The organism is Limnohabitans sp. MORI2, assembly GCF_027925025.1.
Lineage (GTDB): Bacteria > Pseudomonadota > Gammaproteobacteria > Burkholderiales > Burkholderiaceae_C > Limnohabitans.
In genome coordinates this window covers 2,214,423-2,325,019 of record NZ_AP027058.1, presented here as the reverse complement: position 1 = coordinate 2,325,019, position 110,597 = coordinate 2,214,423, and the positions used below count along the sequence as shown (strand labels likewise).

119 protein-coding genes, 1 tRNA gene and 1 pseudogene (2 of these 121 cut by a window edge) are annotated in these 110,597 nt (G+C 55.5%); 86 read left to right on the top strand and 35 right to left on the bottom strand.

Annotated features, from left to right (window positions below):
- From QMG27_RS11155 to hisD, 18 genes are all read left to right on the top strand, one after another.
- Nucleotides 1-845 carry the 3' portion of an MFS transporter gene (locus QMG27_RS11155; RefSeq protein ID WP_281811335.1) on the top strand. Its footprint begins 388 nt before the window's first position, so 845 of the gene's 1,233 nt are visible here — the last part of the coding sequence; the start codon falls outside the window, past its left edge; its stop codon occupies nucleotides 843-845.
- Nucleotides 842-1,417 carry a DUF1415 domain-containing protein gene (locus QMG27_RS11150; protein WP_281811333.1) on the top strand — a complete coding sequence of 192 codons (576 nt, stop codon included), beginning with the start codon at nucleotides 842-844 and terminating at the stop codon, nucleotides 1,415-1,417. Before QMG27_RS11155 ends, QMG27_RS11150 begins: the two co-directional genes overlap by 4 nt.
- A gap of 202 nt (nucleotides 1,418-1,619) precedes the next feature.
- Nucleotides 1,620-2,492 (top strand): SAM-dependent methyltransferase, encoded by an 873-nt coding sequence (locus QMG27_RS11145; protein ID WP_281811331.1) that lies wholly within the window; start codon nucleotides 1,620-1,622, stop codon nucleotides 2,490-2,492.
- A gap of 34 nt (nucleotides 2,493-2,526) precedes the next feature.
- Entirely contained in the window at nucleotides 2,527-3,234 is a 708-nt protein-coding gene (locus QMG27_RS11140) for a transposase (protein WP_281811329.1), read from the top strand.
- Between the two features lie 115 nt (nucleotides 3,235-3,349).
- Complete coding sequence (locus tag QMG27_RS11135; RefSeq protein ID WP_281811327.1) at nucleotides 3,350-8,068, top strand: glutamate synthase-related protein; 4,719 nt, start codon at nucleotides 3,350-3,352, stop codon at nucleotides 8,066-8,068.
- 29 nt (nucleotides 8,069-8,097) lie between these two features.
- On the top strand, nucleotides 8,098-9,579 hold the full coding sequence (locus QMG27_RS11130) for a glutamate synthase subunit beta (RefSeq protein WP_281811325.1): 1,482 nt from the start codon (nucleotides 8,098-8,100) through the stop codon (nucleotides 9,577-9,579).
- Between the two features lie 85 nt (nucleotides 9,580-9,664).
- On the top strand, nucleotides 9,665-10,498 hold the full coding sequence (locus QMG27_RS11125) for an ABC transporter ATP-binding protein (RefSeq protein ID WP_281811324.1): 834 nt from the start codon (nucleotides 9,665-9,667) through the stop codon (nucleotides 10,496-10,498).
- A complete protein-coding gene (gene mlaE / locus QMG27_RS11120; RefSeq protein WP_281811322.1) occupies nucleotides 10,495-11,271 on the top strand; it encodes a lipid asymmetry maintenance ABC transporter permease subunit MlaE in 777 nt (258 codons plus the stop codon). Before QMG27_RS11125 ends, mlaE begins: the two co-directional genes overlap by 4 nt.
- A gap of 15 nt (nucleotides 11,272-11,286) precedes the next feature.
- Nucleotides 11,287-11,763: an outer membrane lipid asymmetry maintenance protein MlaD gene (gene mlaD / locus QMG27_RS11115; RefSeq protein WP_281811320.1), complete on the top strand. Its 477-nt coding sequence runs from the start codon at nucleotides 11,287-11,289 to the stop codon at nucleotides 11,761-11,763.
- Entirely contained in the window at nucleotides 11,763-12,518 is a 756-nt protein-coding gene (locus QMG27_RS11110) for a VacJ family lipoprotein (protein ID WP_281811318.1), read from the top strand. The genes mlaD and QMG27_RS11110 overlap by 1 nt, the downstream gene beginning before the upstream one ends.
- 46 nt (nucleotides 12,519-12,564) lie before the next feature.
- Nucleotides 12,565-13,203 carry an ABC transporter substrate-binding protein gene (locus QMG27_RS11105; protein ID WP_281811317.1) on the top strand — a complete coding sequence of 213 codons (639 nt, stop codon included), beginning with the start codon at nucleotides 12,565-12,567 and terminating at the stop codon, nucleotides 13,201-13,203.
- Between the two features lie 3 nt (nucleotides 13,204-13,206).
- The gene (locus tag QMG27_RS11100) at nucleotides 13,207-13,497 is read left to right on the top strand and encodes an STAS domain-containing protein (protein ID WP_281811315.1); all 291 of its coding nucleotides are present in this window, start codon (nucleotides 13,207-13,209) and stop codon (nucleotides 13,495-13,497) included.
- Between the two features lie 39 nt (nucleotides 13,498-13,536).
- A complete protein-coding gene (locus QMG27_RS11095; RefSeq protein ID WP_281811313.1) occupies nucleotides 13,537-14,454 on the top strand; it encodes an ABC transporter ATP-binding protein in 918 nt (305 codons plus the stop codon).
- Entirely contained in the window at nucleotides 14,454-15,233 is a 780-nt protein-coding gene (locus tag QMG27_RS11090) for an ABC transporter permease (RefSeq protein ID WP_281814630.1), read from the top strand. Before QMG27_RS11095 ends, QMG27_RS11090 begins: the two co-directional genes overlap by 1 nt.
- Nucleotides 15,234-15,235: 2 nt before the next feature.
- Nucleotides 15,236-15,484, top strand: a complete 249-nt coding sequence (locus QMG27_RS11085) for a BolA family protein (RefSeq protein ID WP_281811311.1) — start codon at nucleotides 15,236-15,238, stop codon at nucleotides 15,482-15,484.
- Between the two features lie 16 nt (nucleotides 15,485-15,500).
- Nucleotides 15,501-16,778, top strand: a complete 1,278-nt coding sequence (gene murA, locus QMG27_RS11080; RefSeq protein ID WP_281811309.1) for a UDP-N-acetylglucosamine 1-carboxyvinyltransferase — start codon at nucleotides 15,501-15,503, stop codon at nucleotides 16,776-16,778.
- Complete coding sequence (gene hisG / locus QMG27_RS11075; protein ID WP_281811308.1) at nucleotides 16,779-17,417, top strand: ATP phosphoribosyltransferase; 639 nt, start codon at nucleotides 16,779-16,781, stop codon at nucleotides 17,415-17,417. It abuts the gene before it with no gap.
- 25 nt (nucleotides 17,418-17,442) lie between these two features.
- Entirely contained in the window at nucleotides 17,443-18,759 is a 1,317-nt protein-coding gene (gene hisD / locus QMG27_RS11070; protein WP_281811307.1) for a histidinol dehydrogenase, read from the top strand.
- A gap of 83 nt (nucleotides 18,760-18,842) precedes the next feature.
- On the opposite strand, the gene hisC is transcribed toward hisD, so the two are convergent.
- Nucleotides 18,843-19,916 (bottom strand): histidinol-phosphate transaminase, encoded by a 1,074-nt coding sequence (gene hisC, locus QMG27_RS11065; protein ID WP_281811306.1) that lies wholly within the window; start codon nucleotides 19,914-19,916, stop codon nucleotides 18,843-18,845.
- Between the two features lie 103 nt (nucleotides 19,917-20,019).
- Here hisC and hisB point away from each other — a divergent pair, with 103 nt between their 5' ends.
- From hisB to pdxA, 16 genes are all read left to right on the top strand, one after another.
- The gene (gene hisB, locus QMG27_RS11060; protein ID WP_281811305.1) at nucleotides 20,020-20,607 is read left to right on the top strand and encodes an imidazoleglycerol-phosphate dehydratase HisB; all 588 of its coding nucleotides are present in this window, start codon (nucleotides 20,020-20,022) and stop codon (nucleotides 20,605-20,607) included.
- Nucleotides 20,604-21,254 (top strand): imidazole glycerol phosphate synthase subunit HisH, encoded by a 651-nt coding sequence (hisH, locus tag QMG27_RS11055; protein ID WP_281811304.1) that lies wholly within the window; start codon nucleotides 20,604-20,606, stop codon nucleotides 21,252-21,254. The genes hisB and hisH overlap by 4 nt, the downstream gene beginning before the upstream one ends.
- 14 nt (nucleotides 21,255-21,268) lie before the next feature.
- Entirely contained in the window at nucleotides 21,269-22,009 is a 741-nt protein-coding gene (gene hisA / locus QMG27_RS11050; RefSeq protein WP_281811303.1) for a 1-(5-phosphoribosyl)-5-[(5-phosphoribosylamino)methylideneamino]imidazole-4-carboxamide isomerase, read from the top strand.
- Nucleotides 22,010-22,074: 65 nt separating this feature from the next.
- Complete coding sequence (locus QMG27_RS11045) at nucleotides 22,075-22,914, top strand: D-hexose-6-phosphate mutarotase (RefSeq protein ID WP_281811302.1); 840 nt, start codon at nucleotides 22,075-22,077, stop codon at nucleotides 22,912-22,914.
- A gap of 18 nt (nucleotides 22,915-22,932) precedes the next feature.
- A complete protein-coding gene (gene hisF / locus QMG27_RS11040) occupies nucleotides 22,933-23,733 on the top strand; it encodes an imidazole glycerol phosphate synthase subunit HisF (protein WP_281811301.1) in 801 nt (266 codons plus the stop codon).
- A 247-nt stretch (nucleotides 23,734-23,980) separates the two neighbouring features.
- Nucleotides 23,981-24,820: a hypothetical protein gene (locus QMG27_RS11035; protein ID WP_281811300.1), complete on the top strand. Its 840-nt coding sequence runs from the start codon at nucleotides 23,981-23,983 to the stop codon at nucleotides 24,818-24,820.
- 42 nt (nucleotides 24,821-24,862) lie between these two features.
- Nucleotides 24,863-25,405, top strand: a complete 543-nt coding sequence (locus tag QMG27_RS11030) for a hypothetical protein (RefSeq protein ID WP_281811299.1) — start codon at nucleotides 24,863-24,865, stop codon at nucleotides 25,403-25,405.
- Nucleotides 25,406-25,588: 183 nt separating this feature from the next.
- Nucleotides 25,589-25,978: a phosphoribosyl-AMP cyclohydrolase gene (gene hisI / locus QMG27_RS11025; RefSeq protein WP_281811298.1), complete on the top strand. Its 390-nt coding sequence runs from the start codon at nucleotides 25,589-25,591 to the stop codon at nucleotides 25,976-25,978.
- Nucleotides 25,979-25,983: 5 nt separating this feature from the next.
- The gene (locus QMG27_RS11020) at nucleotides 25,984-26,352 is read left to right on the top strand and encodes a phosphoribosyl-ATP diphosphatase (protein WP_281811297.1); all 369 of its coding nucleotides are present in this window, start codon (nucleotides 25,984-25,986) and stop codon (nucleotides 26,350-26,352) included.
- Complete coding sequence (locus QMG27_RS11015; protein WP_281811296.1) at nucleotides 26,352-26,714, top strand: histidine triad nucleotide-binding protein; 363 nt, start codon at nucleotides 26,352-26,354, stop codon at nucleotides 26,712-26,714. Before QMG27_RS11020 ends, QMG27_RS11015 begins: the two co-directional genes overlap by 1 nt.
- A gap of 33 nt (nucleotides 26,715-26,747) precedes the next feature.
- Nucleotides 26,748-26,978 (top strand): Sec-independent protein translocase subunit TatA, encoded by a 231-nt coding sequence (gene tatA, locus QMG27_RS11010; protein WP_108281767.1) that lies wholly within the window; start codon nucleotides 26,748-26,750, stop codon nucleotides 26,976-26,978.
- Nucleotides 26,979-26,997: 19 nt separating this feature from the next.
- Nucleotides 26,998-27,471, top strand: coding sequence for a Sec-independent protein translocase protein TatB (tatB, locus tag QMG27_RS11005; RefSeq protein ID WP_281811295.1), 474 nt, complete (start codon nucleotides 26,998-27,000; stop codon nucleotides 27,469-27,471).
- Nucleotides 27,464-28,234, top strand: a complete 771-nt coding sequence (gene tatC, locus QMG27_RS11000; RefSeq protein ID WP_281811294.1) for a twin-arginine translocase subunit TatC — start codon at nucleotides 27,464-27,466, stop codon at nucleotides 28,232-28,234. The genes tatB and tatC overlap by 8 nt, the downstream gene beginning before the upstream one ends.
- An 18-nt stretch (nucleotides 28,235-28,252) precedes the next feature.
- Nucleotides 28,253-29,401, top strand: a complete 1,149-nt coding sequence (locus QMG27_RS10995; RefSeq protein WP_281811293.1) for a trypsin-like peptidase domain-containing protein — start codon at nucleotides 28,253-28,255, stop codon at nucleotides 29,399-29,401.
- Nucleotides 29,402-29,410: 9 nt separating this feature from the next.
- Nucleotides 29,411-30,178, top strand: a complete 768-nt coding sequence (locus tag QMG27_RS10990) for a Nif3-like dinuclear metal center hexameric protein (RefSeq protein WP_281811292.1) — start codon at nucleotides 29,411-29,413, stop codon at nucleotides 30,176-30,178.
- Nucleotides 30,175-31,227, top strand: coding sequence for a 4-hydroxythreonine-4-phosphate dehydrogenase PdxA (gene pdxA / locus QMG27_RS10985; protein WP_281811291.1), 1,053 nt, complete (start codon nucleotides 30,175-30,177; stop codon nucleotides 31,225-31,227). Before QMG27_RS10990 ends, pdxA begins: the two co-directional genes overlap by 4 nt.
- A gap of 4 nt (nucleotides 31,228-31,231) precedes the next feature.
- Here pdxA and mscL read toward each other — a convergent pair whose 3' ends face one another.
- Entirely contained in the window at nucleotides 31,232-31,642 is a 411-nt protein-coding gene (mscL, locus tag QMG27_RS10980; RefSeq protein ID WP_281811290.1) for a large conductance mechanosensitive channel protein MscL, read from the bottom strand.
- A 149-nt stretch (nucleotides 31,643-31,791) separates the two neighbouring features.
- Here mscL and petA point away from each other — a divergent pair, with 149 nt between their 5' ends.
- From petA to QMG27_RS10950, 6 genes are all read left to right on the top strand, one after another.
- Nucleotides 31,792-32,388, top strand: a complete 597-nt coding sequence (gene petA / locus QMG27_RS10975; protein WP_281811289.1) for a ubiquinol-cytochrome c reductase iron-sulfur subunit — start codon at nucleotides 31,792-31,794, stop codon at nucleotides 32,386-32,388.
- 11 nt (nucleotides 32,389-32,399) lie between these two features.
- Nucleotides 32,400-33,809, top strand: a complete 1,410-nt coding sequence (locus tag QMG27_RS10970) for a cytochrome bc complex cytochrome b subunit (protein WP_281811288.1) — start codon at nucleotides 32,400-32,402, stop codon at nucleotides 33,807-33,809.
- A 20-nt stretch (nucleotides 33,810-33,829) separates the two neighbouring features.
- Complete coding sequence (locus QMG27_RS10965; protein WP_281811287.1) at nucleotides 33,830-34,573, top strand: cytochrome c1; 744 nt, start codon at nucleotides 33,830-33,832, stop codon at nucleotides 34,571-34,573.
- A 96-nt stretch (nucleotides 34,574-34,669) separates the two neighbouring features.
- Nucleotides 34,670-35,281, top strand: coding sequence for a glutathione S-transferase N-terminal domain-containing protein (locus tag QMG27_RS10960; RefSeq protein ID WP_108358321.1), 612 nt, complete (start codon nucleotides 34,670-34,672; stop codon nucleotides 35,279-35,281).
- Between the two features lie 5 nt (nucleotides 35,282-35,286).
- Nucleotides 35,287-35,763 carry a ClpXP protease specificity-enhancing factor gene (locus QMG27_RS10955; protein ID WP_281811286.1) on the top strand — a complete coding sequence of 159 codons (477 nt, stop codon included), beginning with the start codon at nucleotides 35,287-35,289 and terminating at the stop codon, nucleotides 35,761-35,763.
- A gap of 31 nt (nucleotides 35,764-35,794) precedes the next feature.
- Nucleotides 35,795-35,870: transfer RNA gene (locus QMG27_RS10950), tRNA-Thr, on the top strand.
- A gap of 61 nt (nucleotides 35,871-35,931) precedes the next feature.
- On the opposite strand, the gene QMG27_RS10945 is transcribed toward QMG27_RS10950, so the two are convergent.
- Nucleotides 35,932-36,318: a hypothetical protein gene (locus QMG27_RS10945; protein ID WP_348773619.1), complete on the bottom strand. Its 387-nt coding sequence runs from the start codon at nucleotides 36,316-36,318 to the stop codon at nucleotides 35,932-35,934.
- Between the two features lie 112 nt (nucleotides 36,319-36,430).
- Between QMG27_RS10945 and secA the strand changes: the two genes are divergently transcribed.
- From secA to mutT, 4 genes are read left to right on the top strand one after another with little or no spacing between them, the layout of a single operon-like run.
- Nucleotides 36,431-39,175, top strand: coding sequence for a preprotein translocase subunit SecA (secA, locus tag QMG27_RS10940; protein ID WP_281811285.1), 2,745 nt, complete (start codon nucleotides 36,431-36,433; stop codon nucleotides 39,173-39,175).
- Nucleotides 39,176-39,181: 6 nt separating this feature from the next.
- Nucleotides 39,182-40,423 carry a bifunctional glutamate N-acetyltransferase/amino-acid acetyltransferase ArgJ gene (gene argJ, locus QMG27_RS10935; protein WP_281811283.1) on the top strand — a complete coding sequence of 414 codons (1,242 nt, stop codon included), beginning with the start codon at nucleotides 39,182-39,184 and terminating at the stop codon, nucleotides 40,421-40,423.
- A complete protein-coding gene (locus tag QMG27_RS10930) occupies nucleotides 40,423-41,304 on the top strand; it encodes an ATP-binding protein (protein ID WP_281811281.1) in 882 nt (293 codons plus the stop codon). Before argJ ends, QMG27_RS10930 begins: the two co-directional genes overlap by 1 nt.
- 4 nt (nucleotides 41,305-41,308) lie before the next feature.
- Nucleotides 41,309-41,779 (top strand): 8-oxo-dGTP diphosphatase MutT, encoded by a 471-nt coding sequence (mutT, locus tag QMG27_RS10925; RefSeq protein WP_281811279.1) that lies wholly within the window; start codon nucleotides 41,309-41,311, stop codon nucleotides 41,777-41,779.
- A gap of 14 nt (nucleotides 41,780-41,793) precedes the next feature.
- On the opposite strand, the gene QMG27_RS10920 is transcribed toward mutT, so the two are convergent.
- The 7 genes and pseudogenes from QMG27_RS10920 to QMG27_RS10890 form a co-directional block, all read right to left on the bottom strand.
- The gene (locus QMG27_RS10920; protein WP_281811277.1) at nucleotides 41,794-41,994 is read right to left on the bottom strand and encodes a DNA gyrase inhibitor YacG; all 201 of its coding nucleotides are present in this window, start codon (nucleotides 41,992-41,994) and stop codon (nucleotides 41,794-41,796) included.
- Between the two features lie 3 nt (nucleotides 41,995-41,997).
- The gene (gene zapD, locus QMG27_RS10915) at nucleotides 41,998-42,750 is read right to left on the bottom strand and encodes a cell division protein ZapD (protein ID WP_281811274.1); all 753 of its coding nucleotides are present in this window, start codon (nucleotides 42,748-42,750) and stop codon (nucleotides 41,998-42,000) included.
- Between the two features lie 72 nt (nucleotides 42,751-42,822).
- Nucleotides 42,823-43,440 carry a dephospho-CoA kinase gene (gene coaE, locus QMG27_RS10910; RefSeq protein ID WP_281811273.1) on the bottom strand — a complete coding sequence of 206 codons (618 nt, stop codon included), beginning with the start codon at nucleotides 43,438-43,440 and terminating at the stop codon, nucleotides 42,823-42,825.
- Nucleotides 43,441-43,461: 21 nt separating this feature from the next.
- Entirely contained in the window at nucleotides 43,462-43,965 is a 504-nt protein-coding gene (locus QMG27_RS10905) for an A24 family peptidase (RefSeq protein WP_281814624.1), read from the bottom strand.
- A gap of 3 nt (nucleotides 43,966-43,968) precedes the next feature.
- Nucleotides 43,969-44,265 (bottom strand): annotated as a pseudogene (locus QMG27_RS10900) (prepilin peptidase); the annotation flags it as partial.
- Nucleotides 44,262-45,476, bottom strand: a complete 1,215-nt coding sequence (locus QMG27_RS10895) for a type II secretion system F family protein (RefSeq protein ID WP_281811271.1) — start codon at nucleotides 45,474-45,476, stop codon at nucleotides 44,262-44,264. The pseudogene QMG27_RS10900 and the gene QMG27_RS10895, both read right to left, overlap by 4 nt.
- Nucleotides 45,469-46,686 (bottom strand): ATPase, T2SS/T4P/T4SS family, encoded by a 1,218-nt coding sequence (locus QMG27_RS10890; RefSeq protein WP_281811268.1) that lies wholly within the window; start codon nucleotides 46,684-46,686, stop codon nucleotides 45,469-45,471. Before QMG27_RS10890 ends, QMG27_RS10895 begins: the two co-directional genes overlap by 8 nt.
- Before the next feature lie 173 nt (nucleotides 46,687-46,859).
- Between QMG27_RS10890 and QMG27_RS10885 the strand changes: the two genes are divergently transcribed.
- The 3 genes from QMG27_RS10885 (at nucleotide 46,860) to QMG27_RS10875 (ending at nucleotide 47,976) form a co-directional block, all read left to right on the top strand.
- Nucleotides 46,860-47,132 carry an HU family DNA-binding protein gene (locus QMG27_RS10885; RefSeq protein ID WP_281811266.1) on the top strand — a complete coding sequence of 91 codons (273 nt, stop codon included), beginning with the start codon at nucleotides 46,860-46,862 and terminating at the stop codon, nucleotides 47,130-47,132.
- Between the two features lie 111 nt (nucleotides 47,133-47,243).
- Entirely contained in the window at nucleotides 47,244-47,624 is a 381-nt protein-coding gene (locus QMG27_RS10880; protein WP_281811263.1) for an H-NS histone family protein, read from the top strand.
- 25 nt (nucleotides 47,625-47,649) lie between these two features.
- On the top strand, nucleotides 47,650-47,976 hold the full coding sequence (locus tag QMG27_RS10875) for a hypothetical protein (RefSeq protein ID WP_281811261.1): 327 nt from the start codon (nucleotides 47,650-47,652) through the stop codon (nucleotides 47,974-47,976).
- Nucleotides 47,977-47,993: 17 nt separating this feature from the next.
- On the opposite strand, the gene QMG27_RS10870 is transcribed toward QMG27_RS10875, so the two are convergent.
- Both QMG27_RS10870 and QMG27_RS10865 read right to left on the bottom strand, forming a co-directional pair.
- On the bottom strand, nucleotides 47,994-48,395 hold the full coding sequence (locus tag QMG27_RS10870; RefSeq protein WP_281811259.1) for a hypothetical protein: 402 nt from the start codon (nucleotides 48,393-48,395) through the stop codon (nucleotides 47,994-47,996).
- Nucleotides 48,396-48,413: 18 nt separating this feature from the next.
- A complete protein-coding gene (locus QMG27_RS10865) occupies nucleotides 48,414-49,343 on the bottom strand; it encodes a polyprenyl synthetase family protein (protein WP_281814621.1) in 930 nt (309 codons plus the stop codon).
- 191 nt (nucleotides 49,344-49,534) lie between these two features.
- Between QMG27_RS10865 and rplU the strand changes: the two genes are divergently transcribed.
- The 4 genes from rplU to proB all read left to right on the top strand — a co-directional run bounded on the left by rplU (nucleotide 49,535) and on the right by proB (nucleotide 52,390).
- Complete coding sequence (rplU, locus tag QMG27_RS10860) at nucleotides 49,535-49,846, top strand: 50S ribosomal protein L21 (RefSeq protein ID WP_281811257.1); 312 nt, start codon at nucleotides 49,535-49,537, stop codon at nucleotides 49,844-49,846.
- Nucleotides 49,847-49,858: 12 nt separating this feature from the next.
- A complete protein-coding gene (rpmA, locus tag QMG27_RS10855) occupies nucleotides 49,859-50,116 on the top strand; it encodes a 50S ribosomal protein L27 (RefSeq protein ID WP_104796974.1) in 258 nt (85 codons plus the stop codon).
- 64 nt (nucleotides 50,117-50,180) lie between these two features.
- On the top strand, nucleotides 50,181-51,251 hold the full coding sequence (gene cgtA / locus QMG27_RS10850) for an Obg family GTPase CgtA (protein WP_281811255.1): 1,071 nt from the start codon (nucleotides 50,181-50,183) through the stop codon (nucleotides 51,249-51,251).
- Nucleotides 51,252-51,256: 5 nt separating this feature from the next.
- Nucleotides 51,257-52,390, top strand: a complete 1,134-nt coding sequence (gene proB / locus QMG27_RS10845; RefSeq protein WP_281811253.1) for a glutamate 5-kinase — start codon at nucleotides 51,257-51,259, stop codon at nucleotides 52,388-52,390.
- A gap of 39 nt (nucleotides 52,391-52,429) precedes the next feature.
- Here proB and QMG27_RS10840 read toward each other — a convergent pair whose 3' ends face one another.
- Nucleotides 52,430-53,071 carry an RNA pyrophosphohydrolase gene (locus QMG27_RS10840; protein WP_281811251.1) on the bottom strand — a complete coding sequence of 214 codons (642 nt, stop codon included), beginning with the start codon at nucleotides 53,069-53,071 and terminating at the stop codon, nucleotides 52,430-52,432.
- A gap of 106 nt (nucleotides 53,072-53,177) precedes the next feature.
- Between QMG27_RS10840 and QMG27_RS10835 the strand changes: the two genes are divergently transcribed.
- The 3 genes from QMG27_RS10835 to QMG27_RS10825 all read left to right on the top strand — a co-directional run bounded on the left by QMG27_RS10835 (nucleotide 53,178) and on the right by QMG27_RS10825 (nucleotide 56,103).
- Entirely contained in the window at nucleotides 53,178-54,923 is a 1,746-nt protein-coding gene (locus QMG27_RS10835) for a proline--tRNA ligase (protein WP_281811249.1), read from the top strand.
- Nucleotides 54,924-55,012: 89 nt separating this feature from the next.
- Entirely contained in the window at nucleotides 55,013-55,684 is a 672-nt protein-coding gene (locus QMG27_RS10830; RefSeq protein WP_281811247.1) for a transglycosylase SLT domain-containing protein, read from the top strand.
- Nucleotides 55,681-56,103: a hypothetical protein gene (locus QMG27_RS10825; RefSeq protein ID WP_281811245.1), complete on the top strand. Its 423-nt coding sequence runs from the start codon at nucleotides 55,681-55,683 to the stop codon at nucleotides 56,101-56,103. Before QMG27_RS10830 ends, QMG27_RS10825 begins: the two co-directional genes overlap by 4 nt.
- Nucleotides 56,104-56,158: 55 nt before the next feature.
- On the opposite strand, the gene grxD is transcribed toward QMG27_RS10825, so the two are convergent.
- From grxD to hemA, 4 genes are read right to left on the bottom strand one after another with little or no spacing between them, the layout of a single operon-like run.
- Nucleotides 56,159-56,476 carry a Grx4 family monothiol glutaredoxin gene (gene grxD / locus QMG27_RS10820; RefSeq protein ID WP_281811243.1) on the bottom strand — a complete coding sequence of 106 codons (318 nt, stop codon included), beginning with the start codon at nucleotides 56,474-56,476 and terminating at the stop codon, nucleotides 56,159-56,161.
- Nucleotides 56,477-56,506: 30 nt separating this feature from the next.
- The gene (prmC, locus tag QMG27_RS10815; protein ID WP_281811241.1) at nucleotides 56,507-57,412 is read right to left on the bottom strand and encodes a peptide chain release factor N(5)-glutamine methyltransferase; all 906 of its coding nucleotides are present in this window, start codon (nucleotides 57,410-57,412) and stop codon (nucleotides 56,507-56,509) included.
- Nucleotides 57,409-58,512: a peptide chain release factor 1 gene (gene prfA, locus QMG27_RS10810; RefSeq protein WP_281811239.1), complete on the bottom strand. Its 1,104-nt coding sequence runs from the start codon at nucleotides 58,510-58,512 to the stop codon at nucleotides 57,409-57,411. The genes prmC and prfA overlap by 4 nt, the downstream gene beginning before the upstream one ends.
- Before the next feature lie 11 nt (nucleotides 58,513-58,523).
- Nucleotides 58,524-59,783, bottom strand: coding sequence for a glutamyl-tRNA reductase (hemA, locus tag QMG27_RS10805; RefSeq protein WP_281811236.1), 1,260 nt, complete (start codon nucleotides 59,781-59,783; stop codon nucleotides 58,524-58,526).
- Nucleotides 59,784-59,807: 24 nt separating this feature from the next.
- On the opposite strand from hemA, the gene QMG27_RS10800 reads away from it, so the two are divergent.
- From QMG27_RS10800 to aspS, 11 genes are all read left to right on the top strand, one after another.
- Nucleotides 59,808-60,092 (top strand): hypothetical protein, encoded by a 285-nt coding sequence (locus tag QMG27_RS10800; protein WP_281811234.1) that lies wholly within the window; start codon nucleotides 59,808-59,810, stop codon nucleotides 60,090-60,092.
- A 400-nt stretch (nucleotides 60,093-60,492) separates the two neighbouring features.
- On the top strand, nucleotides 60,493-64,365 hold the full coding sequence (locus QMG27_RS10795; RefSeq protein WP_281811232.1) for an FAD/FMN-binding oxidoreductase: 3,873 nt from the start codon (nucleotides 60,493-60,495) through the stop codon (nucleotides 64,363-64,365).
- A gap of 11 nt (nucleotides 64,366-64,376) precedes the next feature.
- Nucleotides 64,377-64,796 (top strand): DUF971 domain-containing protein, encoded by a 420-nt coding sequence (locus QMG27_RS10790; protein WP_281811231.1) that lies wholly within the window; start codon nucleotides 64,377-64,379, stop codon nucleotides 64,794-64,796.
- Between the two features lie 16 nt (nucleotides 64,797-64,812).
- The gene (gene ubiE / locus QMG27_RS10785) at nucleotides 64,813-65,544 is read left to right on the top strand and encodes a bifunctional demethylmenaquinone methyltransferase/2-methoxy-6-polyprenyl-1,4-benzoquinol methylase UbiE (RefSeq protein WP_281811229.1); all 732 of its coding nucleotides are present in this window, start codon (nucleotides 64,813-64,815) and stop codon (nucleotides 65,542-65,544) included.
- 38 nt (nucleotides 65,545-65,582) lie between these two features.
- A complete protein-coding gene (locus QMG27_RS10780; protein ID WP_281811227.1) occupies nucleotides 65,583-66,563 on the top strand; it encodes a Tim44-like domain-containing protein in 981 nt (326 codons plus the stop codon).
- Nucleotides 66,564-66,593: 30 nt separating this feature from the next.
- Nucleotides 66,594-67,163, top strand: a complete 570-nt coding sequence (locus QMG27_RS10775) for a hypothetical protein (RefSeq protein ID WP_281811225.1) — start codon at nucleotides 66,594-66,596, stop codon at nucleotides 67,161-67,163.
- A complete protein-coding gene (ubiB, locus tag QMG27_RS10770) occupies nucleotides 67,163-68,731 on the top strand; it encodes a ubiquinone biosynthesis regulatory protein kinase UbiB (RefSeq protein ID WP_281814618.1) in 1,569 nt (522 codons plus the stop codon). The genes QMG27_RS10775 and ubiB overlap by 1 nt, the downstream gene beginning before the upstream one ends.
- 20 nt (nucleotides 68,732-68,751) lie before the next feature.
- Nucleotides 68,752-70,197 carry a sodium:solute symporter family protein gene (locus QMG27_RS10765; protein ID WP_281811223.1) on the top strand — a complete coding sequence of 482 codons (1,446 nt, stop codon included), beginning with the start codon at nucleotides 68,752-68,754 and terminating at the stop codon, nucleotides 70,195-70,197.
- Nucleotides 70,198-70,265: 68 nt separating this feature from the next.
- Nucleotides 70,266-70,574, top strand: a complete 309-nt coding sequence (locus QMG27_RS10760) for an FmdB family zinc ribbon protein (protein ID WP_281811221.1) — start codon at nucleotides 70,266-70,268, stop codon at nucleotides 70,572-70,574.
- Between the two features lie 23 nt (nucleotides 70,575-70,597).
- On the top strand, nucleotides 70,598-71,230 hold the full coding sequence (locus tag QMG27_RS10755; protein ID WP_281811219.1) for a DUF502 domain-containing protein: 633 nt from the start codon (nucleotides 70,598-70,600) through the stop codon (nucleotides 71,228-71,230).
- A gap of 2 nt (nucleotides 71,231-71,232) precedes the next feature.
- Nucleotides 71,233-73,044, top strand: coding sequence for an aspartate--tRNA ligase (gene aspS / locus QMG27_RS10750; RefSeq protein ID WP_281811216.1), 1,812 nt, complete (start codon nucleotides 71,233-71,235; stop codon nucleotides 73,042-73,044).
- A gap of 71 nt (nucleotides 73,045-73,115) precedes the next feature.
- Here aspS and QMG27_RS10745 read toward each other — a convergent pair whose 3' ends face one another.
- Nucleotides 73,116-73,706, bottom strand: coding sequence for an ATP-binding cassette domain-containing protein (locus tag QMG27_RS10745; protein WP_281811214.1), 591 nt, complete (start codon nucleotides 73,704-73,706; stop codon nucleotides 73,116-73,118).
- A 62-nt stretch (nucleotides 73,707-73,768) separates the two neighbouring features.
- On the opposite strand from QMG27_RS10745, the gene QMG27_RS10740 reads away from it, so the two are divergent.
- Nucleotides 73,769-74,803, top strand: a complete 1,035-nt coding sequence (locus tag QMG27_RS10740) for an alpha/beta fold hydrolase (RefSeq protein ID WP_281811212.1) — start codon at nucleotides 73,769-73,771, stop codon at nucleotides 74,801-74,803.
- Here the strand turns inward: QMG27_RS10740 and QMG27_RS10735 are convergent.
- From QMG27_RS10735 to QMG27_RS10725, 3 genes are read right to left on the bottom strand one after another with little or no spacing between them, the layout of a single operon-like run.
- Entirely contained in the window at nucleotides 74,772-75,896 is a 1,125-nt protein-coding gene (locus tag QMG27_RS10735; protein ID WP_281811210.1) for a class I SAM-dependent methyltransferase, read from the bottom strand. The genes QMG27_RS10740 and QMG27_RS10735 overlap by 32 nt on opposite strands.
- Nucleotides 75,897-75,935: 39 nt before the next feature.
- Complete coding sequence (locus QMG27_RS10730; protein ID WP_281811208.1) at nucleotides 75,936-76,709, bottom strand: hypothetical protein; 774 nt, start codon at nucleotides 76,707-76,709, stop codon at nucleotides 75,936-75,938.
- Nucleotides 76,706-78,670 (bottom strand): S8 family serine peptidase, encoded by a 1,965-nt coding sequence (locus QMG27_RS10725; protein WP_281811206.1) that lies wholly within the window; start codon nucleotides 78,668-78,670, stop codon nucleotides 76,706-76,708. The genes QMG27_RS10730 and QMG27_RS10725 overlap by 4 nt, the downstream gene beginning before the upstream one ends.
- Before the next feature lie 101 nt (nucleotides 78,671-78,771).
- Here QMG27_RS10725 and QMG27_RS10720 point away from each other — a divergent pair, with 101 nt between their 5' ends.
- The 7 genes from QMG27_RS10720 to QMG27_RS10690 all read left to right on the top strand — a co-directional run bounded on the left by QMG27_RS10720 (nucleotide 78,772) and on the right by QMG27_RS10690 (nucleotide 84,239).
- A complete protein-coding gene (locus QMG27_RS10720) occupies nucleotides 78,772-79,509 on the top strand; it encodes an endonuclease/exonuclease/phosphatase family protein (RefSeq protein ID WP_281811204.1) in 738 nt (245 codons plus the stop codon).
- On the top strand, nucleotides 79,506-80,687 hold the full coding sequence (gene clsB / locus QMG27_RS10715) for a cardiolipin synthase ClsB (RefSeq protein ID WP_281811202.1): 1,182 nt from the start codon (nucleotides 79,506-79,508) through the stop codon (nucleotides 80,685-80,687). Before QMG27_RS10720 ends, clsB begins: the two co-directional genes overlap by 4 nt.
- A 46-nt stretch (nucleotides 80,688-80,733) precedes the next feature.
- Nucleotides 80,734-81,432 carry a GTP cyclohydrolase I gene (gene folE / locus QMG27_RS10710; protein WP_281811200.1) on the top strand — a complete coding sequence of 233 codons (699 nt, stop codon included), beginning with the start codon at nucleotides 80,734-80,736 and terminating at the stop codon, nucleotides 81,430-81,432.
- A 4-nt stretch (nucleotides 81,433-81,436) separates the two neighbouring features.
- Nucleotides 81,437-81,862, top strand: coding sequence for a BLUF domain-containing protein (locus QMG27_RS10705; RefSeq protein WP_281811198.1), 426 nt, complete (start codon nucleotides 81,437-81,439; stop codon nucleotides 81,860-81,862).
- A 19-nt stretch (nucleotides 81,863-81,881) separates the two neighbouring features.
- Nucleotides 81,882-82,787 (top strand): EamA family transporter, encoded by a 906-nt coding sequence (locus QMG27_RS10700; RefSeq protein WP_281811196.1) that lies wholly within the window; start codon nucleotides 81,882-81,884, stop codon nucleotides 82,785-82,787.
- A complete protein-coding gene (locus tag QMG27_RS10695; RefSeq protein ID WP_281811194.1) occupies nucleotides 82,784-83,617 on the top strand; it encodes a DUF429 domain-containing protein in 834 nt (277 codons plus the stop codon). The genes QMG27_RS10700 and QMG27_RS10695 overlap by 4 nt, the downstream gene beginning before the upstream one ends.
- A gap of 76 nt (nucleotides 83,618-83,693) precedes the next feature.
- Nucleotides 83,694-84,239 carry a hypothetical protein gene (locus QMG27_RS10690; RefSeq protein ID WP_281811192.1) on the top strand — a complete coding sequence of 182 codons (546 nt, stop codon included), beginning with the start codon at nucleotides 83,694-83,696 and terminating at the stop codon, nucleotides 84,237-84,239.
- Here the strand turns inward: QMG27_RS10690 and QMG27_RS10685 are convergent.
- A complete protein-coding gene (locus tag QMG27_RS10685; protein ID WP_281811189.1) occupies nucleotides 84,236-85,504 on the bottom strand; it encodes a DUF4113 domain-containing protein in 1,269 nt (422 codons plus the stop codon). The two genes, QMG27_RS10690 and QMG27_RS10685, sit on opposite strands and share 4 nt — an antisense overlap.
- Before the next feature lie 43 nt (nucleotides 85,505-85,547).
- On the opposite strand from QMG27_RS10685, the gene QMG27_RS10680 reads away from it, so the two are divergent.
- From QMG27_RS10680 to QMG27_RS10670, 3 genes are all read left to right on the top strand, one after another.
- Nucleotides 85,548-85,832, top strand: coding sequence for a type II toxin-antitoxin system HicA family toxin (locus tag QMG27_RS10680; RefSeq protein ID WP_281811188.1), 285 nt, complete (start codon nucleotides 85,548-85,550; stop codon nucleotides 85,830-85,832).
- Nucleotides 85,829-86,161 carry a type II toxin-antitoxin system HicB family antitoxin gene (locus tag QMG27_RS10675; protein WP_281811186.1) on the top strand — a complete coding sequence of 111 codons (333 nt, stop codon included), beginning with the start codon at nucleotides 85,829-85,831 and terminating at the stop codon, nucleotides 86,159-86,161. The genes QMG27_RS10680 and QMG27_RS10675 overlap by 4 nt, the downstream gene beginning before the upstream one ends.
- A 75-nt stretch (nucleotides 86,162-86,236) precedes the next feature.
- Complete coding sequence (locus tag QMG27_RS10670) at nucleotides 86,237-86,494, top strand: TfoX/Sxy family protein (RefSeq protein ID WP_281811184.1); 258 nt, start codon at nucleotides 86,237-86,239, stop codon at nucleotides 86,492-86,494.
- Nucleotides 86,495-86,502: 8 nt separating this feature from the next.
- On the opposite strand, the gene QMG27_RS10665 is transcribed toward QMG27_RS10670, so the two are convergent.
- Nucleotides 86,503-88,185: a SulP family inorganic anion transporter gene (locus QMG27_RS10665; protein WP_281811182.1), complete on the bottom strand. Its 1,683-nt coding sequence runs from the start codon at nucleotides 88,183-88,185 to the stop codon at nucleotides 86,503-86,505.
- 91 nt (nucleotides 88,186-88,276) lie between these two features.
- On the opposite strand from QMG27_RS10665, the gene QMG27_RS10660 reads away from it, so the two are divergent.
- Nucleotides 88,277-88,759 (top strand): thermonuclease family protein, encoded by a 483-nt coding sequence (locus QMG27_RS10660; protein WP_281811180.1) that lies wholly within the window; start codon nucleotides 88,277-88,279, stop codon nucleotides 88,757-88,759.
- Here the strand turns inward: QMG27_RS10660 and moeB are convergent.
- The 3 genes from moeB to gpmA form a co-directional block, all read right to left on the bottom strand.
- Nucleotides 88,719-89,480, bottom strand: coding sequence for a molybdopterin-synthase adenylyltransferase MoeB (gene moeB, locus QMG27_RS10655; RefSeq protein WP_281811178.1), 762 nt, complete (start codon nucleotides 89,478-89,480; stop codon nucleotides 88,719-88,721). The genes QMG27_RS10660 and moeB overlap by 41 nt on opposite strands.
- A 16-nt stretch (nucleotides 89,481-89,496) precedes the next feature.
- A complete protein-coding gene (locus QMG27_RS10650) occupies nucleotides 89,497-90,957 on the bottom strand; it encodes a S41 family peptidase (RefSeq protein WP_281811176.1) in 1,461 nt (486 codons plus the stop codon).
- A gap of 77 nt (nucleotides 90,958-91,034) precedes the next feature.
- On the bottom strand, nucleotides 91,035-91,778 hold the full coding sequence (gene gpmA / locus QMG27_RS10645) for a 2,3-diphosphoglycerate-dependent phosphoglycerate mutase (RefSeq protein ID WP_281811174.1): 744 nt from the start codon (nucleotides 91,776-91,778) through the stop codon (nucleotides 91,035-91,037).
- 92 nt (nucleotides 91,779-91,870) lie between these two features.
- Here gpmA and QMG27_RS10640 point away from each other — a divergent pair, with 92 nt between their 5' ends.
- The 4 genes from QMG27_RS10640 (at nucleotide 91,871) to QMG27_RS10625 (ending at nucleotide 94,111) form a co-directional block, all read left to right on the top strand.
- Nucleotides 91,871-92,278 carry a rhodanese-like domain-containing protein gene (locus QMG27_RS10640; RefSeq protein ID WP_281811172.1) on the top strand — a complete coding sequence of 136 codons (408 nt, stop codon included), beginning with the start codon at nucleotides 91,871-91,873 and terminating at the stop codon, nucleotides 92,276-92,278.
- A gap of 30 nt (nucleotides 92,279-92,308) precedes the next feature.
- A complete protein-coding gene (gene grxC, locus QMG27_RS10635) occupies nucleotides 92,309-92,566 on the top strand; it encodes a glutaredoxin 3 (RefSeq protein ID WP_281811170.1) in 258 nt (85 codons plus the stop codon).
- An 81-nt stretch (nucleotides 92,567-92,647) separates the two neighbouring features.
- On the top strand, nucleotides 92,648-93,094 hold the full coding sequence (gene secB / locus QMG27_RS10630) for a protein-export chaperone SecB (protein ID WP_281811168.1): 447 nt from the start codon (nucleotides 92,648-92,650) through the stop codon (nucleotides 93,092-93,094).
- A 21-nt stretch (nucleotides 93,095-93,115) separates the two neighbouring features.
- Nucleotides 93,116-94,111 (top strand): NAD(P)H-dependent glycerol-3-phosphate dehydrogenase, encoded by a 996-nt coding sequence (locus QMG27_RS10625; protein ID WP_281811166.1) that lies wholly within the window; start codon nucleotides 93,116-93,118, stop codon nucleotides 94,109-94,111.
- Here the strand turns inward: QMG27_RS10625 and QMG27_RS10620 are convergent.
- From QMG27_RS10620 to metG, 8 genes are all read right to left on the bottom strand, one after another.
- Nucleotides 94,098-94,664 (bottom strand): hypothetical protein, encoded by a 567-nt coding sequence (locus QMG27_RS10620; RefSeq protein WP_281811164.1) that lies wholly within the window; start codon nucleotides 94,662-94,664, stop codon nucleotides 94,098-94,100. The two genes, QMG27_RS10625 and QMG27_RS10620, sit on opposite strands and share 14 nt — an antisense overlap.
- Nucleotides 94,665-94,704: 40 nt before the next feature.
- Complete coding sequence (locus tag QMG27_RS10615) at nucleotides 94,705-95,040, bottom strand: hypothetical protein (protein ID WP_281811162.1); 336 nt, start codon at nucleotides 95,038-95,040, stop codon at nucleotides 94,705-94,707.
- 60 nt (nucleotides 95,041-95,100) lie between these two features.
- Nucleotides 95,101-95,964: a pantoate--beta-alanine ligase gene (gene panC / locus QMG27_RS10610; RefSeq protein WP_281811160.1), complete on the bottom strand. Its 864-nt coding sequence runs from the start codon at nucleotides 95,962-95,964 to the stop codon at nucleotides 95,101-95,103.
- Nucleotides 95,965-96,000: 36 nt separating this feature from the next.
- Complete coding sequence (gene panB, locus QMG27_RS10605) at nucleotides 96,001-96,873, bottom strand: 3-methyl-2-oxobutanoate hydroxymethyltransferase (RefSeq protein WP_281811158.1); 873 nt, start codon at nucleotides 96,871-96,873, stop codon at nucleotides 96,001-96,003.
- Nucleotides 96,874-96,936: 63 nt separating this feature from the next.
- Nucleotides 96,937-97,734, bottom strand: a complete 798-nt coding sequence (locus QMG27_RS10600) for a ScpA family protein (RefSeq protein WP_281814615.1) — start codon at nucleotides 97,732-97,734, stop codon at nucleotides 96,937-96,939.
- Nucleotides 97,735-97,814: 80 nt separating this feature from the next.
- Nucleotides 97,815-98,018: a DUF3460 family protein gene (locus QMG27_RS10595; protein WP_281811156.1), complete on the bottom strand. Its 204-nt coding sequence runs from the start codon at nucleotides 98,016-98,018 to the stop codon at nucleotides 97,815-97,817.
- A gap of 39 nt (nucleotides 98,019-98,057) precedes the next feature.
- The gene (locus QMG27_RS10590; protein WP_281811154.1) at nucleotides 98,058-99,728 is read right to left on the bottom strand and encodes a SulP family inorganic anion transporter; all 1,671 of its coding nucleotides are present in this window, start codon (nucleotides 99,726-99,728) and stop codon (nucleotides 98,058-98,060) included.
- Nucleotides 99,729-99,764: 36 nt separating this feature from the next.
- On the bottom strand, nucleotides 99,765-101,906 hold the full coding sequence (gene metG / locus QMG27_RS10585; protein ID WP_281811152.1) for a methionine--tRNA ligase: 2,142 nt from the start codon (nucleotides 101,904-101,906) through the stop codon (nucleotides 99,765-99,767).
- Nucleotides 101,907-101,954: 48 nt separating this feature from the next.
- Between metG and QMG27_RS10580 the strand changes: the two genes are divergently transcribed.
- Nucleotides 101,955-102,242, top strand: a complete 288-nt coding sequence (locus tag QMG27_RS10580; RefSeq protein WP_348773618.1) for an AraC family ligand binding domain-containing protein — start codon at nucleotides 101,955-101,957, stop codon at nucleotides 102,240-102,242.
- Between the two features lie 55 nt (nucleotides 102,243-102,297).
- Nucleotides 102,298-103,389, top strand: coding sequence for an iron-sulfur cluster carrier protein ApbC (apbC, locus tag QMG27_RS10575; protein ID WP_281811150.1), 1,092 nt, complete (start codon nucleotides 102,298-102,300; stop codon nucleotides 103,387-103,389).
- A 15-nt stretch (nucleotides 103,390-103,404) separates the two neighbouring features.
- Here the strand turns inward: apbC and QMG27_RS10570 are convergent, their stop codons facing one another.
- Entirely contained in the window at nucleotides 103,405-107,769 is a 4,365-nt protein-coding gene (locus QMG27_RS10570; protein WP_281811148.1) for a hypothetical protein, read from the bottom strand.
- A 157-nt stretch (nucleotides 107,770-107,926) separates the two neighbouring features.
- Here QMG27_RS10570 and QMG27_RS10565 point away from each other — a divergent pair, with 157 nt between their 5' ends.
- The 3 genes in view from QMG27_RS10565 to QMG27_RS10555 are tightly spaced (at most 45 nt apart) and all read left to right on the top strand, a layout consistent with a single transcriptional unit that may run on beyond the window.
- A complete protein-coding gene (locus tag QMG27_RS10565; protein WP_281811146.1) occupies nucleotides 107,927-108,499 on the top strand; it encodes a DUF3305 domain-containing protein in 573 nt (190 codons plus the stop codon).
- Nucleotides 108,489-108,962, top strand: a complete 474-nt coding sequence (locus QMG27_RS10560) for a DUF3306 domain-containing protein (protein ID WP_281811144.1) — start codon at nucleotides 108,489-108,491, stop codon at nucleotides 108,960-108,962. Before QMG27_RS10565 ends, QMG27_RS10560 begins: the two co-directional genes overlap by 11 nt.
- 45 nt (nucleotides 108,963-109,007) lie before the next feature.
- Nucleotides 109,008-110,597 carry the 5' portion of an ATP-binding protein gene (locus tag QMG27_RS10555; protein WP_281811142.1) on the top strand. Its footprint extends 771 nt past the window's final position, so only the first 1,590 of its 2,361 coding nucleotides appear in the window; it begins with the start codon at nucleotides 109,008-109,010; its stop codon lies beyond the right edge, outside the window.

The window sequence follows — 110,597 nt, the reverse complement described above, 5'->3', positions numbered from 1 at the left end:
ACTTAAGTGGGCGCATGGGCTGGTGGGGCACGTACATGCCGACCGGCAGCGCCTTGGCGTTGTTAGTTGGTCCTTGGGTGATTGCGGGTTTTGATTGGTCAGCGTGGTGGTGGCTGCTAGGGGTTGTGTCTGCTTTGGCTTTTGTGGCGGTGTGGTTGTGCGTGCCACAAGCGAGCACGCCAGTTCAAGTGCAGCCAGCATCTGAGCACACCCAAGCAGCGAATGACGCGTGGCCCAAGCGTTTGGGGCTCACGCTCAAAAGCGCTGGTCCTTGGTTGGTGGCGCTCACCTTTGCGGTGTATTCCTCGCAGTGGTTGGCCGTGGTGGGCTTTTTGCCGACGGTCTATGCCGAGCTAGGTTTGACAGCGGGCATGGCCGGTGTGTTGTCTGCTTGTGTGGCGCTGGCCAATGTGAGTGGCAACGTCCTGTCTGGTCGTTTGTTGCAACGTGGCTGGCCCGCGCAGCGCTTGCTTTGGATCGGTTTCGCTTGCATGGCTTTGGGTGCGGTCGGGGCTTACGCCACATGGCAGGGCAGCGGTTTGCCCACCGCCTTGCGCTTTGCGTGCGTGGTGATGTTTTCAGCCGTCGGCGGTTTGATACCCGGCACTTTATTTGCGTCCGCCATGCGTTTGGCCCCGAGTGAAGGCACGTTGTCCACCACCGTAGGCTATATGCAGCAATGGTCGGCGTTCGGCCAGTTTGCTGGCCCGCCGTTGGTCGCGTGGGTGGCAGTCAGCGTAGGCGGTTGGCAATGGACGTGGGTGGTGACGGCCTCACTCAGTTTGGCTGGCGCAGTGCTGGCTTATTTCATTGGTTGCGCCTTGCGCAAGAAAGCACATACATGACCCACACCCTCACGCCTGAGCAAGAACGCCTCGTCATTGAAGACACACAAAAGTGGCTGCTCGAAGCCGTGGTGGGCCTCAACCTGTGCCCCTTCGCCAAATCGGTGGTGGTCAAAGACATGGTGCGCTACCGCGTGTGCGCATCCGCCGAGCCCGCCGACGTGCTGGCCATGTTGCGCGAAGAGTTGCAACACTTGGCCGAGGCCGACCCAGACAAGCTAGACACTACGCTGCTGATTGCACCCGATGCCTTGCCCGATTTCTTGGACTTCAACGATTTCTTGGCCGATTGCGATGAAGTGTTGATGGAGCTTGAGTTAGACGGCGTGCTGCAAGTAGCCGACTTTCACCCGCGCTACCAATTTGGCGGCACGGATGTGGACGATATCGAAAACTTCACCAACCGCACGCCTTACCCCACGCTGCACTTGCTGCGCGAAGCCAGCATTGACAAAGCGGTGGAGGCTTATCCCGATGCGTCGCTCATATTTGAACGCAACATTGAGGTGCTCAATAGGTTGGGGCATGCGGGGTGGCAGGCGTTGGGGATTCGTGCGCGGCTTCGGGATTGATGGCTGTTTAACTGTTGGCGTTCGCTCGCTCGTTCGTTTGCTTCGCCAAGCGGCACAGCCGGTACGCGCTGCGGCTTAACGTCGCTGGCGCGCCGTGATGGCGCCGCATCGCGCACCAGCTATGCCACTTGGCTGCGGGATATTTCTCTTGTGCTGACATGCTCCGCTACTGAGCAACAGGCGCTCACGGCACAATTGGCCCATGTCCAAACACAAACCCGCTGCTGCACCTAAGTCTCAAGACCCTCGTTCTCAGCTCGACCTGCGCCCCGGCCAATCCATTGAGCTCCTCAAGGAGCTGCACATCCTCACCCGCGACGGCAAGCTCAACCAAGATTCACGTCGCAAGCTCAAGCAGGTGTATCACCTGTTTCAGTTCATCGAAAAACTGTTGAAAGAACTGCCCGCCAGCGAACAAGGCCCGACCTTGGCTGACCACGGCGCGGGCAAGTCGTATTTGGGTTTCATCATTTACGACTTGTTTTTCAAGAGCTTGGGCAACGGCAGTATTTACGGCATCGAAACGCGCAGTGAGTTGGTGGATTCGTCCAAAGCACTGGCGCAGCGCTTGGGGTTCGAACGCATGAAGTTTCTCAACCTCAGCGTGGCTGAGTCCGCACACAGCGATGCTTTGCCCGACCAGATAGATGTGGTCACAGCGCTACATGCGTGCGACACCGCCACCGACGACGCGATTGCATTTGGCTTGCAAAAGAAAGCCAAATACATGGTGCTCGTGCCTTGCTGCCAAGCTGAGCTGGCGCGTGCGTTAAACAAAAACAAAGCGCTCAACTTGCAGCGCACACCGTTGGCCGAGTTGTGGCGTCACCCGCTGCACACGCGTGAGATGGGCAGTCAGCTCACCAACGTGCTGCGTTGTTTGTACCTAGAAGCGATGGGCTACCAAGTGACTGTGACCGAGCTGGTGGGCTGGGAGCACAGCATGAAAAACGAACTCATCTTGGCCAAGTACACGGGGCAGAAAAAGCGCAGTGCATCGGAACGCTTGACCGCTTTGCTCGAAGAGTTCGGTTTGCAAGAGTTGGCTTCGATGCGGTTCAAAGTCGTCGCTTAATTAATCGGGGTCAGGTTCGAATTACCATCGGAAGATGGCCCGCCTACCTCGTCTCACCATCACCGGTTACCCGCACCACGTCATCCTGCGGGGTAACAACCGACAAGACATTTTTCGCAGCACCGCGGATTACCAACGCATGCTCGATTTGCTGTTCGAGCACAGCCGTGCGCACAAGGTCGACATTCATGCCTATGTGTTGATGGGCAACCATCTGCATTTGCTGCTTACACCGCAAGAGGACCAGGGGCTGCCCAAAATGATGCAAGCCGTGGGTCGCAGCTACGTGCAGGTGTTCAACAAAGTGCACGCACGCACTGGCACGTTGTGGGAAGGGCGCTATCGATCGACGCTCATTCAAACCGACCGTTACTTGTTGGCCTGCATGGCCTACATCGACCTCAACCCCGTGCGCGCGCACATGGTGGCGCGGCCTGAGGATTACGCGTGGTCTAGTTACGGACATTACGCGGGGCATCGCACTGATCGGCTAATTACCCCGCACGCTTTGTACTGGGCCTTGGGCAATACGCCCTTTGCGCGTGAGGCGGCATACGCCGAATTGGTGCACGCAGGCATCAGTGCGGACCAGCAGGGTGCATTGACTGACGCGACGCTCAGCGGTTGGGCGCTGGGCGATGAGCGTTTTGTGGCCGATTTGCAGATGCAAACCGAACGGCGCTTGACCAAAACCAAGGCTGGACGGCCTTTCAACAAGGTTAATAAACCTGTCCCCAATTAAATAATTGCCAAAATTGAAACTTAATTAATTGGGTTCTGACCCCAATTAATTTGCTTGGCATAAATGCTGCAATGCAGTATTCTCTTTGTCCCGCTGAATTTTTGAGGAATGCGCCATGACCACGGCTGCCGATAAAGCACATTTGCAATCTCAGGGTTTGTACGACCCTTCTAACGAACACGACGCCTGTGGCGTGGGCTTTGTGGCCCACATCAAAGGTCAAAAGAGCCATGCCATCGTGGGGCAGGCGCTCAAAATTTTGGAAAACCTCGACCACCGTGGCGCGGTCGGTGCTGACCCATTGATGGGTGACGGCGCAGGTATCTTGATTCAATTGCCCGACGCGCTGTACCGCGAAGAAATGGCCAAGCAGGGCGTGACCTTGCCCCCGCAAGGTGAGTACGGTGTGGGTATGGTGTTCTTGCCCAAAGAACACGCCTCTCGCATGGCATGCGAGCAAGAGTTGGAACGCGCGGTGCAAGCCGAAGGCCAAGTGTTCTTGGGCTGGCGCGATGTGCCGGTCAACCTCGACATGCCTATGTCGCCCCGCGTGCGTGAAAAAGAGCCGGTCATCCGTCAAATCTTCATTGGTCGTGGCAATGACGTGATCGTGCAAGACGCGCTCGAGCGCAAGCTGTATGTCATCCGCAAAACAGCCAGCGCCGCGATTCAGCACTTGAACTTGAAGCACGGCAAAGAGTATTACGTGCCGAGCATGTCAAGCCGCACCATCATTTACAAAGGCTTGTTGCTAGCCGATCAAGTGGGTACCTATTACCTCGACTTGCAAGACGAACGCTGCGTGTCTGCTCTCGGCTTGGTGCATCAACGTTTCTCTACCAACACATTCCCCGAGTGGCCTTTGGCTCACCCTTACCGCTATGTGGCGCACAACGGTGAGATCAACACCGTCAAAGGCAACTACAACTGGATGAAGGCCCGCGAAGGCGTGATGTCTTCACCCGTGTTGGGCGACGACTTGCACAAGCTCTACCCCATCAGCTTCCCTGATCAGTCTGACACGGCTACGTTCGACAACTGCCTCGAACTGATGACGATGGCCGGTTACCCCATCAGCCAAGCCGTGATGATGATGATCCCCGAGCCATGGGAACAACACACCACCATGGACGAACGCCGCAAAGCGTTTTACGAATACCACGCCGCGATGTTGGAGCCATGGGACGGCCCTGCGTCCATCGTGTTCACTGATGGTCGTCAAATCGGCGCGACGCTGGACCGCAACGGTTTGCGCCCTTCACGCTACTGCATCACCGATGACGACATGGTCATCATGGGCTCCGAGTCGGGCGTGTTGCCCGTGCCTGAGAGCAAGATCGTTCGCAAGTGGCGTCTGCAGCCCGGCAAGATGTTCTTGATCGACCTCGAACAAGGTCGCATGATCGACGACGAAGAGCTCAAGGCTGGCATGACCAACACCAAGCCTTACAAGCAATGGATCGAAAACGTCCGCATCAAGCTCGATGACGTCAAAGGCCATGAAGGCGAAGTGGCTCAATCCAACGAAGTCTCTTTGCTCGACCGTCAACAAGCGTTTGGCTACAGCCAAGAAGACGTCAAGTTCTTGATGGCCCCCATGGCCATCAACGGAGAAGAGGGCATTGGTTCGATGGGCAACGACAGCCCCTTGGCTGTGTTGTCTAGCAAAAACAAACCGCTGTACAACTACTTCAAGCAGTTGTTTGCGCAAGTGACCAACCCTCCGATCGACCCGATCCGTGAAGCCATCGTGATGTCGCTGGTGTCGTTCGTGGGCCCTAAGCCCAACTTGCTCGACATCAACCAAGTCAACCCACCCATGCGTTTGGAAGTGAGCCAGCCTGTGCTCGATTTCGCCGACATGGCCAAGTTGCGTGACATCGAAGCGCACACACACGGCAAGTTCAAGAGCGCCACGCTCGACATGACTTACCCCTTGGCTTGGGGCCACGACGGCGTGGAAGCCAAGTTGGCGTCGTTGTGCGCTGAAGCCGTGGACGCTATCAAAGGCGGTCACAACATCCTCATCATCAGCGACCGTGCTGTGAGCCCCACACAAGTGGCGATCCCCGCTGTGTTGGCTTTGTCCGCGATCCACCAACACTTGGTGCGTGAAGGCTTGCGCACCACCGCTGGTTTGGTGGTGGAAACTGGCAGCGCTCGCGAAGTGCATCACTTCGCCGTGTTGGCAGGCTACGGCGCAGAAGCCGTGCACCCCTACCTCGCGTTGGAAACACTGGCGAACTTGCACAAAGATTTGCCAGCTGATTTGTCGACCGAGAAAGCGATTTACAACTACATCAAAGCCATCGGCAAAGGCCTGTCGAAAATCATGTCCAAGATGGGCGTGTCGACCTACATGTCTTACTGTGGTGCGCAGTTGTTTGAAGCCATCGGTATCAACAGCGAAACCGTGCAAAAGTATTTCACCGGCACACCGAGCCGTGTCGAAGGTATCGGCATTTTTGAAATGGCCGAAGAGGCCATTCGCATGCACAAGGCCGCATTTGGTGACGACCCTGTGTTGGCCAACATGCTCGACGCCGGTGGTGAATACGCCTGGCGTGCCCGTGGCGAAGAGCACATGTGGACGCCTGACGCGATTGCCAAGTTGCAACACAGCACACGCGCTGGCAACTTCAACACGTACAAAGAGTACGCCCAGATCATCAACGACCAAAACAAGCGTCACCTGACCTTGCGCGGTTTGTTCGAGTTCAAGATCGATCCATCTAAGGCCATCTCGGTGGACGAAGTGGAACCTGCTTCTGAAATCGTCAAGCGCTTTGCAACGGGTGCGATGTCGTTGGGTTCTATCTCCACCGAAGCCCACGCCACCTTGGCCGTGGCCATGAACCGCATTGGCGGCAAGTCCAACACGGGTGAGGGTGGTGAAGACCCAGCGCGTTACCGCAATGAGCTCAAAGGCATCCCAATCAAACAGGGTGAAACTTTGAAGAGCGTCATTGGCGCAGATGTGGTCGAAGTGGACATGCCTTTGCAAGCTGGTGACAGCCTGCGCTCACGCATCAAGCAAGTGGCCTCTGGCCGCTTTGGTGTGACCGCTGAATACCTGTCTTCGTCTGACCAGATTCAGATCAAGATGGCACAAGGTGCTAAGCCTGGTGAAGGCGGTCAGTTGCCAGGCTCGAAAGTGTCTGAGTACATCGGCAAGCTGCGTTACAGCGTGCCAGGCGTGGGTTTGATTTCGCCCCCACCTCATCACGACATTTACTCCATCGAAGATTTGGCTCAGCTGATCCACGATTTGAAGAACGTGGCGCCGCACGCGGACATCAGCGTCAAGCTCGTGTCTGAAATTGGTGTGGGCACCATCGCCGCAGGCGTGGCCAAGTGCAAGGCCGATCACGTGGTGATCGCTGGTTTTGACGGCGGCACCGGTGCATCGCCTTGGTCGTCCATCAAACACGCCGGTTCGCCTTGGGAAATCGGTTTGGCCGAAACCCAACAAACTTTGGTGTTGAACGGTTTGCGCGGTCGTATCCGCGTGCAAGCCGACGGCCAAATGAAAACAGGACGCGACGTGGCGGTGGGTGCTTTGCTCGGTGCCGATGAATTCGGCTTCGCCACCGCACCGCTGGTGGTTGAGGGTTGCATCATGATGCGCAAGTGCCACTTGAACACCTGCCCCGTGGGTGTGGCCACTCAAGACCCTGAGCTGCGCAAGAAGTTCACAGGCAAGCCCGAGCACGTGGTCAACTACTTCTTCTTCATCGCTGAAGAAGTGCGTCAGATCATGGCCCAGTTGGGTATCCGTAAATTTGACGACATGGTGGGTCGCGCAGACCTACTCGACATGCGTGCTGGCGTCGAGCACTGGAAAGCCCGTGGCCTCGACTTCAGCCGTTTGTTGGCCGTGCCCCAAGTGGCCGCCGATGTGCCTCGTTTGCACGTGGCCAGCCAAGACCACGGTTTGGAAAAAGCACTCGACCAAAAACTCATCGAGAAATCCAAGCCCGCCATCGAGCGTGGCGAGAAGGTGCAGTTCATGGAAACTGCACGCAACGTGAACCGCTCCGTCGGTGCCATGTTGTCGGGTGCTGTGACCAAAGTGCATCCTGAAGGTTTGCCCGATGACACCATCCGCATTCAACTCGAAGGCACGGGCGGTCAATCGTTCGGCGCATTCTTGTGCAACGGCATCACCTTGTATTTGATCGGCGAAGCCAACGACTACACCGGCAAAGGTCTGTCGGGTGGCCGCGTGGTGGTGCGCCCCAGCATCGACTTCCGCGGCGAAGCCATCAACAACATCATCGTGGGCAACACCGTGATGATTGGTGCCACACGTGGTGAAGCTTTCTTCGCTGGCGTGGCTGGCGAGCGTTTTGCGGTGCGTCTGTCTGGCGCGACGGCCGTGGTTGAAGGCACAGGCGATCACGGTTGTGAATACATGACCGGTGGTACGGTGGCTGTGTTGGGTAAAACCGGTCGCAACTTCGCCGCTGGTATGAGCGGTGGTGTGGCTTATGTGTACGACGAAGACGGCCAGTTCGCCAAGCGTTGCAACACCGCCATGGTCGCCATGGACAAAGTGTTGACAGCGGCCGAGCAAGAAGCCTCGGTGTCGCGCGACATTTGGCACCGTGACCAAACCGACGAAGCCCAACTCAAGAAATTGTTGGAAGACCACCACCGTTGGACGGGTTCTAAACGTGCCCGCGACTTGTTGGACAACTGGGACGCTGCACGCGCCAAGTTCGTCAAGGTGTTCCCGCACGAATACAAGCGTGCGTTGGGTGAAATCAATGCTGCCAAAGCGGGTAAGGCCAAAGCCGAACCTAAGGCTAAAAAAGCCGTCGCCGCTAAGTAAGCCACGCAGCTAAGAAAAGGACAAATATCATGGGAAAAGTCACTGGCTTTATGGAGTTTGAGCGCATCGAAGAGGGCTACAAGCCCGTCAAAGAGCGCTTGAAAAACTACGAAGAATTTGTGATTGGTTTGGACGACAAACAAGCCAACACACAAGCTGCACGTTGCATGGACTGCGGCACACCGTTTTGTAACAACGGCTGCCCTGTCAATAACATCATCCCCGACTTCAACGATCTGGTGTATCGCGGCGACTGGAAGCTGGCTATCGAGACCTTGCACTCGACCAACAACTTCCCCGAGTTCACGGGTCGCATCTGCCCCGCACCTTGCGAAGCCGCGTGCGTGGTGAACTTCAATGGCGACGCTGTGGGCATCAAGTCCATCGAGCACGCCATCATCGACAAAGCTTGGGCCGAGGGCTGGGTGCAAGCCAAGCCCGCCGCACACAAGACAGGCAAAAAAGTGGCCATCGTGGGCGCCGGCCCTGCTGGCTTGGCTGCTGCTCAACAGTTGGCACGCGCTGGTCACAATGTGACTGTGTTCGAAAAGAACGACCGCGTGGGTGGCTTGCTGCGTTACGGTATTCCCGACTTCAAGATGGACAAGTCGCACATCGACCGCCGCATGAAGCAGCTCGAAGCCGAAGGCGTGAAAGTGCGCACCGGCGTGATGGTGGGCGAATTGCCCAAAGGCTCCAAGGTTACCAACTGGGCCAAAGAAACCGTCAGCCCCGAGCAACTCAAGAAAGACTTCGACGCTGTGTTGCTGACCGGCGGCTCCGAGCAGTCTCGCGACTTGCCAGTGCCCGGTCGCGAACTCAGCGGCGTGCATTTCGCCATGGAGTTCTTGCCCCAGCAAAACAAGGTCAACGCAGGCGACAAGCTCAAAGACCAAATTCGTGCGGATGGCAAACACGTCATCGTCATCGGCGGTGGCGACACCGGCTCCGACTGCGTGGGCACCAGCACACGCCACGGTGCAGCCAGCGTCACACAGTTTGAAGTGATGCCCATGCCACCCGAGCAAGAGGACAAGCCTTTGGTGTGGCCTTACTGGCCCCTGAAGCTGCGCACCAGCTCCAGCCATGACGAGAGCGAAGAAAAAGGCTTGCTCAAGCGCGAGTTCGCCATCTCTACCAAAGAGTTCGTGGGTAAAGACGGCAAACTCACCGCATTGAAAACCGTCCAAGTCGAAATGAAAGACGGTAAGCTGACCGAAGTGCCAGGCACCGAAAAAGAATTCAAGGCCGACCTCGTGTTCTTGGCGATGGGCTTTGTGAACCCCGTGGCCACCATTTTGGAAGGCTTCGGCGTGGACAAAGACGCTCGTGGCAATGCCAAGGCCAGCACCGATGAGCAGGGTGGCTACGCCACCAATGTGCCCAAAGTGTTTGCTGCTGGCGACATGCGTCGTGGCCAATCTTTGGTGGTCTGGGCCATCCGCGAAGGCCGTCAAGCTGCGCGTGCGGTGGACGAGTTCTTGATGGGTAGCACAACTTTGCCTCGTTAATTTCTCATCTTTACAAGCCTGTAAGGGCTTGGCTCTAAAATGGCAAAGGCTGACCTGTTTCATGAACAGGCCAGCTTTTGTTTCTATGACTCACACTTATTCATTAAATCCAAGCGCTTCCAATTTGGTCGAGCTGCATGACATTCGCTTTGGCTACGGCGAACGCGTCATTTTGGATGGCATAACGCTCAGCATTCCGCGTGGCAAAGTCACGGCGCTGATGGGGGCGTCAGGTGGTGGCAAAACCACGGTGATGCGTTTGATTGGCGGCCAATACCGTGCGCAGTCCGGCAGCCTCACATTTGATGGACAAGAAGTCGCAGCTCTGAATCCCACCGATTTGTACGCCGTGCGTCGCCGCATGGGTATGTTGTTTCAGTTTGGCGCGTTGTTCACTGACCTGAGCGTGTTTGACAACGTGGCCTTCCCACTGCGTGAGCACACGGACTTGAGTGAGTCCATGATTCGTGACATCGTGTTGATGAAGCTCGAAGCTGTGGGGCTGCGTGGCGCACGCGATTTGATGCCTAGCGAAGTCTCGGGCGGTATGGCTCGCCGTGTGGCCTTGGCCCGTGCCATGGCGCTTGATCCAGAGCTCATCATGTATGACGAGCCCTTTGCTGGCTTGGATCCAATTTCCCTCGGTACGGCTGCACGTTTGATTCGCCAACTCAACGATGCACTCGGCTTGACTAGCATCATCGTGTCGCATGACTTGGATGAGACTTTCCACATTGCTGACCAAGTCATTGTGCTGGCCAACGGCAAGATTGCCGCACAAGGCACACCTGACGAAGTGCGCCACAGCACCGACCCCTTGGTCAAACAGTTTGTCACCGCAGCGCCGGATGGCCCTGTGCGTTTCCACTACCCAGGCCCAACCGTGGCGCAAGACTTTGGTGTGGAGGGTGAGGCATGAAATTCGTAGCAAACGTCGGTTTTGCAGTGCGAAGCTACTTAGCCGGCTTGGGGTTGGGTGCTCGCTTGTTCATTCGCCTTGTGGGTTTGTTTGGTAGCAATATGCGCCGCTTTGGTTTGGTGCGTGACCAAGTGCATTTCTTGGGCAACTACTCGCTCGCCATCATTGCGGTGTCGGGCTTGTTTGTGGGTTTTGTGCTCAGCTTGCAGGGCTACTACACCTTGCAGCGTTATGGCTCTGCCGAAGCGCTGGGTTTGTTGGTGGCGTTGAGCTTGGTGCGCGAGCTAGGCCCCGTGGTGAGCGCCTTGTTGTTTGCGGGCCGCGCCGGCACATCGCTCACCGCTGAAATTGGTTTGATGAAAGCGGGCGAGCAACTCAGCGCCATGGACATGATGGCTGTTGACCCTGTGCGCCGTATCTTGGGCCCACGCTTTTGGGGCGGCGTCATCGCTTTGCCATTGCTCTCGGCGGTGTTCAGCGCCGTGGGTATTTTGGGCGGCTGGATGGTGGGCGTGTTGATGATTGGCGTGGATGCCGGCTCGTTCTGGAGTCAGATGCAAGGCGGCGTCGACGTGTGGAAAGACGTGGGCAATGGCGTGGTCAAAAGCATCGTGTTCGGTGTGACCGTGACGTTTGTGGCGCTGCTGCAAGGCTATGAAGCACAGCCCACGCCCGAAGGTGTTTCGCGCGCCACGACTAAAACGGTGGTGGTCGCTTCGTTGGCCGTGTTGGGGTTGGACTTCATCCTCACTGCCATGATGTTCAGTATTTGATGAATCGAGGAAGCTATGCAACGCTCCAAAGTTGATGTGTGGGTAGGTTTGTTTGTGCTCTTAGGCGCAGCGGCCATTTTGTTCTTGGCATTGAAGTCGGCCAACCTACTGACTTTGAATTTTCAATCTACGTACACCGTGAGTGGCCGCTTTGACAACATTGGTGGTTTGAAGCGTCAAGCCGCGGTAAAGAGCGCTGGTGTGGTGGTGGGCCGTGTGGAAAACGTCACGTTCGACGACAAAACCTTCCAAGCCACAGTGACCATGAGCATCGAGAGCCGTTACCAATTTCCCAAAGACAGCTCTTTGAAAATTCTCACCAGCGGTTTGTTGGGGGAGCAATACATTGGCATCGAGGCAGGTTCAGAAGCTGATAACTTGGCCAATGGCGATCGTATTCAAGCCACCCAATCGGCCGTGGTGCTGGAAAATCTGATCAGCCAGTTCCTCTACAACAAGGCAGCTGATGGCGCAGACAAGGGTGGTAAGTGATGCTGGATGTGTGTAAACGCGGCTGTGCCTATGCGGCTTTGGTGGCCCTGACGCTACTCAGCACTGGTTGTGCCACAGGCCCTGGCGCCAATCCCAAAGATCCCTTGGAGCCGATGAATCGCAGTGTGTCTAGGTTCAACGATGTCTTGGATGACAACGTGCTCAAGCCTGCTGCCACGGGTTACCGTGATTACACACCGCAGCTCGTGCAAACAGGCATTGGTAATTTCTTTCGCAACTTGGCAGATGTGTTCTCCACCGTGAACAACGGTTTGCAGCTCAAAGGGCGTGAGACAGCGGAGTCGTTGATGCGGGTGGTGGTCAACACCACGCTGGGCATCTACGGTATTTTTGACGTGGCAACTGAAATAGGTTTGCAACGTCACCCTGAAGATTTGGGGCAAACCTTGGGCTATTGGGGCGTGCCAGATGGTCCTTATGTGGTCTTGCCGGTGTTTGGACCGTCTACGTTGCGTGACACCTCGGTCTTGCCATTGGAGTTGTCGACTGATTTGGTGAGCAAGCACGACGATATCGCCGAACGTAATGTGGCTATGGCCGCTCGAATCGTCGACAAGCGCGCCAGTTTGCTGAAGACTTCAGATTTGCTCACGGGTGCTGCTATCGATAAATACAGTTTTACGCGTGATTCGTATCTGCAATTCCGTCGCAATCAGGTGTACGACGGCAATCCACCTGATGACGAGCCATTGGAAGACCCCAGTGCTGAAGCTGCGAAACCGTCAGCCAAGTGACGTCATCGCGCGTTGAAGAAGAATTGAAATTTTGGAGTTTGAAACCATGACCCGCTTTTTGACACGTCGCACACTGGCCGCTTGGGCTTTGGGTGTGTTTGCACTCGGCTTAGGTGGCGCAGCGCAGGCCAGCGACGAAGCCGCAGATGCGTTCATCAAGCGTGTATCGTCAGACATCTTGGAGGCCATCAAGGCAGATAAATCCATTCGTAACGGTGACATCAACAAAATCATCGTGTTGGTAGACCAGCGCGTCATGCCCAATGTCAATTTTTTACGCATGACAGCTTCTGCTGTCGGGCCAGGCTGGCGCCAAGCCACCCCTGAACAGCAAAAGCGACTGCAAGAAGAATTCAAAACCTTGCTGGTGCGTACCTATGCAGGCGCACTGGGACAAGTGAGTGACCAAACTATTTCGGTGAAGCCTTTGCGTGCAGCTGCTGACGACAAGGAAGTTTTGGTGCGCACCGAAGTGCGAGGCAAGGGCGACCCCATTCAGCTCGACTACCGCGTTGAAAAAACAACCGATGGTTCATGGAAGGTTTACAACATGAACGTCATGGGTATTTGGTTGGTTGAGAACTACAAAACCCAGTTTGCCCAAGAAATCAACGCCAAAGGCGTCGATGGCTTGATCGCCAGTTTGGTCGATCGCAACAAGGCCAACGCTCGCGCGTCCAAATAAGCCATGACATCTGCCGCCTACACTTCAGTTGCATTGCCTGCAGTGCTGATGCAGGCGCAAGCGCAAGCTGTGACTGATGAATTAGCGCCTTTGCTCAGTGCTTGTGTGTCCGATGGAGGAGAGGCGGTGTTGAATGCGTCGGCTTTGACTCAGTTCGATTCATCCGCTTTGGCCGTGATCTTGGCCTGTCGGCGGGCGGTGTTGGCGCGTGGTGCAAAGCTGCGCATTGTGGGGTTGCCCGAGCGTGCGCAAACCTTGGCTAAGGTTTACGGGCTCAGCACTTTGCTGGACTAAGTCAGGGTCTTGGTAAAGCCTTAAAATCTAAGGCTACTCATGCCCGCTATCTCTTTTCAATCCGTCTCCAAAATATTCCAAACCGCCCGAGGTCCGTTTCAGGCTTTGGACGGCGTGCGCTTTGATGTCCAAAAAGGCGAGTTCTTTGGCCTCTTGGGCCCCAACGGCGCGGGGAAAACCACGCTCATCAGCATCTTGGCAGGGTTGGCCAAAGCTACATCAGGTTCTGTGCTGGTGCATGGCGTCGACGTGACCAACCAATCTGCAGAGGCGCGCCGCATGTTGGGCGTGGTGCCGCAAGAGCTGGTGTTCGACCCATTTTTCAATGTGCGTGAAGCACTCAAGTTTCAGTCGGGCTACTTTGGCATTCAGCACAACGACGACTGGATTGATGAGTTGCTCCATAGCCTCGGTCTCTCCGACAAAGCCAATCACAACATGCGCCAACTCTCAGGCGGCATGAAGCGCCGCATGTTGGTGGCGCAGGCCTTGGTGCACAAGCCCCCCGTCATCGTGCTCGACGAGCCCACGGCCGGTGTGGACGTGGAGCTGCGCCAAACGCTGTGGCAGTTCATTGCCAAACTCAACCGCGAGGGCAGCACCGTGTTGCTGACCACGCACTACCTCGAAGAAGCTGAGGCCTTGTGCAGCCGCATCGCCATGCTCAAGCAAGGCAAGGTGGTGGCGCTCGACAGCACCTCGGCCTTGCTCAAGGCCGCATCCAGCAGCGTGCTGCGCTTCAAGCTCGATGGCGAGCTGCCTGCGGCGCTGGCCGCGCAAGCCCGTGTGATTGGCCGCATCGTGCAGCTGCCTGCCAACGATGCTACCGACATTGAACGCCATTTGGCCGCGGTGCGCGAAGCCGGCTTGCAAGCCCAAGATGTGGAAATTCGCAAAGCCGATTTAGAAGACGTGTTCCTCGATGTGATGCAACACGCCAGCGGAGGCCAAGCATGATGAACGGCTGGACCGCTCTGTTTTACAAAGAAGTGCTGCGCTTTTGGAAAGTCAGTTTCCAAACCGTGGCGGCGCCCGTGCTCACGGCAGTGATGTACCTGATGATTTTTGGCCACGTACTCGAAGAGCATGTGCAGGTGTTTGAGGGTGTGAGCTACACCGCGTTTCTTATTCCTGGCTTGGTGATGATGAGCGTGTTGCAAAACGCGTTTGCCAACAGCTCGTCGTCCATGGTGCAAAGCAAGATCATGGGCAACTTGGTGTTTTTGCTGCTCACGCCGCTCTCGCACTGGCATTGGTTTTTTGCCTATGCGCTCTCGGCGATGGTGCGCGGCCTCATTGTGGGGGCGGGTGTGTTTTTGGCGGGCGTGCTGTTTGTGTGGCAGTCGTCGGTGCTGAATTTTTCGCTCATGCCCGTGCAGCCCTTGTGGGTCATCACCTTTGCGGTGCTGGGCGCGTTCATGCTCGGCTCGCTCGGGCTCATTGCGGGTTTGTGGGCCGATAAGTTTGACCAAATGGCCGCGTTTCAAAACTTCATCATCATGCCCATGACGTTTTTGAGCGGCGTGTTTTATTCCATCCATTCCTTGCCTGCGTTTTGGCAAGGTGTGAGCCACCTCAATCCCTTCTTCTACATGATCGACGGTTTCCGTTTTGGCTTCTTTGGCCAAAGCGATGTATCGCCTTGGTTGAGTTTGGGTGTGGTGGGTGTGTGCGCGTTGTTGGTGTCGGCCGTGGCCGTGAACTTGCTGCGCACGGGTTACAAAATTCGAGGATAACTATGACTGCCGAACAACTACAAGCCATCATTGCCGCAGGTCTGTCCTGCGAGCATTTGCACGTCGAGGGCGATGGCCGCCATTGGTACGCCACTTTGGTGTCCGCCGAGTTTGAAGGCAAGCGTCTCATTCAACGCCACCAGCGTGTGTACGCCACCTTGGGCGACAAAATCAAAACCGACGAGGTGCATGCCTTGTCCATGAAAACCTACACGCCTAGCGAATGGCAGGCCGCAGCGAACCAAGCCTAAAGAAAGCTCTCAACAGATGGACAAATTACTCGTTCGCGGCGGCCGCACCCTTAACGGTGAAGTGCTGATTTCTGGCGCTAAAAATGCGGCCCTGCCCGAGCTGTGCGCAGCCTTGTTGACAGACCAGCCCGTCATCTTGCAAAACGTGCCGCAGTTGCAAGACGTGGCCACCATGCTCAAGCTCATCCGCAACATGGGCGTGACGGCCGAGCGTGCAGACGACGGCACAGTCAGCTTAGATGCCGGCGGTTTGAATAACCCCGAAGCACCTTATGAGTTGGTCAAAACCATGCGCGCTTCGGTGCTCGCACTCGGTCCCTTGCTGGCGCGCTTTGGCAAAGCCAAGGTGTCTCTGCCCGGTGGTTGCGCCATTGGCTCACGCCCTGTGGACCAACACATCAAAGGCTTGCAAGCCATGGGTGCAGTCATTGATGTAGAGCACGGCTACATGGTGGCGCACTTGCCCGCAGGTCGCACACGCTTGCACGGCGCACGCATTGCTACCGACATGGTGACCGTGACCGGAACTGAAAACTTCCTCATGGCCGCAGCTTTGGCCGAGGGCGAAACCGTGCTCGAAAACGCGGCGCAAGAACCCGAGATTCCCGACTTGGCCGAAATGCTCATTGCCATGGGCGCGAAGATTGAAGGCCACGGCACCAGCCGCATTCACATTCAGGGTGTGGATCGCTTGCACGGGTGCACCCACAAAGTGGTGGCTGACCGCATTGAAGCTGGCACCTTCTTGTGCGCCGTGGCAGCCACGGGTGGCGATGTGTTTTTGCGCCACGCCCGCGCCGATCATTTGGACGCGGTCATCGACAAGCTGCGTGATGCAGGTGTCACCATCACCGCCAACGACCAAGGCATTCGCGTGCAAAGCACCGCGCCTGCGTATGCGCACCTCAAAGCGCAAAACTTCCGCACCACCGAGTACCCAGGTTTTCCCACCGACATGCAAGCGCAGTTTATGGCTTTGAACGCCATTTCCCAAGGCGCTTCCAAGGTGACCGAAACTATTTTTGAAAACCGCTTCATGCACGTGAACGAGTTGGTGCGCTTGGGCGCTCACATTCAAATTGACGGCAAAGTGGCGGTGATTGAAGGCGTCAAGCAACTCTCAGGCGCGACCGTCATGGCCACCGATTTGCGTGCCTCGGCTTCGCTGGTGATTGCAGGCCTGGTCGCCGACGGCGAAACCTTGGTGGATCGCATCTATCACCTCGACCGTGGTTACGACAAGATGGAAGCCAAGCTGCGCGCGATTGGCGCTGACATTGAAAGAGTTAAATAAATGATCACACTCGCGCTCTCCAAAGGTCGCATCTTTGACGAAACCATGCCGCTGCTCAAGGCCGCTGGCATTGAGGTGCTCGAAGATCCAGAGAAATCTCGCAAGCTCATCTTGCCTACCAACCAGCCCGATGTGCGCGTGGTGTTGGTGCGTGCGTCTGACGTGCCCACCTATGTGCAATACGGCGGTGCTGATTTGGGCGTGACTGGCCTTGATACATTGATCGAACATGGGACGGATGGCCTCTATCAACCCCTCGATTTGCAAATCGCCAAATGCCGCATGAGCGTGGCGGTGCGTTCTGATTTCGACTACGCAGCCATGGTCAAACAAGGCGCGCGTTTGAAGGTCGCGACCAAGTACACCACCATCGCCCGCGACTTCTTCGCCACCAAAGGCGTGCACGTCGATTTGGTCAAGCTCTATGGCTCCATGGAGCTCGCGCCGCTCACTGGTTTGGCCGACGCCATTGTGGACTTGGTGTCCACCGGCAACACGCTCAAAGCCAACCATTTGGTGGAAGTCGAGCGCATCATGGACATCAGCTCGCGCTTGGTGGTCAACCAAGCTGCGCTCAAGATGAAGCAAGCCCCGATTCGCCGCATCATCGATGCGTTTTCTGCCGCGCTTGCCAAATAAACCTTTCACCACACACGTACACAAGATGGCCAAACCGCTTCGTCTCTCGACCACCAGCCCCACCTTTGAAGCCGACTTCAAAGCGCGTCTGCATTGGTCTGCCGACACCGATGCCGCCATCGAGCAACGCGTGGCCGACATCTTGGCCGATGTGGAAAAGCGTGGCGATGCCGCCGTGCTCGAATACACCGAGCGCTTTGACGGTCTCAAAGCCGGCAGCATGAGCGCGTTGGAGCTGACACAAGTTGAATTGAAAGCCGCGTTCGAGGGCTTGCCCGCCGAACAGCGCGACGCCTTGCAAGCCGCCGCTGCACGCGTGCGCAGCTACCACGAGGCACAAAAGAAAGCCAGCGGCGAGAGCTGGACCTACCGCGATGCTGACGGCACGCTGCTCGGTCAAAAAGTCACGCCGCTCGACCGCGTGGGCATTTATGTGCCTGGTGGCAAAGCCGCTTACCCATCGAGCGTGTTGATGAACGCCATTCCCGCGCACGTCGCGGGTGTGGGCGAAATCATCATGGTGGTGCCTACGCCCAAGGGCGAAAAGAACCCGCTCGTCTTGGCTGCTGCGTATGTGGCAGGCGTCACCCGTGCCTTCACCATTGGTGGCGCACAAGCCGTGGCCGCCTTGGCCTATGGCACAGCTACCGTGCCAGCGGTCGACAAAATCACTGGCCCCGGCAACGCCTATGTGGCCTCGGCCAAACGCCGCGTGTTTGGCAAAGTCGGCATCGACATGATTGCAGGCCCCAGCGAAATTTTGGTGCTGGCCGATGGCTCCACCCCCGCCGACTGGGTGGCCATGGATTTGTTCAGTCAAGCCGAGCACGACGAGCTGGCGCAAAGCGTGTTGCTCTGCCCCGATGCGGCTTACATCGAGCGGGTGCAGGCTGAGATTGAACGCTTGCTGCCGCAGATGCCGCGCAAAGACATCATCGAAAAGTCCCTCAATGGCCGTGGCGTGCTCATCCACACCCGCAACATGGAAGAGGCGTGCGCCATCAGCAACCGCATCGCGCCCGAGCACTTGGAGGTGTCGAGCACCGACCCGCACAAGTGGGAGCCGTTGCTCAAGCATGCTGGCGCGATCTTCTTGGGCGCGTACACCAGCGAGAGCTTGGGCGACTACTGCGCTGGCCCCAACCACGTGCTGCCCACCAGCGGCACGGCGCGTTTCAGCTCGCCCTTGGGCGTGTACGACTTCCAAAAGCGCAGCAGCTTGATCGAAGTGAGCGAAGAGGGTGCACAAACGTTGGGCCACATCGCTAGCGTGCTCGCGCATGGCGAGGGTTTGCAAGGCCACGCCATGGCCGCAGAATTTCGCTTGCACAAAAAGAGCTGAAGCGCATGGGCCTCACTGCAGAGGTCGATAGCCAACATGAAAAAGCCCTCGTGACGAGGGCTTTTTCTTTGCGCGTGACGGTCTTAGTGTTTCACCAAAACCTTGAGCGCTGCGACCAACGCTGCGCACTGCTCGGGCGTGCCCACGGTGATGCGCAAGAACTCGTCGATGCGTGGCAGCTTGAAGTGGCGCACGATGATGGCGCGTTCGCGCAAGCCGCTGGCCAGCGCAGCGCCTGCGTGTGCAGGGTGGCGCGCAAAGATGAAGTTGGCCGCTGAAGGCAACACCTCAAAACCCAAGCCTTTCAAGTCGGCCACGAGTTGTTCACGGGTGGCAATGACTTTGGCGCAGCTATCGCGGAAATACGCATCGTCTTCCACTGAAGCCACCGCGCCGGCCAATGCCAAGCGGTCGAGGGGGTAGGAGTTGAAGCTGTTTTTCACGCGCTCCAAACCGTCGATCAACTCGGCTGAACCCACGGCGTAGCCCACGCGCAAGCCTGCGAGGGAGCGGCTCTTGGAGAAGGTGTGGCACACCAGCAAGTTGGGGTAGCGGTTGACCAAGCTCACCGCGCTTTCGGCGCCAAAGTCCACATAGGCTTCGTCAATCAACACCACCGCTTGCGGGTTGCCCGCCACGATGCGCTCGACCTCGGCCAGCGACAAGGGGCAGCCTGTGGGCGCATTGGGGTTGGGGAAGATGATGGCGCCTGCGGCTTGGCCGTCGTGTGGCAGATAGTCTTCGACGCGTAGCTGGAAGTCCTCGGCCAGCGGGATGGTGCGGTAGTCCACGCCATACAAACCGCAGTACACGGGGTAAAAGCTGTAGGTGATGTCGGGGAACCACAAGCCGCCGGGGCGGTTGAGCAGCGCCATGAAAGCGTGGGCCAGCACTTCGTCTGAGCCATTGCCCACAAACACTTGATTGGCTTGGACGCCGTGGTGGCGAGCCAGCGCGGCTTTGAGTGCGTCGGCGTTGGGGTCGGGGTACAGGCGCAGGCTGTCGTTGGTGGCGGCGCGAATGGCTTCGAGCGCGCGGGGGGATGGGCCAAACGGATGCTCGTTGGTGTTGAGTTTGACCAAGTTGTCCATCTTGGGCTGCTCGCCCGGTACATAAGGGGTCAGGCTGTGAACCACAGCGCTCCAGTATTGGCTCATGGGTGTAGGGTGTGAGAGGTCGTTGCAAGCCCCAATTCATGCGGCTTGGCGGGGTGTCGATGGTATCATGTCACCCTCTAGAACCACTGGTTGAAAGCGTTTCATGCGCCAAGCCGAAATCACTCGCAATACCAACGAAACCCAAATCACCGTCAAGGTTAACCTCGACGGCACGGGTAAAGCCAATCTCTCGACAGGCATTGGTTTCTTTGACCACATGCTCGACCAAATCGCGCGTCACGGTTTGATTGACCTCGACATTCAAGCCAAAGGCGATTTGCACATCGACGGCCACCACACCGTGGAAGATGTGGGCATCACTTTGGGCCAAGCGTTCGCCAAAGCCGTGGGCGACAAAAAAGGCATTCGCCGCTACGGCCACGCCTATGTGCCGCTCGACGAAGCTTTGAGCCGCGTGGTGGTGGATTTCTCTGGTCGTCCAGGTTTGGTCATGCACGTGCCGTTCAAGAGCGGCATGATTGGCGAGTTCGACAGCCAACTCGCTTACGAGTTTTTCCAAGGCTTTGTGAACCACGCCTTGGTTACCCTGCACATCGACAACCTGCGCGGCGAAAACGCGCACCACCAAGCTGAGACCGTGTTCAAAGCCTTTGCCCGCGCACTGCGCTCGGCGCTCGAGCTCGACCCCCGTTCGGCTGGCGTCATTCCCTCCACCAAAGGTAGCCTGTGAGTAACAAAGTTGCCGTGGTCGACTACGGCATGGGCAATCTGCGCTCGGTGGCGCAAGCGGTGATGCACGCCGCTTCGGTGGTCGACCATGCTGAGGTGGTGGTCACGTCTGACCCTCAAGTGGTGCGCGACGCGCATCGCGTGGTCTTGCCCGGCCAAGGTGCGATGCCCGATTGCATGCGCGAGCTGCGTGATTCCGGCATGTTCGACGCCGTGATGGATGCCGCCCACAAAAAGCCCCTGTTTGGTGTGTGCGTGGGCATGCAAATGTTGCTCGACCACAGCGCCGAGGGTGACACACCCAGCCTAGGACTTATCCCCGGCGAGGTGGTGCAGTTTGATTTGGCGGGCCGCACCCAAGCCGATGGCAGCCGCTTTAAGGTGCCGCAAATGGGCTGGAACCAAGTGCAGCCCACACGCCCGCATTTCATGTGGACCGATGTGCCCGCAGGCAGCTACTTCTATTTCGTGCACAGCTTCTACGCCCGACCTGCCAACGAAGCGCACAGCGCAGCGCAAACAGACTACGGCGGTCTTTTTACATGTGCCGTGGCACGCGACAACATTTTTGCGACACAATTTCACCCGGAAAAAAGTGCAGCGCATGGCTTGGCCCTGTACCGCAACTTTTTGCACTGGAACCCTTGAACCTCTGACTCATCATGTATCTCATTCCCGCCATTGACCTCAAAGACGGACACTGCGTGCGCCTCAAACAAGGTGACATGGAGCAATCCACCACCTTCGGCGAAGACCCCGCGCAAATGGCGCTCAACTGGGTGGCCAAGGGTGCGCGTCGCTTGCACTTGGTGGACTTGAACGGTGCGTTTGCTGGCACGCCTCAAAACAAGGCCGCCATCAAAGCCATTTTGAAAGCAGTGGGTCACGATATTCCGGTGCAGTTGGGTGGCGGCATTCGCGACCTCGACACGATTGAAAAATACATCGATGCTGGCTTGCAATACGTCATCATCGGCACCGCCGCCGTGAAAAACCCCGGCTTCTTGCGTGATGCGTGCAGCGCCTTTGGCGGCCACATCATCGTCGGCCTCGATGCCAAAGACGGCAAAGTGGCGACCGACGGTTGGAGCAAGCTCACAGGTCACGACGTGGCCGACCTCGGCAAGAAGTATGAAGACTACGGTGTCGAGTCCATCATCTACACCGACATTGGCCGCGATGGCATGCTGACAGGCATCAACATTGACGCCACCGTCAAGCTGGCCCAAGCCGTGTCTATCCCGATCATCGCCTCGGGCGGCTTGTCCAACATGGCCGACATTGAGCAACTCTGCGCCGTCGAAGACGAAGGCGTCGAGGGCGTCATTTGTGGCCGTGCCATCTACAGCGGCGACTTGGACTTCCAAGCGGCGCAAGCACGTGCGGATGAATTGAACGGCTAAATGCCTAGAGCGCCCTTTGTGGCGCTTTGGGCGATGCGAACCACACGTTTTACTTTGATCGCGCTATGCCCACCCTCAGCTCTGTGAATTTTCAAGGCTTGCCTTGCCACCAACTGGCTTTGCCCAACGGCGACAGCGTGCTGGTGGCCGAGCAGGGCGCGCATGTGTTGTCGTGGGTGGCGCAAGGGCGCGAACGCATGTTCTTGAGTCCTGCCAACAAATGGGATGGCCGCAGCGCCATTCGCGGAGGTGTGCCCGTGTGCTGGCCTCAGTTCAACATGCGCGGCACCTTGCCCAAGCATGGCTTTGCCCGTAACAGCCAGTGGCAGTTGGTCGGCTCTGAGCTTCACGCAGCCGCCTCACAAATCACTTTTGAATGGCGCAGCAGCAATGAAACACGCGATGTTTGGCCGCAAGACTTTGTGGTGCAACTGAGCGTGCATCTCTCGGCTGGCAGCTTGCAACTCGACTTGCAGGTAAACAACACCGACACGCAAGCCTTGCAGTTCACAGGCGCGTTGCATACCTATTTCGCGGTAGATGACATAGACCTCACCGACTTGCAAGGCTTGGGTGGTCTCGAAGAATGGGACGCCGTGGCCGATGTACACGGCATGGCCGACGACGTGCTGTACTTCGATGGCGAGTTTGACCGTGTCTACACCGCATCGACGCAGCCCTTGCGCCTGCAAGACGGCCAAGGCAGTTTGCTGATTGAACAAAGCCCCACTTGGGCCAACACCGTGGTGTGGAACCCTGGTGAAGGCAAATGCGCCGGCCTGGCTGACATGCCCCGCGATGGCTTTGCCCACATGTTGTGCGTCGAAGCCGCGCAGGTCTACACACCCGTGCAAGTGCCAGCAGGCGGCCAATGGTCGGGCTGGCAACGTTTGACGGTTTCTTGAAATTGAATGTGAATTTTTATGCTGGCTAAGCGCATCATCCCTTGCTTGGACGTGACCGGTGGTCGCGTGGTCAAAGGCGTCAACTTTGTGGAGCTGCGCGACGCAGGTGACCCCGTAGAAATTGCCGCACGCTACAACGACCAAGGCGCTGACGAGCTCACCTTCTTGGACATCACCGCCACCAGCGACGCCCGCGATGTGATTCTTCACATCATTGAAGCCGTGGCCAGCCAAGTGTTCATCCCTCTCACCGTGGGCGGTGGTGTGCGCACCGTCGACGACGTGCGCCGCATGCTCAACGCTGGCGCTGACAAAGTGAGCTTTAACTCAGCCGCCATTGCCAACCCTCAAGTCATTCGCGATGCGTCGGCCAAATACGGCGCGCAGTGCATCGTCGTGGCCATCGACGCCAAACGTCGCACCGCAGAAGACGAACAACGCGTGGGCGCCAACGGCTTGCCCGTCGGTCCCGGCTGGGATGTGTTCAGCCACGGTGGCCGTAAAAACGTGGGCTTAGATGCTGTGGCATGGGCCAAACAAATGGCCGACTACGGCGCAGGCGAAATCTTGCTCACCAGCATGGACCGCGACGGCACAAAGAGCGGCTTTGACTTGCAGCTCACCCGCGCTGTGTCCGACCTCGTGCCCGTGCCTGTGATTGCATCAGGCGGCGTGGGCAACCTAGACCACTTGGCCGATGGTGTGCAACAAGGCGGCGCTGACGCCGTGCTGGCCGCGAGCATCTTTCACTACGGCGAGTACACCGTGCAGCAGGCGAAAGAGCGGATGCGGAAGCGTGGGATTCCGGTACGGCTGTAATAGTTCGGGCACCTGCAATGTAGAAGCGCTATGTTTTTGTATTTTGTAAATCTCAATAGGTATATTTATTGATATTTTTAAAGTTATAGTATCTATATTGAATACACTTACGCAATGGATTCAACGCATGGACTACCAGAGGTGAGCCAATGATGTTGCTGAATTTTTCGCATAGCGTGCAGCCATGTTATTCAGTAGACGTCAGCTCGTTTACTTTAAAGTTAGATTGCATAAATTGCCGCAACGTATGGACAGTAACAATGATGCGCCGAAGCCTACCTGCTTCGTCATTCAAGCTTTCGACAATGGAAAGTACGATCGTCGGTATCTCGAGACAGTTAAACCTGCACTTGAGAAGGCTGGAGTGGACCCACAGCGCGCCGACGAGATTCTCGGTTTGAATCCCGTTATTGACAAGATAGAGCGTGCTATCGAGGCAGCCGCTATTTGCATAGCAGAAGTTTCTGAAGACAACCCTAATGTTTGGTTGGAGCTGGGATATGCGTTGGCGATGAATAGGCCAGCGGTAATCTTGTGCGATAAAGCTGTTAGGACGCGGCTTCCTTTCGATATTCAGCATCGCCCCGTTATTCTTTATCGTACTGATTCCAAGAGTGGATATGAAGATTTGGAGCGTGACATTGTTCGCTTAGTCAAGAATCAGCTCTCAACGGAGCAGCGAATTTCATCGTCCCTTACCTTAAAGCCAGGCAGCCTAGCGCCTGTTGATCTTGAGAAGTACGAGGTTTCAGTCCTCACACTTGCATTCGCATTTTGGCCGACGCCAGTTGGAAGTATTTCGCATTGGGATCTCGAGCAGAAGCTTAAGGCAGAGGGTTTTAATGATGTGGCGCTTGCCCTTGGAATTACTGGGCTAATGAGGCGCGGTCTGATTCTTGAGCGAATAGTGGAGGAGAGTTCTGGATTCGATACTCAAGACGTTAAGCACTACCAAGTTACGCCAGAAGGAATTCGTTGGGTTGAAGGGCATAGAGACATACTGACGCTTACAGCGCAGAAATCGAAGCGCCTAGGCGCTCGGCCTGTATCTGGTTTCGTTGAAATGGATGATGAAATTCCTTTCTGAAAAGCCCAGTGGAGGTGATATTGATCAACTTGAATTTAGTCCATGCAGATGATGCTGCGGAATACTGAATACCTTGGATATCTTCGGGAACGCCAGGCAAGTACGTCAGTTGGTGCCTCGACTGCGCGTGGAATGGGGCCGAGAGGAACGATTCACGCGGCTCGCACTTTTCTTGGGAAATTGCAGATAGAACGTTTTCACAAGCAGTCTGAGGCCGAGTTTCTGGCAGAGTTGGATAAGGCAACTAATGAACTGAAAGTAAGTCTCCCGAAGGGGGCGCAGACGTGGGGTAGTACCAGAAAGTTTCTTAATATTTTTCTTCGAGGGTGCGCCTATAACAAGTACCTTTCTGCTCACCATAAGTTGCAGTTGATACAGGCTTGGTTAGAAGTGCCACTTGATAGTCATGTTGCGAAGGGACTCAAGCAAATTGCAGGTCGAGGCAAACTGCCTCGTTGGCCTGGGGTTATTCATCTACAGTCTAAAGACAGTGCGCTGTTTCAGAATTTTGCTGCTGAAGTCGCACGTATTGATGGCGTCAATAAGGTGGACCTAGATGTTAAATTTTGGCGTCGCGTAAGCTAGCTTCATCATTTCACATAACCACAGCGAGTAGTCTCGTAGATATGCGTAACGAATCGTTAGTCAGTGCAACTACGAGGACAGTCGCAATTGGGTGATACACCTCGTCGGTTTCGTAAAACAATCTATACACATAGAAATGTGGCAAAGCTATGTGATGACAGCTTGCCTTAAGATCACCCCCCTATGAATTGGCTAGACAACATCAAATGGGACGACAAGGGGCTGGTGCCCGTGATTGCCCAAGAAAAAGACAGCGGCGACGTGCTGATGTTTGCGTGGATGAACCGCGAGGCGTTGCAAAAAACGGCTGAGCTCAAGCGTGCTGTGTATTTCAGCCGCTCACGCAACAAGCTGTGGTTCAAGGGCGAGGAGTCGGGCCATGTGCAAACGGTGCACGACATTCGCATGGATTGCGACAACGACGTGGTGTTGCTCAAGGTGACTCAAGAGGGGCACACGCCCGGCATTGCCTGTCATACTGGCCGCCATAGCTGTTTTTATCAGCGCTTAGAAGGTGACGCATGGCATGCCTGCGAGCCTGTGCTGAAAGACCCCGAATCGATTTACAAGTGAACGTCATGACTAACCAAGACATTCTTGACCGCCTCGCGGCTGTGGTGGAAAGCCGTAAGCCCGCCAACGGTGGCGACCCCGAAAAAAGCTATGTGGCTCGCCTGCTGCACAAAGGGCCCGATGCCTTTTTGAAGAAGATTGGCGAAGAGGCCACCGAAACCGTGATGGCCGCCAAAGATGTGGACCACGGCGGTGACGCCTCTAAGCTAGTGTACGAAGTGGCCGACCTGTGGTTCCACAGCATGATTGCTTTGGCGCACTATGGCCTCACACCCGCCGACGTGGTGAACGAGTTGGCGCGCCGCGAAGGTTTGAGCGGCTTGGAAGAAAAAGCTTTGCGCAAAGCGCAAGCCCGCGAAGCGGCAGGGGAGTGATGAGCGTGACAGACGAGAACTGCATTTTTTGCAAAATCATTGCGGGCAAGATTCCCTCGCGCAAGGTGTATGAAGACGAGGAGTTGTTTGCGTTTCACGACATCAACCCTTGGGCGCCTGTACATTTTTTGATCATCCCTAAGTTGCACATTCCATCGGTGGCACATGCCACGTCAGAGCATGAGGGCTTGCTGGGCCGCATGATGTTGCTGGCGCCTAAGCTGGCTTTGCAAGAGGGGTGCAACCCTTACCCCGAAGGCGGGTTTCGTATCGTGACCAATACGGGCGCGGAAGGTGGGCAAGAAGTCCACCACATGCACTGGCATGTCATGGGGGGACCCCGCCCATGGCTGCGCGGCTGATTAGAATTGACTGAGTAAATTTAGGAGTTCCACATGGGTTCGTTTTCAATTTGGCATTGGCTGATCGTGTTGCTGATCGTCATCATGGTGTTCGGTACCAAGAAGCTCAAGAACTTGGGCTCTGACTTGGGCGGCGCTGTGAAGGGCTTCAAAGACGGCATGAAAGACGGCAGCGCGCCTGCGGAAGACAAGCCAGCCGCGCCTGCTGCCGCTGTGTCTGCCGACAAAAACACCATCGACGTTGAAGTCAAAAACAAGTCTTAATTGCTGTTGATCGCTCGCTTTGTTTGATCTCGACTTTTCCAAAATCGCGGTGGTTAGCGCGGTGGCCTTGGTGGTCATCGGGCCTGAGCGCCTGCCAGGTGTGGCTCGCACATTGGGCACGATGATTGGCAAAGCCAAGCGTTATGTGTCGGATGTCAAGGCTGAGGTCAACCGCACGATGGAGCTCGAAGAGCTCAAGAAGATGAAAGAGACGATGGAGTCTGCGGCCCGTGATGTGGAGCACTCCGTTCAAACCACGGCCAGCGATTTTGAAAAAGACTGGGCCGAGACCACGGCGGGTTTGTCGTCTGACCATTACGAGCCGTTGGCCCCGCCGCCACCGACGTATGAAAACCCAGGCAAGAAATGGCGTCTCAAGCGAGGCGCTGTGCCGCATTGGTACAAGGCCCGTCAAGGTGTGCGCACCAAAGCGCTATCTGGCGCAGCCCGTGTGGCGCGTTTTCGCCCTGTGAAGCGTTCTGAACATGTCTGATCACTCCCCCCAAGACGAACTAGCTGGCACCGAGCAGCCGTTTGTGCAGCATTTGATTGAGCTGCGTGACCGTTTGGTCAAAGCCACGATTGCCGTGTTGGTGGCGGGTGCTGCCTTGGCCATCTATCCCGGCCCCGCTGAGTTGTACGACTTGCTGGCTGCGCCCTTGGTGGCACAGCTGCCAGAGGGCGGGCACTTGATTGCCACGTCAGTCATTTCGCCTTTTTTGGTGCCGTTGAAAATTTTGTTGATGACGGCATTCTTGATGGCGCTACCCGTGGTGCTCTACCAAGTGTGGGCATTTGTGGCGCCTGGTTTGTATTCGCACGAAAAGAAATTGGTGCTGCCTTTGGTGGTGTCGAGCACCGTCTTGTTTATGGTGGGTGTGGCGTTTTGCTACTTCTTCGTGTTCGGCCAAGTGTTCAAGTTCATCCAAAGTTTTGCGCCCAAAAGCATCATGGCTGCGCCTGACATCGAGGCGTATTTGGGCTTTGTCATCAGCATGTTCATCGCCTTTGGCTTGGCGTTTGAAGTGCCCATCGTGGTGATTGTGTTGGCCCGCATGGGGGTGGTGACGGTGGAGAAGCTCAAAGACTTCCGCTCGTACTTCATCGTGTTGGCCTTCATCATTGCGGCCATCGTGACGCCGCCCGATGTGGTGTCGCAGCTGGCGCTGGCGATTCCCATGTGCATCTTGTATGAGATTGGCATTTGGGCCGCGCAACTCTTCATCAAACACACGCAAGCGCCTGACGCCGAATAAGCGAAACGCAAACAGACCATGAAACGTCAATGGTTGTTGTTCTCTCAAGTGGTCACTGTGTTGGTGGCCATCTGGTTTGTGTTGGTCACCTTAAAGCCCGAGTGGGTGAACTCACGATCTTCGGCAGTGACTTCTGGTGTGACGCTGATTGAAGCCGCTCCTAACGCTTCTGGCACAACCATGCCCGGTAGCTACAGCCCGGCTGCCAAATTGGCTTCGCCTGCCGTGGTGAGCATCGCCACCACGCAAGCCATTGCTCCCGCTCATCCTTTGCAAAACGATCCGTGGTTTCGCTTCTTTTACGGTGACCGTGAAGACGAACCGCCACAGCAAGGTTTGGGCAGTGGCGTTATCGTCAGCCCTGAGGGCTACATCCTCACCAACAACCATGTGATTGAAGGCGCGGCCGAAATTCAAGTCACGCTCAGCGATAGCCGCCGTACCACTGCGCAATTGATTGGTGCGGACCCCGATACAGACCTCGCGATCTTGCGCATCAAACTTGACCGCTTGCCCGTCATCACATTGGGTAACTCAGACACGGCGCAAGTGGGGGACCGCGTGCTGGCCATTGGCAATCCGTTTGGCGTGGGGCAAACCGTGACGAGCGGCATTGTGTCTGCCTTAGGCCGCAACCAGCTGGGCATCAATACGTTTGAGAACTTCATCCAAACCGATGCCGCCATCAACCCCGGCAATTCAGGTGGTGCGTTGGTAGATGTGAACGGTAATTTGATTGGTATCAACACAGCGATCTATTCGCGCTCCGGCGGCAACATGGGCATTGGCTTTGCCATTCCTGTGTCGACAGCTCGCCAAGTGTTGGAAGGCATCGTGCGCGATGGGCAAGTGGTGCGCGGCTGGGTGGGTATTGAGCCGATGGAACTCACGGCTGAATTGGCAGAGACGTTTGGTTTGAAGCAAACCGAAGGCGTGATCGTCACGGGGGTGTTGCAAAGCGGGCCTGCGGCCAACGCGGGGCTGCGTCCCGGTGACTTGCTGCTGAAAGTGGCGGGACAGCCTGTGAAAAATGTGGGTGAGTTGTTGACGCAAATTGCAGCGCTTACGCCTGGTAAGCCTGCCAAGCTCGAAGTTGTGCGGCGTAACCAAACCGTCACGCTCGATGTAACGCCCGCGCAACGCCCTAAACCTAAGATCCAAAAGTAAGGCCGCACGATGAGCCAAACCGCCACCCGCCAAGCTTTGCTGAATGCCTGCAACGACTTGCTGCAGCCTGCGCGTTTCAAAGACTATGGCCCCAATGGATTGCAAGTCGAAGGTGCAGACACTGTTCGCCACATCGTGTCGGGCGTGACCGCCAGCCGCGCATTGATAGAGGCTGCGATTGAGGCCAAGGCCGATGCCATCTTTGTGCACCACGGTTTGTTTTGGCGCGGTCAAGACGGCACGGTGACGGGCTGGATGAAACAACGCTTGCAGTTGCTACTGGCGCACAACATCAACTTGTTGGCCTACCACTTGCCGCTCGATGCACACCCCGAGTTGGGCAACAACGCGCAGCTAGGCAAACGTTTGGGCCTGCAAGTGCAAGGTGCGTTTGGTGAACAAGATTTAGGGCTGTGGGGCACACATGCCGACGGCCAAGCATTTGCCAATGTGAATGCGTTGGCTGCTGTGGTGTCTACAGCCTTGCAACGCGAGCCTGTGGTGGTGCAAACGCCTACACGCGAAATTCGCAAAGTGGCGTGGTGCACGGGCGGTGCCCAAAGCTACTTCGAAGCGGCCATTGCAGCGGGTGTGGATGCGTTTATCACAGGTGAAATTTCAGAGCCGCAAGCGCACTTGGCCCGTGAAACCGGCGTGGCGTTTTTGGCCTGTGGTCATCACGCCACCGAGCGTTATGGTGCGCCTGCAGTTGCCGCGCACGTTGCCGAGCAACTGGGTATCACACACCAGTTCATCGAGATTGATAACCCCGCATGACCTTCAAGCCAATGGTCATCACGATGGGCGATGCGGCGGGCATTGGCCCAGAGATCATCGTCAAAGCATTCCGTGATGCACCAGAGCAAATGCAAGGCTGCGTGGTGGTTGGCGATTTGGCGGTAATGCAACGTGCGGCCTTGCTCTTGGCACAGTGCGAGCTGCCCCCGCCCCCCATGCAAATTCAACAGGTGCATGACATCCGAGAGGCTGCGAATATCACCGCGCCTTGCACGATTCCTTTGCTGCAAGTCACGCCGCCTCTTAGCGCTGATCAGTTGCCAGCGTGGGGCAAGGTGAGCGCCACTGCGGGTAAGTTAGCCGCAGACTGCGTGGTGTGGGCTGCTCAAGCTGCGCTGCGCGGCGATGTGTCTGCTGTGGTCACGGCACCTTTGCACAAAGAGGCCTTGCACGCGGCGGGTGTGCCATTTCCGGGGCACACCGAAATGTTGCAAGCCTGTGCTGCCGAGCATGCTGGCGTGGCGGTCGACGATATGCCTGTGCGCATGATGCTGGCCAATCCTGAGCTGAAAACCGTGTTGGTCAGTATCCATGTGTCACTGCGCAAAGCGATAGAAGCTGTGACTGTCGACAATATTTTGCAGACCCTGCGCATCACACATGCCGCCGAGTTGGCTGTGACAGGTCGAGCCCCACACATGGCGGTGGCAGGCTTGAATCCTCATGCCGGTGAGGGTGGATTGATGGGGCGTGAAGAGCTAGACATCATCATTCCTGCGTTGCAGCAAGCGCGTGCAGAAGGCATGTGGGTGAGTGGCCCGTTCGCGCCAGACACCGTGTTCATGCGTGCACGCGCCAAGAACGGCCAAGCGGGTGAGTTTGATGTGGTGATTGCGATGTACCACGACCAAGGTTTGATTCCAGTGAAGTACCTGGGTGTGGAGCAGGGAGTGAATGTGACCTTGGGCCTGCCCTTGGTGCGCACAAGCCCCGATCACGGAACTGCATTTGATGTGGCAGGCATGGCCAACGCGGATGCCTCTAGCTTGTTGGCAGCTGTTGCGATGGCGCAGGCCATGTGCCGCTGATTTTTTACTTTTTGAGGCTGTCGCGAATATCACGCAACAGCAAAATCTCTTCTTTCGTTTCCGCATCGGGGTTGGCATTACCTTTGAGGCGACTGATTTGTTTGATCATTAAGAAAATGATGAAAGCCAAAATCACAAAGTTCACAGCCACGGTGATGAAGTTGCCGTAGGCGAAGACGGGGACCCCAGCTTTTTTCATCGCATCAAGCGTCATGGCGGTGCCTTCAGGCGCATGTCCCAAGACCAAGAAGAAGTTAGAAAAGTCGAGGTGGCCAATAAAGGCTGCCACGATGGGCATGATCAAGTCGTTCACTGCCGAGTCAACAATTTTTCCAAATGCTGCGCCAATGATGACGCCCACGGCCAAATCAATCACATTGCCGCGGATCGCAAATGCCTTGAACTCTTTCAACATATCAACTTCCTTGTGTGTATTAAAGTATTCGAATTATCGCAGTCTTACCCCGAGCTTGCAGTGGAAGCACTTCGAATTAATGAGGCGCATGTGGCGGTCAGCTACAATAAATAGTTAGCCCAACCAGTGATGATTGTTTGAGGAATCCCATGAGTGACACCCCAGTAGACACCAGTAAACGCACGTGGCTGATTGCCTCGACATGCGCCGGTGCAGTCGGTGGTGCAGCAGTTGCTGTGCCCTTCGTTAGTACATTCCAGCCCTCCGAGCGTGCCAAAGCCGCCGGTGCCGCGGTTGAAGTCGATATCTCTGCCCTGAAACCAGGCGAGAAAATGACTGTGGAATGGCGCGGTAAGCCCGTGTGGGTCGTCAAGCGCACGCCTGAGCAAGTCGAGTCTTTGAACAAGACCGAATCTCAATTGGCTGACCCTGCTTCTGATCGCAAGGCTTATCCAATTCCTGCTTACGCGAAGAACCAACACCGCTCGATCAAGCCCGAAATTTTCGTGGCTGTCGGCATCTGTACCCACTTGGGTTGCTCGCCTTCCGATAAATTCCAAACCGGTGCGCAACCTTCGTTGCCAGCTGATTGGCAAGGTGGCTTCTTGTGCCCATGCCACGGTTCGACGTTTGACATTGCAGGTCGCGTGTTCAAAAACAAGCCTGCACCCGATAACCTCGAAATCCCGCCACACATGTATCTGTCTGACACCAAGTTGCTCATTGGTGAAGACAAGAAAGCCTGATAGGACGCACCATGGCTGAATTTAAAGAAATCTCTCCGAACGCCAGCGCTGGCGAAAAACTGCTCAACTGGGTGGACAACCGTTTTCCTTTGACTAAGATGGTCAAAGAACACGTGTCTGAGTACTACGCACCCAAGAACTTCAACTTCTGGTACTTCTTTGGCTCGTTGGCCATGTTGGTGCTGGTGATTCAAATCGTGACCGGTATCTTCTTGGTCATGCACTACAAGCCTGATGCCAACTTGGCATTTGCTTCTGTTGAATACATCATGCGCGACGTGCCATGGGGCTGGTTGATCCGCTACATGCACTCCACTGGCGCTTCTGCGTTCTTCATCGTGGTGTATTTGCACATGTACCGTGGTTTGATCTACGGCTCATACCGCCAGCCACGTGAATTGGTGTGGGTGTTCGGCTGTGCCATTTTCTTGGCATTGATGGCTGAAGCCTTCATGGGTTACTTGTTGCCTTGGGGCCAAATGTCCTACTGGGGCGCACAAGTGATCGTGAACTTGTTTGCTGCTGTGCCTTTCGTGGGCCCCGACTTGGCTTTGCTGATTCGTGGTGACTACGTGGTGAGCGATGCCACTTTGAACCGCTTCTTCAGCTTCCACGTGATCGCTGTGCCACTCGTCCTATTGGGCTTGGTGGTGGCGCACATCATCGCGTTGCACGAAGTGGGTTCTAACAACCCAGACGGCGTCGAAATCAAAGGTCCTAACGCACCGAAAGATGCCAACGGTCATCCACTCGACGGCGTGCCTTTCCACCCTTACTACACCGTGCACGACATCTTGGGCGTGAGCGGCTTCTTGTTGGTGTTCAGCGCTGTGATCTTCTTCGCACCTGAGTTCGGTGGTTACTTCCTCGAATACAACAACTTCATCCCTGCCGATCCATTGAAGACACCGTTGCACATTGCACCTGTGTGGTACTTCACGCCCTTCTATTCGATGTTGCGTGCGATCACCAGCGAAATGATGTACGTCTTGATCGCTTGCGTGTTGGCTGGTGCCTACTTTGGTGCTGTGAAAACCAACTTGCCAAAAGTGCTCAAAGCTGGCGTGGTGGGTGCGGCTGTGTTCGTGTCCTTGCTCATGCTCTCGATCGATGCCAAATTCTGGGGCGTGGTCGTGATGGGTGGTGCTGTTGTGATCTTGTTCTTCTTGCCATGGTTGGACCACTGCGCTGTGAAGTCGATCCGCTACCGTCCTGATTGGCACAAGTACATGTACGGCGTGTTCGTGGTGAACTTCGTTGTCTTGGCTTACTTGGGCGTGCAGCCACCTTCACCTGTTGGTGAGCGTGTGTCTCAACTCGGCACCTTGTTCTACTTTGGCTTCTTCTTGTTGATGCCCATCTGGAGCCGCATCGGTGAGACCAAGCCAGTGCCAGACCGCGTCACTTTCACGCCTCACTGAGATTCACGGAGAACATAACCATGAAAAAAATCATTCTCAGCTTGGCATTGACCCTCGGTGTGGTGGCTGGTGCGCAAGCATCTGGCGACAGCATCGCTTGGGACAAAGCGCCTAACAAAATCAACGATCAAGCCGCCTTGCAAAATGGCGCCAAGATCTTTGTGAACCACTGCTTGAACTGCCACTCAGCCGCTTTCATGCGCTACAACCGTTTGAAAGACATTGGTTTGACTGAGCAACAGATCAAAGACAACTTGTTGTTCACGACTGAAAAAGTCGGCGACACCATGAAATCCAACATTGACCCTAAACAGGCTAAAGAGTGGTTTGGTGCAACGCCTCCTGACTTGACCGTGATCGCACGTTCACGCGCTGGCCACAATGGCACAGGTGCAGACTACCTCTACACCTACATGCGCACGTTCTACCGTGACGAAACCAAAGCCACAGGCTGGAACAACTTGGTGTTCCCGAATGTGGGTATGCCTCACGTGCTGTGGGAACTGCAAGGCGAACGCCGTGCTGTGTTCGAGTCACACGACGGTCAACAAGTCTTCAAAGGCTGGGAACAAATCAAGCCAGGCAAGTTGTCTGAAAAAGAGTACGACGAAGCCATGGCTGACCTCGTTGGTTATCTGACATGGATGGCTGAGCCAGCACAAACCACACGTACACGTTTGGGTGTGTTTGTGTTGTTGTTCTTGGCTGGCTTTATGTTCATCGCATGGCGCTTGAATGCTTCCTACTGGAAAGACATCAAGTAATTTGCGCAAATTCGGCAGCGGGCCTTGTGCCCGTTGTCACCTCACGGAGTGACAGGTTTGCCTGCCACTCTTTTTGATTTTTAGGAGCTGCCCATCATGATGGTGCTTTATTCGGGAACCACGTGTCCCTACTCACATCGCTGCCGTTTTGTCTTGTTTGAAAAAGGCATGGATTTTGAAATTCGCGATGTTGATCTTTACAACAAGCCCGAAGATATCAATGTGATGAATCCATACGGTCAAGTGCCAATCTTGGTTGAGCGCGATCTGATCTTGTATGAATCGAACATCATCAACGAGTACATCGATGAGCGTTTTCCACATCCTCAGTTGATGCCTGGTGATCCTGTTGAGCGTGCTCGCGTGCGTCTGTTCTTGTTGAACTTCGAAAAAGAGTTGTTCACACACGTGTCGACATTGGAGTCTCGCGCGGCCAAAGCCAACGACAAAGCGTTGGAAAAAGCACGTGCACACATCCGTGACCGTTTGACTCAGTTGGCCCCCGTGTTCTTGAAAAACAAGTACATGTTGGGTGAGAACTTCTCCATGCTCGATGTGGCCATTGCACCGCTGTTGTGGCGCTTGGATCACTACGGCATCGACTTGTCGAAGAATGCTGCACCTTTGCTCAAATATGCAGAGCGCATCTTCTCTCGTCCTGCCTACATCGAGGCGTTGACGCCTTCTGAAAAGGTCATGCGCAAGTAAGTCGTATGTTGAACGCTCCAGACGCATCTTCAACCCGTCCCTACCTGCTGCGTGCTTTGCACGAGTGGTGCACGGACAGTGGTTTCACGCCTTATGTGGCGGTCTTGGTTGACGAGACTGTGCAAGTGCCGATGGAGTACGTCAAAAACGGTGAGATTGTGTTGAACGTGGGCTATGACGCCACGGCTGGCATGACACTGGGTAATGAATACATTGAATTCAAAGCCCGCTTTGGTGGCGTGCCGCGTGACATCATCATTCCGGTGAATCGTGTGATGGCGATTTATGCCCGTGAAAACGGACAAGGCATGGCTTTCCCCATGAGTGTTGCTTCTGATGCAACGCCAGTGCCTAAAAAATCTTCTCCTGCGCGTCCTGTGTTGAGCGCGGTAGAAACGCCCCATTCCGAAGATGTGCCAGATGATGAGCCACCAACGCCCACATCACCAGCAGGACGTCCAACACTCACGCGTGTGAAATAAGACGAAGAAGTTAGGTTAGAATACTGCCTGCGCCGCTTTAGCTCAGTTGGTAGAGCACCCGCCTTGTAAGCGGTAGGTCGTCAGTTCGAATCCGACAAGCGGCACCAAAATAAAACCCGTTACGCCTTTGGCGTAGCGGGTTTTTCTTTTCGTCGGTGCAATTCCACGTCAGCGCGTCGTGTTGACCTTGACGCGAATGGTGTTCACATCCCAGCCTTTGGTGCGCAAATGCGCGCACAAAGCGGGTAGGGTTTGGCGCAGCTTGGCTGCGACAGCGCTGTTCGGTACCAACAGACACCACACATCGCCTTCTACGCCGCCGGATTGAACCAAAGAACGCAGAGAGGTTGGAAGTAAGGGGGCGATGGCTTTGAGTCGGTTTTGCGTGTCACGCGCTACGGCTGAAAAATGGGCCAAAGTAGGTGCTGAGTCGACCACTTGTTCGACAGTTTGTGATCTGCCACGTACGGACACCTTCGCTCGCGGAGGGGCGTTGTAACCCAAAGCGCGATAGGCAGCTAACGTGTCTGGATGTGGGGTAGAGCGAGTGGCCATGCAGTAATTATGGGGCGGCTGACGGTTAAAATTCTCGGCTTCTATCAAGCCTTACAAAAAGGATTTTGCGACCCTTGTTTTCAGCTGAAAGCAAGACCTTCGCAGTGCTCGCATGGCTCTTTCTTTCCTGACTCATATTTTTGGTAGCCGCAACGAGCGCCTACTCAAGCAATACCGCAAAACTGTCGCGCAGATCAATGCGTTGGAACCTTCGTTGGAGAAGCTCAGCGATGACGCCTTGCGTGGCAAAACTGACGAGTTCAAATCACGCATCGCCCAAGGCGAAACCTTAGATGCATTGCTGCCCGAAGCTTATGCCGTGGTGCGTGAAGCCTCAAAGCGCGTGATGAAAATGCGCCACTTCGATGTGCAGTTGTTAGGCGGTATCGCCTTGCACCAAGGCAAGATTTCTGAAATGCGCACAGGCGAGGGTAAAACCCTCACGGCCACTTTGCCGGTGTACCTCAATGCCCTCACGGGCAACGGTGTGCATGTGGTGACCGTGAACGACTATTTGGCCAGTCGCGATGCCCAGTGGATGGCACGTTTGTACAACTGGCTCGGTTTGTCGGTGGGCATCAATTTGCCGCAAATGCCGCGCGAAGAAAAACAAGCCGCCTACCGTGCTGACATCACCTATGGCACAAACAACGAATACGGCTTTGATTATTTGCGCGACAACATGGTCTATGAAGCCAATGACCGTGTACAACGCAAACTCAACTACGCCATCGTGGACGAGGTGGATTCCATCTTGATCGACGAAGCACGCACACCGCTCATCATCAGCGGTCAAGCAGACGATCACACGGCGCAATATGTGGCCATCAATCGCATCGTGCCCTTGCTCAAGCGTCAAATCGGTGAAGAAGATCCGCGCACAGGCGAGGGCATCATCGAACCCGGTGATTTCACGGTAGATGAAAAAACGCATCAAGTGTTCATGACCGAACAAGGCCATGAAAATGCAGAGCGCATCTTGAGTGCCAATGGCTTGTTGCCAGAGGGTGCGTCCTTGTACGACCCAGCCAACATCAGCTTGATGCACCACCTGTACGCAGCCTTGCGTGCCAACCACTTGTACCACCGCGACCAACACTATGTGGTGCAAAACGGTGAGATCACCATCGTGGATGAGTTCACAGGTCGTTTGATGGCAGGCCGCCGCTGGAGCGATGGCTTGCACCAGGCGGTGGAAGCCAAAGAAGGTGTCGAGATTCAAGCCGAGAACCAAACGCTTGCGTCCATCACCTTCCAAAACTATTTCCGCTTGTACGCCAAGCTCGGCGGTATGACGGGTACGGCAGATACCGAAGCCTACGAATTCCAAGAAATCTACGGCTTGGAAACTGTGGTGATTCCACCCAACCGTGTGAGCAAACGCGAAGACCAATTGGACCGTGTTTACAAAACCACCGCAGAAAAATACAAAGCCGCGATTGACGACATTCGCGAATGCTACGAGCGTGGTCAACCGGTGTTGGTGGGTACCACTTCGATTGAAAATTCAGAGTTGATCTCTGAGATGCTCGACAAGGCCAAGCTGCCGCATCAAGTGTTGAATGCCAAACAGCACGCCAGCGAAGCGACCATCATTGCGCAAGCTGGCCGCGCCAAGATGATCACGATTGCCACGAACATGGCAGGTCGTGGCACGGACATCGTGCTAGGCGGTAACGTTGAAAAAGCCATTGCTGATGTGGAAGCTGACGAATCATTGGACGCTGCTGAGAAGCAAAAGCAAATCGATGCATTGCGTGTGCAGTGGGGTAAAGATCATGAGCAAGTCAAAGCCTTGGGCGGCTTGCGCATCATTGCCACAGAGCGTCACGAATCACGCCGCATTGACAACCAATTGCGTGGTCGCTCGGGTCGTCAAGGTGATCCAGGCTCATCGCGTTTCTATTTGAGCTTGGATGACTCCCTCATGCGCATCTTTGCCGGTGAGCGTGTCAAAGCCATCATGGATCGTTTGAAGATGCCTGAAGGCGAAGCCATTGAAGCTGGCATCGTGACACGCAGCATCGAAAGCGCGCAGCGCAAAGTCGAAGCACGCAACTTTGACATTCGCAAACAATTGCTGGAATACGACGATGTGTCCAACGACCAACGCCGTGTGATTTACCAACAACGCAACGACATCTTGGATGCTGCCGATTTGACCGCTCAAATCGCGAGCTTGCGTGAGGGCGCGTTTACTGATTTGGTGCGTCAGTATGTGCCGGAAGAATCGGTGGAAGAGCAATGGGACATCGTTGGCTTAGAGCGTGCCTTGTTGAATGAGTGGTTGATTGAATTGCCATTGCAAGCGACTGTGCAACAAGCCTCAGCGATCACCGATGAAGAAATTCTTGAGCAAGTGATTGAAGCTGCGCATGCAGCATTCCAAGCCAAACTCGACCGTGTGGGCATTGAGCAGTTCACGCCCTTTATGCGTGTGGTGCTGTTGCAAAACATTGACAGTCATTGGCGCGAGCATTTGGCGGCCTTGGACTATTTGCGCCAAGGCATTCACTTACGAGGCTACGCCCAAAAGCAACCCAAGCAAGAATACAAGCGCGAAGCGTTTGAGTTGTTTGGTCAGTTGCTTGACCTGGTCAAGAATGAAGTCACTCGCGTGTTGATGACGGTTCGTATTGAATCCAATGAACAAATCGAGCAAGCCGCCACGGAGTTGGAAGACCGTGCAGAGAATTTGCACAACGTCACCTACACCGCGCCTGATGAATCCGGTCAAGCGGTGATCACAGCCGACGAGGCCACCTTTGCCGCGCAAATGCCGCCCGTTGGTCGCAACGATCCATGCCCCTGTGGCAGTGGTAAGAAATACAAGCAATGCCACGGTAAGTTGGCTTAAATCAACATGTCAGTTCATCTCAATCCTCCCAATCCCGCTGATTTGCACGCCATTGCAGGTGTGCGCATAGGCGTCACGCAAGCTGGTATTCGCAAAGCAGATCGCAAAGATTTGACGGTTGTGTTGATCGACGAAGGTGCGTCGGTGAGCGGTGTGTTCACGCAAAACCGTTTTTGCGCTGCACCTGTTCAGGTGTGTCGTGAGCATTTGGATGCGGGACAAGGTATTCGCGCCATGGTGGTGAACACGGGTAACGCCAATGCAGGTACGGGTGAAGAAGGCCTCAAACGTGCCCGCGAAACTTGCGTTGCATTGGCCGAAGCTCTGCACATTTCGCCTAACCAAGTGTTGCCGTTTTCAACGGGCGTGATCATGGAGCCTCTGCCGCACGACCGCATCATTGCAGGCATGCCTGCGGCTATTGCAGCCGCTGGTCAAGCGGGCAGTGCGCAGCAATGGGCCGATGCCGCAGAGGGCATCATGACGACTGACACCGTTCCCAAAGCCGCCAGTACGCAAGTGAAAATTGGCGAGGCCACGGTCAGTGTGACTGGTATCAGCAAGGGCGCTGGCATGATTCGCCCGAATATGGCCACCATGTTGGGCTATGTGGCCACCGATGCCTGTGTGGCACCCATGCTGATGAAAGAGCTGTCTTTGGCTTTGGCTGAGGGGTCATTCAACCGCATCACGGTAGATGGTGACACGTCCACCAACGACTCGTTTGTGGTCATTGCCACCAACAAAGCCAACCACGCCCCCATCACCAGTTTGCAAAGTGCAGAGGGCCAAGCCTTGTTGCAAGCGATGTTGCAAGTGGCGCGTCAACTGGCGCAAGCCATCGTGCGCGATGGTGAAGGCGCGACCAAATTCATCACGGTTCGCGTGGAAGGTGGCAACACCAGCGCGGAGTGCCGCCAAGTGGCCTATGCGATTGCACATTCGCCTTTGGTGAAAACTGCTTTCTTCGCCAGTGATCCTAATTTAGGACGCATCTTGGCGGCGGTGGGTTATGCCGGCATCACCGACCTCGATCAAACGGGTATCGATTTGTATTTGGACGATGTGCATGTTGCGATCCAAGGTGGCCGTCACCCTGAGTATCGCGAAGAAGATGGTCAGCGTGTGATGAAGCAATCTGAAATCACCGTGCGTGTGGTTTTGGGTCGAGGCACTGCCAGCGACACTGTGTGGACTTGCGATCTGAGCCACGACTACGTCAGTATCAATGCTGACTACCGAAGCTAATGACAGACACGCTCCACCCCCTTGAACGCTTGGTGCAACGCGCCGAAGCTTTGATGGCTCGCATTGAGCAAGTGCTACCTCAGCCCATGGCTGAGCCTGATTGGTCAGCCAGCGTGGCCTTTCGCTACCGCAAGCGCAACAACGGTCGTGGTGGCTTAGAGCCCGTGCGTCATGTCGCCAAACTTGCTCTGACTGACTTGCAAGAGATCGACGGACAGAAAGAAAAAATTCAGCGCAATACCGAACAGTTTGTGAAGGGCTTGCCTGCCAACAATGTGTTGCTCACGGGTGCGCGTGGCACGGGTAAGTCATCGCTCATCAAGGCTTGCTTGAATGAATATGGCTCCCAAGGCCTGCGTTTGATTGAGGTCGACAAAGACGACCTGACCGACTTGCCCGACATCATCGAGTTGGTGTCTGAGCGCCCCGAAAAATTCATGATTTTTTGTGATGACTTGAGCTTTGAAGATGGCGAGCCAGGCTACAAAGCGCTCAAGTCGATCTTGGATGGCTCCATCGCAGCTGCAACCCCCAATGTGTTGATCTACGCCACCAGCAACCGTCGCCACTTGTTGCCCGAGTACATGAAAGAAAACCTCACTTACACGCACACCGATGATGGTGAGGTGCATCCAGGTGAGGGCGTAGAAGAAAAGATTTCTCTGTCCGAGCGTTTTGGTTTGTGGGTGAGCTTCTACCCGTTTAGCCAAGATGAATACCTTGCCATCGCTGCACAGTGGTTAGCTTCATTTGGCATCAAGCCAGCTGAAATTGAAGCGGCTAAGCCTGAGGCCTTGGTCTGGGCATTAGAGCGTGGCTCGCGTAGCGGTCGTGTGGCGTTTCAGTTTGCACGCGACTACGCGGGCAAACACGCAGCCTAAGGCGATGTCCCACCTAGAAGTGCGCGTGGTCGATGCGGACCAACCGCGATCAGCTGATCGACGTTTGGTTCAAGTGGCGGTAGGTGTGTTGCTGCGTGCTGACAACGCGTTCTTGCTGACGAGTCGCCCAGAGGGCAAAGCTTATGCAGGCTATTGGGAATTTCCGGGGGGGAAGCTCGAAGCAGGTGAAACCGTTGAGCAGGCGTTGCGTCGCGAACTGCAAGAAGAAATTGGCATCACCATTCAAGACTGCACCGTGTGGAAAACCGAGCGCATTGACTATCCACATGCGCTGGTGCAACTGAATTTTTGTCAAGTGACCCAATGGACGGGCGAGCTGCAGATGCTGGAGTCTCAGTCGTTTGCTTGGCAGCAATTGCCTGTTGATGTGAAGCCCGTGTTGCCTGGCACCTTGCCTGTGCTGCAGTGGTTTGCACAAGAGCGCAATTTCACGGGAGCCACACACAGCGATTGAGCTGCGTCAGCGGCTCAGTGCAGCGGCGTATTCTCGAAATCTGCGTCGTCTTGTGGGGTTTCGTCGGGTAACCGGTGTTCTTCGTTGGCCCAAGCGCCTAAGTCAATGTTGCGGCATCGTTCGCCGCAAAAGGGGCGGTATTTGTTGGCAGTCTCGTAGCGGCTAGGGCCGCCACATTGGGGGCATACGACGATGCGAACCTCAGCGTCGTTCATGACTTAAACGCAAAGAGCCATTTCAAAAGGCACATCGTCTGTGCTGTGTTGCAAACGACCGTCACCATCTTGACGCATCATGCGCACCCAAATCATCAAGCGGTTGCCACTGATTTCTGGGATGAAGCCCAACGCAGGATCAATCGCGACACGCATGAGTTGGAACTTGCCTTGTGCCAAAGATTGTTGGAATTGACCGCCCATGGCCATCATTTTTTGCGTTGTGCCCGTGTCGCGCATGAGCGAGAGCAACAGATTCACTGAATCTTTCATGGGTTGGAAGACTTCGAACCAACGCAAGATGTCTGCACGGCGCACATCGGGGCTGAGTTGTTGCCACGCATGGTAAGCAGGCAAATCAAAGCAGCAAGTGCCACCAGGAATAGCCACACGGTTGCGAAGTGCGCTGAGCCACTCGTTGTCGATGATGTTTTGGCCAATCTTACCCACGGGCCCATTCAGACCGGTGAAGCAGTGATCGATGCTGTCGAGCAGTTGTTGTAGTGCTGTTTCGGAAACAGATGGGTTACCGCGCAGTGCACTGAACTGCTGTTTATGACGTTCCAAGTCTTTTAAAACGTCTGATTTCAAATCGGTACGTCCGCCGGCTTCTACCAACTCGAACAACGTGGTAAGCGCAAAGTGGTTGTCCACGGGGTGATCGCGAGAGGTAAGCTCTTCAAAACGCTGAAACAGGTGTTCCAAGCGCAGGTAAGTGCGCACACGTTCGTTGAAGGGATGTTCGTACAGAATCACGCGAAAACGGGTCAGAAATGGACGTTAGTAGTTATGAGGATCATACCCGTTTAGGTGGTGTTTTCTTTAGGTTTAAGTCGGGGCCAGCGGCAGATCGTGCACACAAGCTCGCAACTCATCCAAAGAGATGCCATCGTTGTGAATGGTCCAGTCAGCCGCCGTCAGTTTTTGGGAGCGAGGCGCCTGTGCAGCCATGATCTGTAGAACGGTTTCTCGGCTCAAATCATTGCGAGCCATGACGCGTTGAATTTGTGTTTCGGGTGCACAGTCAACCAGTAAAACGAAGTCGACTTGGGCACGCCAGCGAGACCCCGACTCGATCAGCAAAGGTACGTCAAAAACCAGTGTGCGAGCCCCTTGATCAATGGCTGCTTGTGTTTGACGCTGTGTTTCCAAGGCCACTAAAGGATGAATGATGGACTCGAGTGTTTGTTTGGCTGTTGAATCACCGAACACACGGTCTCGCATGCGCTCACGGTCAAGCGTGCCCTCAATGGTGATGAAGTTTGCGCCGAAGGTCTTGGCGATTGCAGGAAGTGCTGCACCGCCTTTCGCTGTGGTTTGGCGAGAGATGGCGTCCGCATCGATGACTGTGGCACCTCGTTTAGCAAGCATCTGAGCCACTGTGCTTTTGCCGCTGCCAATGCCGCCAGTTAAACCGATGCGAAGAAGAGGAGGCGTGAGAGTCATGTTGCAAGTCTATGCAAAAAATCACCAATTCATCCACATGGCAATCGGCTCAATGCCAATGACAGCCACAACAACGCCTCCTATGGCCAAGAAAGGTCCAAACGGCACATGCCCTTCTTCAGTTAAACGTTGGTTCGATTGGAGCCATAGCCCGACCATCGCACCGCTGACGCTGGCCAAAATAACGACGGGCAGCAAGGCCAGTGGCCCAAGCCATGCGCCAAGACCTGCCAAGAGTTTGAAGTCGCCTGCGCCCATCCCGTGCTTGCCGGTGATACGTCTAAACGCAGTGGCGACACTCCACAGTGAAACATAGCCTGTGGCAGCGCCCCAAACAGCCTGTGTCACTTCTAGTTGAGTCCATCCGAATGAGGCAGCGAGGAGTCCGAGCCAAACCAAGGCTTGCGTGAGCACATCGGGTAGGAGTTGTGTTTGCCAGTCGATGGCGGAGGCGGCTAGCAGCAGCGTGAAGCAAACGGCCCAAGCAAAGCCTGCGGCATGGCAGCCTTTCCATCCTATGCACATCAACCAAATCAGAGCAGTTGTGATTTCGATAAGGGGATATCGCCAAGAAATGCGTTCTTGGCAAAAACCACAACGTCCTTTGAGCCAAAGGTAACTCACCACGGGGATGTTGTGCCACGCTTTAAGTGTTGAGTCGCAATGCGGACAGTGTGATGCTGGCCAGCACAAGTCATAGCGCAACGAAGGGGACGTGTTTTGGTCCGCGGACAAGATCATGCGAGGAAGTCGGTGGATAAGTACATTGACAAAACTCCCGAAGAGCAATCCCAGCACAGCAGTCAGGATATTGCACGCTGTCATACCACTTGTCCCAGCTGAAAAATTGGAAGATACAAAGCCATGACTAATCCACCGATCAACACACCCAACACCACCATGATGAAGGGTTCTAAGAGTGTAGACAGTCGAGCGACTGTGTGTTCTACCTCTTGTTCGTAATGTTCTGCAGTTTTTTCTAGCATCTGTTCTAGTGCACCTGCTTCTTCGCCAATGGCACACATTTGAATCAACATCTGTGGAAACAAGCCTTGCGAATTGTCAAGTGCATGAGACAGGCGCTCTCCTTGAATGAGTCGCGCCTGAATCTCCCGAGTGGCATTTTGAAACAGCAAGTGTCCTGTCACGCCTTGTGCGGCATCAAGTGCTTCTGTCAGAGGGATGCCTGCTGCAAACAATGTGGCTAATGTTCGACTCCATCGTGCGGTGCAGGCGTGGCGTGTCAATGGCCCAGCGACCGGTAACTGTAAGAGTCGTTTGTGTAGGGTGTATTGCCATGTGGGATGTGTGGCAAGCATGCGTTTGAAGCCAATGCTTGCCACTAATAAAAATAAGAATAGACCAATGCCATGGTCTTGCAAGGCTTGACTCATGCTGATCACAGCCTGAGTTAACCACGGGAGTTCAGCTCCAAAAGAAGAAAAGATATTTTGAAAGGCAGGCACCACAAACCACAAAATCAAAACCAGCACGCCCACTGCAATACTCAATACCGCCACAGGGTAGACCAAGGCGGAACGAATGTTGGCATGCAATGCGTTTGATTTTTCAAGATGGATGGCTAAACGCAACAGCATGGTGTCGAGCATGCCAGTTAATTCGCCTACAGCCACTAAGTTGCAATACAAGGCATCGAATTCTGAATGTTGACGTAACGCCAAATTCAAGGCTGCGCCACCTTCGATTTGCGTGCGTAGACTTCGCAAAGTCTGAGCCAAGGCGGTGTTACTTTCGCTGCGTTCCAAAATGTCAAGGGCTTGCAGCAAAGGTACGCCAGCATGAAGCAATGTCGCCAACTGTCGTGTGAGTTGGGTGACATCACGTACAGAAACTTTCTTCGAGTGTCGAATGCGTAACCACGAGGGGATGTGCAGCTGCTTGCTGATACTTTTGGCACGAATGCGTTGTTGCCTAAGAAAAAACCGTACTTCTTCTGAGCTGTGGGCTTCAAAAGTACCTCTTACGGATTGGCCCTTACGGTCGATGCCTCGCCATACGTAGTGATGTTTAGTCATGGTGCGTCAGCGCCATGATTTCTTCCATGGATGTGAGGCCTTGCATGACCTTGACCCACCCTGCTTGGCGCAGTGTCCGTACACCTTCATGCGTGGCTTGAGCAGCCAAGGCGTGAGTATCACTGTCTCGCATGATCAGTGCTTGCATCTCATGGCTGATCGGAAGAACCTGATAAATGCCAATACGTCCTTTGTAACCTTGGTCACACAATGCGCAACCTATGGCTTTGTGTGGCATCGCTTGCGAGCGCAGAGCCGCTGGGATCGTTCGCAGATCTTGGTCATTTAAATTACTCAAGAGAAACTCGGTTTCTGACGCATCCATCGCTTGCTTGCAATGCTCACACAAACGACGCACTAAGCGCTGAGCTGTCACCAGACTCACGCTGGCTGCAACATTGAATGCTGCGATGCCCATATGCCGCAAACGGGCCAATGTCCCAGTGGCATCGTTGGTGTGCAAGGTGGATAAAACCAAATGCCCTGTTTGTGCAGCTTGGATGGCGATTTCTGCGGTTTCCAGATCGCGTATTTCACCCACCATGATCACGTCTGGGTCTTGACGTAAAAGCGCACGAAGTGCACTTGCAAATGTCAACCCTGCACGTTCATTGATGTTGACCTGATTGGCTCCCGGAAGGTGAATTTCCGAAGGGTCTTCAACTGTGGAAATGTTGATTTCATGACGATTGAGCAACTCAAGGCAGCTATACAAAGATAAGGTTTTGCCTGAGCCGGTTGGTCCTGTCATCAAAATTAAGCCGTGAGGCTGTCCGAGGGCTTGTATTAACTTGGCGCGTTCATCAGGTTCATAACCCAGAGCGGCCAAACCAGGACGTTCACGGCTGTAGTTGAGTATGCGGACGACAATTTTTTCCCCATAAACAGTCGGCAATGAGCTAATGCGCAAATCCACGGTTTGTCCCAGATGGGGATATTGAATTCGTCCGTCTTGAGGCAGCCGTTTTTCAGCAATGTCCATACGAGCTAAAACTTTGATGCGAGATACGACGGCATCTCTGAGTGTCAGCGCAGGCGTTGCTGCTACCCGCAGGATGCCATCAATGCGAAATCGTGCGCGAAAGAAATCTTCACCACTTTCAAAGTGAACATCCGATGCACCTTGAAGTAGCGCTTGTTGCAGTAAGTCGTCTAGTGTGTTGACGGCGTTGTCAGTCGGCATGGGTATACGGCACTCGCGTTGGGACAAGATGCTATTTGTCGCTTGAAAAATTCAGCGTGTGTGGCAGTTGCCGTTACAAATCTGACGATGCAGGTGCTTTGCATGAAATACGCCAAGTGGCGTATTTATTTTTTCAATAAATTAAGTAAACTGACCAAATCAGCATTGCTGGTATCCAAATTAACAATAGGAACAACAACGTGAACAAGACAGAACTGATTGAACACATCGCGAGCAAATCTGACATTTCTAAAGCTGCTGCCACCCGTGCACTTGGCTCCATCATTGAAGCTGTCAAGAAAACCCTCAAAAAGGGTGATACGGTGACCTTGGTGGGTTTCGGCACTTTCAGTGTCAGCAAGCGTGCAGCTCGTACCGGTCGCAACCCTCGCACTGGCGCTGCTTTGAAAATTAAGGCTGCTAAAGTGCCTCGTTTCAAGCCTGGTAAAGGCCTGAAAGATGCTTTGAATTAATATTAAATTCAAATCAAATTAATAAAAGCCCGTTTTGTACGGGCTTTTATATTTTCTGAAGTATGTTTAGAATATTTAGGTCTTTTAAAACATATTGAATAGGAATATCTCATGGCACGTACTACCGTTGCAAATCAATTGGCCGCTATCCGTAAACAGCGTGAATTGTTAGACAAAAAAGAGCAGGCATTGAAGTCCAAATCGCATGACAAGGTTTTGTCAAAAATTGTTGCCATGGCGAAAGAGGCTGGACTGACCGCTGCTGATATCACCAAAGCTTTGAGTGCAGGCAAGCCTGCTAAGGCTGGAAAAGGCCCCAAAACTGCAAAAAAAGGCGCGTTGGCGGGCAAGAAAGTTGCACCTAAATACCGCAATCCAGCCAATCCAGAGCAAACTTGGACAGGCCGCGGCGTTTCTCCAACTTGGGTGCAAGCTTTGAAAGCTGCAGGTACATTAGACTCAGCGTTGATCACACAATCTGCTGCTGTTTAATTTCCTGTTTTATCGAGGCTCAATCATGAATCGTTTTAAATATTTGGTTTGTGGTTTGGCATTGATTGGTTTTGCTGCGATGGCAAAACCAATCGGTCCTTATCCTTCTATCCATGTGAGCGAACTGCCTGATTCTTTACGCTCGGTTTGGAAGGAGTTAAAACCCGAAATGAATGAAATGAGCCACTGTGCTGCAGCGTTTGATAGCCACTCAGACGGTGACAAGATGGCTTTTCGCTGTTCAATTCATATCAAAATGTCAGCCGAAGGCGAGCGACGCGCTATGCGTTATTGCGAAGAAAAAAGAGCAGAAAAGGGCATCAAAATGCCCTGTAAATTGGTTGAGGAATAACGTTAATCTGGCACGTATCAGCGTGTCAGATTAAGTTTTCGCATCACTTGCTGCGTGGTTTCAATAATAGGACGTGCAGCTTCGGCTAATTTAGAAGCATCTAAAGATTGATGTGCCCATTGATCTGCGCGATCAAGGATCAAATAAAAATCTGTCATGTCGCCAATTTCAAAAGCTTCGTCTTTGGCCTTCATGATTTCAAGCAGGGTGATGTAGCCTAAGAAATACAAGGCAAACATCAGCGAAGTAGATGCATTTTGAGACAGTTCCTGCTCGTCCACAATTTCCGCAAACATCTCTCGAATGGTGTCAATGGTGACAATTTCATTCGGGTCGAATTTAAATTCTGCTTTGAAGCAATCGCAAGCAATGTCCCACTGCTGAATGCTGTCGGTATAGGGTTTGTCTAAATCGTGCATTCGCTGAGTTCCAGGGGGTTAATTTCGTCGATCAAGCAACTGTGCAGCCAAGGCATGTAGCGCGTCGCGATACGCGGTGGCTGGCAAAACGTTCAGTGCAGCGATGGCGCGCTCAGCTTCTGCACTGGCTGCAGCACGCGTGGCATCAAGTGCGCCTGTGCTGCGCACAATTTCCACGATTTCAGCCAAAGCCTCCATTTCGCCGTTTTCAATCGCACTTTGGATGGTTTGGCGTTGTGCAGGCGTGCCGCGTTGCATGGCGATGATGAGCGGTAAGGTGTTTTTGCCTTCGCGTAAATCGTCGCCCAAGTTTTTGCCCAGCTCTTTGGCGTCGCCGTCATAGTCGAGCACATCGTCAATCACTTGAAAGGCCGTGCCCAAGGCTTGGCCGTAATCGGCGCAAGCGGCTTCCACGTCGGGTGAGCTTTTGGCCAAAATGGCGGCCAAGCGTGTGCTGGCTTCAAACAGCTTGGCTGTTTTAGAGCGAATCACGCGTAAATACCCAGCTTCGTCTAGCGAGGCGTCGTGCATGTTCATCAGCTGCAGCACTTCGCCTTCGGCAATCACGTTGGTGGCCTCAGCCAACACTTCCATGACGCGCATTTCACCCGAGTCGACCATCATTTGAAAGGCGCGGGAATACAAAAAGTCGCCTACTAACACGCTTGCTGGGTTGCCAAACGATTCGTTGGCCGTCGGACGGCCACGGCGCAGGGTGGATTCGTCCACCACATCGTCATGCAGCAAGGTGGCTGTGTGGATGAACTCCACCACGGCGGCCAAGTTGTAGCGCTGGGCATCGGCGTAGCCCAAGGCGCCTGCCATGAGCAAGAGCAGGGCGGGGCGAATGCGCTTGCCGCCAGCAGAGATGATGTACTGCGACACGGTGCCCACCAGCGGAACGCCCGAATCTAAGCGTTGCGCGATGACGCGGTCAACCTCTGCCATATCGGCAGCAATCAGGGTCAAGGGGTTGGCAGGTGGAGTGGACAAAGCGTGACTAGAAAAAATAGGACGAAAAGCGCCGAAACGCTGCTGGATTATAGGGATTGGCGGAACTGGGCCTTTCACTGCTATAATTTCTGGCTCTGCGGAAATCCGTCCGTAGATATCCCTAGATTCTTATCTAAAGGTCTCACATGTACGCGGTCATAAAAACCGGTGGCAAACAGTATCGTGTTGCTGCTGGCGAAAAAATTAAAGTAGAACAGATTGCTGCGGACGTAGGCCAAGAGATCGTGATCGATCAAGTGTTGGCAGTCGGCAACGGCGCTGAACTCAAGATCGGCACTCCCTTGGTGTCCGGCGCAACTGTGAAAGCCACCATCGTGGCTCACGGTAAACACGACAAAGTTCGCATTTTCAAAATGCGTCGTCGTAAGCATTACCAAAAACGCCAAGGGCATCGTCAGCAGTTCACAGAACTGCAGATTGCTTCCATCAACGGTTAAGGAGCATTTGACATGGCACAGAAAAAAGGCGGCGGCTCTACGCGCAACGGGCGTGATTCCAAGCCCAAAATGCTCGGTGTGAAAGCTTTCGGCGGTGAGTTGATCTCTGCTGGCTCCATCATCGTGCGTCAACGTGGTACCAAGTTCCATCCCGGCGTGAACGTCGGCGTGGGCAAAGACCACACTTTGTTCGCATTGGTTGACGGCCACGTCTCGTTCGGCGTTAAAGGCGCTTTGAACAAGCACATGGTCAACATCACACCCGTTTGATTTTTTCAAACTGATTTGTGACAAAGCCCCGACTTGTCGGGGCTTTACTTTTTACACTAGACCCATGAAATTCGTAGACGAAGCCTATATCGACATCGCCGCTGGTGATGGGGGGAACGGCTGCGTCTCGTTCCGTCATGAAAAGTACAAAGAGTTCGGCGGCCCCAACGGTGGCGATGGCGGGCGCGGCGGCCATGTGTTCGCCGTGGCTGACCCCAACCTCAACACCTTGGTCGACTTCCGTTACTCGCGCCGCCACGAGGCCAAGCGCGGCCAACACGGCATGGGTTCCGACATGTTCGGCCATGCAGGCGATGACATCACTTTAAAGATGCCAGTGGGCACCATCATCACAGACGCCGAAACTGGCGACGTGTTGTTTGAGTTACTCACGCCAGGCGAGGTCATCACCATCGCCAAGGGCGGCGACGGCGGCTTTGGCAACATGCGTTTTAAGAGCGCGATCAACCGTGCGCCGCGCCAAAAAACACCTGGTTGGCCTGGCGAGAAGCGCAGCCTCAAACTCGAACTCAAAGTGTTGGCTGATGTGGGCTTGCTGGGCATGCCCAATGCCGGTAAATCGACGTTCATCTCGGCCGTCTCTAATGCGCGCCCCAAAATTGCCGACTATCCCTTCACCACCTTGCACCCCAATTTAGGGGTGGTGCGCGTGGGCCCAGAGCAAAGCTTTGTGGTGGCCGATGTGCCTGGCTTGATTGAAGGTGCGTCTGATGGTGCAGGCTTGGGGCACCAGTTTTTGCGTCACTTGCAGCGCACCCGTTTGTTGCTGCATCTTGTTGACATTGCGCCGTTTGATGACGGTGTGGACCCTGTGGCACAAGCCAAGGCCATCGTCAACGAACTCAAAAAATACGACAAGGCTTTGTACGACAAGCCCCGTTGGCTGGTGCTCAACAAGCTCGACATGATCGGTGCCGATGAGCGCGCCGCTGTGGTGGCCGACTTCGTCAAGCGATTGAAATACAAAGGTCCGGTCTATCAAATCTCGGCACTGACGCGTGAGGGGTGCGAGCCGTTGATCAAAGACATTTACAAACACATCAAAGCCCAGCAGGTCTCTGAGCAGCCGCCAGAGTACGTCGATCCACGCTTTGTTGAGCCAACGTCAGAATAATCGTCATGACATCTTCAGCCTCTACCGTGTTGCGCGATGCTCGCCGCATCGTGGTCAAGGTCGGTTCTAGCTTAGTCACCAACGAAGGCCGTGGCTTAGACGAACAAGCCATCGGCGAATGGTGTCGCCAGCTCAGCGCATTGGTGCGCGATCGTCGTGAAGTGATCATGGTGTCCAGCGGTGCAATCGCCGAAGGTATGAAGCGATTGGGCTGGACAGCACGTCCACAAGAGTTGCACGAGTTGCAAGCCGCAGCTGCTGTCGGCCAAATGGGTTTGGCGCACATGTACGAAACCAAGCTGCGTGAAAACGGTTTGGGCTCTGCCCAAGTCTTGCTCACACACGCTGACCTCGCAGACCGTGAGCGTTACTTGAATGCCCGTTCTACTTTGTTGACGCTGCTCACGCACGGCGTGTTACCCGTCATCAACGAAAACGACACGGTGGTGAACGACGAAATCAAGTTCGGTGACAACGATACTTTGGGGGCTTTGGTTGCCAACTTGGTAGAGGCTGATGCGCTGATCATCTTGACCGACCAAAAAGGCTTGTACACCGCTGATCCGCGTTGCGACCCATCAGCCACCTTTGTGCATGAAGCACGCGCAGGTGACGCCAAGCTCGAAGAGATGGCGGGTGGCGCAGGCTCCAGCATTGGCAAGGGCGGCATGATCACCAAGATCTTGGCGGCCAAGCGTGCGGCTGGCTCGGGTGCCTCCACGGTGATTGCCTGGGGCCGTGAGCCCGATGCTTTGTTGCGTTTGACGCAAGGCGAAGCCATTGGCACTTTGCTGGTCGCACAAACCCAAAAACAACAAGCTCGCAAGCAGTGGATGGCTGACCATTTGCAACTGCGCGGCTCGGTCACCATTGACGATGGTGCGGTCAGCAAGCTCAAGGGCGATGGTTCCAGCCTCTTACCCATTGGCATGACCAGCGTGGATGGCGATTTCTCGCGCGGCGAAGTGATTGCCATTTTGGACAACCAAGGCCAAGAGGTGGCCCGTGGTTTGGCTAACTATGCAGCTGCCGAGGCCCGCTTGCTGTGTCGCAAACCGTCGAGTCAAATGTCTGAATTACTCGGCTACGCCGCCGAACCAGAGATGGTGCACCGCGACAACTTGGTGCTCTCCAAATAAGTAAACAGAGAAGAAAAAGCCCACCGAAGTGGGCTTTTTTTATGAGCCTTCGCGCGGTTGGCGCAAAGCCGCTTGCGGGTCTGGGTCAAACGTGGCGCCTGGGGGGAGCTCTATGTTCATGGCTGCACCAAATTGCTTGGTGCGGTTGCTGTGTTCTTGTGACGCGTGTTGATGCCCGCCGCCACGTAAGTAGCGACTGCGGTTGTCTTGGCGGGGTAAAAAGCGCGACAACTCTGTGAGCGCCATTTCGTACACACCACGCTTGAACTCCACCACCACATCCAGCGGCACCCAATAGTCGTTCCAACGCCAAGCGTCGAACTCGGGGTGATCGGTGGCACGTAAATTCAAATGATGGTCAGGCGCGACCATCTGCAGCAAAAACCAAATTTGCTTTTGGCCTTTGTAAAACCCGCGCGCGTCACGGCGGATGAACCGGTCTGGCACCTCATAGCGCAACCAATCACGGGTACGGGCAACGATGCGCACATGCTCTGGCTTGAGCCCCACTTCTTCGTGCAATTCACGAATCATGGCTTGCTCGGGCGTTTCGCCGCGGTCGATGCCGCCTTGTGGAAACTGCCAGCTGTGGGTGCGGATGCGTTTGCCCCAAAAAACCTGATTTTTCTGGTTGAGCAAGATGATGCCGACGTTGGGTCTGAACCCTTCTCGGTCAAGCATAATCGAACCTCAAATTTTTAAACTGAGTCGATTATGCACAGAGCTGCAGCACTTCACTCAGAATTTGCCCTAATTCCCCTACAAATTTGACGATTCGATTGCACGCATGAAAGCCTCCCAGTTTCTCATTTCCACCCTCAAAGACGCCCCTGCTGATGCCGAAGTGGTCAGCCACAAATTGATGATGCGCGCGGGCTTGATCAAAAAGCTTGGCGCTGGCATTTACAACTACATGCCCATGGGCTTGCGTGTGATTCGTAAGGTCGAAGCCATCGTGCGTGAAGAAATGAACAAAGCGGGCGCGATTGAGTTGACCATGCCCGTGGTGCAACCCGCTGAGCTGTGGCAAGAAACCGGCCGCTTCGACAAGATGGGCCCTGAGTTGCTCCGCATCCAAGACCGCCATGGTCGCGACTTTGTGGTGCAACCCACCAGCGAAGAAGTGGTGACCGACATCGCCCGCCAAGAAATTCGCAGTTACAAACAGCTGCCCAAAAACTTCTACCAAATCCAAACCAAATTCCGCGACGAGCGTCGCCCACGTTTTGGTTTGATGCGTGGCCGTGAATTCATCATGAAAGACGCGTACAGCTTTGACCGCGACCAAGACTCCGCCAAGCAGAGCTACCAAGTCATGGCCGCTGCGTACCGCAACATCTTTGACCGCTTCGGCTTGACCTACCGTGCCGTGGCGGCTGATAGCGGTGCGATTGGTGGCGACTTGAGCGAAGAGTTCCAAGTGATTGCTGCTACGGGTGAAGACGCCATCGTTTATTGCCCCACCAGCAACTACGCTGCCAACATGGAAAAGGCCGAGGCTTTGGCGCCTGCGCAAACGCGCGGCGCAGCCACTCAGGCTTTGACCAAAACCGCCACACCTGGCAAGAGCACCTGCGAAGACGTGGCTGCTTTGCTGAATGTGCCGTTGAGCACCACCGTCAAATCCTTGGTGCTGGCCACCGACACACTCAATGACAAAGGCGAAGTCGTCAAGTCGCAAGTGTGGCTCTTGCTCGTGCGCGGCGACCATGACATGAACGAAGTCAAAGTGGGCAAGCTACCTGGCTTTGAGGCAGGCTTCCGTTTTGCTACCACCGCTGAGATTGAAGACCATTTCGGTTGCAAGCCTGGCTACCTCGGCCCTGTCAACTTGAAACAGCCTTTGAAGATCGTGGCCGACCGCGATGTGGCCGTGATGGCCGATTGGATTTGCGGCGCCAACGAAGTGGATTTCCACATGACCGGCGTGAACTTTGGCCGCGATGTGGCTGAACCTGATTTGGTGGCTGACATTCGCAACGTGGTGGCCGGTGACGCATCACCCGACGGTCAAGGCGTGCTCGCGATTGAGCGCGGCATCGAAGTTGGCCATGTGTTCTACCTCGGCACCAAATACAGCCAAGCCATGAACGCTACGTTCTTGGATGTGAATGGCAAACCGCAGTTCATGGAAATGGGTTGCTACGGCATTGGCGTCACGCGCTTGCCCGCTGCTGCCATCGAGCAAAACCACGACGATCGCGGCATCATTTGGCCCGACGCGATTGCACCATTCACCGCTGTGATCTGCCCCGTCAACATGGACCGCAGCGAAGACGTAAAAACCGCTGCTTTCAAGCTCTACGAAGAGCTGTTGGCCTTGGGCGTGGACGTCATCTTGGATGACCGTGGCGAGCGCCCCGGCGCGATGTTTGCCGATTGGGAACTGATCGGTGTCCCACACCGAGTGACCATTGGTGACAAGGGCTTGAAAGAAGGTGTGGTCGAGTACCAACACCGCCGCGACACTGAGTCCACCAAAGTGGCTGTGGCCGATGTGTTGGCGCATGTGAAGGCCAAGCTCGGTTTGTGATTCTGATGGTTCGCAGCCTGCGTCTTTTCAGTCGTGTGCTGCGTGCGCTTGGGTTCATGGCGACATGGCGGCTCCGTTGGGGGCCGCTTTTGTTTTGGGTGTCTTTCAGTGCCGCCGTGCAAGCGGGCACTCAGCGCGAAGAACCTTTGATGGATTCGGTGCGTACCGCCTTGAGCGCGGCGGTCCATCCATCAGGTCCGCCAGTGTTAGTGCATGCCGATGTGAAAGCCGCCAACGCATTTCAACAATGGCTGACACAGACCGAGGTGCGTTTAGAAAAACAACTGCAACGCCGCAAAGCCAGCCCCGTGCCGCAAGGTTTAGCGATAGCTGAACCCCCACAAAAAGGGGCGGGGCCAAGCGCTATGCCGGATGTTCTCGCGCATGAGTTAGCCAGTCCCCATTTGCGCCGAGAGTTTTTGCAAACGGTTTGGTACGAAAGCCAGCGTGCGGGTTTAGATCCATCGCTGGTGCTCGGCCTCATTCAAGTAGAAAGCGGCTTTCGCAAATTCGCCATCAGCAGCGCAGGCGCGCGTGGGTTTATGCAAGTCATGCCGTTTTGGGCACGCCTATTGGCTGACGGCGATGCCAGCCTGTTGTTTCAAGCGCAAACCAATTTACGTTTCGGCTGCGTCATCTTGCGGCACTACTTGAACGTTGAAAATGGCGACATGTTTTTGGCGCTAGGCCGCTACAACGGCAGCCGTGGGCAAGCGCCTTATCCAAATGCTGTGCTGGCGGCACAAAAGGGGTGGCAATGAAAGTGTGGTTTATTGTGTTGGTAACAGCGCTGTTGACTGGCTGTGCGACCAAAGCCTATCGCGCTGTCGAAAGTGAATGTGCGCCGCAGGCGTGGGCAGACTATCCCGAGAACAAAGTGCAAGTGGTGCAAACACGCCAACGTGTGATTCATGTGTCCACAGGCATGCGCAGTTGCTTTAGCACTCGCGATGGTGCACACACCAGCACCATTTGTAACGACATCACGCGTCCCGAGTACATCCCATATCAAGAGACGGTGGTGATTGATCAGAACGAAGCTGTGCGAAAAATGGCGATTGAATCGTGTGCCGCCAACTTGTGTGTGCAACGCTACGGCAACGCCAAATGCAAAACCGATCAGCTCGTCGCACCTGTGTCTATGCCAGTGACTGAGCTGTTACCTACACCGAGGCAATAAAAAACCCGCTGAGACTCAGCGGGTTTTTCTGCGGCTAACTCAGTCCTTACTTTGCTCAGCCGTTGATGGCCTTTTGCAATTCGCCTGATTCGTACATTTCCATCATGATGTCAGAGCCACCGATGAACTCGCCCTTCACATACAGCTGAGGAATGGTGGGCCAGTTGCTGTACTCCTTGATGCCTTGACGGATTTCTTGGTCTTCCAGCACATTCACGGTTTTGATCGCCTTGGGGTCCACACCGCAAGCTTTGAGCACTTGCACTGCGCGGCCCGAAAAGCCACACATAGGAAAGCTGGCGCTACCCTTCATAAAGAGCAAAACTTCGTTTTGCTTGACCAAATCATCAATGCGTTGTTGCACGTCGCTCATGGCGTTTCTCCAAAACTAAAACTGGGTGGATTATTTCACTGTTGGCCAGCGCCCGCCGCTGCACCGCAAGATGCCCGCCAAGTCGGCATGGCTTTGCACTTGGGTGAAGCCCGCGTTGCCCAGCAGGTCTTGCACCGCTTGCGCTTGGTCGTAGCCGTGTTCCAGCAGCAGCCAGCCGCCTGGCTTCAAGTGGTGTGGCGCTTGGCGCACGATGGTGCGTAAGTCATCTAGTCCATCGTGGCCTGAGGCCAAGGCGCTCAAGGGCTCGTGGGTGAGTGAGGCCAGATGTGCATCGTCGCTGGCAATGTAGGGTGGGTTTGAGACGATGGCATCGAACATGGGGCCCTTGGTCAAAGGCGAGAGCCACGAGCCTGCATGAAATTGAACGGCGAGTCCTAAACGTGCAGCATTGGTTCGGGCGACTTGCAGCGCTTCGGTGCTGGCATCTAGCGCGTGAACGTGCGCGTCGGGGCGGCTGTGCTTCAAAGCCAGCGCAATTGCGCCGCTGCCTGTGCCCAGGTCCACCACGTGTGGGGTGGGTACATCGGCCAAGCACGACAAGACCCACTCCACCAAGGTCTCGGTGTCGGCGCGCGGGTCGAGCACGCGCTTGTCCACTTGCAGGGTGAGGCCGAAGAACTCTTTTTGCCCCGTGATGTACGCCACAGGCTCAGTGGTCAAGCGGCGTTGCACAAACTGGCTGAAGGTTTGGTGGGCCTCGACGCTCAGCGGTGCATCGCTGTTCATCAACAACCAAGCGCGGTCGTTCAAGGCGCGACCTAAGGCATGCAGCAGCAACATTTGCGCGTCTAAGCGGGGAAGCCCCAAGGTTTGCGCCCAGCTCAATGCTTGTTGCACACAGAGCAATGGCGCATCGCTGGGCGCTTGCAGCGGTGCATTCGTCAAGTTGTTGGGGGCACGCATGGGCGTGTTCATGCGTTTTCCAAATCGGCCAACAGCTCCGCCTCGCGGGCATGGCGCAGGGCGAGCAGGCCTTCGCCTAGGTCGCCTTCCATGATGTTGTTGAGTTTGTACAGCGTCAGATTGATCCGGTGGTCGGTCCAGCGCCCCTGCGGGTAGTTGTAGGTGCGAATGCGGTCGCTGCGGTCGCCGCTGCCAATCAAGCCTTTGCGCATGGCCGCGTCTTTGGCAGCGCGCTCAGCGCGTTCTTTTTCTTGAATGCGCGCAGTCAACACGCGCAGCGCTTGCGCCTTGTTGCTGTGTTGGCTGCGGCCATCTTGGCACTCGGCCACGATGCCTGTGGGCAAGTGGGTGATGCGCACGGCCGAGTCGGTTTTGTTGATGTGCTGGCCGCCCGCGCCGCTGGCACGGAAGGTGTCGATGCGCAAATCAGATGGGTTGATCTTGATGGCCTCAGCCTCGTCCGGCTCGGGCAACACCGCCACCGTGCAGGCGCTGGTGTGGATGCGGCCTTGGGTTTCGGTGGCCGGCACGCGTTGCACGCGGTGGCCGCCCGACTCGAACTTGAGCCAGCCATATACGCCGTCGCCACTAGAGCCACCGTCCATGCGGACCACCACTTCTTTGTAACCGCCCAGCTCGCTTTGTGATTCGCTCACGATTTCGCTGCGCCACCCTTGGCGCTCGGCATAGCGCAGGTACATGCGCAGCAAGTCGGCAGCAAACAATGCCGATTCGTCGCCGCCCGTGCCTGCACGAATTTCGACAAACGCAGGGCGTGCGTCGTCGGGGTCTTTGGGGAGCAACATGCGTTGGAGCTCGGCTTCGAGTTCCAGCAGCTCGGCTTGTGCGCTCGTGATTTCTTCTTCGGCCATGGCGCGCATGTCAGCGTCATCAGCACCGTCTTGCAGCATTTGCTGCGCGGCTTGCAAATCGGCTTCGCGTTGTTGGTAGCGCGCATAGCGGCTGGCGGTGGCGGCCACCTCGGTGTGCTCGCGCGACAAGGCCATGAACTGCGTCATGTCTTTCATGATGTCTTCGCGAGACAGCAAGAAGTCGAGTTCGTTCAAGCGTTGGGTATGGCGCTCAAGCTGAGCGCGCAGAAAGTCTTTCATGGGGTCAGCGCCTAACGGTTGCCGCGCAAAAAGAAATGCTCAATCGCATGACGCGCACGCTCACGCGACTCGGCGTCACCCGCATGCAGCTCAGCCATCGCGCCGTGCAGCATTTTTTGGGTGAGGCCGCGTGACAGGGCCTCCAGGACTGCATCCACATCGTCACCTTTGGCGATTGCCTTGCGTGCACGCGCAAGCTCAGCGCTGCGCCAGTCTTCGGCTTGCGCATTGAGCTGTTGGATGAGCGGTACGTTGCTGCGCTGGTCCATCCAGTGCTCAAAGCTTTGCACGCCTGCATCGATGATGGCCTCAGCTTGTGCCACCGCTGCTTGGCGGTTGGCTTGGCCGGTTTGCACCACGTCCGATAAGTCGTCCACGGTGTAGAGATACACGTCTTCGAGCGACTTCACCTCGGGCTCGATGTCGCGAGGCACAGCCAAGTCGACCATGAACATGGGGCGGTGCTTGCGCTGCTTCAACGCCCGCTCGACTGCGCCTAAACCAATCAAGGGCAGGGTGCTGGCGGTGCAGCTGATGACCACATCAAACTCGTGCAGGCGTTGGGGCAAGTCGGCCAAGCGCATGACTTCGCCACTGAATTGGGTGGCCAGTTTTTCGCCGCGCTCCAATGTGCGGTTGGCAATGGCAATGGCCTTGGGGTTTTTGGCTGCAAAGTGGGTGGCGCACAGCTCAATCATTTCGCCCGCGCCCACAAAGAGCACGCGGGTGTCGCTCAGGTCTTCAAACAGCTGGCTGGCTAAGCGCACGGCGGCGGCGGCCATGCTGATGGAGTGCGCGCCAATTTCGGTGCTGCTGCGCACCTCTTTGGCCACAGCAAAAGAGCGTTGAAACAGTTGGTTGAGCGTGGTGCCCAAGGCACCGGCTTCGGTGGCGGCGCGGACCGCGTCTTTCATTTGGCCCAAGATTTGGGGTTCGCCCAGCACCATGGAGTCGAGGCCACTGGCCACCCGAAAGGCGTGGCGGGCTGCATCGGCTTCGAGCAGGGCGTAAGTATGGCCTTTCAGATCGTCGGCGGACACACCGCCAGACTTGGCCAGCCATGCCATGGTCTGCTGTATCTGCGCCTCGCTGCCCGCGCAGTAAATTTCGGTGCGATTGCAGGTGGAAAGAATCGCCACCTCGCTGTCAGGTGCAAAAGAATGGCGCAGGGTTGCAAGGGTCGGACCCATTTGGTCGACCGCAAAAGCAAAACGGCCCCGCAAATCAAGCGGGGCTGTCGTGTGATTGAGGCCCAAAGCCCATACTGCCATAGTGTGGATTATAAAATTTGTGGCATGGGCCCTTTAGAACAAATCATTCACACTTTTAACTTCATTGCGCCTGCATGGGGTGTGGCCCTGTTTTGCGTGCTGGTAGCCCGCTTCACAGCACGTTGGTGGCTGCCCTTAGCCAGCTGGAGCCTGATGAAGCAGACTTTGGTGAGCGGTGTTTTAGGCACAGCCGTCTTGGCTGGTGGTCTAGTTTTGTGGGGTGTAGACGGAAAAATGGCCACTTATTCGGCTTTGGTCATCGTGTGTGGTTCGGCCCAGTGGTTGATGTGCAAAGGCTGGCAGCGTTGATGTGAAGCGCCCAAGGCGAACAGCCTGCGTGTACGTTGGCTCCTCTTCGCTGCGCTCAGAATGTCGCTCACCGTACACGCAGGCTGTTCGCCTTGGGCTTTGCGCTTGCGATTTTGTGCGCGAAACGCACCTTATTACTCCGCAAGACAGTGATCAGGCCGTGTGCGCGGTGAGCGACATTCTGAGCGCAGCGAAGAGGAGCCAACGCGCATACGGCCTGATCACTGTCCAGAAGTGACTTCAAAACCCACGTCACCAGCAATACCCCTAAAAACCGCTACAGGACACCCCCAAAGCCAGTAAGTGCTCTCCACCCCCAAAACCCAAGCACCCAAGCCCCCTGCAGTAAAATCGGGCCTTAATTCGCGCCCCCAATGCGCCCTAGCGCGCACATCACACCATGAATGCTCCCACCTCGCTGAACCACTTGCTCGCCACGGCTGAAGAAAGCCCGCGACTGCGCGAAATTCCCTACAACTACACCTCCTTCTCTGATCGTGAAATCGTGCTGCGTTTGCTGGGCACCGAGGCTTGGGAGTTGTTGCTGCGTTTGCGCCAAGAGCGTCGCACAGGCCGCTCGGCCCGCATGTTGTACGAGGTGTTGGGCGATATCTGGGTGGTGCAGCGCAACCCCTATTTGCAAGACGACTTGCTGGACAACCCCAAGCGCCGCCACCAGTTGGTCGAGGCCTTGCACCACCGTTTGGGTGAGGTGCAACAGCGTCGCACCCCCGATGCCGATGCAGAGCGCGATGCCATGGTGGGCCAACTCTTGCAAGCGGCCAGCCGTGCGATTGAAACCTTCAGCCAACAGTTCGACGCGATTGCCGCGTTGCGCAAAAAAGCCGCCCGTGTGTTGGGCAAGCAAACGGCCAAAGACAACATCAAATTCGACGGCCTCTCACGTGTGAGCCACGTGACCGACGCCACCGACTGGCGCGTGGAATACCCCTTTGTGGTGCTCACGCCTGACAGCGAAGAAGAGATGGCGGGCTTGGTCAAAGGTTGTATCGACTTGGGCCTCACCATCGTTCCGCGTGGCGGCGGCACGGGTTACACGGGTGGCGCGATTCCGCTCACGTGGAAGAGTGCGGTCATCAACACCGAAAAGCTCGAAGCCATGACCGAAGTCGAGCTGATTGACCTGCCTGGCATCAGCCACAAAGTCCCCACGATTTACACCGAAGCCGGTGTGGTCACGCAGCGCGTGGCCGATGCGGCAGAACGCGGTGGTTTTGTGTTTGCGGTGGACCCCACGTCCGCTGAAGCTTCGTGCATTGGCGGCAACATCGCCATGAACGCGGGCGGCAAGAAAGCCGTGTTGTGGGGCACTGCGCTCGACAACCTCGCCAGCTGGCGCATGGTCACGCCCGACGCTGAGTGGCTCGACGTGGTGCGCATGGACCACAACCTCGGCAAGATTCACGACGCCGAAGTGGCGACGTTTGAGCTGCGCTACTTCAAGGCTGACGGCAAAACACCGATCCGTACCGAAACCTTGGCCATCCCCGGTAAGACCTTTCGCAAAGAAGGCTTGGGCAAAGACGTGACCGACAAGTTCTTGAGCGGTTTGCCTGGTGTGCAAAAAGAAGGCTGCGATGGTTTGATCACCAGCGCACGTTGGATCGTGCATCGCATGCCCGTGCACACGCGCACCGTGTGTATGGAGTTCTTCGGCAACGCCAAAGACGCAGTGCCCAGCATCGTGGAAATCAAAGACTACATGTTTGCCGAGCAAAAACGCAGCGGCGTGTTGCTGGCGGGCTTAGAGCATTTGGATGACCGCTATTTGCGCGCCGTGGGTTATGCCACCAAGAGCAAACGCGGCGGCTTGCCCAAGATGCTGTTGATTGGCGATATCGCGGGTGACGACGCTGACGAAGTGGCACGTGTCACATCCGAAGTCTCACGCATGGCCAACACCCGCAGCGGCGAGTGCTTTGTGGCGGTGAGCCCTGAAGCACGTAAAAAATTCTGGCTCGATCGCAAGCGCACCGCAGCGATCAGTCGCCACACCAACGCCTTCAAGGTCAACGAAGATGTGGTGATTCCTTTGCCACGCATGGCCGAGTACACCGACGGCATCGAGCGCATCAACATCGAGCTCAGCTTGCGCAACAAGATTGAGTTGTGCGACGCTTTGGACGACTTCTTCGCCAAAGGCAATTTGCCTTTGGGTAAGTCGGACGATGCCGCAGATATCCCTACGCCCGAGTTGCTCGAAGACCGCGTGCAACAAGCCCGCTCGCTCATTGGCGAAGTGCGTGGTCTGTGGCAGCAGTGGCTCAACGAGTGCGACGCGCTGTTCCCACAGTTGCAAGACCACACCTTGCGCGCAAGCTGGAAAACACAAATCCGTGCGCAGTTGCAAAACATCTTCACAGGCGCGCAACTCGCGCCCATCTTGGAAGAATGCAACGCCATTCACAAACGCGTGCTCAAAGGCCGCGTGTGGGTGGCCCTGCACATGCACGCCGGTGATGGCAACGTGCACACCAACATCCCCGTCAACAGCGACAACTACGCCATGCTGCAAACTGCGCACGAAGCGGTGGCACGCATCATGGTGTTGGCGCGTTCGCTCAATGGTGTGATTTCGGGTGAGCACGGCATTGGCATCACCAAGCTCGAATTTTTGAGCGATGACGAGCTCAAACCGTTTGCGGACTACAAAACCAAGGTGGACCCAGAAGGGCGCTTCAATAAAGGCAAATTGCTGCGCAACCAAGACGTCGATGCGTCGCTGCGCCATGCTGATTTGAGCCAAGCCTACACACCAAGCTTTGGCTTGATGGGCCACGAATCACTCATCATGCAGCAGTCTGACATTGGCGAAATTGCCGCCAGCGTGAAAGACTGTTTGCGTTGCGGCAAGTGCAAGCCCGTGTGCTCAACCCATGTGCCACGCGCCAACTTGCTCTACAGCCCACGCAACAAAATTTTGGCCACCTCGTTGTTGGTCGAAGCCTTTTTGTACGAAGAGCAAACCCGCCGCGGTGTGTCCATCAAACACTGGGAAGAGTTTGAAGATGTGGCCGACCACTGCACGGTCTGCCACAAGTGCCTCACACCTTGCCCTGTGAAGATTGACTTTGGCGATGTGTCCATGAACATGCGCAACCTCTTGCGCAAGATGGGTCAAAAGAGCTTCCGTCCTGGCAATGCCGCGGCCATGTTCATGCTCAATGCCACCAACCCCGAAACCATCAAACTCGCGCGCAGCGCGATGGTGGATGTAGGCATGAAGCTGCAACGCTTTGCGCATGACGCCTTGCAAGTGGTGGCACGCAAGCAAACCAAGGCGCCCCCTGCCACGGTGGGAACAGCGCCGATCAAAGAGCAGGTGATTCACTTCGTCAACAAAAAAATGCCCGGCAACTTGCCCAAGAAAACCGCGCGTGCCTTGTTGGACATCGAAGATAAAGACTACGTGCCAATCATCCGCAACCCCAAGACCACCACGTCTGAAACAGAAGCGGTGTTCTATTTCCCCGGTTGCGGCTCTGAGCGTTTGTTCAGCCAAGTGGGCCTCGCCACGCAAGCCATGTTGTGGCACGCGGGTGTGCAAACTGTGTTGCCACCGGGCTACCTGTGCTGCGGCTATCCGCAAAAAGGTTCGGGCCAGTTCGATAAGGCCGACAAGATCATCACCGACAACCGTGTGTTGTTCCACCGCGTGGCCAACACGCTCAACTACCTTGACATCAAAACCGTGGTCGTGAGCTGCGGCACCTGTTTTGATCAGTTGCAAAGCTACCAGTTCGACAAGATCTTCCCAGGCTGCCGCATCGTTGACATCCACGAATACTTGTTGGAGAAAGACATCAAGCTCAGCGCCGAACAGCAAGCCGGTTACCTCTACCACGACCCTTGCCACACACCGATGAAACAGCAAGACCCGATGAAAACGGTCAAGGCCTTGGTGGGCGAGCAAGTGCGCAAGAGCGACCGCTGTTGTGGCGAGTCGGGCACCTTGGGCGTGACGCGTCCTGATATTTCGACCCAAGTGCGCTTCCGCAAAGAAGCTGAGTTGCAAAAAGACGAAGCCGCGTTGCGTGCGATGACGGGTCAAGCCAAAGGCGATATGAAGATCCTCACCAGCTGCCCCAGCTGCTTGCAAGGCTTGACCCGCTACGGCGACGACTTGCAAAACGGTTTGCTCGAAGCCGACTACATCGTGGTCGAGATGGCGCGCAAGCTGTTGGGCGAACAGTGGATGCCCGAGTACGTGGCCAACGCCAATGCCGGTGGCATTGAGCGCGTGTTGGTTTAACAGGAGCCCCTATGGCCGGATTGCAAAAAAACACGCCTGCACCCCAAGACATCACGGTGCACGGCGCATCGCGTGTGTTGGAGGTGAGCTTTGCCGACGGTGCGAGCTTTCGCATTCCGTTTGAGCTGATGCGCGTCTACAGCCCTTCAGCTGAAGTGCAGGGTCACGGCCCAGGTCAAGAGGTGTTGCAAACGGGCAAGCGCTTGGTCGAGCTCGAAGGCTTAGAGCCTATTGGCAACTACGCCATCAAGCCCACCTTCAGCGATGGCCATGACAGCGGCTTGTTCACTTGGGAATACCTTTATTTTTTGGGCTCCGAGCAAGATCAGCTGTGGGCTGATTACGAACGCCGTCTGAAAGAAGCCGGTGTAGACCGCGACGCACCTATGCCCGAAAAAGCAGGCGCGGGCTGCAGCAGTCACGCACATTGATAAGATTGACAAAACTATGAATACCACCCACTTCGGTTTCAAAACTGTCGACGAGAAAGAAAAGGCCAAACACGTCCGTGGCGTGTTTGACTCGGTCGCGTCCAAGTACGACGTGATGAACGACCTCATGTCTGCTGGCCTGCACCGCGTGTGGAAGCGTTACACCGTGATGGTGGCTGACTTGCGTGAGGGCTCGCAAGTGCTCGACATCGCAGGCGGTACGGGTGACTTGTCGATGGCGTTTGCCAAGAAAGTGGGCAAAACAGGCCGCGTGGTGCACACCGACATCAACGAAGCCATGTTGCGCACCGGCCGTGACCGTTTGCTCGACCACGGCGTGGTGTTGCCCACCTTGGTGTGTGATGCCGAAAAACTGCCGTTCCCCGACAACCACTTTGACGTGGTCAGTGTGGCTTTTGGCCTGCGCAACATGACCCACAAAGACGCCGCCTTGCGCGAAATGTGCCGCGTGCTCAAGCCCAATGGCAAGCTGCTGGTCTTGGAGTTTTCCAAAGTGGCTAAGCCGCTGGAGAAGGCCTACGACTGGTACTCCTTCAACATCTTGCCCAAGTTGGGGCAGATGATTGCGGGCGATGCAGCCAGCTACCAATATTTGGCCGAGTCGATTCGCATGCACCCTGGCCAAGAGGAATTGAAATCCCTCATGAAACAAAATGGCTTTGGCCATGTGGACTTTCACAACATGAGCGCCGGCGTGGTCGCGCTTCATGTTGGAATTAAGTGCTGAGACATCACAACAAGACAACGACAACCGGAGATGACGCGATGAAGAAACTTTTGACAGCCCTTTTTGTGGTGGCCATGGCCTTTGCCACGATGCACGCCGAGGCAGCCAAACGTTTAGGCGGTGGCAAGTCGATGGGCCAACAGTCCAGCAATGTGACGCAGCGTGAAGCCATCAAACCTGCGCCTGCTGCCACGCCCAATGCCGCGCCCAATGCAGCACCTGCCGCAGCGCCACACGCACCTGCTGCACCCGCGCCTGCACCTGCACAGCCTTCTCGCTTTGGTGGCATGGGCGGCATGCTCGGTGGATTGGCCGCTGGCTTAGGCTTGGCTTGGTTGGCACACTCATTGGGCTTTGGTGCTGAATTTGGTCAGTTCTTGATGTTCGGTTTGTTGGCCTTGGTGCTGATGATGGTGGTGGGTGCGGTGATGCGTCGCCGCCAACCCGAAGTGGCCAACAGCAGTCCCTACGCCTTTGAAGGTGCAGGGGCCATGAACCCCAGCTCTTTGCCGCAGTACAACCCTAAAAATGTGGGTAATGACTCGTCCGCCCGTCCTGTCGATACCAACCCCGACTACGCAGCGGGTGGCTCGATGATCGGCTCGGCTTTGGGCGGTAACCAAACCTGGGGTATCCCCACCGACTTTGACACCGTTGGCTTTGTCAGCGCGGCCAAACAAAACTTCATGACCTTGCAACAAGCTTGGGACCGTTCAGACATCGCTGCCTTGCGCATGATGATGACTGACGGCATGTTGGCCGAAATCAAAACGCAACTGGCCGAGCGTGAAGCCACGGCCAATGGTCAAGTCAACCACACCGACGTGGTCATGCTCGAAGCGCAACTGTTGGGCATTGAAGATTTGGGCAGCAGCTACATGGCCAGTGTGGAGTTCTCTGGCCTCATCCGTGAAGAGCCATCCTCTGGCCCCACACCATTCCGCGAAGTGTGGAATATGACCAAGCCTAAAGACGGTAGCTTGGGCTGGTTGGTGGCAGGTGTGCAAGCCCTGCAATAAGGCAGCATAAACAGGGAATAATTGGGGACTATGGCAACACAGTCCCCTTTTTCTTGGTTAGCCGACGCAGCAGACACGCTGCGCGCCAAACTTCCCGCAGATTTCCCGCAATCTTTCACGCCACCCGCATGGGCGGTGGCTGAAGTGCAGCAACGCGTGGTGCTCTTGCTCAACCATGTGCTCATGCAAGAGCCTGCTGCACGCGATCGTTTGCAACGCCAAAAAGGTCGCCAAGTCAAAGTCTGCTGGCGTGACCAAGTGTTTCAATGCAGCTTTACCCCCGCAGGTTTGTTGGAGTTTGTTTCGCCCGATACCAGCAGCCATGCAGCTGATTTGGTGTTGCGCGTGAATGAGCCTTCTCCGATGGCCTTGGTCCAAACCGTGTTGCAAGGCGAGAAGCCGCCGATTCACATTGAAGGCGATGTGCAACTGGCCGCTGAGGTGAATTGGTTGTTTGACCACGTGCGTTGGGATCCCGAAGAAGACGTAGCCCGCTTGATTGGCGACGCACCCGCGCACACCTTGGTGCAAACCGCCAAGCGTGCGGTGGAGGCGCTGCGTTCTTTTGTGCAACAACAAACCGCAAAGGCCGCGCCATGATGACCCGTTTGCTGCGCGGTATTTACATCGTGTTCATCGTCCTGCGCTTTGGGCTAGACGAGTTGGTGCTCAACAGTTTTGAAAAACCTGGTTTGCGTTTGCTCGCGCGCATTGTGTCGATCGGGCGCGATTTGCGTGCGCCCCGTGGGCAGCGTCTGCGTGAGGCACTCGAACGGTTAGGCCCGATCTTCGTCAAGTTTGGCCAAGTGCTATCGACCCGTCGCGACTTGTTGCCGCCTGACATCGCCAATGAGTTGGCCAAGCTGCAAGACCGTGTGCCCCCGTTTTCGTCGGATGTGGCTGTGGCCATCATCGAGAATTCGTTTGGTCGTAGCTTGAACGACATTTTTGTGTCGTTCGAACGTCAGCCAGTGGCCAGTGCGTCGATTGCGCAAGTGCACTTTGCGGTGATCCAAGACCGCAATGGCAGTCAGCGCGAAGTGGCGGTGAAAGTGTTGCGTCCGGGCATGCTGACGGTGATCGACAAAGACCTGAGTCTCATGCGCATGATGGCCGCTTGGGTCGATCGCCTGTCGAGCGATGGCAAACGCTTGAAGCCGCGTGAAGTGGTGGCCGAGTTTGACAAGTACCTGCACGACGAGTTGGACCTCGTACGCGAAGCTGCTAATGCGGCACAACTTCGCCGCAACATGGAAGGTTTGGACTTGGTGTTGATCCCCGAAATTTTCTGGGACTTCTGCCACACCGATGTGATGGTGATGGAACGCATGAAAGGCGTGCCTATCAGCCAAACCGAACGTTTGCGTGAAGCAGGTGTGGACATCCCCAAACTCGCACGCGATGGCGTGACCATCTTTTTCACCCAAGTCTTTCGCGATGGTTTTTTCCATGCCGACATGCACCCCGGCAACTTGCAGGTCAGCCTAGAGCCCAACAGCTTTGGTCGTTATGTGTTGCTTGACTTTGGCATCGTGGGCACGCTCACCGAATACGACAAAGAGTATTTGGCGCAAAACTTCACCGCGTTCTTCCGCCGCGACTACAAGCGTGTGGCTGAGTTGCATGTGGAGTCCGGCTGGGTGCCTGCTGATACGCGTGTGGATGAGTTGGAGTCTGCCATTCGCGCGGTGTGTGAGCCGTACTTTGACCGTCCGCTGAAAGAAATTTCACTCGGCATGGTGCTCATGCGTTTGTTCCAAACCTCGCGCCGTTTCAATGTGGAGATTCAGCCGCAGCTCGTGTTGTTGCAAAAAACCTTGCTCAACATCGAAGGCTTGGGTCGCCAGCTTGACCCAGATTTGGACTTGTGGAGCACCGCCAAACCGTTCTTGGAAACATGGATGGTCGACCAAGTCGGCCCCAAGAAACTCTGGAACCAATTGCGCGCTGAAGCGCCGCGCTACGCCAAGCTCTTGCCCGAGTTGCCTCGCTTGGTGCACGACTTTTTGAAGCACCGCCAAACGAACAGCAACGTGCAGTTGCAACAGCTCATCGAAGAACAGCGCCGCACCAACCGCATGTTGCAAGGCATCGTGTGGGTGGGTGGTGGCTTCTTGGTGGGCTTGCTGGCCATACAAGTGTTCGTGCGTTTTCACCATTTCTTTTAAACACTTTACGGAGTTGACCCGTGCTGCTCACACTCGTCATCGTCTATTTGCTGGTCACCATTGCCATTGGTCTGATGGCTGCCAAGCGGGTGCAAAACTCGTCTGACTTTGCCATTGCCGGTCGTCACCTGCCCATGGCCATGATCGTGACCACCACCTTTGCCACTTGGTTTGGCTCAGAAACGGTGTTGGGCATTCCCGCCAAGTTTGTGAATGGCGGTTTGCATGGCGTGGTCGAAGACCCCTTTGGTGCAGGCTTTTGTTTGATCTTTGTGGGCTTGTTCTTTGCCGGCAAGCTCTACCGCATGACGTTGCTCACGATCAGCGACTACTTTCGCGAGCGCTATGGCCGCGTGGTCGAGGTGGTGTGCTCGCTCATCATCATGGTCAGCTACCTCGGCTGGGTGTCGGCGCAAGTCACCGCGTTGGGCTTGGTGTTCAACCTCTTGTCCGATGGCGTGGTCAGCATGGAGCTCGGGATGATCATTGGCGTGGCGTCCATCTTGGCCTACACCTTGTTTGGTGGCATGTGGTCGGTGGCCATCACCGACTTCATTCAAATGATCATCTTGGTGGTGGGGCTGTCCATCTTGGCGGTGTTTGCGGCCGACCAAGCGGGTGGCGCAGACAAAGTGGTGGCCTTGGCGGTCAGTCAAGACATGTTCAAGTTCTGGCCCGAGCCCAACGCCAAAGATGTGCTGTTCTTTTTTGCCTCGGCCATCACCATCATGTTGGGCTCCATCCCTCAGCAAGACGTGTTTCAACGCGTCATGTCGGCCAACAACATCACCTCGGCCACACGCGGCCCCGTGATTGGCGGCATTTGCTACATCTTGTTTGCGTTTGTACCCATGTTTTTGGTGGTCAGCGCCATGATCATCATGCCCGAGAAGGCAGCCACCTTGATTGCCGAAGACCCACAAAAAGTGTTGCCCACGTTGGTGATTGAGCAAATGCCGTTTGTCATGCAAGTGCTGTTCTTTGGCGCGTTGCTCTCTGCCATCAAGTCGTGTGCATCAGCCACATTGCTGGCGCCTAGCGTGACCTTTACCGAAAACATTTGGCGTCAGTTCCGCCCGCATCAAGGTGACCAGCAAGAGTTGCGTGCCATGCGCGTGACGGTGTTGGTGTTCAGCGTGTTGGTGCTGGCCTATGCCATTGCCATGCAAGGCACCTCGATTTACGAAATGGTGTCGGGCGCTTACCAAGTGCCGCTGGTGGGTGCGTTTGTGCCGCTCACCTTTGGCCTGTACTGGAAGCGCGCCACCACACAAGGCGCTATTTTTGCTTTGGTGCTGGGCTTGCTTACTTGGTTGCTGTTTTTGCTCACGCCTGCGGGGGACGAGTTTCCAGCGCAGTTGGCCGGTGTATTGGCCAGTTTGACGGGCATGTTGGTGGGCTCGTTGGGGCCACAAGCCATTCGCAATGCCCACGGCAGTCACCACAAGCTGGTCGGTGCGGCCTAAGTGTCTGGCGCCCCTTGAAATAGGGGTTGGGCGCCTATAATTCAGGGTTTTACCGAATTCGTCTCGCCATGCCCATTTATGCCTACAAATGCGGGTCCTGCGGCCATGCCAAGGACGTCCTGCAAAAAATCTCAGATGCGCCTCTGACCGATTGTCCAGAGTGCGGCAAACCCACGTTTTCCAAGCAACTCACGGCTGCGGGCTTTCAGCTCAAAGGCTCGGGTTGGTACGCCACTGATTTCAAAGGCGGTTCCGGTGGCACATCCGCGCCCGCTTCTGTCGCTGGTGCGGCTGCTACCGAAACTGCTTCAGCGGGATCGGACACTGCCACCAGTACACCCCCAGCCGCTTGCGGCGGCGGCTGTGCTTGCCATTAATTTTCAACACCACTGGGTCTTTCATGCCGATTAAAAAATACCTGCTCGCCGGCCTTTTGGTCTGGACGCCACTCGTCATCACTGTGGCGGTGTTGAGCTGGCTGGTCGGCTCGCTGGATGGCGCGTTCATCGGTGTGTTGACAAAGCTGCGCCTGACCTCGCCCGATACCATTTATTGGCTTGAGCATGTCCCGGGCCTTGGCGTGATCTTGTTGATCCTCGTGCTGCTGATCAGCGGTGCTTTGGTGTCCAACGTGGCGGGTCGTTGGTGGATGAAGCAATGGGACCGTTTGCTCAATCAAATCCCCATCGTCAAGTCGATTTACTCCAGCGTGAAGAAGGTGTCCGACACCTTGTTCTCCGACGGCGGCAATGCGTTTCGCAAAGCTTTGTTGATTCAATACCCACGTCAAGGTGTGTGGACCATTGCGTTTCAAACGGGTACACCGTCTGGCGAAGTGGCCAGCAAATTAGACGGTGAACACATCAGCGTGTATGTGCCCACCACGCCTAACCCCACCAGTGGCTTTTTCTTGGTCGTGCCTCGTGCCGATGTGAAAGAGCTCAACATGAGCGTTGACGAAGCGTTGACGTATGTGATTTCCATGGGCGCCGTGTCTCCCGGCACCCAAGCAATTCAAGAAAAGAGAAACTAAAAATGGCAATGCGCTCCCACTACTGCGGTCTCGTGACCGAAGCCCTCAATGGCCAAACCGTGAGCCTGTGCGGCTGGGTCAACCGTCGTCGTGACCACGGCGGCGTCATCTTCATCGACTTGCGTGACCGCGAAGGTTATGTGCAAGTGGTGTGCGATCCCGACCGTCCTGAGATGTTCAAAATTGCCGAAGACGTGCGCAATGAGTTTTGTATCCAGGTCAAAGGTTTGGTGCGCGCCCGTCCAGAAGGCACAACCAACGACAACCTCAAGAGCGGCAAGATTGAAGTGCTGTGCCACGAGTTGACAGTGCTCAACGCGTCGGTCACGCCACCCTTCCAAATCGACGAAGACAACTTGTCTGAGACCACACGTCTCACACACCGCGTGCTCGATTTGCGTCGCCCTTACATGCAAAACAACCTGATGCTGCGCTACAAAGTGGCGATGGAAGTGCGCAAGTACCTCGACGAAAACGGTTTCATCGACGTGGAAACACCCATGCTCACCAAGAGCACGCCCGAAGGCGCACGCGACTATTTGGTGCCCAGCCGTGTGCACGATGGTCAGTTCTTCGCGTTGCCTCAGTCGCCTCAGTTGTTCAAACAGCTGTTGATGGTGGCGGGCTACGACCGTTACTACCAAATCACCAAGTGCTTCCGCGACGAAGACTTGCGTGCGGACCGTCAACCTGAATTCACCCAGATTGATATTGAAACCTCGTTCTTGAGCGAGGAAGAAATCCGCGACATGTTCCAAGGCATGATTAAGCGCGTGTTCCAAAACACCATCGGTGTGGACCTCGGCGAGTTCCCTGTCATGACCTACCAAGATGCGATGCACTTGTACGGTTCAGACAAGCCAGACTTGCGCGTGAAACTGCAATTCACCGAAGTGACCGACGTCATGGGCGATGTGGACTTCAAAGTGTTCTCAGGTGCTGCCAACATGAAGGGCGGTCGCGTGGTGGCTTTGCGCGTGCCCAATGGCTCGGTGGAAGGCGGCGGCATCAGCCGTGGCGAGATCGACGCGTACACCGAGTTCGTCAAGATCTACGGTGCGAAGGGTTTGGCTTACATCCGCGTCAACGACTTGTCCAAAGGCCGTGACGGTTTGCAGTCACCCATCGTCAAGAACATCCATGACGCAGCATTGAACGCCGTGTTGGAACGTTCAGGCGCACAAAACGGCGACTTGATTTTCTTCGGCGCAGACAAAGCCAAGATCGTGAACGACGCGATTGGCGCCTTGCGCATCAAGATTGGTCACAGCGAGTTCGGCAAGAAGAACGGTTTGTTCGAAGACCGTTGGGCGCCAATGTGGGTGGTCGACTTCCCCATGTTCGAGTTCGACGACGAGAGCCAACGCTACACCGCCGTGCACCACCCCTTCACCGCACCCAAAGACGGCCACGAAGACTGGATGGTCACTGCGCCCGAGAAGTGCATCTCCAAGGGCTACGACATGGTGTTGAACGGTTGGGAAATGGGTGGCGGCTCCGTGCGTATCCACCGCGCTGACGTGCAACAAAAAGTGTTTGACGCTTTGAAGATCACGCCCGAAGAAGCCCAGCTCAAGTTCGGCTTCTTGCTCGATGCTTTGCAATACGGCGCGCCTCCACACGGCGGCTTGGCTTTCGGTTTGGACCGCATCGTCACGCTCATGACCGGCGCAGAATCGATTCGCGACGTGATTGCCTTCCCCAAGACCCAACGCGCTCAGTGTTTGCTCACGCAAGCCCCAAGCCCTGTGGACGAGAAACAATTGCGCGAATTGCACATCCGTTTGCGCAACCCCGACGCGGTCAAGGCTTGATGCGTTGACTCAGTGGCACTTCGGTGCAAACGACAAAGGCTCCTTTGGGAGCCTTTTTTCATGTCTGCGATTTATTGTGATTCGTCTAAGTTGAGCACGCTCGCCAGTGGCAAATGGGTCGGAGCTTCGTAATCAGCCACGATCCATGCGCGACTGGGGTGCTCTGCCGCTTCTCGCAAGAACTCATGGATGACGCGAACCGATGCAAGGTCGAGTGCGGCAAACGGTTGGTCTAGCAAAGTCACGGTTGCGCCTGATGCCAAAGCCGCTACCACCATCACTTTGCGGCGACTGCCAGCTGACAGCATGTTGAGGCGCTTGTCGAGGTGTTGTGTCATGTCGAGTTCTTCCGCCAAGTCTTGCAGTAGGTCTTGGTTCCAGCGCGGGTAGTGCGCACGCAATGCGTCCCAACTGGCTTGCACGGTAGTGCTGTCGTGCGCAGCATCTTGCAGGTCCACCCAAAACACGCCACCTTTGGGTGTTGTCACTTGGCCCGCTGTGGGTTGCACATCACCTGCTAACAAACGCAGCAGCGTGGTTTTGCCTTTGCCTTCATCGCCACACACCCAGCTCACACCAGGTGTCCAAGCAAAAGACAAGTTGTTCAGTGGGCCCCAAGTGACGCTTTGGACCGCGAGTTGAAATGTGGTTGCGCTAGACATGGCCTTATCGTACGCAAAACAAGCGTGTGATCTGCTGTGTATCGACTAGGATGATTGCAGTTATGACCGTCTCTCAATTCCCCGCTCTTCAGTTTCCTCTGTCTAAAGGCAGCCGCCACTTGGCTTATAGCTCGGTGGGTGATGTCAATAGCCCGCATGTGCTGTTGTGCTTGCCCGGCTTGTTAGAAACCCGTGCCACGTTTGACCCGCTGCTGCAAGCGGCTGATGGTCTGCAAGGCTTGCGAGTGATCAGTGTGGACTTGTGTGGCCGAGGGGACTCCAGTTGCTTGCCAGGTGACAAGGGGTACACCATGCAGGTGTATCTAGAAGACATTGAACATTTCATTCGCCATGAGTTGATGCCCGATGGCAAGCCTGTGCCGCACATCGACGTGTTGGGCACCAGCATGGGCGGCATCTTGGCCATGTACTTGGCGCACGATGCCCATAACCACGTCAGTGGTTTGTTCTTCAATGACATTGGCTTGGATTTGCCATGGATGTCGATCTACGGTTTGTACGACGGCATGAAGCAAGCAGGTCGCTTGCCAACCCCAGAAGAAATGGCAGAACAGTTCAATGTGAGCATTGGTGCCGTGCTGGCCGTGCAGTCACCCTCGCACTTCGATTTGCCTTACCGCAAAGATTGGAAGGGGATGAAGTTTGGTCATTTGCTGAATGGTTTCAAAGGCCCGGTGCGTTTGATGCACGGTGGTAACTCGGGTGTGTGCACGCCACAGCAAGTCAAAGCGTTGCAGCGCGAATTTGCCAAAGCACAGGTGCTGGAAGTGGCCGATGCGGCGCACCCAGTGCCGTTCAACGCGGTGGTGAATCAGTTTGTGTTGCAAGCACTTCATTTACCTGCTGCCACGCCAGCCAAACCAGACCCCGTGCACCAAGCCCCTGTGCAGCAGGCGCTGCAAACGACGATGCCGTTTGATACACCAGTCGCAGCACCTCAGCCCAAAGCTATGCCTGAACTTTTGGCGGAACCAGAGCCTGTTCAGCCAGCGGCAGCGACAGTTCAGGAGGGCACTGAACCACGCGTGGGATTGCTGGGCTTGCTCAAGCAGCTGCTAGGCGCCACAAAGAAGTAACTTCTTTGGCGCGCGCTGCGTGCAGCGGGTCGGTTTCGTCAGTGGCTTTGCCATGACGCGGTTTGATGTCGTGGCGGTCCACCAACTTGAGCCCCGCCTCACTGATCCAACAAATCAGTTCTTCACGCGTGCGCAGTCCCAAGTGCTCGGCCAAGTCAGACATGATGAGCCAGCCTTCGCCATTGGGCGCAAGGTGTTCACGCAACCCACTCAAGAAACCACGCAGCATGCGGCTGCCTTCGTCGTACACCGCGTGCTCAATGGGCGAACTAGGACGCGCAGGGACCCACGGCGGGTTACACACAATCAGCGGTGCTTGGCCTTCTGGGAATAGATCGGTTTGCACCAAGGCCACTTTGTCGATGCGCTGCAAGCGTTGCAGGTTCTCGCGCGCACAGGCAAGGGCGCGTGGGTCTTGGTCTGTGGCGACGATGCGTTGCACGCCGCGTTTGGCCAACACTGCAGACAACACACCTGTGCCCACGCCAATGTCAAACGCGAGCGATTTGTCTTTGATCGGCGCATTCGCCACGAGATCCACATACTCACCACGAACCGGCGAGAACACGCCGTAATGCGGGTAGATGCGGTTGTTGGGTGCGTCGTCCAAGGCCGCAATCTCCACGCCTTTTTTGCGCCACTCATGCGCTCCCACCACACCCAAAAGTTCGCGCAGCGACACCATGCAGGCTTCGCCGTTGGCTGGACCCCACGCTTCGGTACAGGCTTGTTTGAGGTCAGGTGCGCGGCGCAGGGGGATGGTGTAGTCGCCTTCTAAGGGAACGATGACCATGGCCAAGATGCGGGCGCGTTGGCCTAATGTCAAGCGGTGTGCATTGAAGGCTTGCACGGGTGTGAGGTCAACCTCTGACTTTTTGTTTTTCTTAGGTTTACGTTCAGTGCGACGGGCCAAGGCTTGCAGCAGTTGACGTGCATTGTGAAAGTCACCTTGCCACAACAAACCTGTGCCCTCGCAAGCGAGTCGATAGGCCGTGTCGGCCGACATCGTGTCGTCAGCAGCCACCACGCGACGGGGCGCTGCAGCGCCGCTTTCGGCGCGCCAGGTGGGGTAGGTGTCTAGTGGAGTGAGCATGGCGGCATCATAGTGGGCGCTGCCATGCATACGGCGTGTTTAGGGCGCCGCGAATTCCCAAATGGCGCCGACTTGCCAGCGATCGCTCTCTGGCTCGAGCCAATTCTTGCCGCCCATGGGTACAGTGTTGGAGTCGGCCAAGTGGGTATAGCGCACAAAAGGTCGGAGGGCGTCGCCATTGGATAAACCAAGCTTCATGCTGAGCTGCGCATACTGCCCACCGTGCTGGGTGTTGGTGATGTCTTGGTAGCTGTGATTCACTTCCGAAAGTTTGGAGGTGTGACGTCCGTAAATCAGCACACCGGCATCGATGGTCCACATGTCACCACTGGACCAGCGCACAGGTAGCCACAACTGCGTTGCACCGCGTTGGTAGCCGCCATAGGTTGTCCCTTGAAAGGTGGTGGTGCCCCGCAGGTCATTCCATAAGGTGTGCATTGCCAAGCCAGAAAACCAGCCTTCTTGTGTGACTGTTTCACTGAACAGGGGGACCAAAGCACGCCAGCGTGTTTCAAGATTGGTCACATTGTTGAGGCTGCCCGAGTTGATGCTGGTGTATTTTTGTTTGCCTAAAAAAACATCGCCTTCAAACTGGGCGTTTGGCATCTCTGCCCAATGCGACAAGCGCGCGTGCAGTCCTGCCTCAGGCCCTTTGAGTTGCATCAAATTAGGCTCTTTGTAGTGGTTGATGCCACCGCTCACACCCCATTGAATAGGCGCAGTTTGTGGTGAAGCATCTTGCCCCCATGCCAGTGCACTGAAGAGGCTGAGGCAAATGCCTGTGATGTATGCAAAGCGAGTGGTGTGTGTCATTGGTTTTGAATTCGAATCATGCGAATGGTCGGATTATTGAAGATGGTCAAACGTGTGGTGTCAGCTGTCGAGACGCTGACCGAGCCTGATTGGCTGCTTGTGCTCAGTGCCGCATAAAGTGTGACGGTGACTTTATTAGCAGCCAAGTTGGCATTGGTTCGCACATCGGTGATTCGAACAGAGCCAACCTTACCCGTGAAACGATAGAACAATGCGTTGGCCGTTCCAGTGTCATACGCTTGTGTGGTGCAAGCCATCGCACCGACGTAGCCCGGTTTGCTAAATAAGCAAATTTGCGCTTGGGCAATCGCGGTGTCATTGTTGGTGTTGTTGGTGCTGGATGCTGCCCCGTTGCTTTCGGAGATGCCCAGCAAGCGATAGCCACTGGCGGTTAAACGCAGCGCAGGTCGTGTGAGGGTTTGAGTGCCGTCATTCACACTGAGGTGCATGGCGGATGAACCACTTAAACCCAAAGCCGCAATGTCAGTGACCAAAGCACTCTCGACGTCAGCCAAAGTCGCGTTAGGCTTGACGCTATACAGTGCGGCAACGCCACCTGAGGTCAGGGCTGTTGCGGGCGATGTGCCAGCGACTTCCTGCCAGCAATCAAAGTTGTTTGCTGTGGGGCACAACACCGGCAATGCATAGCGCCCAGAACCATCGACATCGCCGCCTAAGGCAATCAATTTGGTTTGTGCACTGAAATTGGCATAGCTGGCTAAACCGCTGTAATTCAACTTGGCGGCAGATACGCTGAGGGTATTGCTCACACATGCGGGGAATGAAATGGCATTTCTTGTGCCCCCATTGCCCGTGGCAACGATAGGCAGGACGCCTTGGTTACGCAAGTTGCTAAATGCCGTTTTGAACAGGCCGCCCACGTAGTCTGTGTCACACGCCGCCGTGTAGCTGCCACCGCCCAAACTCATGTTCATGACCACGATGGGCGCTTGCCCTGCTGCACGCCGGCGACGCGCTTCATTGGTGACCCATTCAATGCCAGCCAGCAAATCTCCCGCTGAAGCGGACAGGCTTTTGCCTGTGCTGGTGATGGTCTCGCTAAAAACCTGAATCGGCAAAATTTGTGTGTTGGGTGCAATGCCTTTGGCGACAACCCCATTCGCGCTGTAATTCATGCCAGCCGCAGCAGCCATGCCTGTGCCGTGACCGCAGCCCGCCAGAATGGCCTCGTCACGCGTTCCACTCCATGTGTCAGCACAGCTTCGACCTGCTGTTGATGTGGTGGTGTCTGAGCTTTGACCATTGGGGCAAAACCCTTTTCCGCCATTGGATGGCGTGGAAAAGCAAACCCCATTGAGAATCTTGTTGTTACCCAATGCAGGATGATTGTTCTCGACGCCAGAGTCCATCAGCGCAATCACTTGACCTGTGCCATCGGCCACACGGGCATTCAGCGTTGGTTGTGCGGTTGAGCCGTCAAAACTGAGTTTGATCGCATCGTTGGTTCTGCTAACCGTGTTGCTGGTGATGCTTTGCGTAGACATAGGAATGTCAGCATGTACAGCGCTGACCCCTTTGATTCTGGGAAGTAGTCCTAATTCGCAAGCATTGAGATCAATGCGCACCACATTGCCAGAACTGGGTGTGTGGGCTTGGTTGATGCGTGTTGCCAAATCAGAGGTGGTGCAGTTGCCACCGGTTGCACCGTTTAAGGCTTGCCCTGCATTCGCCTGGAGAGAGGCCAAAAAGTTTTTTTGACTTTGCACGCGTTGCTCATCGGCTGTTTGATAGGCGGTGATTAACCCTGAAACCGAGGTGCTGCTACTGTCTAACGCGACAAAAACGGATGCTGTGTCGTCGTTGTTATCCGGGGTTATGTCTTGCACCTGTGCGGCAACGGTGGCATTGGGTACATCGCTCAGTGCGTTGCCGCCCGATCCGCCGCCGCATCCAGTCAGAATGAGGGTGAGGACGAGGGGAACGACGAAGCGATGATTCATGATCTGTAGCATGTGGTTGGATATATTTGAACGCTATCAATCGATCGTGCCTATGCATTTTAAAGAGGGCTTTACATTTCAAGTCATCCGTTAATGAATTCATGAATACTTTTCGCATAGCAACCTACAACATTCACAAGGGCGTGCAAGGCTTGGGCCCAGCGCGTCGCTTGGAAATCCATAACCTCGGGCACGCCGTCGAGCAGTTTGATGCCGACCTTGTGTGCTTGCAAGAAGTTCGTGGCTTTAATCGTCAGCAAGAGCGTCGTTTCAAGCACTGGCCTAAGCAAGGGCAAGCTGATTTTTTAGCGCCCGAGGGCTACACGCCGGTGTATTGCACCAATGCCATCACCAAACACGGTGAGCATGGCAATGCCTTGCTCAGCCGTTGGCCTGTGTTGCAACATCGCCATGAAGACATGTCAGACCATCGCTTAGAACAACGAGGCTTGTTGCATGTGTCGGTGGATATGCAGGGGCGAGTGGTGCATGTCATCGTGGTGCACTTGGGGCTGCTGCCAGGCAGCCGTATTCGGCAAACGCAGCAGTTGCATGATTTCATCGCACGCGAAGTGCCTGCCGATGCCCCACTCTTGGTGGCCGGCGATTTCAATGATTGGGGCAACGCTGTCGCCAAAATGATGGACACCGTGGGGTTACACACCAACGAAGACAAACCACATGCCACCTATCCCTCGCGTTTACCGCTGGTGCAGCTCGATCATGTGTACGCGCGTGGCGTGCACCGTGTGGCTACCCATGTGCCGCGAGGTCCAATTTGGGGTCGAATGTCTGACCACTTACCCCTGCTGGTTGAGTTTGCGTGGGATGCGCCATGAACACCCAACACGCCGCACATGACATTCGTTTGTTGCGCAGCGGCGTGGCGTTGTTTCCTGCACTGATCGATGCGTTTGACCATGCGCAACATGAAGTGCTGCTGGAAACGTATATCTTCGACTTTGCGGGGGCAGGTGGCGAGGTCGCCCGAGCTTTGGTGCGCGCTGCGCAGCGTGGCGTACGTGTCTGCGTGGTGGTCGATGGTGTGGGTACAGGCGCCTTACCACTTGAGTGGGCGCGGCGTTTTGAAAATGCAGGGGTGCAGTGCCGCGTGTATTCGCCCCTGACGGGTGTGGGCTTTTGGTTGCCCAGTCGTTGGCGGCGCTTGCACCGCAAACTGTGTGTGGTGGACCGTGATGTGGCATTTTGCGGCGGCATCAATTTGTTGGATGACTTCATTGATCCCAACGTGCCGGAGGGCCTAGAGCAACCGCGTTTGGATTACGGTGTGAGTTTGCGCGGTCCTTTGGTGGCGCATGTGCACGATGCCATGTCTCAACTGTGGTCACGCATTGAGGCGATGCGTGAGTTGCGTAGCCAAGACATTGCAGGTGCGTTTGAGGCCTTGCGCAGCGCAGATCAAGGCCTTGCGTTGCCTACGCACGGTACCGTGCAATTGGTGCTGCGCGACAACGTGCGTCACCGCACGCAAATTGAGCGTGCGTATCGCAAGGCCATTGGCGCAGCACGGCACGAGGTGGTGGTGGCCAGTGCGTATTTCTTTCCAGGCTTACGCTTGCGTCGCGCCTTGATGCTGGCTGCGCGCCGTGGTGTGCGCGTGCGTTTGCTGCTGCAAGGTAAGTACGAGTATTTTTTACCCTACCGTGCTTCACGCCAGCTCTACAGCCAACTCTTGACGGCAGGCGTAGAAATTTACGAGTACCACGCCAGCGTGTTGCACGCCAAAGTGGCAGTGGTCGATGGCCATTGGGCCACCGTGGGCTCGTCTAACTTAGATCCCTTTAGTTTGTTGTTAGCGCGCGAGGCCAATGTGGTGGTGCGTGATGCAGCCTTTGCCCAACGCTTACAAGACAGCTTGCACCAAGCCATTCAAACCGGTTCCACCAAAGTCGAGGCCAACAGCTTTGCGCAACGGGGGTGGTGGCAACAACTGGTGGATTGGGGGGCTGCTCTGGTGCTGCGTTTTGGCGTGTTTTTAACGGGTAAACGCTACTGAAGACGCTGTCCTGTAGGGGCTTTGCTTCGCTGATACCATCATCCCCATGACTGCAAAAGACAACTTCGAAGGCACGCCCGTATCTGTCAAGATACGCGAGCGCATCACTGCCGCCCGCAAACGCTTTCATAGCAACGACAACATCGCCGAGTTCATCCAACCCGGCGAATTAGAAGCCTTGCTCGACGAAGTCGAAAGCAAGATGCAAGGCGTGCTCGATAGCTTGGTGATTGATACCGAGCACGACCACAACACGGGCGACACCGCACGTCGCGTGGCCAAGATGTACTTGCAAGAAGTTTTCAAAGGCCGCTACGTCAAAGCGCCGGCCATCACCGAATTTCCCAACGCGGAACACCTCAACGAGCTGATGATTGTCGGCCCCATCACCGTGCGCAGCGCTTGTAGCCATCACTTTTGCCCCGTGATTGGCAAAATTTGGATTGGCGTGTTGCCCAATGAGCGCACCAACGTCATTGGCCTGTCCAAGTACGCACGCTTGGCCGAATGGGTCATGGGTCGTCCCCAAATTCAAGAAGAAGCTGTCGTCCAACTCGCCGACCTCATTCAAGAAAAAACACAGCCCGATGGCTTGGCCATCGTGATGGAAGCTAGCCATTTCTGTATGTCGTGGCGCGGGGTGAAAGACATGGACAGCAAGATGATCAACTCGGTCATGCGTGGCGCTTTCTTGAAAGACCCCAATTTGCGCCGCGAATTTTTGTCTCTGATTCCTAAAGGTTGATGCCATGCTCGTTCGTTTGTTGTATGTGAGCCGCTCTGTTCATCCCGAAACACCTGAGCAAACCGAATCCATCTTGGCTAGCTCGCGCGAGCACAACTTGGCCAATGGCATCACGGGTGTGCTGTGCTATGGCGGTGGGATTTATTTGCAAGCCATCGAAGGTGGCCGCAATCAAGTCAATGCGCTTTACAGCCAAATCGTCAAAGACCCACGTCACAAAGACGTTGTGGTGCTTGCCTATGAAGAAATCACCGAACGCCGCTTTGGCGGTTGGACCATGGGTCAAGTGCGCTTGGACAAACTCAACCCATCCATCGTGTTGAAGTACTCCGAAACGCCAGAGCTTGACCCCTACAGCGTGTCGGGTCAGGTCTCGTTTGCGTTGCTGGAAGAACTGATGGCCACTGCGTCCATCATCGGTCGCGCCTGAGGCGCTTGTTGGTTAGCGCTTGAGCGCCAACGCTCTCTCCATCGTTTTACTCGCAGGGCTGCTGCATGCTTTGTGGAACATCCTCGCTAAGAAAGCGGGCGGTGATGCACGCTTTGCTTGCTTCACCGCAGGCGTTGCCATGGTGGTTTGGGCTCCTGTAGGGGTTTGGATCGGATGGGATGTGTTGCCGCAGTGGGGTGCATGGGAGTGGGGTTTTGTCATCGCCAGTGGCGTGTTGCACGTGCTGTACTTTGTGGTCTTGCTACGCGGTTATCGCCATGCTGATTTGACCGTGGTGTATCCCTTGGCGCGTGGCACAGGCCCCTTGTTGTCATCGCTGGTGGCCTTGGTATGGTTGGGCGAATCCATGTCGTACATCGGTGCTTTGGGTGTTGCGGGTGTAGTGAGTGGTGTGTTCTTAATTGCTGGTGGGCCTAAGCTCATCACCGATTGGCGACGTGCCGATGTGGTCAATGACGCGCAGCTGGTATCTCAACGCCTGTGCCGCGCAGGCTTGCGCTATGGCGTGCTGACGGGCCTATTCATTGCCAGTTACACCGTGGTGGATGGCTATGCGGTGAAGGTGCTGTTGATGTCGCCAGTCTTGTTGCACTATTTGGAAAACTTGACTCGCTTTGCCTTGTTGACGCCTGTGGTGTTGCGCGACCGACCCGCCGCTTGGACGCTGTGGCGTCAACAGTGGAAGTACGCGCTCATCGTCGGTACGGTCACGCCCATTTCGTATGTGCTGATCTTGTATGCCATGCAAACCTCGCCTTTGTCTTTGGTAGCACCTGCACGTGAGGTGTCTATGCTTTTTGCGGCGCTCATTGGCGGGCACTTGTTGGGTGAGGGCGACCGTTGGTTACGCGTGCTTGGTGCCTTGCTCATTGCTGCGGGGGTGGCGATGTTGGGGCTGGCATGACCGCTTCGCCATGCCTATTGGGATGCGACTTCAGCAGCAGCCCTACCCCACGAAAACCTATTGTTGTGGCGCTGGGCCACGCCAAAGCAGGACGCGTGCAACTACAAAGCCTGCTGCGGTTTGACACCTTGGTCTCTTTTGCTGATTGGCTCAAACAGCCTCAAGCGTGGGTGGGTGGCTTTGACTTGCCTTTTGGCTTGCCACGCGAATTGGTCGAAGCTTTGGGTTGGCCCACCGACTGGTTGCCCTGCATGCAGCACTACACCGCACTCAGCCGCGCCGACATACGTGCCACCTTCAAAGCCTTTTGCGATGCGCGCCCCGTGGGTGGCAAGTTTGCCCATCGCGCTACCGATACCCCCGCAGGCTCCAGCCCATCCATGAAGTGGGTCAACCCGCCCGTCGCCTACATGCTGCATGCGGGTGTACCGCTGCTCATCGAGGCGGGCGTCACGCTGCCACGCTTACACATGGCAGACCCATCACGTATTGCGCTGGAGGCCTACCCGGGTTTGTTGGCGCGTGAACTCATTGGCAACATCAGCTACAAAAGCGACGACAAAGCCAAACAAACCCCTGAGCGTTTGATCGCCCGAAAGCAACTGCTCCAAGCCCTCGAAGTGGGGCAAACTCGTTTGAACCTGCGTCTCAAGCTCACCCACGCTCAGCATGACATCTTGGTGGACGATGCCAGCGGCGACAGCCTAGACGCGGTGCTCTGCATGGTGCAAGCCGCGTGGGCCCAAACTCAATACGAAGCGGGTGATTTGAACTACGGCCTGCCCATGTGTGACCCGCTGGAAGGCTGGATCGTGACGGCAGGTCTATGAATTAATCCGGGTTAATTTGTAATCCATTTTAGTTATAGTTGCGTATCGCAACAAAACTGCATGGCGCAGGATTTTTATGGATCGCAAAGACTGGCTGTTCCCTTTGCTCGCTGGCTTGATTGGCGTCATCGGCACACTGAGCGGGAGTTGGGTCACGAACTACCAACACGAACGTGCGAGCACACGCCAAGTGCAAACAGATCTCGCCAAACAACTCGCGGGTGAACGGGCCGCTGAATTCAAAGCCCTCAAAGAAGCTGGGTTGCGGTACATGACCGCCACCGATGCCATGGTCAACAGCCTTGTGTTTTCAACTGCGCGTGACAAAGCCTTGGCCGAGCTGTTGACCGAACATTTGCGAACTGTGCAAAACGCGGGTAACGATGTGGCTTTGACCACCGACGATGATCTGGCGCGTCACACCATGGCCCTGAACCAAAGCTTGGCTCGTTTGCTCATGCCCAGTTCTAAACCGATGGAGCAACGCTTGGCCGAACTCAATCTACAAGTGATTGACTGGATCAAACAGTTCAAGCGCAGTTTGGATGTGCTGAAAGCTCAAAACGAAGAAGCGTTAAGCCGACGCGCCAGTGTGCAAATAGCTGCCCCCTTGACGCGTTAACGCTCCGACTCCAAATCCGGTATCCGGTTAAACGCAATCCGCATCGGCGCGTGGTCTAGCCCCGCTTGGGCGCTGGCGAAGTACACCGTGTTTTTGCCGTGCTTGCCGTTCAGGGCATCGAGTGCGGCCATGAGTTTGCTGCGGTCTTTTGGGGCCGTTGCACGCGTTGATGTTGCACCCACAGGCTCAGCGCCATCGCCGAATAAATCCATCGTGTGTTGCACCGCAGGCACCAAGCCGTGCAGTTGCACGCCCACGCTCACGGGCTTGGGCCAACGGTGCAAGCCGCTGTGCCACAGCGTGTCGAGGGTGTGCAGCAAAAACGCGGTGTCTTGCGTTTCGCCCACCTGGGCTGCGCGCTCGTCGCCCTCATGTTGGCCGCGTGCGTTGCGCCAGCGTATATGCACGCTCATGCTGGTGGCATACACCTGTTGCTTGCGCAGGCGCATGGCTGCTTTTTGCGTGAGGCGGTTGAGCACCGCCAACGCGCCTGCGGGGTGGCGCAAGTCGGGCGGCAGCACATGCGAGTGGCCCAGCGAACGCGCCACCGTCTCACGCGGGCCGTACCACTGGCCGCGCAGCTTGTCGTACATCTCGGCCCCTGCCACGCCGCCCCAAGCAGTGCGCAACAGCTCGCGTGGCGCGGCATACAGCTGCTCCACCGTGTGAATGCCGCAGGCGTTCAGCCTGCGTTGCATGCGCGGGCCAATGCCGTTGATGGCCGACAACTTGAGCGCGTACAACCGCTGCGGCAACTCGTGCGCTTGCAGCATCGTCAGCCCATCGGGCTTTTGCATGTTCGACGCCAGCTTGGCCAGCAAGGTGTTGGGCGCAATGCCCACCGACGTGCGCATGCACTCGCCCAGCTGCGCCACCACCTCGGCCTTCACGCGCTGCGCCAAAGCTAGCGCACGATCGGGCGCTTGCCAGCGGCCTGTGAGCTCGCACTCCATTTCGTCAATCGACAGCACTTGGCGCACAGGGGCCGTGGTGTCCACCACCGCCACCGCGCGGTGGTGCATCTCCACATACTTGGCGTGGTCGGCCAGCACGATGGCAATGTCAGGGCACAGTCGCCGCGCCTCGGCCACCCCAGTGCCCGTGCCAATGCCCAACGCCTTGGCCTCATAACTCGCGGCAATGCAGCACGACGTGTCGGCCAACACCGGCACCACCCCCACTGGCCGCCCACGCAGCGCGGGGTTGAGTTGTTGCTCAACCGAAGCGAAGTAGCTGTTGAAATCGACGAAGAGGGAACGGAGCATAATTACTGTATTTAAACACAGTAATTTTTGAGGGGTGTTGTCTATGCTTGCACTTTTTGATAGCATTGTTCGCGTCAACACCAAACACCGTAAAACGCTGCGCGCTGTGTTTGCCAAACCCACCTCGGCCTCGTTGGTGTTTACAGACATTGAGTCGTTGCTGGTAGCCCTAGGCGGTGAGGTGTATGAGCGAGAGGGCTCACGCGTAAAGATCATCCTCAAGGACGAGCAATGGCGCTGCCACCGCCCGCACCCAGGTAAAGAAGCCAAGCGGTATCAGGTGGAAGAAGTGCGTGAGTTGTTAGAACGAATCGGAGTGAAGCCATGAGCACCATGACCTACAAAAACTACATTGCACGCATCGAGTTTGATGAGCGCGACAACATCTTTGTGGGCCGCGTTTTGGGCTTGCGCAGCATCATCAGTTTTCACGGGGAAACCGTGTCTGAACTTCGCCACGAGTTTGAAGTGGCCATTGATGATTTTTTGAACGACTGCAAGGAACAAGGCATCACGCCCGAAAAGCCTGCATCAGGCAAGCTCATGCTGCGTGTGCCGCCAGAAACGCATGGCGCGGCTTTGGTGGCTGCGCAGGCGGCGGGTAAGAGTTTGAATCAGTGGGCGACTGAGGTGTTGCAGTCGGCAGTTCATGCTTAGGCATTTTGATACGGTGATGAATATGTATTCTTTGCAGCCTCTCAAAAGAGATCGGTTAATCTTGAGTTGCAGACCATGACCCTTTCAGAACTTCCTAATCTCGGTCTGAAGTCTCAGCACATGCTTGCGTTGGCGGGTATTACCACTGTGGCTCAACTTCAAGAATTGGGCTCTGTCGTTGCTTTTGCACGAGCCAAACAAGCGGATGCCCGTGTGAGCCTCAATTTGTTATGGGCCTTGGAGGGGGCATTAACGGACCAGCCTTGGCAGACGGTTGCACGTGAGCACCGAACCAGTCTTTTGCTGGCGCTTGAGGCCTATCAACGTAGATAGTTAATCCGCTAAATACACCACCCCATATCCGCTGGCAAAGCCTCTAGTTGCCTGAGCTGCTGAATCGCCTCCGCATCGGTGCGGTACATCTTGAGCAAGGGGTGGTCTTGCAGGCAACCGGCGCGGCGCAGCACGGTTTCAACGGGGAGCTTCATGCCGCTGATGTGCAGCGTCACGTCGCGTTCGCGCAGCAGGGCTTCTAGTTTGGCCAAGGTTTCTACGCCGGTGGCATCCACGCGGTTGATGGGCAGGGCAAACAGGCACACATGGCGCACGCTGTGGTGCTGGGCCAAGTGCTCCATCACGGCGCGTTCGAGCGAGCTGGCGGCAGCAAAGTCCAACTCAGCGTCCATGCGCAGGGCGTAGAGGTGTGGGGCTAAGGGGGGCAGCTTCCACAGGTGGCGGTCGCGTAGGCTGCCGTCGTCGTGCAGGCCGACTTCGATGATGCGTGGGTGCAAGCGCGTGTGCAAAAAGTGGCTCAGCCCCATGACCACACCAGCCAGCACGCCCCAATACAAACGCGGGGCCGAGAGCAGGGTGATGACAAACGTCACAGCTGCCGTGGCGGCCTCGACCCGATCAATGCGATAGAGCTGCACAAAGGCGCGTGGTTTGATGAGCCCCAACACCGCTGCCACCACGATGGCCGCCAGCACCGATTGCGGCACAGGCTGCAGCACAGCGGTGAAGAACAAGAGAATGACCAAAATCACCGCCACCGAAAAGATGGTGGCCCATGCCGACTGCGCGCCTGCATAGAGGTTCAACGCCGAACGGCTGAATGACGAACTGGTAGGAAACGCGCCGCACAAACCCGACGCTACTTTGGCCAAGCCTTGACCAATCAGGTCTTGGTCTTGGTCCCAGCGTTTGCCGCTGCGGTCGTTGTCGACCTTGGCGCTGGATGCGGTTTCTAAAAAGCTCACCAGCGTGATGACCAAGGTGGGCAGCACGAGTTGGCGAAACACATCCCACTCGATGAGCGAGGGAACAAAGAGCGCGGGCAAACCTTGCGGCAACGCGCCCACCACGGCTGTGCCTGCTGCTTCCAGCTCTAGAGCCCAGCTGGCCGCTGCGGCCCCCAGCACCACCACCAACACGGTGGGGAATGTGGGACGCCAACGACGTGCCCACACTAGCAACAGCAGAGTGACAACGCCAAACACCAAGCTGGCCCAGTCGATGGCCGAGCCGGTGAGCACGGTCGACCAACCTGGCGTGAATCCCAACAAGGCTGGCATTTGCGACGAGATGATGAGGACACCCGCACCTTGTGTGAACGCCATCAACACCGGCGAGCTGACCAAGTTGAGCAACCAGCCAAAACGTGCAAAGCCCAGCACCACTTGCAGCAAGCCAGTCATGAGTGACAGCCACACCGTGAGGTTGACCCACTCTGCGCTGCCCGGCGTGGCCAGACCACCCAAAGAGGCCGACACCAAAATGGCCGTGAGGGCCGTAGGCCCCACCGACAAACGCTGGGACGCACTGAACAACACCGCCACCAAGGCCGGCAAGAGAGAGGCGTAAATACCCGTGATGAGCGGCATCCCTGCCAGCGCCGCATACGCCACGCCCTGTGGAATGACCATGAGGCCCACGCTCAGGCCCGCGAAGGCTTCGCTTTGAAGGAGCTGTGTGCTGGGCTTGGGCCAGCTGAGAAACGGGAGCCAGTGCTTCGCAAAATACATCAGCCAATCGTAATAGATGCTTTGCCCATTTCTGCTCCGTGATTTGCACAATGCCTCAACGAATGGAGAGACGATGCCTCTGAATTGGCGAATGCAATGCTTGATAGGTGCCATGTTGTGTGCATGGGCTATGCATGCGCAGGCATGGCTGGGCGTGGTGACTCATGTGAGCGATGGCGACACGGTGTGGGTGCAGCCACTGCAAGGTGGCGAGGCGCACAAGGTGCGGCTGTTGGGCATCGATGCCCCCGAGATTTGCCAGCCGTGGGGCCCACAGTCACGCGCTGCTTTGCACGCTGCATTGCAAGGCCAAGTGGTGGAGGTGCGTGCCCGTACGCGTGACAGCTATGGCCGTTTGCTGGCGCAGCTCACGCGCCAAGGCAGCGATGTGGGGGCGTGGATGGTGGGGCAGGGCTATGCGTGGTCGTACAGCTACAAAAACAACGCAGGCCCCTATGAGGCGCTGCAGCTGCAGGCGCAAACGCAGCACTTGGGTTTGTTCTCAGATGGGCGGGCGTTGCAGCCGAGGTGGTTTAGGAAGCGCTATGGGTCGTGCCACACACCGAGCAGCTAGGGTTGCGTTGCAAGCGCATCTCGTTCCACTCCATGCCACGGCCATCGAGCATTTGCAGGCGGCCCGTCAGGCGCGAGCCAATGCCCGTGATGAGCTTGACGGTTTCCATGGCTTGCATCGTGCCAATCACACCCACCAGTGGCGCAAGCACGCCCATCGTTGAACAACGCACTTCTTCAGGCGCATTAGAAGGCGGGAAGATGCAGGCGTAGCAGGGCGATTTGTCGTCACGCGCGTCGTACACCGCCAGTTGGCCATCCATGCGAATGGCCGCGCCCGAGACGAGCGGCACTTTGTGTTTCACACATGCAACATTCACCGCTTGGCGGGTGGGGAAGTTGTCGCAGCAGTCCACCACCACGGTGACAGTGGGTACGAGGGTATCTAGCTGAGTGGCGTCTAGCTTGTGGCGCAGCGCCGTGACGCGTACTTCGGGGTTGAGCGCCAACATGGCTTGTGCAGCTGACTCAACCTTGGCGTGCCCCACACGCGCCGTGGTGTGGGCAATTTGGCGTTGCAGGTTGGTGAGGTCGACCGTGTCATGGTCGGCAATCGTGATGTGACCTACACCACTGGCTGCCAAATACATGGCCACCGGAGAACCCAAGCCGCCTGCACCGACGATCAGCACATGGCTGTCGACCAAGCGTTGCTGGCCTTCGATGCCCACATCGTCAAGCAAGATGTGGCGTGAATAGCGCAGCAGTTGATCGTCGTTCACGGCGGCTTAGAACGGTTTATTTTTCTTTTTTCTCAGCAGGACGCTCTGTTTGCGTCTTGCTCACCAACACCGTTTGGCCTTTGAGACGGTTCAAGGCTTGTTGCAGCTGGAAGTCTTTGTCGCTGCCAAACTCAGGTGGACGGCGTTCGCTGTTGGGCTTTTTGGATTCTTCTTCCAAACGCTTCAGAGCTTCTTCACGGGCCTTCTCTTTTTCTTTTTCCTTAGCGGCGTCTTTGGCATCTTTGCCTTGACCGCTTTCTAAGTGCTTGTCGAGGTCGGCTTCACGCATGCGCAAGATGGCATAGGGGCTGCCCTCTGCGGTGTCATCCACCAACACATCGGGCACGATGCCTTTGGCTTGAATGCTGCGACCGCTCGGCGTGTAGTAACGCGCGGTAGTGATTTTCAAAGCAGTGTCTGGGCCCAACTGGCGGACAGTTTGCACCGAGCCTTTGCCAAAGGTTTGGCTGCCCATGATGGTGGCACGCTTGTGGTCTTGCAAAGCGCCCGACACAATTTCGCTGGCAGAGGCCGAGCCTTCGTTCACCAAGACCACCAAGGGGATGGTGCGGTAAATGCCTTTGGTGTTTTGATGCAAGCGAGCCACGGGGTCATTGCCGCCGCTGCGGCGGTAGAACTCGGGCGACGCTTTGTAAACAAACTTGCTTTCAGCCAATTGGCCGTTGGTGGACACCACGTTCACGTTCTCTGGCAAGAACACGGCAGACACAGCCACGGCGGCGTCGAGCAAACCACCTGGGTCGTTGCGCAGGTCAAGCACCAAGCCTTTGAGCTTGGGTTCTTGTTTGTAGATTTCTTCCAGCTTCTTGGTGAAGTCGTCCACCGAGCGGTCTTGGAATTGGCTCAGGCGAATCCAGCCATAGCCGGGCTCCATCACCTTGCCTTTGACACTTTGTGTTTTGATTTCCTCGCGCACGATGTTCACGGGGAAGGTGCGGTTTTCATCTTTGCGATAAATGGTGAGCATGACCTTGGTGCCAGGCTCGCCACGCATGCGCTTGACGGCTTCGTTGAGCGACAAGCCCTTGACGGCGGTGTCATCAATCTTGGTGATCATGTCGCCAGACTTCATGCCCGCGCGGAAAGCGGGTGAGCCTTCAATCGGTGACACGATTTTGATCAGACCTTCTTCTTGGGTGATTTCAATGCCTACGCCCACAAAGCGACCGGTGGTGCCTTCGCGGAATTCTTTGAAGGTCTTTTTGTCGTAGTACTGCGAGTGTGGGTCGAGGCTAGCGACCATGCCGGTGATGGCATCGGTGATGAGTTTTTTCTCGTCCACAGGTTCGACGTAGTCGCTCTTGACCATGCTGAAAACAGCAGCGAGTTGTTGCAGTTCTTCCAGCGGCAGCGGGGCCATATTGGCGCGTGCAGCGGTTTGCAACGAGACGGTGGTCAGTGCGCCGGTCAGGGCGCCGAGGGCGACCCAGCCTGCAATCTTGAGTTTTTGACGCATGTGGCCTTCGAGAAATAACAAATTTAATAAGTGCCCAATATACAACGCGCCCAGTGGGCGCGTTGTAAGTACGACGATTAGGCTTTGCCTTGTGTGGCTACTGCGGCGGCGGCTTTGGCAGCGGCTTCGGCGTCACCCAAGTAGTAGTGGCGGATGGGCTTCAAGTTTTCATCCAGCTCGTACACCAAGGGAATGCCGTTGGGGATGTTCAAGCTCACGATGTCTTGGTCGCTGATGCCGTCCAAATACTTGATCAAAGCGCGGATCGAGTTGCCATGTGCCGCGATGACCACTCGCTTGCCAGACTTGATGGCGGGGGCGAGGGCTTCGTTCCAGAAGGGGACCACGCGAGCCACGGTGTCTTTCAAACATTCAGTCAAGGGCACGGGGTTGGGCTCGAAGCGGGTGTAGCGAGGGTCGTTGCGCTCGCTGCGGGGGTCGTTGGCTTCCAACTCGGGAGGTGGTGTGTCGTAGCTGCGGCGCCAAACCAGCACTTGCTCGTCGCCATATTGCTTGGCCATATCGGCTTTGTTCAAGCCTTGCAAGCCGCCATAGTGGCGCTCGTTCAAACGCCAGCTTTTGACCACGGGCAACCAGGTGCGATCCATTTCGTCCAAGGCCAAGAAGAGGGTGCGAATGGCACGCTTCAGCACGCTGGTGTAGGCCACGTCAAACTCATAGCCTTCGGCCTTGAGCAGCTTGCCTGCGTTTTTGGCTTGTTCGACGCCGGTGGGGGTGAGGTCCACATCGGTCCAGCCGGTGAAACGGTTTTCAAGGTTCCAAGTGGATTCGCCGTGGCGGATTAATACGAGCTTGTACATGGTTTAAATCAACAGAGTCAGTGAAAGATTGGTTGTGATTTTAGAATGCTGCCCTGACTCGATACTTTTAACCCCCTGAACTGGATTCCCCCGTGAAATTTATTCTCGACAACTGGATGTTGATCACCATCGCTTTGAGCAGTGGTTTCTTTTTGCTGCTGCCCGTGGTGCAAGGCGCAGCGGCCAGTGGCATCACGCCCACCGAAGCTGTGCAATGCATGAACCGCGAAAAAGGCGTGGTGGTGGATGTGTGCGGTGCAGACGAATATGCGCAAGGCCACATCAAAGGTGCTGTGAACGTTCCGCTGGACGAATTGGAAGCCCGTTTAGACAAAGTTGTGAAAAACAAAGGCACGCCCGTCATCATGGTGTGTGCGGCTGGTGCGCGCTCGAAGCGTGCTCAAGCCATTGCCCAAAAACTGGGTTACGAGAAGGTGCATTCGCTCAATGGCGGGCTCAAAGCATGGAAAGAGGCTAATCTGCCTGTGGCGAAAGCCTGATTGTTGGCCTATTCACTCGGAGAACACACCATGTCACCCGTCAAGATGTACACGACCGCCGTATGTCCTTACTGCATTCGCGCCAAGCAACTGTTGCAAAGCAAAGGCGTGACGCAGATTGAAGAAATCCGCATTGACACCAACCCCGAACAACGTGCGCACATGATGGAAATCACCGGTCGCCGCACCGTGCCGCAAATCTTCATTGGCGACACCCATGTGGGCGGTTGCGACGATTTGATGGCTTTGGATGCCAAAGGCGGCCTGCAGCCGTTGTTGCAGTCGTGAGCTGACATAATTCAACTATCCCGATTAGCTGCCCGCTTCGGTATGTCCGATGCGGGCTTTTTTGTGTACTAGGAAAAAACAATGTCAGAAGAACAAGCAACACCCGTCTTTCAAATTCAACGCGTCTATTTGAAAGACCTATCTTTGGAGCAACCCAACTCCCCTGCCATCCTCACCAGCACAGAGCAACCTTCGGTGGACATTCAGTTGGGCGTGGGCATGGAACAAGTGGCCGATGGCATTGTGGAAGTGACCGTGACAGCCACCATCACCACCAAGATTGAAGATAAAACTGTGTTCTTGGTCGAAGCCAAGCAAGCGGGTATTTTTGAAGTGCGTAACTTGCCCGACGACCAAATGGGTCCCGTCATTGGCATCGCTTGCCCCCAGATCATTTACCCCTACCTGCGTGGCAACGTGGCCGATGTGATTCAACGCGCTGGTTTCCCACCTGTGCACTTGGCTGAAATCAACTTCCAAGCCATGTACGAACAACAGCAGCAACAAGCAGCTGCCTCTGTTCAGTAAATCTGCTCTTAGGGCATCGACGTGAAGGTTGCCGTTTTAGGTGCAGGCGCGTGGGGCACAGCATTGGCGATTAATGCGGGCGCACACCACACCGTGACCCTGTGGGCGCGCGATGCGCGCCAAGCGCAAGCTATGCAGGCGGAGCGTGTGAACACACGTTATTTGCCTGAGTTGCCCTTTACCGCCGGCGTGCAAGTATCGTCAGCACCTCTTGGCCCTTGGTTGGCCGAGCAAGATTTGGTGGTCATCGGTTCACCTATGAGCAGCCTGCGTGGCATGCTCACGCAACTCGCGCCCATTTTGGGTAGCAAGGTGCCTGTGGCATGGCTTTGCAAAGGCTTTGAAGCGGCTTTGGATGGTGTGGGCTTGATGGCTCACGAAGTGCAAGCCCAAGTGGCCCCCGCGTTGCGCGGCGGTGCGCTCAGTGGCCCCAGCTTTGCGCAAGAAGTGGCACGCTGCATGCCCACCGCCTTGGTGGCTGCCAGCAACGACGCTGCGGTGCGCGACGCCATGGTGCAAGCCTTTCACAACAACAGCCTGCGTGTGTACGCCAACGATGACATCGTGGGCGTGGAGGTGGGCGGTGCGGTGAAAAACGTGTTGGCCATCGCTACAGGTTTATGCGATGGATTGCAGTTGGGATTGAATGCCCGTGCTGCACTCATCACTCGCGGCTTGGCCGAAATTACGCGCCTCGGCGTGGCATTGGGCGCTAAGACTGAAACCTTCATGGGCCTCTCGGGCTTGGGCGACTTGGTGCTTACCGCCACAGGCGATCTGAGCCGCAACCGCAAAGTGGGCCTCGCTTTGGCCCAAGGCATGACGTTGCAACAAGCGGTCGACTCACTCGGCCACGTGGCTGAAGGCGTGTACTGCGCCCGTACTGTGGCGCAACGTGCGCAGCACTTAGGTGTAGAGATGCCGATTGCGCAGGCTGTCGTGGCGTTACTTGACGGTAAGACCACGCCAGTACAGGCGGTTGCTGAATTGATGGGGCGCGGAGCTAAGGGCGAATAACGCTTTGTGTGTGAAGGTCGTATAACTTTGCCAACACTGCAAAGCTGAGCATCAAGATGAGGCTTCCTAAAAAGTCTCCCACAGACATGGCGAATGCTCGGGTGAAAAAGTCTTTGTCCACAGACAAATGTTCTAGCGCGAAGAAACCATTCACCACTGCTCCGTGCACACACGTTGCACACAGATCGATGATCGGGATATGGATGAAGCGTAGGTTACGAATGTCGTCGTCAATTCCAAGCATGCGTTTCATGAGTGCCACGACTGCCAGCGTGCTAAAGCCACTCAACGCTGGATAGACCACATAAAACCAAAGGGGTTGATCAGGCCAAAAACCTGGGGTGACATAGGCGAGGGCAATGACCGTCCCGAGAACACCCCAAAAGCCAGAAATCAAGGCCGCAAGTAGCTTGACCCCTGCAGGTAAGAACACCAGAGAGATGCCAGGGGCATAACTTTCGACCAAATCAAATGACCAAGAGATTTCAAACAGTGCGAAGTACAGCGCACCAAACAGAGCGCAGAGCAATATTTTTTCTGTCAGGTACTTCACATCAAACCAACCGTCTGAAACTCAGCTCAAGCACACACGATTAAGTCAAAGATTCTTTCAGCACTTGCCCCAGTGCGTCAAAGTAAGCGTCAGTTTTGGCTGTGGGGTGAATGTATTTGGTCCGACGATTCGTGCCTTCGAATGCAAATTCGACATAGCCCGTTTCCAGCAGAGTCGATAGTTTGCGATGCAATGTTGCTGGTGAAGCAATGCTTTGTAGTTGCATGGCATCAGTTACTGTGAGGGCCTTGTGGTTTGAATGCCGCAGACTCACGACTTCCAGTAATTTTTGCGCAGTCAAGTCAATCTCGGCATCGACTTGATGACCACTTAAAACTTCCTTAAGGTGAAGAAATCGAATAAACGTGGATTTCATAAACTAATTTATAAAAGTTATCGATATTGTATCCGTTGCGGCTTGGCTGAATAGCTGCTATCAAACCTCCAAGTTATCAATCAATCGCGTCTTACCCAGCTTAGCCGCACCCAGCACCACCAGCGGCTCAGCGCATGGCCCGTTCACGGGTGACAAGTCATGCTGACGGCGTAGGGTGATGTAGTCAGGGACCCAGCCGCGTTGGCGCAGGGCATCCATCGCAGCGGCTTCGGCGGCCGTCACATCTAGCTGGCCTGAAGCATTGCCTGCACGGGTCGCAGCAGCCAAGCCTTTCAAAGCCATCGACAGTTGCACAGCTTCGGCGCGTTCTTCGGCGCTTAAATAGCCATTGCGTGAACTCAACGCCAAGCCGTCTTCAGCACGGCGGGTTTCGCCGCCGATGATCTCGATGGGCAAGGCCATTTGCTGCACCAGGCGGCGGATGACCATGAGCTGTTGGTAGTCCTTCTTGCCAAACACGGCCAAGTCGGGCTGCACGATGTTGAACAGCTTGTGCACCACGGTGCTCACGCCCACAAAAAAGCCTGGCCGAAACGCGCCTTCTAAGATATCGGCCAGCTCAGCGGGTGGGTGCACCTTGAACACTTGGGGTTCGGGGTAGAGGTCTTTTTCGGACGGCGCAAAGACCACGTCGCAGCCGTTGGCTTCTAGCAAAGCGCAGTCGTTTTCTAGGGTGCGTGGGTAGGTGTCGAAGTCTTCGTTGGGGCCAAATTGCAGGCGGTTCACGAAGATGCTGGCCACGGTCATACCGCCTGTGGCTGCACGTTTGTCCACCTCTTGGCGGGCCATTTGCATCAGCTCTAAATGGCCTTGGTGCAGGTTGCCCATGGTGGGCACGAAGGCGCGAAGTGTGGCTGGCTCTAGGGCGCGGCGCAGATCCGCGAGGGTGTGAACGATTTGCATGAAACGAAAAAAGGTGGCTTGGGCATTAGGGCTTGATCAAGCCCAAGCGTGTTTGGCGTTGTCGGGGAAAGTACCGTTTTTGACGGCGGCCACATAGGCGCTCATGGCGGCTTGCACGCTGGCTTGGCCTTCCATGAAGTTGTGCACGAACTTGGGGTTTTTGCCCAAGTTGACGCCTAGCATGTCGTGCATGACCAGCACTTGGCCGGCCGTGCCATTGCCCGCGCCAATGCCAATGGTGTGGCAGCTTGGCAGCTCTTGCGTGAGGGCGGTGGACAGTGGTTCGGGGACCATTTCTAGTACCAACATGCTGGCGCCTGCGTTTTGCAGAGCAATGGCTTCTTGGCGCAGTTGGGTGGCCGAGTCGCCACGGCCTTGCACGCGGTAGCCGCCCAAGGCATGCACGGTTTGGGGGGTGAGGCCCAAATGCGCACAGACGGGAATGCCGCGCTCCACCAAAAAATGCACGATGTCGGTGGTCCAGCCACCGCCTTCGAGCTTGACCATGTGAGCGCCCGCTTGCATCAAAACCGTGGCGCTGCGTAGGGCTTGCTCTTTGGACTCTTGGTAGCTGCCAAAGGGTAAGTCGCCAATGATCCACGCTGTGCCTTGCACACGGCGGATGCCACGGGCCACGCTTTCGACGTGGTAGCGCATGGTGTCCAGCGTCACGCCCACGGTGCTGGTGAGGCCTTGGCAGACCATGCCGAGTGAGTCGCCGACCAAGATGCATTCCACGCCAGCAGCATCGGCCACGGCAGCAAATGTGGCGTCGTAGGCGGTGAGCATGGTGATTTTTTCACCACGGGCGCGCATCTCGTTCAAGCGGGGCAAGCTGATGGGCTTGCGGGCGGCGACGGGGGAAGCGGGCGGCAAAGTGCCGTAGGGCGAAGCGTTGGGGTTGCTCATAGAACGTGCGTGGCGCAAAGCCAGTCCTGTGTTGCCAAGAGGATGTGGAGTTTACGTGGGTCTTTACGTCGGGGTATAGGCCAAACGCACGTAAATCGGGGCAAAAGCCTCGGCCTGGGTGATTTCAATCAGGGTTTCTTTGCCCAGCTCCAGCAAGGCGATGAAGGTGACCACCAAAACAGGCACGCCTTCAGCGGGGTCAAAGAGGTTTTCAAACTCGACAAAGCGTTGGCCTTGGAGCTTCTTCAACACGATGCTCATGTGCTCACGCACAGACAGTTCTTCGCGGCTGATTTTGTGGTGCTGCACCAGCTTGGCACGCTTCAAGATGTCGGCCCACGCTTGTTGAAGCTCGACCACATGCACATCCGGAAAGCGCGGTTGCAGCGATTGTTCGATGTAGACCTGTGCGCGCAAGAAGTCGCGGCCAAACTGCGGCACTTCATTGAGCTTGGCGGCGGCGAGCTTCATTTGCTCGTATTCGAGCAAGCGGCGCACCAGCTCGGCGCGGGGGTCTTCGGGCTCTTGGCCTTCGGCTACCTTCTTGGGTGGCAGCAACATGCGTGATTTGATTTCAATCAGCATGGCGGCCATCAGCAAATACTCGGCGGCCAGTTCTAAGTTGCGGCTGCGAATCTCGTCCACATAGCTCAGGTACTGGCGCGTGAGCGCGGCCATGGGGATGTCGAGAATGTTGAAGTTTTGCTTGCGGATGAGGTAGAGCAGCAAATCCAGCGGGCCTTGGAAGGCCTCGAGGAAAACTTCGAGCGCGTCTGGCGGGATGTACAAATCCTGCGGCATGGCGAACAGCGGCTCGCCATACAGGCGGGCCACAGCCACGTTGTCGATCACCTCTGGCATGGCCGAGGCGAGGTGTGCCTCGTCGTCAGGCAGGGTGGGGTCAGCAGGATGCACGGTCAGCGCTCAGTCGAACGCGCGTATCAAGCGTTCGTTTGGTAAACGTAGGGCTTTTGCGCCACGCGGCCAGCTTGCAGGTCTTGCTGGATTTCGGTGTTCACATGCTTGTCCCACAGCAAAGCGCGGCCTTCGCGTTGGCTTTGTTCAAGCTTTGGGTTTTTGGCCTTGAGCGACTCGATGAATTGCGTGGCTTCTGAGGTGTAGTGGTCGCGTTGAAAAATCGACATGACAGGGTTCCTGATTGAATTTTTAAGATTGCGAAGATTTTAACGACCGAGGGCTGCTGCCAAACCTTGGCCCAAATCGGGACGCAGGTCTTGCTCGGGCAGCTGGGCCAGTAGGCCACAGCGCTGCATCATTTCTAAAGGCTGGTGGTCCACGCCGCACAGAATCAGGCGAACCTGTTTTTTGCGGCAACTGCGGGCCAAAGCCATGAGCGCGTCAGCGCCTGAGGTGTCGATGTAGATGAGATTTTTCAGGTCCAGCACCAAAGCTTGCTCGGGCAGGTGTTCTTCAATGTCTTCCACCAGCTTGACCGCGCCAAAGAACAGCGCGCCATACAAGCGGTGGGCTTGCACCTTGGCTTCGTGGCCTGCCAACTCGGGGTGGTTGTCGGGCTGCACTTGCTCGGCACGGCTGAGGCTAGAGATGCGGTAGATGAAGGTTAAACATGCGGCAATCAGGCCTACCTCCACAGCCACCGTCAAATCGACGATGACGGTGAGGGCGAACACCAGCAGCAAGGTGACGCGATAGGTCATGCGGAACTGGCGCAGGTGCACAAACTCGCGCCACTCGCCCATGTTCCAAGCCACAAACATCAGAATGGCCGAGAGCGCTGCCAGCGGCACATCGCCTGCCAAGGGGGCGGCTACCAGCATGACCAGCAACAACGTGACGGCGTGCACCATGCCAGCCACAGGGCTGTTTCCACCGTTTTTCACGTTGGTCACAGTGCGGGCAATCGTGCCGGTGGCGGGCATGCCGCCGAAGAAGGGTGTGACGAGGTTGGCAATGCCTTGGGCCATCAGTTCTTGGTTGGCATCGTGGCGGTCGCCATAGGGGCCATCGGCCATCATTTGGTCGGCAATACGGGCGCACAAGAGCGATTCAATCGAGCCCAACAAGGCCAAGGTGGTGGCGGGGATGAGTAAGAACTTCGCGGTTTCCCAGCTGAACTCAGGCCATGCAAAAGCGGGCAAGTTGTTGGGGATGCTGCCAAAGCGTGAGGCGATGGTTTCAACCTCCAGCCCCATCATCTTGGCGGCAACGGTGGCGCCTACCAACACCACGATAGAGCCGGGGATGGTGGAAAAACTTTTGGTGCTCGGCATGGCATTGGCCAAACGCGGCAGGGCCAATTGCCAAAATGCCAAGACGGCCAAACAAACCAAGGCCAAGCCCAAGGCTTCTGCGTTGAGCGTGCCAAAGCTGTCGCTCAGTGTGCGCAAGATGCCAAAGAAGTCTGCTGGCATGGCTTTGACTTGCAAGCCAAAGAAGTCTTTGAGCTGCGACACCATGATGAGCACCGCAATGCCGTTGGTGAAACCAATCACCACCGCCACAGGAATGAAGCGAATGAGCGTACCCAAGCGCAGCAAGCCCATGGCAAACAACAACACGCCCGACATGGCGGTGGCGATGATGAGGTTGGCCAAACCGTAGCGCTCCAAAATGCCATAGACGATGACGATGAACGCCCCCGCTGGCCCGCCAATTTGCACGCGGCTGCCGCCCAAAGCAGAAATCAAAAAGCCCGCAATGATGGCGGTGAACAAACCCGCTTCGGGCTTGAGCCCCGAGGCAATGGCAAACGCCATGGCCAGCGGCAGCGCCACCACGCCCACCGTGATACCCGCGCCCACGTCTTGGTAAAAGCGCTGACGCGTGTACCCCTTCAATGAATCGATGGCGTGGGGGCGAAAAAAGTTGAGCATGAGTATTTGGGGTCAGTATTTGGGGTCAGAACCCAATTAATGGATACGCATTCCGGGTTTTGCGCCGGGCCATGGGTGGAGCACATAAATGCCAGCATCAGTTTTGTCGTCTGCATGGCTGGCGGCGAGCACCATGCCCTCAGACACGCCAAACTTCATCTTGCGTGGGGCCAAATTGGCCACCATCACGGTGAGCTTGCCCTTGAGATCTTCGGGCTTGTACATGCTGGCCACACCGCTGAACACATTGCGCGTTTTGCCTTCGCCTACATCGAGCGTGAGGCGCAGCAGCTTGGTCGAGCCTTCCACCGCTTCGCAGTTGACGATTTCGGCAATGCGCAAATCGACTTTGGCGAAGTCGTCGATGCTGATGGTGGGCGCAATTTCTTCGCCGCCGGGCGTCACTTTTTCTTCCACCACGGCAGGGGGTTCAAACAAGGCTTCGAGTTGTTCGGGGGTGACGCGTTGCATGAGGTGTTGGTAAGCGTTGATGGTGTGTCCGCCCATCATGGCGGCTGGGTTGATGCGGTTGGCAGCTTGCTCGCCTTCGGGTGTGATGAGCAAGTTGTCTGCATCTGCCCAAGTGAGAGGCGGGATGTTGAAGAACTGCTCCACCTTCTGCGCTGTGTCGGGCAGGATGGGCTTGAGCGCGAGAGTGAGCAGCTTGAACATGACCAAGCTAAATGAGCACACGGTGTGCAACTCGACTTGTTTGTCTGCATGCTTGGACAAGTCCCAAGGTGCGCGTTCGCTCACGTATTCATTGGCGCGGTCGGTGAGCATCATCACGTCGCGTAGTGCCTTGGAGTAGTCGCGGGCTTCGATGGCTTTGCGAATTCCTGGCAGCGTGTCAGCAAACAGGCTGAGTAATTGCATTTCCTGCAAGCTGTTTTCGTAACCTGAGGCGAGTTTGCCTTCAAACTTCTTGGCGATGAAGCCCGAGGTGCGACTAGCAATGTTGACGTATTTGCCAATCATGTCGCTGTTCACACGTTGCATGAAATCGTCGGCATTGAAGTCCACGTCTTCATTCTTGTTGTTCAGCTTGGCTGCCAAGTAGTAGCGCAGCCACTCGGGGTTCATGCCGAGGCTCAGGTACTTGAGCGGATCGAGACCAGTGCCACGGCTTTTGCTCATCTTCTCGCCGTTGTTGACGGTGAGGAAGCCGTGCACAAACACGTTGTTGGGTGTTTTGCGGCCGCTGAAATGCAGCATGGCGGGCCAGAACAGCGTGTGGAACGTGACGATGTCTTTGCCGATGAAGTGGTATTGCTCTAACGCAGGGTTGGCCATGTAGGCGTCGTAGTTCTCACCGCGCTTGTCGAGCAAGTTTTTGAGCGAGGCCAAGTAGCCCACAGGCGCGTCGAGCCACACGTAAAAGTACTTGCCTGGTGCATCGGGAATTTCGATGCCAAAGTAAGGAGCATCACGCGAGATGTCCCAGTCGCCCAAACCTTCGCTGGTGGTGCCATCGGGGTTGGTGCGCACGGTGAACCACTCTTTGACCTTGTTGGCCACTTCGGCTTGCAGCTTGCCGTCTTGCGTCCACTTTTCCAAGAATTCCACGCAACGTGGGTCAGACAGCTTGAAGAAGAAATGCTCTGAGCTCTTTAGCTCAGGCTTAGCGCCCGACAAAGCGGAGAACGGGTTGATGAGGTCGGTGGGGGCGTAAACCGCGCCGCACACCTCGCAGTTGTCGCCGTACTGGTCGTGGGCGTGGCACTTGGGGCACTCGCCTTTGATGAAGCGGTCTGGCAAGAACATGTTCTTTTCGGGGTCGAAGAACTGGTCAATCGTGCGGCGCTCGATCAGTGAGCCGCCTTGTGATTCGGGAATATCGCGCAAGTCGCGGTAAATCTGGCGGGCCAGTTCGTGGTTCTCGGGCGCATCGGTGCTGTGCCAGTTGTCAAACTGAATATGAAAACCGTCCAAATACGGCTTGCGGCCTGCGGCGATGTTGGCTACAAACTGCTGCGGGGTGATGCCGGCCTTCTCGGCGGCAATCATGATGGGCGCGCCGTGGGTGTCGTCTGCGCCCACAAAGTCCACTTTGTTGCCCTGCATTCGCTGGAAACGCACCCAGATGTCGGCCTGGATGTACTCCATGATGTGGCCGATGTGGAAGTTGCCGTTGGCGTAGGGCAGGGCGGTGGTAACAAATAGCTGGCGCTGAGACATGAGAGGGCAAGACCTTTTGAACAAGGGGGCTAATTCTAGTCCTCGACAATGCCCAGCATGAACTTGCCTAGCTTTGATCAATTCAAGCAACAAGCCCTTGCCGCTGGGTTTGACGAGGTGATTGAGCGCGACTGGCCGCCTCACACTGTGCTGGATACCCACACCCACCCGTTTGCGGTGCATGCCATCCTCACGCGCGGCGAGATGTGGTTGACCCTAAATGGTCAAACTCAGCACCTGTTGCTAGGTTCCGTTTTTGAGCTAGAACGCGATGTCCCCCACGACGAGCGGTATGGCGCAGAAGGCGCAACTTATTGGGTGGCTCGTCGAAACTAACGGCGTCAAAAGTCTCGCGCTAGACTTGTGCGCATTCCTATGTAAAGAAATTCTTATGTCATTGAACGAACAAACCCTCACCGCTGCCCTGCAAACCGTGATTGACCCCAACACGGGCAAAGACTTCGTGACCAGCAAGGCGTTGAAGAACCTGCAAATCAACGATGGTGATGTGTCGTTTGACGTGGTGTTGGGCTACCCAGCCAAGAGCCAAATTGCGGGTTTTCGTAAAGAGTTGATTGCTGCAGCCAAGAGCGTGGCGGGCGTTGAGAACGTGTCAGCCAATATCACGGTCAACATCGTGGCGCATGCCGCGCAGCGCGGTGTGGCTTTGTTGCCGCAAGTTAAAAACATCATTGCTGTGGCTTCAGGCAAAGGCGGTGTGGGCAAAAGTACCACTGCTGCCAACTTGGCTTTGGCCTTGGCTGCCGAAGGCGCAAGCGTGGGTTTGCTCGACGCCGATATCTACGGCCCTAGTCAGCCCATGATGATGGGCATTGAAGGTCGCCCCGAGAGCGAAGACGGTCAAACCATGGAGCCCCTCGAAAACTATGGCGTGCAAGTCATGTCCATCGGTTTCTTGGTGGATCAAGATGAGGCAATGATTTGGCGTGGCCCCATGGCCACCCAAGCGCTGGAGCAGTTGCTGCGCCAGACCAATTGGAAGTCGTTGGACTATTTGATTGTGGACATGCCGCCCGGTACGGGCGACATTCAGCTCACCCTGAGCCAGCGCGTCCCCATGACAGGGTCGGTCATCGTCACGACACCGCAAGACATTGCGCTGCTCGATGCCAAAAAAGGCATCAAGATGTTTGAGAAGGTGGGCGTGCCCATCCTCGGTTTGGTCGAGAACATGGCGGTGCATGTGTGCACCAACTGTGGCCACATTGAACACATTTTTGGCGCGGACGGCGGCAAGAAGATGGCCGCGCAATACGGCATGGACTACCTAGGTGCGCTGCCACTCAACATGCAAATTCGCCTACAAGCCGACAGCGGTAAACCCACCGTGGTGGCCGATCCCGATGGCGAAGTGGCGAGCATCTACAAGGCGGTGGCCCGCCAAGTTGCCGTGAAAATTGCTGCGAAAGCCAAGGACTTTTCTAGCAAGTTTCCTAGCATCAAGATCTCCAAAGAGACTTGATGCTGTAGTGCTTCTTTAGACGATGTTTCTAGACCACCCAAGTGTGGTGGTTAGAGTAGCGGCCTGGGCGCTGTCAACAAACAAGCTGTGAACTTGAGCTGTTGTTAGCGCCGCTACTTGATCCGATGTCAAGGCTTTCAAGTTGTCTGTGCTGATTAGCTTGAATGTGCTGGTTGCAATGACGACTAGATCTTCAGCTTCAAGTCCCTTAATGTTTGCCGTTGTTAACGCGTTCAGCTGAGAACTTGTTAGCTCTTTCACTTGCGCAGTGGTCAGTGCTGCAACTTGGGCCGTGATCAAGTTGCTGACGATTGTTGTGTCTAGGCCCTTGACCGTACCGGTGGACAACGAGGCAACTTGGTCGGTGGTCAAGCCTGCCACACTGTTGGTCGATAAGGCGTTCAACTTGGTCGATGTCAACACAGCTAAATCTGTAGTTTCAATTGAACCAACCTGAGTCGAAGTTAATGCCTTGATTTGGTCGGTGGTGATATTGCCGATTTGTGTTGTGGTTAATGCCGCAATTTGCTCTGTGGTCAAGGCTTGGAAATTGGTCGTGCTCAAAGCTGCCAAATCGGTTGTCGTGATTTTTGAGACATCAGATGCGGCGATTGTTTGAACTTCGGTTGTACTCGCTGCATTCAAGAGCGTGCTGGTTAATTCCTTCACGCGACGGCTCTTCTCAGTCACGGCATCGCGTTGACTTTGGTCTAAGTCATACCACTGACCAATCGTGAGTTTGTCGATTTGAGCTTGACTCAGTTTGGTGAGCTGCTCAGTGGACAGCGCATGAATATTAGAGGCATTCAGTTTATCGATGGTGCTGGTTGATAGCGCCGTGATTTGCTTCGTTGTAAGAGCTTGGAACTGTTCTGACCCTAACTTAGACAAAACATCTGTGCTCAATTTTTGAATTTGATCAGTGGTGAGCGCAGCAAATGCTTCGCTGGCGAGCGCATTGACATCTTCGGTCGTCAATTTTGCGATTTGATCTGTTGTCAAGGCTTTGATTTCAGCAGACGTCAGGGCTGCGAATTGCTCGGTTGTGAGTGCGTTGAGTTGCGCAGTAGTTAAACCAGAAATTTCGCGTGTGCTCAAGGCTGCTACATCTTCAGCCTCTAAAGCATTCAGTTGGCTAGTTGACATGGCATTGAGTTGTGTCGATGTCAGTGCCTTCGCCTGTGATGTGCTCAATGCGGTGATGTTGTCTGTCGATAAGTATTTGAAGGTGGATGTTGCATCAATCTTGGCGATTGCACTGGTAGACAAACTGGCAATTTGAGACGTGCCCAAGTAGTTGAGCTGCGTGGATGTGAGCTTTTCGATTTGAGTGGTTGAAATTGCGGCAATACCTGCGTCAGACAAACCTTGAATTTCTTCCTCACCAAATTTTTCAAGTTGAGCAGTCGTTAAGCTGCGCACTTGTGCTGTCGTAAAGGCGCCCACTTGATCCCCAGACAAGAGAACCAGCTTGTCTTTGTCGATGGTAGACAAAACGGCTGTGCTGATGGCAGAAATGTCATCGATCCCAATACCTTGCAGCTGATCTTCTTTGAGTGCGTTGATTTGCGTGGTGGTCAATGCCTTGACTTGACTCGATGTCAAGGCTGTGAACACGGATGCATCCAAAGTGTTAAGTTTGTTAGATGCCAAGTTGGCAATGACGGAAGTGCTCAACGATTTGATTTGATCGGTGCTGAGTGCGCCAAGTTGTGTTGAGCTGAGCTCATTCACGCGAGTGGATGTGAGTGAAGCAAGTTGCACATCTTTCAAACCACTCAAGCCATCATCAGACAGTTTGCTGATGTTCAAAGCTTTGATTTGAGAGCTGGTCATGTTGTTGACTTGGCTGCTTGAGAAGGCCGCCAATGCACTGTCACCCAGTGTTGACAGCACTGCCGATGTCATGGCAACGATGTCATTGCTCTCAATGGCTTGAATGTGTTCGGCATCCAAAGTGTCAATTTGCGCCTTTGTCAGCGCTTTGACTTGGTTGGCTGACAAATTTGTCAAGAATGCAGCATCCACGTTCTTTAGTGTGCTGGTTGAAATGCTGCTGATTGCCGCCGTACTTAAATTTTGAACCTGCGCAGCACTCATGGCATTGAATTGCTCTTTGGCTAAAGAGCTAACTTGCTGTGTGGTGATGCTACTCAGTTGCGTGGAAGTGAGGCCTTTGACGTTGTCTTCAGACAGATTGCTGAGTTGTGAGGTGGTCAGCGATTTAATTTGCGTTGAGCTCAGCGCGCTGATTTGCGTGCTGTTCAATGCGACCAATTTATCGGTGGTAATGGCTGAAAGTACGGATGTGCTGAGGCTAGCGATATCACTACTGTCTATGCTTGCAATTTGATCATCAGTCAAATTATTGACTTGTGTAGAAGTCAGTGCACGAACTTGACTGGCCGAAAGTGCTTGAATAAAGCTGGGCTCTAAGGTCTTCAGTTTGTCTGTCGAAATTTGGCTGATGGCTGCCGTGTTGATAGCTTGCACTTGCAAGCTAGTCATCGCAGAAAGTTGTGAAGTTGACAGAGCTTTAACTTGTGCCGTGCTTAATCCATTCAGTTGTGCTGTTTTTAGGCCTGCAATTGCCTCTTCAGAAATTTTTTCGATTTGACCTGTTGTCAAGGACTTGGTTTGGCTGAGTGATAGCGCACCAATTTGGCTGCTTGTGATTGCGCTCACTTTGCTGGTGCTGATACTTGACAGAATCGCAGTTGAAATGGCTGCGATATCACCTGTTTCAATAGCAGCTATTTGCTCATCGCTCAAAGCGTTGATTTGTGAGGTTGTCAACGCTTTGACTTGTGTCGATGAAAGCGCTTTGATGAATGAGGCATCCAAACTTTGAAGTTTGGTGGATTCAAGATTTGTTACGGCGGCCGTGCTCAGTGCATTAATTTGACTGGCGCTGAGTGCGCTTAATTGTGTCGTGTCAAATTTTTTGACTTGGTCGGAAGTCATATTAGTGACTTGGATGGCTTTGAGTCCTCTAATGCCATCTTCCGATAGGTAGCCAATTTGAGTGGTTGTAAGAGATTTAACCTGTGCAGTGGTCAGTGCGCCTATTTGTGTGCTGGTAAGGGCCCCAATTTTGTCGCTCGCGAGAGCGGTGAGAGTGGAGGTGGCGATGGCTACGATGTCAGCGGTTTCGATCGCCTGAAATTGTTCTTCCGTCAAGTTGCTGAGTTGCGCCGTGCTCAGCGCTTTGACTTGGCTGCTGGAGAGTGCAGCAATGGAGCTCGCATTCAGTGTTTTAAGCTTGCTAGCACTGATGTTGCTGATAGCGCTGGTGCTGAGGGCCGAAATTTGTGAAGTACTGAATGCTGCAAGTTGGTCTGAGCTTAGGGTTGCGACTTGGGTGGACGACAGCGAGCTCAGTTGCATGGCTTTGAGGCCTTTGATGCTGTCTTCGGAGAGCGCTCCAATTTGTGCCACGGTCATGGCTTTGACTTGCGCCGTTGTGAGCGCACTGACTTGTGCACTGGTCAATCGATTTATTTTGCTAGTGCTAACCGTCGCCAATGTTGTAGCTGAAATGGATGCGATGTCGCCGCTTTCAATGGCTTGAAAATTTTCATCCGTTAAACCATTGAGTTGTGTGCTGGTCAGCGCTTTGACTTGCATGGCACTCAATGCAACCATTGCGTTTTCATCGAGTTTTTTGAGATATTCAGTAGTGAGCGCCGCAATGGCACGCGTGGAAATATTCTGAACTTGCGAGGTGGAAAAACCCAGCGATTGCATCGCAAACAACGCAGAGACTTGTTGCGTAGAAAGCGCAGAGACTTGTTTATTCGTCAGGCTGGCAATTTGCTCTTCATTCAACGCCTTCATGTCGTCTGTGCCTAAAGAGCCGATTTGGCTGGTGCTGAGGCTAGACAACTGTTGTGTTGTTAATGCGCTGATTTGCGCAGTGCTCAGCGCGCTGATTTGCAGTGCGGTTAAACCCACGCTGTTAATGGCACCCATTTGCTCTTCAGAGAGCTTGCCGATTTGTGTGGTGGTGAGCGCGGCAACTTGCGTCTGACTCAACGCAGCGATTTGCGTTTCAACCATCACAGCAAGTTGACTGGTAGAGAGGGCTTGGATTTTTGCCGTGGCTAAAGATGTGATGTGCGAAGCCGACAAGCTAGAAACCTGATCTGTTGTGAGCTTATTAAAAACAGCAGTAGAAATCGCTGCTAGCTGTACGTTGGTGATGCCTGCGAATGCATCGGCCGAGATTTTGGCTGCATCTGTGGCCGTCAGGCTTGTAAAAACGCCAACACCTAAAGCCTTGATGCTTGTTTGATCGAGAGCGGCGAAGTCCACGGCAGTGGCAGTTGCGGTTGTTCCAGCTGTGGCTGCAGAGAGTGTGACGTTATTGATCGTGGACATAGGTTGCCTTTTTGTGATTTCTACTTAAATTAACAAGCGTCCTATCTATCGGCACGAAACTGAATTTCTTTAGCGATTTACAGAAAAAATTTTCTAAATTTAATAAGTTAACTCTTGTGAGTTACTTTCTCATTGGCGCTTCGTTAACATCACACACATGGTTCACCGTCCCAACCTTCAAGTCGCTGTCGTGATGCGCCGCGAACGCGTAGCGGGCGCTATGAGCCGCTGGCAACCTTGGCGTTGGGTGCTGCACGATGTCACAGGTCACGACTTAGTCCCGCACGCTGAGCACTTCGGGGCAGAGCCAAGGTGCTTGCGTCAGACGGAAGATGAGCAAATGTGGCTGCATCCTGGCTTCACGGTGGAGCTGTTCAAAGACGATGCCGAGGGGTATTACCTCAATGCCACCTCACCCGCACCTTGCTGGTTTGTGTTGTGGCGTATGGAAGAGGAGGCGCGTCTGTCGGATCAGCCGATGGCCGTACCTGCTGCGGTGAGTCTGAGCTATCACGACGCGGGGCGCTGGCTAGATGCGCAAGAGCATGTGGATCAAGTTCCTGCACCTGCTGAGGTGGTGGCTTGGATGGCTGCTTTTGTGGATGAGCATTGGGTGGTTGAAGGCAAACGCCGCAAACGTCCTGACAGTTTCAGGCCGCTGCAAGATCGTTTTGGGAATCCGGCCTCTGTGAGCACAGAAAAGATTCGCGGAGGTGGGCATGTCGAATGACGATGGCTTTTTGAGTCGTTGGTCCCGTCGCAAGTCGGACGTGCGCGAAGGGCGCGTGCCAGCAGAGCCCAGCAGGAGCGCATCTCCTCCCGTGCCGAGTGTTGTAGAGCCCGTTGCGCCTGCGGTTGAAGCGCAGACGAACCAGCCAGCTCCCACCTTGGCGGATGTTGAGCAGCTGACACCGAACTCAAATTTCGCCAGTTTTGTGGCGAACGATGTGTCGTCAGAAGTCAAGAATGCAGCCATGAAAAAGTTGTTTGCCGATCCTCACTTCAACATGATGGATGGCATGGATGTCTACATCGATGACTACAACCAGATATCACCCTTGCCAAAGGCTTTGCTACGCCAGATGGTGAGTGCCAAAACTTTGAATTTATTCGATGACGTGGAGCCAGACTCAACCGAACAAAGTTTGGATCAAGAGGCTAATAAATTAAATCCTAAGGACTCTAATAAGTAAGAATATTGCACTAATATTAGTCATTAATATTTATTAAGACTGATCGTGCAAGCTCTTAAACGTCTCATTCGCAGTGTGCAAAAGCTGCTCAAACGTTGGCCAATGCAAGTCGTGGCTGGTGTGTTGATATTGATCTCGATATGGGTGGTTTATTACACCTACAAATCCAGTGAGCGTGTGGTGTTTCAATACGCGACGGACAGCGCACAAGAGCACGCAGAGTCTGTCACTCAGTTTCGCAATTTTTATGCGCAAGAGTTGGTGCCACGTGCATTGCGTGCAGGGGTAGCCATCACACATGACTACAAAGACAAAGACAAAGCTTTGCCACTGCCAGCAACGCTCACGATTGAGCTAGGGCACTACATATCGCAAGTGGATGGCGGCACTCAGGTGCGTTTGTACAGCGATTTGCCGTTTCCTTGGCGTATGAATGAGCGCAAGCTGGATGATTTTCAAATTCAAGCTTTGGCACATCTCAAGGTCAACCCAAACGTGCCGTATGTGAGAGAGGAAATGCTTAATGGACAGCGGGTGCTGCGTTATGCACAAGCAGATCGGATGTTGTCTGGCTGTGTGGCGTGCCACAACCAATACCAGAATTCACCGAAAACGGATTGGAAAGTAGGCGATGTCCGTGGTGCGCTCGAAATTGTTTTGCCGGTCTCTCAATGGCAAACAGCCGCGACAGAGGTTTTGACACGCACATTCAGTGTTTTGCTGTTGGTTGTGTTGGGTGGTCTGTCGATGGTGTGGCTGTCTGTGCGCCGCATTCGAACGGCTCTGATCGTGGCTAGAGATTTGTCAACGGAGAGGCAACAAGCCATTCAGCAGCTGCGTTTGAGTGAGAGCAAACTCAACAGCATTTTTGCAGCTGTGCCTGAAGCCATCGTGGTGACTGATGCGCAAGGGCATATCGTTCAGTGCAATCTGGCAACGGCTGAGATATTCGGTTACGAACCGCAAGCGTTGATTGGTCAGAACATCAAAATTTTGATGCACGCGCAAGATCGTCAAGCTCATGATGGGTACTTGCAAGCCTACGCAAAAACTGGAACTAAGCGACTATTGAATCAGCCGCGCATTGTGCAAGGCATGCGGCAAGACGGTGGTGTGTTCCCTGTGCGCATCACGGTCAAGGAAACGCGAGTCGATGAAGCGCATTTTTTCATCGGGGTGATTCAAGATTTCACCGCCATTAAGCACGCGCAAGATTTATTGGTGGAAGCCAAAGAAAAAGCGGAGCAGGCCAATCGCATGCGTGGTGAATTTTTGGCCAACATGAGCCATGAGATTCGAACGCCGATGAATGGCATTTTGGGCATGACAGAGTTAGCCATGGCAACAGATGATGCCCAAGTGCAAAAGGAGTATCTGTCTTTGGCGCGTGATTCTGCGAGTCACTTGCTTCACATCATCAATCAGATCCTTGATTTTTCGAAGATTGAAGCAGGTGCGCTGGAGTTAGAGAAGCTCACAGTCTGTCCGGCACAGTTGGTTCGGCATACAGCGCGTTCGCTGGAACAATTGGCACAAGCCAAAGGGGTGAGGCTGCAAGTCAACAATGATCCAGCGCTACCAGAATTGGTCTGGATGGATCCTGTGCGCGTGCGTCAAGTACTGACCAATTTAATT

Excerpts from the sequence above, each read along its gene's own strand:
- QMG27_RS11150 (WP_281811333.1), top strand. The coding sequence starts at position 842 with ATGACCCACACCCTCACGCCTGAGCAAGAACGCCTCGTCATTGAAGAC.
- QMG27_RS11145 (WP_281811331.1), top strand. The coding sequence starts at position 1,620 with ATGTCCAAACACAAACCCGCTGCTGCACCTAAGTCTCAAGACCCTCGT.
- QMG27_RS11140 (WP_281811329.1), top strand. The coding sequence starts at position 2,527 with ATGGCCCGCCTACCTCGTCTCACCATCACCGGTTACCCGCACCACGTC.
- QMG27_RS11135 (WP_281811327.1), top strand. The coding sequence starts at position 3,350 with ATGACCACGGCTGCCGATAAAGCACATTTGCAATCTCAGGGTTTGTAC.
- QMG27_RS11130 (WP_281811325.1), top strand. The coding sequence starts at position 8,098 with ATGGGAAAAGTCACTGGCTTTATGGAGTTTGAGCGCATCGAAGAGGGC.
- QMG27_RS11125 (WP_281811324.1), top strand. The coding sequence starts at position 9,665 with ATGACTCACACTTATTCATTAAATCCAAGCGCTTCCAATTTGGTCGAG.
- mlaE (WP_281811322.1), top strand. The coding sequence starts at position 10,495 with ATGAAATTCGTAGCAAACGTCGGTTTTGCAGTGCGAAGCTACTTAGCC.
- mlaD (WP_281811320.1), top strand. The coding sequence starts at position 11,287 with ATGCAACGCTCCAAAGTTGATGTGTGGGTAGGTTTGTTTGTGCTCTTA.
- QMG27_RS11110 (WP_281811318.1), top strand. The coding sequence starts at position 11,763 with ATGCTGGATGTGTGTAAACGCGGCTGTGCCTATGCGGCTTTGGTGGCC.
- QMG27_RS11105 (WP_281811317.1), top strand. The coding sequence starts at position 12,565 with ATGACCCGCTTTTTGACACGTCGCACACTGGCCGCTTGGGCTTTGGGT.
- QMG27_RS11100 (WP_281811315.1), top strand. The coding sequence starts at position 13,207 with ATGACATCTGCCGCCTACACTTCAGTTGCATTGCCTGCAGTGCTGATG.
- QMG27_RS11095 (WP_281811313.1), top strand. The coding sequence starts at position 13,537 with ATGCCCGCTATCTCTTTTCAATCCGTCTCCAAAATATTCCAAACCGCC.
- QMG27_RS11090 (WP_281814630.1), top strand. The coding sequence starts at position 14,454 with ATGAACGGCTGGACCGCTCTGTTTTACAAAGAAGTGCTGCGCTTTTGG.
- QMG27_RS11085 (WP_281811311.1), top strand. The coding sequence starts at position 15,236 with ATGACTGCCGAACAACTACAAGCCATCATTGCCGCAGGTCTGTCCTGC.
- murA (WP_281811309.1), top strand. The coding sequence starts at position 15,501 with ATGGACAAATTACTCGTTCGCGGCGGCCGCACCCTTAACGGTGAAGTG.
- hisG (WP_281811308.1), top strand. The coding sequence starts at position 16,779 with ATGATCACACTCGCGCTCTCCAAAGGTCGCATCTTTGACGAAACCATG.
- hisD (WP_281811307.1), top strand. The coding sequence starts at position 17,443 with ATGGCCAAACCGCTTCGTCTCTCGACCACCAGCCCCACCTTTGAAGCC.
- hisC (WP_281811306.1), bottom strand. The coding sequence starts at position 19,916 with ATGAGCCAATACTGGAGCGCTGTGGTTCACAGCCTGACCCCTTATGTA.
- hisB (WP_281811305.1), top strand. The coding sequence starts at position 20,020 with ATGCGCCAAGCCGAAATCACTCGCAATACCAACGAAACCCAAATCACC.
- hisA (WP_281811303.1), top strand. The coding sequence starts at position 21,269 with ATGTATCTCATTCCCGCCATTGACCTCAAAGACGGACACTGCGTGCGC.
- QMG27_RS11045 (WP_281811302.1), top strand. The coding sequence starts at position 22,075 with ATGCCCACCCTCAGCTCTGTGAATTTTCAAGGCTTGCCTTGCCACCAA.
- hisF (WP_281811301.1), top strand. The coding sequence starts at position 22,933 with ATGCTGGCTAAGCGCATCATCCCTTGCTTGGACGTGACCGGTGGTCGC.
- QMG27_RS11035 (WP_281811300.1), top strand. The coding sequence starts at position 23,981 with ATGGACAGTAACAATGATGCGCCGAAGCCTACCTGCTTCGTCATTCAA.
- QMG27_RS11030 (WP_281811299.1), top strand. The coding sequence starts at position 24,863 with ATGCAGATGATGCTGCGGAATACTGAATACCTTGGATATCTTCGGGAA.
- hisI (WP_281811298.1), top strand. The coding sequence starts at position 25,589 with ATGAATTGGCTAGACAACATCAAATGGGACGACAAGGGGCTGGTGCCC.
- QMG27_RS11020 (WP_281811297.1), top strand. The coding sequence starts at position 25,984 with ATGACTAACCAAGACATTCTTGACCGCCTCGCGGCTGTGGTGGAAAGC.
- QMG27_RS11015 (WP_281811296.1), top strand. The coding sequence starts at position 26,352 with ATGAGCGTGACAGACGAGAACTGCATTTTTTGCAAAATCATTGCGGGC.
- tatA (WP_108281767.1), top strand. The coding sequence starts at position 26,748 with ATGGGTTCGTTTTCAATTTGGCATTGGCTGATCGTGTTGCTGATCGTC.
- tatC (WP_281811294.1), top strand. The coding sequence starts at position 27,464 with ATGTCTGATCACTCCCCCCAAGACGAACTAGCTGGCACCGAGCAGCCG.
- QMG27_RS10995 (WP_281811293.1), top strand. The coding sequence starts at position 28,253 with ATGAAACGTCAATGGTTGTTGTTCTCTCAAGTGGTCACTGTGTTGGTG.
- QMG27_RS10990 (WP_281811292.1), top strand. The coding sequence starts at position 29,411 with ATGAGCCAAACCGCCACCCGCCAAGCTTTGCTGAATGCCTGCAACGAC.
- pdxA (WP_281811291.1), top strand. The coding sequence starts at position 30,175 with ATGACCTTCAAGCCAATGGTCATCACGATGGGCGATGCGGCGGGCATT.
- mscL (WP_281811290.1), bottom strand. The coding sequence starts at position 31,642 with ATGTTGAAAGAGTTCAAGGCATTTGCGATCCGCGGCAATGTGATTGAT.
- petA (WP_281811289.1), top strand. The coding sequence starts at position 31,792 with ATGAGTGACACCCCAGTAGACACCAGTAAACGCACGTGGCTGATTGCC.
- QMG27_RS10970 (WP_281811288.1), top strand. The coding sequence starts at position 32,400 with ATGGCTGAATTTAAAGAAATCTCTCCGAACGCCAGCGCTGGCGAAAAA.
- QMG27_RS10965 (WP_281811287.1), top strand. The coding sequence starts at position 33,830 with ATGAAAAAAATCATTCTCAGCTTGGCATTGACCCTCGGTGTGGTGGCT.
- QMG27_RS10960 (WP_108358321.1), top strand. The coding sequence starts at position 34,670 with ATGATGGTGCTTTATTCGGGAACCACGTGTCCCTACTCACATCGCTGC.
- QMG27_RS10955 (WP_281811286.1), top strand. The coding sequence starts at position 35,287 with ATGTTGAACGCTCCAGACGCATCTTCAACCCGTCCCTACCTGCTGCGT.
- QMG27_RS10945 (WP_348773619.1), bottom strand. The coding sequence starts at position 36,318 with ATGGCCACTCGCTCTACCCCACATCCAGACACGTTAGCTGCCTATCGC.
- secA (WP_281811285.1), top strand. The coding sequence starts at position 36,431 with ATGGCTCTTTCTTTCCTGACTCATATTTTTGGTAGCCGCAACGAGCGC.
- argJ (WP_281811283.1), top strand. The coding sequence starts at position 39,182 with ATGTCAGTTCATCTCAATCCTCCCAATCCCGCTGATTTGCACGCCATT.
- QMG27_RS10930 (WP_281811281.1), top strand. The coding sequence starts at position 40,423 with ATGACAGACACGCTCCACCCCCTTGAACGCTTGGTGCAACGCGCCGAA.
- mutT (WP_281811279.1), top strand. The coding sequence starts at position 41,309 with ATGTCCCACCTAGAAGTGCGCGTGGTCGATGCGGACCAACCGCGATCA.
- QMG27_RS10920 (WP_281811277.1), bottom strand. The coding sequence starts at position 41,994 with ATGAACGACGCTGAGGTTCGCATCGTCGTATGCCCCCAATGTGGCGGC.
- coaE (WP_281811273.1), bottom strand. The coding sequence starts at position 43,440 with ATGACTCTCACGCCTCCTCTTCTTCGCATCGGTTTAACTGGCGGCATT.
- QMG27_RS10905 (WP_281814624.1), bottom strand. The coding sequence starts at position 43,965 with ATGTGCATAGGATGGAAAGGCTGCCATGCCGCAGGCTTTGCTTGGGCC.
- QMG27_RS10895 (WP_281811271.1), bottom strand. The coding sequence starts at position 45,476 with ATGACTAAACATCACTACGTATGGCGAGGCATCGACCGTAAGGGCCAA.
- QMG27_RS10880 (WP_281811263.1), top strand. The coding sequence starts at position 47,244 with ATGGCACGTACTACCGTTGCAAATCAATTGGCCGCTATCCGTAAACAG.
- QMG27_RS10875 (WP_281811261.1), top strand. The coding sequence starts at position 47,650 with ATGAATCGTTTTAAATATTTGGTTTGTGGTTTGGCATTGATTGGTTTT.
- QMG27_RS10870 (WP_281811259.1), bottom strand. The coding sequence starts at position 48,395 with ATGCACGATTTAGACAAACCCTATACCGACAGCATTCAGCAGTGGGAC.
- QMG27_RS10865 (WP_281814621.1), bottom strand. The coding sequence starts at position 49,343 with ATGGCAGAGGTTGACCGCGTCATCGCGCAACGCTTAGATTCGGGCGTT.
- rplU (WP_281811257.1), top strand. The coding sequence starts at position 49,535 with ATGTACGCGGTCATAAAAACCGGTGGCAAACAGTATCGTGTTGCTGCT.
- rpmA (WP_104796974.1), top strand. The coding sequence starts at position 49,859 with ATGGCACAGAAAAAAGGCGGCGGCTCTACGCGCAACGGGCGTGATTCC.
- cgtA (WP_281811255.1), top strand. The coding sequence starts at position 50,181 with ATGAAATTCGTAGACGAAGCCTATATCGACATCGCCGCTGGTGATGGG.
- proB (WP_281811253.1), top strand. The coding sequence starts at position 51,257 with ATGACATCTTCAGCCTCTACCGTGTTGCGCGATGCTCGCCGCATCGTG.
- QMG27_RS10840 (WP_281811251.1), bottom strand. The coding sequence starts at position 53,071 with ATGCTTGACCGAGAAGGGTTCAGACCCAACGTCGGCATCATCTTGCTC.
- QMG27_RS10835 (WP_281811249.1), top strand. The coding sequence starts at position 53,178 with ATGAAAGCCTCCCAGTTTCTCATTTCCACCCTCAAAGACGCCCCTGCT.
- QMG27_RS10825 (WP_281811245.1), top strand. The coding sequence starts at position 55,681 with ATGAAAGTGTGGTTTATTGTGTTGGTAACAGCGCTGTTGACTGGCTGT.
- grxD (WP_281811243.1), bottom strand. The coding sequence starts at position 56,476 with ATGAGCGACGTGCAACAACGCATTGATGATTTGGTCAAGCAAAACGAA.
- prmC (WP_281811241.1), bottom strand. The coding sequence starts at position 57,412 with ATGAACACGCCCATGCGTGCCCCCAACAACTTGACGAATGCACCGCTG.
- prfA (WP_281811239.1), bottom strand. The coding sequence starts at position 58,512 with ATGAAAGACTTTCTGCGCGCTCAGCTTGAGCGCCATACCCAACGCTTG.
- hemA (WP_281811236.1), bottom strand. The coding sequence starts at position 59,783 with ATGGCAGTATGGGCTTTGGGCCTCAATCACACGACAGCCCCGCTTGAT.
- QMG27_RS10800 (WP_281811234.1), top strand. The coding sequence starts at position 59,808 with ATGGGCCCTTTAGAACAAATCATTCACACTTTTAACTTCATTGCGCCT.
- QMG27_RS10795 (WP_281811232.1), top strand. The coding sequence starts at position 60,493 with ATGAATGCTCCCACCTCGCTGAACCACTTGCTCGCCACGGCTGAAGAA.
- QMG27_RS10790 (WP_281811231.1), top strand. The coding sequence starts at position 64,377 with ATGGCCGGATTGCAAAAAAACACGCCTGCACCCCAAGACATCACGGTG.
- ubiE (WP_281811229.1), top strand. The coding sequence starts at position 64,813 with ATGAATACCACCCACTTCGGTTTCAAAACTGTCGACGAGAAAGAAAAG.
- QMG27_RS10780 (WP_281811227.1), top strand. The coding sequence starts at position 65,583 with ATGAAGAAACTTTTGACAGCCCTTTTTGTGGTGGCCATGGCCTTTGCC.
- QMG27_RS10775 (WP_281811225.1), top strand. The coding sequence starts at position 66,594 with ATGGCAACACAGTCCCCTTTTTCTTGGTTAGCCGACGCAGCAGACACG.
- ubiB (WP_281814618.1), top strand. The coding sequence starts at position 67,163 with ATGACCCGTTTGCTGCGCGGTATTTACATCGTGTTCATCGTCCTGCGC.
- QMG27_RS10760 (WP_281811221.1), top strand. The coding sequence starts at position 70,266 with ATGCCCATTTATGCCTACAAATGCGGGTCCTGCGGCCATGCCAAGGAC.
- QMG27_RS10755 (WP_281811219.1), top strand. The coding sequence starts at position 70,598 with ATGCCGATTAAAAAATACCTGCTCGCCGGCCTTTTGGTCTGGACGCCA.
- aspS (WP_281811216.1), top strand. The coding sequence starts at position 71,233 with ATGGCAATGCGCTCCCACTACTGCGGTCTCGTGACCGAAGCCCTCAAT.
- QMG27_RS10745 (WP_281811214.1), bottom strand. The coding sequence starts at position 73,706 with ATGTCTAGCGCAACCACATTTCAACTCGCGGTCCAAAGCGTCACTTGG.
- QMG27_RS10740 (WP_281811212.1), top strand. The coding sequence starts at position 73,769 with ATGACCGTCTCTCAATTCCCCGCTCTTCAGTTTCCTCTGTCTAAAGGC.
- QMG27_RS10735 (WP_281811210.1), bottom strand. The coding sequence starts at position 75,896 with ATGCTCACTCCACTAGACACCTACCCCACCTGGCGCGCCGAAAGCGGC.
- QMG27_RS10730 (WP_281811208.1), bottom strand. The coding sequence starts at position 76,709 with ATGACACACACCACTCGCTTTGCATACATCACAGGCATTTGCCTCAGC.
- QMG27_RS10725 (WP_281811206.1), bottom strand. The coding sequence starts at position 78,670 with ATGAATCATCGCTTCGTCGTTCCCCTCGTCCTCACCCTCATTCTGACT.
- QMG27_RS10720 (WP_281811204.1), top strand. The coding sequence starts at position 78,772 with ATGAATACTTTTCGCATAGCAACCTACAACATTCACAAGGGCGTGCAA.
- clsB (WP_281811202.1), top strand. The coding sequence starts at position 79,506 with ATGAACACCCAACACGCCGCACATGACATTCGTTTGTTGCGCAGCGGC.
- folE (WP_281811200.1), top strand. The coding sequence starts at position 80,734 with ATGACTGCAAAAGACAACTTCGAAGGCACGCCCGTATCTGTCAAGATA.
- QMG27_RS10705 (WP_281811198.1), top strand. The coding sequence starts at position 81,437 with ATGCTCGTTCGTTTGTTGTATGTGAGCCGCTCTGTTCATCCCGAAACA.
- QMG27_RS10695 (WP_281811194.1), top strand. The coding sequence starts at position 82,784 with ATGACCGCTTCGCCATGCCTATTGGGATGCGACTTCAGCAGCAGCCCT.
- QMG27_RS10690 (WP_281811192.1), top strand. The coding sequence starts at position 83,694 with ATGGATCGCAAAGACTGGCTGTTCCCTTTGCTCGCTGGCTTGATTGGC.
- QMG27_RS10685 (WP_281811189.1), bottom strand. The coding sequence starts at position 85,504 with ATGCTCCGTTCCCTCTTCGTCGATTTCAACAGCTACTTCGCTTCGGTT.
- QMG27_RS10680 (WP_281811188.1), top strand. The coding sequence starts at position 85,548 with ATGCTTGCACTTTTTGATAGCATTGTTCGCGTCAACACCAAACACCGT.
- QMG27_RS10675 (WP_281811186.1), top strand. The coding sequence starts at position 85,829 with ATGAGCACCATGACCTACAAAAACTACATTGCACGCATCGAGTTTGAT.
- QMG27_RS10670 (WP_281811184.1), top strand. The coding sequence starts at position 86,237 with ATGACCCTTTCAGAACTTCCTAATCTCGGTCTGAAGTCTCAGCACATG.
- QMG27_RS10665 (WP_281811182.1), bottom strand. The coding sequence starts at position 88,185 with ATGTATTTTGCGAAGCACTGGCTCCCGTTTCTCAGCTGGCCCAAGCCC.
- QMG27_RS10660 (WP_281811180.1), top strand. The coding sequence starts at position 88,277 with ATGCAATGCTTGATAGGTGCCATGTTGTGTGCATGGGCTATGCATGCG.
- QMG27_RS10650 (WP_281811176.1), bottom strand. The coding sequence starts at position 90,957 with ATGCGTCAAAAACTCAAGATTGCAGGCTGGGTCGCCCTCGGCGCCCTG.
- gpmA (WP_281811174.1), bottom strand. The coding sequence starts at position 91,778 with ATGTACAAGCTCGTATTAATCCGCCACGGCGAATCCACTTGGAACCTT.
- grxC (WP_281811170.1), top strand. The coding sequence starts at position 92,309 with ATGTCACCCGTCAAGATGTACACGACCGCCGTATGTCCTTACTGCATT.
- secB (WP_281811168.1), top strand. The coding sequence starts at position 92,648 with ATGTCAGAAGAACAAGCAACACCCGTCTTTCAAATTCAACGCGTCTAT.
- QMG27_RS10615 (WP_281811162.1), bottom strand. The coding sequence starts at position 95,040 with ATGAAATCCACGTTTATTCGATTTCTTCACCTTAAGGAAGTTTTAAGT.
- panC (WP_281811160.1), bottom strand. The coding sequence starts at position 95,964 with ATGCAAATCGTTCACACCCTCGCGGATCTGCGCCGCGCCCTAGAGCCA.
- panB (WP_281811158.1), bottom strand. The coding sequence starts at position 96,873 with ATGAGCAACCCCAACGCTTCGCCCTACGGCACTTTGCCGCCCGCTTCC.
- QMG27_RS10600 (WP_281814615.1), bottom strand. The coding sequence starts at position 97,734 with ATGCCAGAGGTGATCGACAACGTGGCTGTGGCCCGCCTGTATGGCGAG.
- QMG27_RS10595 (WP_281811156.1), bottom strand. The coding sequence starts at position 98,018 with ATGTCGATTTTTCAACGCGACCACTACACCTCAGAAGCCACGCAATTC.
- QMG27_RS10590 (WP_281811154.1), bottom strand. The coding sequence starts at position 99,728 with ATGCTCAACTTTTTTCGCCCCCACGCCATCGATTCATTGAAGGGGTAC.
- metG (WP_281811152.1), bottom strand. The coding sequence starts at position 101,906 with ATGTCTCAGCGCCAGCTATTTGTTACCACCGCCCTGCCCTACGCCAAC.
- QMG27_RS10580 (WP_348773618.1), top strand. The coding sequence starts at position 101,955 with ATGCCCAGCATGAACTTGCCTAGCTTTGATCAATTCAAGCAACAAGCC.
- apbC (WP_281811150.1), top strand. The coding sequence starts at position 102,298 with ATGTCATTGAACGAACAAACCCTCACCGCTGCCCTGCAAACCGTGATT.
- QMG27_RS10570 (WP_281811148.1), bottom strand. The coding sequence starts at position 107,769 with ATGTCCACGATCAATAACGTCACACTCTCTGCAGCCACAGCTGGAACA.
- QMG27_RS10565 (WP_281811146.1), top strand. The coding sequence starts at position 107,927 with ATGGTTCACCGTCCCAACCTTCAAGTCGCTGTCGTGATGCGCCGCGAA.
- QMG27_RS10560 (WP_281811144.1), top strand. The coding sequence starts at position 108,489 with ATGTCGAATGACGATGGCTTTTTGAGTCGTTGGTCCCGTCGCAAGTCG.